124 protein-coding genes and 1 pseudogene (2 of these 125 cut by a window edge) are annotated in these 115343 nt (G+C 47.8%); 14 read left to right on the top strand and 111 right to left on the bottom strand.

All coding sequences use genetic code 11. The features are described from left to right. Nucleotides 1-818: the 3' portion of a Gfo/Idh/MocA family protein gene (locus tag AC50YG_RS25165; RefSeq protein ID WP_494830758.1), read on the top strand. 235 nt of this gene lie to the left of the window's left edge; only the last 818 of its 1053 coding nucleotides appear in the window; its start codon lies off the left edge, out of view; the stop codon is at nt 816-818. A gap of 94 nt (nt 819-912) precedes the next feature. On the opposite strand, the gene AC50YG_RS25160 is transcribed toward AC50YG_RS25165, so the two are convergent. From AC50YG_RS25160 to AC50YG_RS25105, 12 genes are all read right to left on the bottom strand, one after another. After that, on the bottom strand, nt 913-1716 hold the full coding sequence (locus AC50YG_RS25160) for a histidinol-phosphatase HisJ family protein (protein WP_494830757.1): 804 nt from the start codon (nt 1714-1716) through the stop codon (nt 913-915). A gap of 18 nt (nt 1717-1734) precedes the next feature. Next, nucleotides 1735-2850 carry an ABC transporter ATP-binding protein gene (locus AC50YG_RS25155; protein WP_494830755.1) on the bottom strand — a complete coding sequence of 372 codons (1116 nt, stop codon included), beginning with the start codon at nt 2848-2850 and terminating at the stop codon, nt 1735-1737. Next, the gene (locus tag AC50YG_RS25150) at nt 2847-3677 is read right to left on the bottom strand and encodes a carbohydrate ABC transporter permease (protein WP_494830753.1); all 831 of its coding nucleotides are present in this window, start codon (nt 3675-3677) and stop codon (nt 2847-2849) included. The genes AC50YG_RS25155 and AC50YG_RS25150 overlap by 4 nt, the downstream gene beginning before the upstream one ends. A gap of 9 nt (nt 3678-3686) precedes the next feature. Continuing rightward, nucleotides 3687-4625, bottom strand: coding sequence for a carbohydrate ABC transporter permease (locus AC50YG_RS25145; RefSeq protein WP_494830751.1), 939 nt, complete (start codon nt 4623-4625; stop codon nt 3687-3689). A gap of 82 nt (nt 4626-4707) precedes the next feature. After that, nucleotides 4708-6087, bottom strand: a complete 1380-nt coding sequence (locus AC50YG_RS25140; protein ID WP_494830749.1) for an extracellular solute-binding protein — start codon at nt 6085-6087, stop codon at nt 4708-4710. Nucleotides 6088-6235: 148 nt separating this feature from the next. Continuing rightward, nucleotides 6236-7594, bottom strand: coding sequence for an aspartate aminotransferase family protein (locus AC50YG_RS25135; protein ID WP_494830747.1), 1359 nt, complete (start codon nt 7592-7594; stop codon nt 6236-6238). Next, a complete protein-coding gene (phnX, locus tag AC50YG_RS25130; RefSeq protein WP_494830745.1) occupies nt 7575-8396 on the bottom strand; it encodes a phosphonoacetaldehyde hydrolase in 822 nt (273 codons plus the stop codon). The genes AC50YG_RS25135 and phnX overlap by 20 nt, the downstream gene beginning before the upstream one ends. Continuing rightward, nucleotides 8386-9495 (bottom strand): 2-aminoethylphosphonate--pyruvate transaminase, encoded by a 1110-nt coding sequence (gene phnW, locus AC50YG_RS25125; protein ID WP_494830743.1) that lies wholly within the window; start codon nt 9493-9495, stop codon nt 8386-8388. Before phnW ends, phnX begins: the two co-directional genes overlap by 11 nt. Nucleotides 9496-9503: 8 nt before the next feature. Further along, nucleotides 9504-10466, bottom strand: coding sequence for a CehA/McbA family metallohydrolase (locus tag AC50YG_RS25120; RefSeq protein ID WP_494830741.1), 963 nt, complete (start codon nt 10464-10466; stop codon nt 9504-9506). A gap of 2 nt (nt 10467-10468) precedes the next feature. Beyond that, a complete protein-coding gene (locus AC50YG_RS25115) occupies nt 10469-11443 on the bottom strand; it encodes a CehA/McbA family metallohydrolase (RefSeq protein WP_494830739.1) in 975 nt (324 codons plus the stop codon). 238 nt (nt 11444-11681) lie between these two features. Continuing rightward, complete coding sequence (locus AC50YG_RS25110; RefSeq protein WP_494830737.1) at nt 11682-12467, bottom strand: DeoR/GlpR family DNA-binding transcription regulator; 786 nt, start codon at nt 12465-12467, stop codon at nt 11682-11684. Nucleotides 12468-12515: 48 nt separating this feature from the next. Further along, complete coding sequence (locus AC50YG_RS25105; protein WP_494830735.1) at nt 12516-13907, bottom strand: MATE family efflux transporter; 1392 nt, start codon at nt 13905-13907, stop codon at nt 12516-12518. A 456-nt stretch (nt 13908-14363) separates the two neighbouring features. Between AC50YG_RS25105 and AC50YG_RS25100 the strand changes: the two genes are divergently transcribed. Then, a complete protein-coding gene (locus AC50YG_RS25100; protein ID WP_414811807.1) occupies nt 14364-14444 on the top strand; it encodes a putative holin-like toxin in 81 nt (26 codons plus the stop codon). A 514-nt stretch (nt 14445-14958) separates the two neighbouring features. Then, nucleotides 14959-15936: a tRNA dihydrouridine synthase gene (locus AC50YG_RS25095; protein ID WP_494830733.1), complete on the top strand. Its 978-nt coding sequence runs from the start codon at nt 14959-14961 to the stop codon at nt 15934-15936. A gap of 436 nt (nt 15937-16372) precedes the next feature. On the opposite strand, the gene AC50YG_RS25090 is transcribed toward AC50YG_RS25095, so the two are convergent. The 44 genes from AC50YG_RS25090 to AC50YG_RS24875 form a co-directional block, all read right to left on the bottom strand. After that, nucleotides 16373-17041, bottom strand: a complete 669-nt coding sequence (locus AC50YG_RS25090) for an N-acetylmuramoyl-L-alanine amidase (RefSeq protein WP_494830731.1) — start codon at nt 17039-17041, stop codon at nt 16373-16375. Further along, nucleotides 17034-17522, bottom strand: coding sequence for a phage holin family protein (locus AC50YG_RS25085; RefSeq protein ID WP_494830729.1), 489 nt, complete (start codon nt 17520-17522; stop codon nt 17034-17036). The genes AC50YG_RS25090 and AC50YG_RS25085 overlap by 8 nt, the downstream gene beginning before the upstream one ends. A 55-nt stretch (nt 17523-17577) precedes the next feature. Next, nucleotides 17578-17766, bottom strand: a complete 189-nt coding sequence (locus tag AC50YG_RS25080) for a hypothetical protein (protein WP_494830727.1) — start codon at nt 17764-17766, stop codon at nt 17578-17580. 68 nt (nt 17767-17834) lie between these two features. Further along, nucleotides 17835-18389, bottom strand: coding sequence for a stalk domain-containing protein (locus AC50YG_RS25075; protein WP_494830725.1), 555 nt, complete (start codon nt 18387-18389; stop codon nt 17835-17837). A gap of 41 nt (nt 18390-18430) precedes the next feature. Continuing rightward, nucleotides 18431-20545: a phage tail protein gene (locus tag AC50YG_RS25070; RefSeq protein WP_494830723.1), complete on the bottom strand. Its 2115-nt coding sequence runs from the start codon at nt 20543-20545 to the stop codon at nt 18431-18433. Then, complete coding sequence (locus AC50YG_RS25065; protein WP_494830721.1) at nt 20526-20654, bottom strand: hypothetical protein; 129 nt, start codon at nt 20652-20654, stop codon at nt 20526-20528. The genes AC50YG_RS25070 and AC50YG_RS25065 overlap by 20 nt, the downstream gene beginning before the upstream one ends. 3 nt (nt 20655-20657) lie before the next feature. Further along, nucleotides 20658-20987, bottom strand: coding sequence for a hypothetical protein (locus tag AC50YG_RS25060; protein ID WP_494830719.1), 330 nt, complete (start codon nt 20985-20987; stop codon nt 20658-20660). Between the two features lie 10 nt (nt 20988-20997). Continuing rightward, nucleotides 20998-22758 (bottom strand): hypothetical protein, encoded by a 1761-nt coding sequence (locus AC50YG_RS25055; RefSeq protein ID WP_494830717.1) that lies wholly within the window; start codon nt 22756-22758, stop codon nt 20998-21000. Nucleotides 22759-22777: 19 nt separating this feature from the next. Next, on the bottom strand, nt 22778-23587 hold the full coding sequence (locus AC50YG_RS25050) for a phage tail domain-containing protein (protein WP_494830715.1): 810 nt from the start codon (nt 23585-23587) through the stop codon (nt 22778-22780). Continuing rightward, nucleotides 23584-28383 carry a phage tail tape measure protein gene (locus AC50YG_RS25045; RefSeq protein ID WP_494830713.1) on the bottom strand — a complete coding sequence of 1600 codons (4800 nt, stop codon included), beginning with the start codon at nt 28381-28383 and terminating at the stop codon, nt 23584-23586. The genes AC50YG_RS25050 and AC50YG_RS25045 overlap by 4 nt, the downstream gene beginning before the upstream one ends. Nucleotides 28384-28746: 363 nt before the next feature. After that, the gene (locus AC50YG_RS25040; RefSeq protein WP_494830711.1) at nt 28747-29088 is read right to left on the bottom strand and encodes a hypothetical protein; all 342 of its coding nucleotides are present in this window, start codon (nt 29086-29088) and stop codon (nt 28747-28749) included. Nucleotides 29089-29141: 53 nt separating this feature from the next. Then, nucleotides 29142-29924 carry a YomU family phage tail tube protein gene (locus tag AC50YG_RS25035; RefSeq protein ID WP_494830709.1) on the bottom strand — a complete coding sequence of 261 codons (783 nt, stop codon included), beginning with the start codon at nt 29922-29924 and terminating at the stop codon, nt 29142-29144. 41 nt (nt 29925-29965) lie between these two features. Next, a complete protein-coding gene (locus tag AC50YG_RS25030; RefSeq protein ID WP_494830707.1) occupies nt 29966-30151 on the bottom strand; it encodes a hypothetical protein in 186 nt (61 codons plus the stop codon). A gap of 5 nt (nt 30152-30156) precedes the next feature. Further along, a complete protein-coding gene (locus tag AC50YG_RS25025) occupies nt 30157-30591 on the bottom strand; it encodes a hypothetical protein (protein WP_494830705.1) in 435 nt (144 codons plus the stop codon). Between the two features lie 4 nt (nt 30592-30595). Then, the gene (locus tag AC50YG_RS25020) at nt 30596-31180 is read right to left on the bottom strand and encodes a hypothetical protein (protein WP_494830703.1); all 585 of its coding nucleotides are present in this window, start codon (nt 31178-31180) and stop codon (nt 30596-30598) included. Continuing rightward, nucleotides 31177-31650 (bottom strand): hypothetical protein, encoded by a 474-nt coding sequence (locus AC50YG_RS25015; protein ID WP_494830701.1) that lies wholly within the window; start codon nt 31648-31650, stop codon nt 31177-31179. The genes AC50YG_RS25020 and AC50YG_RS25015 overlap by 4 nt, the downstream gene beginning before the upstream one ends. Nucleotides 31651-31766: 116 nt before the next feature. After that, a complete protein-coding gene (locus tag AC50YG_RS25010) occupies nt 31767-32330 on the bottom strand; it encodes a head-tail connector protein (protein WP_494830699.1) in 564 nt (187 codons plus the stop codon). Further along, nucleotides 32327-32542 carry a hypothetical protein gene (locus AC50YG_RS25005; RefSeq protein WP_494830697.1) on the bottom strand — a complete coding sequence of 72 codons (216 nt, stop codon included), beginning with the start codon at nt 32540-32542 and terminating at the stop codon, nt 32327-32329. The genes AC50YG_RS25010 and AC50YG_RS25005 overlap by 4 nt, the downstream gene beginning before the upstream one ends. Nucleotides 32543-32609: 67 nt before the next feature. Further along, nucleotides 32610-33614 (bottom strand): hypothetical protein, encoded by a 1005-nt coding sequence (locus tag AC50YG_RS25000; RefSeq protein WP_494830695.1) that lies wholly within the window; start codon nt 33612-33614, stop codon nt 32610-32612. A 3-nt stretch (nt 33615-33617) separates the two neighbouring features. Beyond that, on the bottom strand, nt 33618-34652 hold the full coding sequence (locus AC50YG_RS24995) for a 3-oxoacyl-ACP reductase (RefSeq protein WP_494830693.1): 1035 nt from the start codon (nt 34650-34652) through the stop codon (nt 33618-33620). A gap of 52 nt (nt 34653-34704) precedes the next feature. Next, nucleotides 34705-36060, bottom strand: a complete 1356-nt coding sequence (locus AC50YG_RS24990; protein ID WP_494830691.1) for a phage portal protein — start codon at nt 36058-36060, stop codon at nt 34705-34707. A gap of 16 nt (nt 36061-36076) precedes the next feature. Continuing rightward, nucleotides 36077-37495: an AAA family ATPase gene (locus tag AC50YG_RS24985; RefSeq protein ID WP_494830689.1), complete on the bottom strand. Its 1419-nt coding sequence runs from the start codon at nt 37493-37495 to the stop codon at nt 36077-36079. Beyond that, nucleotides 37492-38235: a phage terminase small subunit gene (gene terS / locus AC50YG_RS24980; RefSeq protein ID WP_494830687.1), complete on the bottom strand. Its 744-nt coding sequence runs from the start codon at nt 38233-38235 to the stop codon at nt 37492-37494. Before terS ends, AC50YG_RS24985 begins: the two co-directional genes overlap by 4 nt. Nucleotides 38236-38474: 239 nt before the next feature. Continuing rightward, on the bottom strand, nt 38475-39068 hold the full coding sequence (locus tag AC50YG_RS24975; RefSeq protein ID WP_494830682.1) for a tyrosine-type recombinase/integrase: 594 nt from the start codon (nt 39066-39068) through the stop codon (nt 38475-38477). Between the two features lie 36 nt (nt 39069-39104). Further along, on the bottom strand, nt 39105-39611 hold the full coding sequence (locus tag AC50YG_RS24970) for a hypothetical protein (RefSeq protein ID WP_494830679.1): 507 nt from the start codon (nt 39609-39611) through the stop codon (nt 39105-39107). Continuing rightward, on the bottom strand, nt 39611-39907 hold the full coding sequence (locus AC50YG_RS24965; protein WP_494830677.1) for a hypothetical protein: 297 nt from the start codon (nt 39905-39907) through the stop codon (nt 39611-39613). Before AC50YG_RS24965 ends, AC50YG_RS24970 begins: the two co-directional genes overlap by 1 nt. Nucleotides 39908-40578: 671 nt before the next feature. After that, nucleotides 40579-40959, bottom strand: coding sequence for a hypothetical protein (locus AC50YG_RS24960; RefSeq protein WP_494830675.1), 381 nt, complete (start codon nt 40957-40959; stop codon nt 40579-40581). 47 nt (nt 40960-41006) lie between these two features. Beyond that, nucleotides 41007-41153, bottom strand: a complete 147-nt coding sequence (locus AC50YG_RS24955) for a hypothetical protein (protein ID WP_494830673.1) — start codon at nt 41151-41153, stop codon at nt 41007-41009. Between the two features lie 222 nt (nt 41154-41375). Continuing rightward, nucleotides 41376-41531, bottom strand: coding sequence for a hypothetical protein (locus AC50YG_RS24950; RefSeq protein ID WP_494830671.1), 156 nt, complete (start codon nt 41529-41531; stop codon nt 41376-41378). An 18-nt stretch (nt 41532-41549) separates the two neighbouring features. Continuing rightward, on the bottom strand, nt 41550-42011 hold the full coding sequence (locus tag AC50YG_RS24945) for an ASCH domain-containing protein (RefSeq protein ID WP_494830669.1): 462 nt from the start codon (nt 42009-42011) through the stop codon (nt 41550-41552). After that, nucleotides 42008-42358: a hypothetical protein gene (locus AC50YG_RS24940; RefSeq protein ID WP_494830667.1), complete on the bottom strand. Its 351-nt coding sequence runs from the start codon at nt 42356-42358 to the stop codon at nt 42008-42010. Before AC50YG_RS24940 ends, AC50YG_RS24945 begins: the two co-directional genes overlap by 4 nt. Continuing rightward, nucleotides 42355-42996: a phiTE_072 family protein gene (locus AC50YG_RS24935; RefSeq protein ID WP_494830665.1), complete on the bottom strand. Its 642-nt coding sequence runs from the start codon at nt 42994-42996 to the stop codon at nt 42355-42357. The genes AC50YG_RS24940 and AC50YG_RS24935 overlap by 4 nt, the downstream gene beginning before the upstream one ends. Continuing rightward, on the bottom strand, nt 42996-43229 hold the full coding sequence (locus AC50YG_RS24930) for a hypothetical protein (RefSeq protein ID WP_494830663.1): 234 nt from the start codon (nt 43227-43229) through the stop codon (nt 42996-42998). Before AC50YG_RS24930 ends, AC50YG_RS24935 begins: the two co-directional genes overlap by 1 nt. After that, nucleotides 43222-44064, bottom strand: a complete 843-nt coding sequence (locus AC50YG_RS24925) for a ParM/StbA family protein (protein ID WP_494830661.1) — start codon at nt 44062-44064, stop codon at nt 43222-43224. Before AC50YG_RS24925 ends, AC50YG_RS24930 begins: the two co-directional genes overlap by 8 nt. Nucleotides 44065-44173: 109 nt before the next feature. Then, on the bottom strand, nt 44174-45565 hold the full coding sequence (gene dnaB / locus AC50YG_RS24920; protein ID WP_494830658.1) for a replicative DNA helicase: 1392 nt from the start codon (nt 45563-45565) through the stop codon (nt 44174-44176). Further along, complete coding sequence (locus AC50YG_RS24915; protein ID WP_494830970.1) at nt 45558-45899, bottom strand: hypothetical protein; 342 nt, start codon at nt 45897-45899, stop codon at nt 45558-45560. The genes dnaB and AC50YG_RS24915 overlap by 8 nt, the downstream gene beginning before the upstream one ends. Further along, entirely contained in the window at nt 45892-46776 is an 885-nt protein-coding gene (locus tag AC50YG_RS24910; RefSeq protein ID WP_494830652.1) for a hypothetical protein, read from the bottom strand. The genes AC50YG_RS24915 and AC50YG_RS24910 overlap by 8 nt, the downstream gene beginning before the upstream one ends. Before the next feature lie 32 nt (nt 46777-46808). Next, nucleotides 46809-47831, bottom strand: coding sequence for a DUF3102 domain-containing protein (locus AC50YG_RS24905; protein WP_494830650.1), 1023 nt, complete (start codon nt 47829-47831; stop codon nt 46809-46811). After that, nucleotides 47828-49360 carry a PcfJ domain-containing protein gene (locus AC50YG_RS24900; RefSeq protein ID WP_494830648.1) on the bottom strand — a complete coding sequence of 511 codons (1533 nt, stop codon included), beginning with the start codon at nt 49358-49360 and terminating at the stop codon, nt 47828-47830. The genes AC50YG_RS24905 and AC50YG_RS24900 overlap by 4 nt, the downstream gene beginning before the upstream one ends. A 14-nt stretch (nt 49361-49374) precedes the next feature. Next, the gene (locus tag AC50YG_RS24895; RefSeq protein WP_494830646.1) at nt 49375-49734 is read right to left on the bottom strand and encodes a hypothetical protein; all 360 of its coding nucleotides are present in this window, start codon (nt 49732-49734) and stop codon (nt 49375-49377) included. A gap of 60 nt (nt 49735-49794) precedes the next feature. Next, nucleotides 49795-50532 carry a hypothetical protein gene (locus AC50YG_RS24890; RefSeq protein ID WP_494830644.1) on the bottom strand — a complete coding sequence of 246 codons (738 nt, stop codon included), beginning with the start codon at nt 50530-50532 and terminating at the stop codon, nt 49795-49797. A 26-nt stretch (nt 50533-50558) separates the two neighbouring features. Further along, nucleotides 50559-50945, bottom strand: coding sequence for a hypothetical protein (locus tag AC50YG_RS24885; RefSeq protein ID WP_494830642.1), 387 nt, complete (start codon nt 50943-50945; stop codon nt 50559-50561). A 39-nt stretch (nt 50946-50984) separates the two neighbouring features. Next, nucleotides 50985-51137, bottom strand: a complete 153-nt coding sequence (locus AC50YG_RS24880) for a DUF6906 family protein (protein ID WP_172455686.1) — start codon at nt 51135-51137, stop codon at nt 50985-50987. A gap of 4 nt (nt 51138-51141) precedes the next feature. After that, entirely contained in the window at nt 51142-51330 is a 189-nt protein-coding gene (locus AC50YG_RS24875; protein ID WP_494830640.1) for a hypothetical protein, read from the bottom strand. 239 nt (nt 51331-51569) lie between these two features. Between AC50YG_RS24875 and AC50YG_RS24870 the strand changes: the two are divergent. Next, nucleotides 51570-51740 (top strand): annotated as a pseudogene (locus AC50YG_RS24870) (helix-turn-helix domain-containing protein); the annotation flags it as partial. A gap of 167 nt (nt 51741-51907) precedes the next feature. Here AC50YG_RS24870 and AC50YG_RS24865 read toward each other — a convergent pair. The 6 genes from AC50YG_RS24865 to AC50YG_RS24840 all read right to left on the bottom strand — a co-directional run bounded on the left by AC50YG_RS24865 (nt 51908) and on the right by AC50YG_RS24840 (nt 53807). Continuing rightward, nucleotides 51908-52300: a hypothetical protein gene (locus tag AC50YG_RS24865; protein WP_494830638.1), complete on the bottom strand. Its 393-nt coding sequence runs from the start codon at nt 52298-52300 to the stop codon at nt 51908-51910. Then, the gene (locus tag AC50YG_RS24860; protein ID WP_494830636.1) at nt 52300-52515 is read right to left on the bottom strand and encodes a hypothetical protein; all 216 of its coding nucleotides are present in this window, start codon (nt 52513-52515) and stop codon (nt 52300-52302) included. Before AC50YG_RS24860 ends, AC50YG_RS24865 begins: the two co-directional genes overlap by 1 nt. A gap of 18 nt (nt 52516-52533) precedes the next feature. Beyond that, nucleotides 52534-52791 carry a helix-turn-helix domain-containing protein gene (locus tag AC50YG_RS24855; protein WP_494830634.1) on the bottom strand — a complete coding sequence of 86 codons (258 nt, stop codon included), beginning with the start codon at nt 52789-52791 and terminating at the stop codon, nt 52534-52536. A 131-nt stretch (nt 52792-52922) separates the two neighbouring features. Further along, complete coding sequence (locus tag AC50YG_RS24850; RefSeq protein WP_494830632.1) at nt 52923-53243, bottom strand: hypothetical protein; 321 nt, start codon at nt 53241-53243, stop codon at nt 52923-52925. Beyond that, complete coding sequence (locus AC50YG_RS24845; protein ID WP_494830630.1) at nt 53240-53563, bottom strand: DNA-binding protein; 324 nt, start codon at nt 53561-53563, stop codon at nt 53240-53242. Before AC50YG_RS24845 ends, AC50YG_RS24850 begins: the two co-directional genes overlap by 4 nt. Nucleotides 53564-53609: 46 nt before the next feature. Continuing rightward, nucleotides 53610-53807, bottom strand: coding sequence for a helix-turn-helix transcriptional regulator (locus tag AC50YG_RS24840; protein ID WP_494830629.1), 198 nt, complete (start codon nt 53805-53807; stop codon nt 53610-53612). Nucleotides 53808-53964: 157 nt separating this feature from the next. Between AC50YG_RS24840 and AC50YG_RS24835 the strand changes: the two genes are divergently transcribed. Both AC50YG_RS24835 and AC50YG_RS24830 read left to right on the top strand, forming a co-directional pair. Then, entirely contained in the window at nt 53965-54354 is a 390-nt protein-coding gene (locus AC50YG_RS24835; protein ID WP_494830627.1) for a helix-turn-helix domain-containing protein, read from the top strand. A 188-nt stretch (nt 54355-54542) separates the two neighbouring features. Continuing rightward, a complete protein-coding gene (locus tag AC50YG_RS24830; RefSeq protein ID WP_494830625.1) occupies nt 54543-54773 on the top strand; it encodes a helix-turn-helix domain-containing protein in 231 nt (76 codons plus the stop codon). Between the two features lie 185 nt (nt 54774-54958). Here the strand turns inward: AC50YG_RS24830 and AC50YG_RS24825 are convergent, their stop codons facing one another. Then, on the bottom strand, nt 54959-55213 hold the full coding sequence (locus AC50YG_RS24825; RefSeq protein ID WP_494830968.1) for a LytTR family transcriptional regulator DNA-binding domain-containing protein: 255 nt from the start codon (nt 55211-55213) through the stop codon (nt 54959-54961). A 577-nt stretch (nt 55214-55790) separates the two neighbouring features. Between AC50YG_RS24825 and AC50YG_RS24820 the strand changes: the two genes are divergently transcribed. Then, the gene (locus AC50YG_RS24820) at nt 55791-57011 is read left to right on the top strand and encodes a tyrosine-type recombinase/integrase (protein ID WP_494830623.1); all 1221 of its coding nucleotides are present in this window, start codon (nt 55791-55793) and stop codon (nt 57009-57011) included. 80 nt (nt 57012-57091) lie between these two features. Here the strand turns inward: AC50YG_RS24820 and groL are convergent, their stop codons facing one another. From groL to AC50YG_RS24765, 11 genes are all read right to left on the bottom strand, one after another. After that, nucleotides 57092-58726: a chaperonin GroEL gene (groL, locus tag AC50YG_RS24815; RefSeq protein ID WP_473756247.1), complete on the bottom strand. Its 1635-nt coding sequence runs from the start codon at nt 58724-58726 to the stop codon at nt 57092-57094. Between the two features lie 91 nt (nt 58727-58817). After that, nucleotides 58818-59099: a co-chaperone GroES gene (gene groES, locus AC50YG_RS24810; protein ID WP_046229112.1), complete on the bottom strand. Its 282-nt coding sequence runs from the start codon at nt 59097-59099 to the stop codon at nt 58818-58820. A gap of 417 nt (nt 59100-59516) precedes the next feature. Then, nucleotides 59517-60707 (bottom strand): DUF2264 domain-containing protein, encoded by a 1191-nt coding sequence (locus tag AC50YG_RS24805; protein ID WP_494830620.1) that lies wholly within the window; start codon nt 60705-60707, stop codon nt 59517-59519. A gap of 71 nt (nt 60708-60778) precedes the next feature. Next, a complete protein-coding gene (locus AC50YG_RS24800; RefSeq protein WP_494830618.1) occupies nt 60779-61933 on the bottom strand; it encodes a glycoside hydrolase family 88 protein in 1155 nt (384 codons plus the stop codon). Between the two features lie 55 nt (nt 61934-61988). Then, the gene (locus AC50YG_RS24795; protein WP_494830616.1) at nt 61989-64115 is read right to left on the bottom strand and encodes a hypothetical protein; all 2127 of its coding nucleotides are present in this window, start codon (nt 64113-64115) and stop codon (nt 61989-61991) included. A gap of 202 nt (nt 64116-64317) precedes the next feature. After that, a complete protein-coding gene (locus tag AC50YG_RS24790; protein ID WP_494830614.1) occupies nt 64318-65964 on the bottom strand; it encodes a response regulator transcription factor in 1647 nt (548 codons plus the stop codon). Continuing rightward, nucleotides 65957-67810, bottom strand: a complete 1854-nt coding sequence (locus AC50YG_RS24785; protein WP_494830612.1) for a cache domain-containing sensor histidine kinase — start codon at nt 67808-67810, stop codon at nt 65957-65959. Before AC50YG_RS24785 ends, AC50YG_RS24790 begins: the two co-directional genes overlap by 8 nt. Before the next feature lie 894 nt (nt 67811-68704). Beyond that, complete coding sequence (locus AC50YG_RS24780; RefSeq protein ID WP_494830610.1) at nt 68705-70111, bottom strand: ABC transporter substrate-binding protein; 1407 nt, start codon at nt 70109-70111, stop codon at nt 68705-68707. 200 nt (nt 70112-70311) lie between these two features. Continuing rightward, a complete protein-coding gene (locus AC50YG_RS24775) occupies nt 70312-71151 on the bottom strand; it encodes a carbohydrate ABC transporter permease (RefSeq protein ID WP_494830608.1) in 840 nt (279 codons plus the stop codon). Nucleotides 71152-71181: 30 nt separating this feature from the next. Then, nucleotides 71182-72138, bottom strand: coding sequence for a carbohydrate ABC transporter permease (locus tag AC50YG_RS24770; RefSeq protein ID WP_494830606.1), 957 nt, complete (start codon nt 72136-72138; stop codon nt 71182-71184). A gap of 185 nt (nt 72139-72323) precedes the next feature. After that, the gene (locus AC50YG_RS24765) at nt 72324-73556 is read right to left on the bottom strand and encodes an MFS transporter (RefSeq protein ID WP_473756256.1); all 1233 of its coding nucleotides are present in this window, start codon (nt 73554-73556) and stop codon (nt 72324-72326) included. 227 nt (nt 73557-73783) lie between these two features. Between AC50YG_RS24765 and AC50YG_RS24760 the strand changes: the two genes are divergently transcribed. After that, on the top strand, nt 73784-74428 hold the full coding sequence (locus AC50YG_RS24760; RefSeq protein ID WP_494830604.1) for a GntR family transcriptional regulator: 645 nt from the start codon (nt 73784-73786) through the stop codon (nt 74426-74428). Between the two features lie 73 nt (nt 74429-74501). Here AC50YG_RS24760 and AC50YG_RS24755 read toward each other — a convergent pair whose 3' ends face one another. From AC50YG_RS24755 to AC50YG_RS24720, 8 genes are all read right to left on the bottom strand, one after another. Next, a complete protein-coding gene (locus AC50YG_RS24755) occupies nt 74502-75098 on the bottom strand; it encodes a TetR/AcrR family transcriptional regulator (protein ID WP_494830602.1) in 597 nt (198 codons plus the stop codon). Nucleotides 75099-75169: 71 nt separating this feature from the next. Further along, nucleotides 75170-76327 (bottom strand): YhgE/Pip domain-containing protein, encoded by a 1158-nt coding sequence (locus AC50YG_RS24750; RefSeq protein ID WP_494830595.1) that lies wholly within the window; start codon nt 76325-76327, stop codon nt 75170-75172. Nucleotides 76328-76537: 210 nt separating this feature from the next. Then, nucleotides 76538-77353, bottom strand: a complete 816-nt coding sequence (gene tatC / locus AC50YG_RS24745) for a twin-arginine translocase subunit TatC (RefSeq protein WP_473756260.1) — start codon at nt 77351-77353, stop codon at nt 76538-76540. A gap of 37 nt (nt 77354-77390) precedes the next feature. Beyond that, a complete protein-coding gene (tatA, locus tag AC50YG_RS24740) occupies nt 77391-77621 on the bottom strand; it encodes a twin-arginine translocase TatA/TatE family subunit (protein ID WP_046229102.1) in 231 nt (76 codons plus the stop codon). A gap of 40 nt (nt 77622-77661) precedes the next feature. Next, the gene (locus AC50YG_RS24735; RefSeq protein WP_494830966.1) at nt 77662-78678 is read right to left on the bottom strand and encodes a molybdopterin-binding protein; all 1017 of its coding nucleotides are present in this window, start codon (nt 78676-78678) and stop codon (nt 77662-77664) included. Between the two features lie 56 nt (nt 78679-78734). Next, nucleotides 78735-79229 carry a MogA/MoaB family molybdenum cofactor biosynthesis protein gene (locus AC50YG_RS24730; RefSeq protein ID WP_341279388.1) on the bottom strand — a complete coding sequence of 165 codons (495 nt, stop codon included), beginning with the start codon at nt 79227-79229 and terminating at the stop codon, nt 78735-78737. 65 nt (nt 79230-79294) lie between these two features. After that, the gene (gene moaC, locus AC50YG_RS24725; protein ID WP_494830589.1) at nt 79295-79789 is read right to left on the bottom strand and encodes a cyclic pyranopterin monophosphate synthase MoaC; all 495 of its coding nucleotides are present in this window, start codon (nt 79787-79789) and stop codon (nt 79295-79297) included. A 24-nt stretch (nt 79790-79813) separates the two neighbouring features. Further along, complete coding sequence (locus AC50YG_RS24720; RefSeq protein WP_494830587.1) at nt 79814-80425, bottom strand: 5-formyltetrahydrofolate cyclo-ligase; 612 nt, start codon at nt 80423-80425, stop codon at nt 79814-79816. Nucleotides 80426-80580: 155 nt separating this feature from the next. Here AC50YG_RS24720 and AC50YG_RS24715 point away from each other — a divergent pair, with 155 nt between their 5' ends. Next, nucleotides 80581-82512, top strand: coding sequence for an ABC-F family ATP-binding cassette domain-containing protein (locus AC50YG_RS24715; RefSeq protein ID WP_494830585.1), 1932 nt, complete (start codon nt 80581-80583; stop codon nt 82510-82512). Between the two features lie 296 nt (nt 82513-82808). Here AC50YG_RS24715 and AC50YG_RS24710 read toward each other — a convergent pair whose 3' ends face one another. The 21 genes from AC50YG_RS24710 to yyaC form a co-directional block, all read right to left on the bottom strand. Beyond that, complete coding sequence (locus tag AC50YG_RS24710) at nt 82809-83465, bottom strand: response regulator transcription factor (RefSeq protein WP_046229099.1); 657 nt, start codon at nt 83463-83465, stop codon at nt 82809-82811. Continuing rightward, the gene (locus tag AC50YG_RS24705; protein WP_494830583.1) at nt 83443-85839 is read right to left on the bottom strand and encodes a sensor histidine kinase; all 2397 of its coding nucleotides are present in this window, start codon (nt 85837-85839) and stop codon (nt 83443-83445) included. The genes AC50YG_RS24710 and AC50YG_RS24705 overlap by 23 nt, the downstream gene beginning before the upstream one ends. A 33-nt stretch (nt 85840-85872) precedes the next feature. Beyond that, nucleotides 85873-86046: a competence pheromone ComX gene (gene comX / locus AC50YG_RS24700; protein ID WP_494830581.1), complete on the bottom strand. Its 174-nt coding sequence runs from the start codon at nt 86044-86046 to the stop codon at nt 85873-85875. A 124-nt stretch (nt 86047-86170) separates the two neighbouring features. Then, a complete protein-coding gene (locus AC50YG_RS24695) occupies nt 86171-87094 on the bottom strand; it encodes a polyprenyl synthetase family protein (protein WP_494830579.1) in 924 nt (307 codons plus the stop codon). Between the two features lie 29 nt (nt 87095-87123). Further along, nucleotides 87124-87327, bottom strand: a complete 204-nt coding sequence (locus AC50YG_RS24690) for a hypothetical protein (RefSeq protein WP_341279394.1) — start codon at nt 87325-87327, stop codon at nt 87124-87126. A gap of 30 nt (nt 87328-87357) precedes the next feature. Then, the gene (locus AC50YG_RS24685) at nt 87358-88074 is read right to left on the bottom strand and encodes an ABC transporter ATP-binding protein (protein WP_473756266.1); all 717 of its coding nucleotides are present in this window, start codon (nt 88072-88074) and stop codon (nt 87358-87360) included. A 538-nt stretch (nt 88075-88612) separates the two neighbouring features. Beyond that, entirely contained in the window at nt 88613-88768 is a 156-nt protein-coding gene (locus tag AC50YG_RS24680; RefSeq protein WP_473756267.1) for a hypothetical protein, read from the bottom strand. Nucleotides 88769-89281: 513 nt separating this feature from the next. Further along, entirely contained in the window at nt 89282-90823 is a 1542-nt protein-coding gene (locus AC50YG_RS24675) for a 2-isopropylmalate synthase (protein ID WP_494830964.1), read from the bottom strand. A 319-nt stretch (nt 90824-91142) separates the two neighbouring features. Then, entirely contained in the window at nt 91143-91292 is a 150-nt protein-coding gene (locus AC50YG_RS24670; protein WP_494830576.1) for a hypothetical protein, read from the bottom strand. 575 nt (nt 91293-91867) lie between these two features. Beyond that, nucleotides 91868-92941 carry a tRNA (adenosine(37)-N6)-threonylcarbamoyltransferase complex transferase subunit TsaD gene (gene tsaD / locus AC50YG_RS24665; protein ID WP_494830962.1) on the bottom strand — a complete coding sequence of 358 codons (1074 nt, stop codon included), beginning with the start codon at nt 92939-92941 and terminating at the stop codon, nt 91868-91870. An 11-nt stretch (nt 92942-92952) separates the two neighbouring features. Continuing rightward, a complete protein-coding gene (gene rimI, locus AC50YG_RS24660; RefSeq protein ID WP_494830574.1) occupies nt 92953-93450 on the bottom strand; it encodes a ribosomal protein S18-alanine N-acetyltransferase in 498 nt (165 codons plus the stop codon). Further along, nucleotides 93447-94403: a tRNA (adenosine(37)-N6)-threonylcarbamoyltransferase complex dimerization subunit type 1 TsaB gene (gene tsaB, locus AC50YG_RS24655; RefSeq protein ID WP_494830572.1), complete on the bottom strand. Its 957-nt coding sequence runs from the start codon at nt 94401-94403 to the stop codon at nt 93447-93449. Before tsaB ends, rimI begins: the two co-directional genes overlap by 4 nt. Further along, nucleotides 94372-94869: a tRNA (adenosine(37)-N6)-threonylcarbamoyltransferase complex ATPase subunit type 1 TsaE gene (gene tsaE, locus AC50YG_RS24650; RefSeq protein ID WP_494830570.1), complete on the bottom strand. Its 498-nt coding sequence runs from the start codon at nt 94867-94869 to the stop codon at nt 94372-94374. Before tsaE ends, tsaB begins: the two co-directional genes overlap by 32 nt. Before the next feature lie 15 nt (nt 94870-94884). Then, entirely contained in the window at nt 94885-96075 is a 1191-nt protein-coding gene (locus tag AC50YG_RS24645) for a thiamine-phosphate kinase (protein WP_494830568.1), read from the bottom strand. 16 nt (nt 96076-96091) lie between these two features. Continuing rightward, complete coding sequence (locus AC50YG_RS24640) at nt 96092-96958, bottom strand: YitT family protein (RefSeq protein WP_341279402.1); 867 nt, start codon at nt 96956-96958, stop codon at nt 96092-96094. A gap of 128 nt (nt 96959-97086) precedes the next feature. After that, a complete protein-coding gene (locus AC50YG_RS24635) occupies nt 97087-97443 on the bottom strand; it encodes a hypothetical protein (RefSeq protein ID WP_473756273.1) in 357 nt (118 codons plus the stop codon). Between the two features lie 165 nt (nt 97444-97608). Further along, on the bottom strand, nt 97609-98688 hold the full coding sequence (locus AC50YG_RS24630; protein WP_494830565.1) for an HD-GYP domain-containing protein: 1080 nt from the start codon (nt 98686-98688) through the stop codon (nt 97609-97611). A 135-nt stretch (nt 98689-98823) separates the two neighbouring features. Beyond that, the gene (locus AC50YG_RS24625) at nt 98824-99999 is read right to left on the bottom strand and encodes a class I SAM-dependent methyltransferase (RefSeq protein ID WP_473756275.1); all 1176 of its coding nucleotides are present in this window, start codon (nt 99997-99999) and stop codon (nt 98824-98826) included. Nucleotides 100000-100001: 2 nt separating this feature from the next. Then, nucleotides 100002-100649, bottom strand: coding sequence for a DUF6483 family protein (locus AC50YG_RS24620; RefSeq protein WP_341279406.1), 648 nt, complete (start codon nt 100647-100649; stop codon nt 100002-100004). 54 nt (nt 100650-100703) lie between these two features. Further along, nucleotides 100704-101570: an alpha/beta fold hydrolase gene (locus AC50YG_RS24615; RefSeq protein ID WP_494830562.1), complete on the bottom strand. Its 867-nt coding sequence runs from the start codon at nt 101568-101570 to the stop codon at nt 100704-100706. Continuing rightward, nucleotides 101563-102111 carry a spore protease YyaC gene (gene yyaC, locus AC50YG_RS24610; protein WP_494830560.1) on the bottom strand — a complete coding sequence of 183 codons (549 nt, stop codon included), beginning with the start codon at nt 102109-102111 and terminating at the stop codon, nt 101563-101565. The genes AC50YG_RS24615 and yyaC overlap by 8 nt, the downstream gene beginning before the upstream one ends. Nucleotides 102112-102327: 216 nt before the next feature. Here yyaC and AC50YG_RS24605 point away from each other — a divergent pair, with 216 nt between their 5' ends. Beyond that, a complete protein-coding gene (locus AC50YG_RS24605; RefSeq protein ID WP_494830558.1) occupies nt 102328-102555 on the top strand; it encodes a DUF1128 domain-containing protein in 228 nt (75 codons plus the stop codon). Nucleotides 102556-102656: 101 nt separating this feature from the next. On the opposite strand, the gene AC50YG_RS24600 is transcribed toward AC50YG_RS24605, so the two are convergent. From AC50YG_RS24600 to AC50YG_RS24585, 4 genes are all read right to left on the bottom strand, one after another. Next, a complete protein-coding gene (locus tag AC50YG_RS24600) occupies nt 102657-103130 on the bottom strand; it encodes a hypothetical protein (protein WP_341279410.1) in 474 nt (157 codons plus the stop codon). Nucleotides 103131-103315: 185 nt separating this feature from the next. Continuing rightward, nucleotides 103316-104905, bottom strand: coding sequence for a UDP-glucose--hexose-1-phosphate uridylyltransferase (locus AC50YG_RS24595; protein ID WP_494830556.1), 1590 nt, complete (start codon nt 104903-104905; stop codon nt 103316-103318). Nucleotides 104906-104931: 26 nt separating this feature from the next. Beyond that, on the bottom strand, nt 104932-105930 hold the full coding sequence (gene galE, locus AC50YG_RS24590) for a UDP-glucose 4-epimerase GalE (protein WP_494830553.1): 999 nt from the start codon (nt 105928-105930) through the stop codon (nt 104932-104934). A gap of 143 nt (nt 105931-106073) precedes the next feature. Then, on the bottom strand, nt 106074-107246 hold the full coding sequence (locus tag AC50YG_RS24585) for a galactokinase (RefSeq protein ID WP_494830551.1): 1173 nt from the start codon (nt 107244-107246) through the stop codon (nt 106074-106076). A gap of 213 nt (nt 107247-107459) precedes the next feature. Between AC50YG_RS24585 and AC50YG_RS24580 the strand changes: the two genes are divergently transcribed. Both AC50YG_RS24580 and AC50YG_RS24575 read left to right on the top strand, forming a co-directional pair. Continuing rightward, the gene (locus tag AC50YG_RS24580) at nt 107460-108326 is read left to right on the top strand and encodes an AraC family ligand binding domain-containing protein (protein WP_494830548.1); all 867 of its coding nucleotides are present in this window, start codon (nt 107460-107462) and stop codon (nt 108324-108326) included. Between the two features lie 130 nt (nt 108327-108456). Next, nucleotides 108457-109695 carry an NAD(P)/FAD-dependent oxidoreductase gene (locus tag AC50YG_RS24575; RefSeq protein WP_494830544.1) on the top strand — a complete coding sequence of 413 codons (1239 nt, stop codon included), beginning with the start codon at nt 108457-108459 and terminating at the stop codon, nt 109693-109695. Nucleotides 109696-109896: 201 nt separating this feature from the next. On the opposite strand, the gene AC50YG_RS24570 is transcribed toward AC50YG_RS24575, so the two are convergent. After that, complete coding sequence (locus AC50YG_RS24570; RefSeq protein WP_494830542.1) at nt 109897-110436, bottom strand: hypothetical protein; 540 nt, start codon at nt 110434-110436, stop codon at nt 109897-109899. Nucleotides 110437-110642: 206 nt separating this feature from the next. On the opposite strand from AC50YG_RS24570, the gene AC50YG_RS24565 reads away from it, so the two are divergent. Next, nucleotides 110643-111887 (top strand): magnesium transporter CorA family protein, encoded by a 1245-nt coding sequence (locus tag AC50YG_RS24565; protein WP_473756284.1) that lies wholly within the window; start codon nt 110643-110645, stop codon nt 111885-111887. Nucleotides 111888-111997: 110 nt separating this feature from the next. Here AC50YG_RS24565 and AC50YG_RS24560 read toward each other — a convergent pair whose 3' ends face one another. After that, on the bottom strand, nt 111998-112978 hold the full coding sequence (locus AC50YG_RS24560) for a Gfo/Idh/MocA family protein (RefSeq protein ID WP_494830540.1): 981 nt from the start codon (nt 112976-112978) through the stop codon (nt 111998-112000). 219 nt (nt 112979-113197) lie between these two features. Between AC50YG_RS24560 and AC50YG_RS24555 the strand changes: the two genes are divergently transcribed. Next, nucleotides 113198-114013, top strand: coding sequence for a lipase family protein (locus AC50YG_RS24555; RefSeq protein WP_494830538.1), 816 nt, complete (start codon nt 113198-113200; stop codon nt 114011-114013). Nucleotides 114014-114093: 80 nt separating this feature from the next. On the opposite strand, the gene trhA is transcribed toward AC50YG_RS24555, so the two are convergent. Continuing rightward, nucleotides 114094-114738 (bottom strand): PAQR family membrane homeostasis protein TrhA, encoded by a 645-nt coding sequence (gene trhA, locus AC50YG_RS24550; RefSeq protein ID WP_341279420.1) that lies wholly within the window; start codon nt 114736-114738, stop codon nt 114094-114096. 64 nt (nt 114739-114802) lie between these two features. Next, nucleotides 114803-115343, bottom strand: partial view of a hypothetical protein gene (locus AC50YG_RS24545; protein ID WP_494830536.1) — the 3' portion only. The gene runs 161 nt beyond the window's last position; the window shows 541 of its 702 coding nt (coding positions 162-702); the start codon falls outside the window, past its right edge — the gene reads right to left on this strand; its stop codon occupies nt 114803-114805.

Genomic DNA, 115343 nt, shown 5'->3' with positions numbered 1-115343 from the left:
ACGTCCTGAAGGAAGCGGCGTTATTGAATATTCCGCTGCTGGCCGAAACGCCACCGGCTTTCAACGATGAAGGCTATCAGCTCGTTTCCTCGCTCATCCAAGCAGGCGCTCGTATCCAAATCGCCGAGCAATACCTTTTGCAGCCGCATCATCAAGCCAGAACCGCCCTGATTCAATCGGGAAGCCTGGGAGAAGTACGTCACGTTCAGGTATCGGCGGCACATGGCTATCACGGAATCAGTTTAATTAGACAGTGGCTTTCGGTTACGAATTCCAGCTGCCAAATCGTTTCGCGGCGTTTTGAACTCCCGATTCAAGAAGTGCCCCATCGAGGAAAGGCCGCGCAAGACCGGCTGGAAACCGAAAGACAAGATATTTCTATTTTAACTTTCGGAGATGGGAAAAGTGCCGTCCTTGATTTCGCACGTTCTCAATATTTTTCGCCAATACGACATAATCGCATTCTAATACGCGGCTCTAAGGGAGAAATTCGGGATAATGAGGTGACACGCTATTTAGATGCCAATAACTATGAGGATTTATCAATTAAAAGAATGCAAGACGGCTTGGAGGGAAGCCTTGCGCCCCTTTCTCTCCGGGAATTGCGGACAGGATCAGAATGCCTTTATCGCAACCCGTACTATCCTGCCCAGTTATCCGATGAGGAAATTGCGATGGCCGAGGTTTTGGCTCGCATGACGGCTTATGCAGCAGGTGGGGAAAGCTTTTATTCGCTAGCGGAGGCTTTAATCGATGTTCGTCTATCCCTTGCTATTGATGAATCGATTGCTACCGGTAACTCGGTGAATGTGCTGTAGTCAGCTTGAGGAAAAGCATGGCAATACTCCATTTTCTTCAGTACATCCAACAACCACTGCCATCAACATGGACAGTGGTTATTGTTATTAATGGCTAGATTGACACCGAATATCGCACTCTTCCCTTAAATTGTACAACCTCTCGAATACCCTTGCGATGCAGCAGCTCTATTGCTTCTGAGAAGCCTTGCTCTAAATGCTCCACCTGATGGGCATCCGAGCCCATGGATACCGCTTTGCCGCCTAAATCCACATACATGTCGAGAATATAAGGATGCGGATGAATCCAGCCTTGTCGATAGAGCCCAGTTGTGTTCAGCTCCAGCACCTTTTGCTTTTCAATGATCAGCTTTAATATATCGTACAAAATAGGCTTGCAAGCCGCTATATCTTGTTCCTCAACCGGATAGGTTGTGTATCGCGTTACATAATCCAAATGGGCAACGATATCAAAATTGTCCATCTGGTCGACAGCCTCTCTTACATGCCTAAAATAATGCTTAAGCCTTTGCTGAATCGGCAGATCATGATAGGCTTTTTCAGAAAAATCAAGATTGCCGTCATTGTGCGCCGACAGCAAAATAACGTCAAACTGTTGCTGAGCCAAATATTCGTTTATGACAGCTTTATAATCGCTCCGATAGCCGACCTCAATGCCTTTACGAATCTCTATGTTATAACGCCGCGACAGCTCCTCCACTTCTTGCTTGTAGCTCTTCCAATCAATGAGAACATTCTGTTTGAAATATTTGCAATCATACTCTAAATGGTCTGTCGTAACGACAGCCGGCTTCCCTAGCGCTAGCGCATATCGCACTAGCTCCTCCAGCGTTGAGCTGGAGTCAGGCGAATAGGAGGAATGCACATGCTGATCGATTAAAAGATTAGGTATCGTCATTCTTTACTCCTTCTCATTCTATTGAAACTGCAATAGATTGCGCCCTTCATCTGTCATATCGAACAAATGGATTTTATCCGGCCTTATATCAATCGAGACCGTCTCGCGCTCCTTTAACCGCTTCTCGTTATCGGTCAGCAGACGAATCATCATATCGGACTGTCCAGCCCGATCCGTCATTTTAACGAGCTGCCCACTGCCTAGATGCTCAATCAGATCGATCTCCAGCCTAATCGATGATTCACTTGGCTGCTCTGAAATGAACAGATCATGCGGACGTATGCCCAGCTTGACCGCCTTGCCTATATGCTGCGCCTCCAGCCTGCGCGACTGAGGTATTTCCAGCTCGAACAGCTTCGTCTTTACCCACTGCCGCTCTTCTCTTTGCTCGACTATCCCATCAATCAAATTCATCGGCGGATTGCCTAGAAAGCTTGCGACGAACAGGTTGTACGGATGATTGAACAGCTCACTGGGAGGTGCGTATTGCTGAATTTTCCCGCCGTTAAGAATCGCTACTCGATCAGAGATGGCCAATGCTTCCTCTTGGTCATGCGTGACGATGATAGTCGTTACACCTAATTTTCGTTGGATTTTCCGAATTTCATCCCGTACATCCAATTTCAATCGCGCATCCAAGTTGGACATCGGCTCATCCAGCAGCAAAATTTCCGGGTCCTTGGACAACGCGCGCGCCATGGCCACACGCTGCTGCTGGCCGCCTGACAGCTGTGACGGCTTGCGATCAAGCAGATGATCGATTTGCAATATTTTACTCGTATGCAAAGCACGCTCGTAGGCGTCCTTCTTAGCCATTTTTCTCTCCCGAAGCGGAAATGCAATATTGTCTCGAACCGTCAAGTGAGGATAAAGCGCATAGGACTGGAACACCATACCGATATTCCGATCCTTCGGCTCCACATGATTAACCAGCTTATCCTTAAAATAGATTTCGCCGGAGGTTGGCTTCAGCAGCCCCGCCAGCATCATTAGTGTAGTCGTTTTCCCGCAGCCTGAAGGGCCTAGCAGCGCGACAAATTCACCCTTTGCGATTTCGAGATTCAATCCGTCAACCGCTCGTCCTCCATTTTGCTTGCCATCATAATCTTTCACAATATTCACAAGAGAAATCATACTTGCTTTGCTCCTCCCAAATTAACCTTCAGGAATATTTTTTGGGTAAAAATATAGAACACGATGAGCGGAATCGTATAAAACAAACCAATCGCTGTAATTAATCCATAGTTCATAATGACATTTTCCTTCGTTACAAGCCGCGACAGATAGCCGGCGAGCGTCAGCATATTGTCATCGAATATAAACAGCTTGAACAGAAACCATTCGCCGTAGGCGCCTAAGAAGGAGAACACGGCAATTGCCCCGATGCCCGGCAATACATAGGGAACAAGCACCTTCATGAGCGCGCGAAATCTCGAGCATCCATCTACCATCGCTGCCCATTCCAAATCCCACGGTACCTCATCGAAGAAACCTTTCATAATATATACTCTGCCCGGTAAGGAGCCCGTTATAGCAACGAGGATAACGCCTAAGTAGGTATTCACTAGATTCATTTGAACTAGGATGAAGAACGTAGCAATAATGAGCGTAATGCCTGGAAAAGAGCGCATAAGGAACAGAAACTTCATTGCGGCCAGCTTTCCTTTGAAATCGAGCCTAGAGAACGCATACGCAGCAGGCACAGCAATGCCGATTTCAATTAATACAATAAGTAACGAATAGACTAATGTATTTAGAACAATGGGCCAAATCGCTGGCATATGAACTCCCGCATACTCGATAGGCTCCTTAACAAAATTGAAGTTCTCGAGCGAAAATTGACCCGTCGCACCATTAAAGGTGGCTGTAAGAAAATACCATACAATCATGCCGATAATAGGCATGGTGAAGAGCAGCATATACGTGTGTACGAGCAGCTTTTTTACTATCGTTGTCGACATATTTGCCTCCTAATCTTCGATCCGTGATGGCTTTATCATTTCATCGAAATCAAACAGCCTCAGCAGCCATAAGGTCAAAATAAGCGAGATCAGCACAACCATAAGCGAAAGAGCGGCGCCATAACCATAATATTTTAAATGAAAGGCCTGTTGGTACGCATATAGAGATAACGTCGTCGTGTCTCGCATAGGTCCGCCATTAGTCAGCAGCAGGATGAAGAAATAGGAGGACACAAAGCCGATAAGATCGGATATCGTAATATACATTAACGGCCATTTTAAGGATGGAAGGATGATTTTAGTGATGACCGATTTTTCACTTGCTCCATCTACTTTTGCAGCCTTATACAAATCCTCAGGTATCGAGCTGATTGCAGCAGATAACAAAATCATGCCTCCTGAAGTGGTAGATACAATCGTAGCAAGGATCACAATAGCCATAGCGATTTTCGTAAACCATGAGATAGGATCGCTGGCTGGCTGGAATAAGAGCAGAAATTTATTGATTAACCCACCCTCCGTGGGATCAAACAAATATTTCCAAAACGTTACATATACAACTGCCGGAATGATGCTCGGAATTAACCATAGGACACGATAAATGACTGCCGTCAATTTGCCCTTTAAGAAATATTGGGTTGCGATCGATATAAACAAACCAAAAAACAATGAGAATACAAGCGTAATTACGGCAAATATAACGGTGTTCCATAAAATTTGCGGCATGCTGTAATCGGAAAATATGCGCTTGAAATTATCAAAACCAACAAAGTTGATTTTCATCGATGCATTCAGATCGGTAAAGGACATAATAATGGTCGCAATAGCCGGAAGAATAAAAAAGACCAGCACGAGAAGAGCAAAGGGCATAATGAATAAATAGGGGTACATTTTCTTGGCAAAAGGTTTCTTGTAAGCTGTCTTGGCTGAAGTTACTGGGATCTCCATAATGAGATCTGCACCTGCTTCCTATAAGCAAAATATATGGAAAGGTGCTCTTGTCATCAGAGCACCTTTTTTGGTATCATCGTTATTCTACAATGAGACTGTCCGCTGGCACGTTTTGCTTTATATCCTTTTGGAATAGCTCAAAGGCCTCTGCTGCTGTTTGGCCTTTCGTCAAAATCGCATCAATTCCAAGCGTAAAGGATTTCATATAGACCGCATAATCCATTTGGGCTGGGCGCGTTTTTGTAAATTCGATTAAATAAGCATGATCTTTGTAGAAGCTCATTTGCTGGAAGCGGGCATCCTCCTGCGCTGCCGCTGTTACAGGCAGCTTGCCGCTCTTAAGGGTATGATTAACCTGCAGGTCCGGATCCAGCACATGCTCGATCAATTTTTGAACATAAGGCATCTTCTCATCATCCACAGTAGGTCCCACATAGATCATCGCAGGGTTGCTGTAGGATACTGGTTTTCCTCCCTGCTCAACCGATGGAACTGGAATCCAGATCGCATTTTCCTTAAACCATGCTTCATAGCCAGCCAAGTCCTCTTCCATGCCAAGTTGTGTACGCATGACTTGATAAAATTCAGTACGGGCAAATTCAGCAAATAATTCGCCTTTAATGAACAGCTCGGCAGCCTTGTCCGTATCAATCTCAGCAATGCCCTCTGTCACTACGCCGCGCTGCTTCGCGTCTTGCCAGAACTCATAAACCTTCTGCGTATTTTTCGACAGTACCATCTTGTTCTGTTCCGCACTATAATTGAAGTTGCCGAATGTATAATTCCAGCCTTCAAACCTTGTATCCTCAACTCCAAAGCCAACCTTAACCAGCTTTTGCTTAACAGCCGCATCTGCAAGATCTACAAGCTCACTGAATGTGAAGCTGCCAGCATCAACACGAGCCTTCAGCTCATCCATTTGCGTATCCGTCCAGCCCAAGCCTTCCAGCGCTTTGCGGCTAATGAATACGGGAGAAGCATCCATATCTTGAATGACACCATAGTAGTGGTTTTCATATTTCATAATGTTGTTGTAGGACTCCGGCATATTTTTGAACACGTCTGAGGTTCCAACCCAGTCCACATCACGGATGAGTCCGGCGTTCAGCTGCCAGCCAATATCTACACTGGAGTTAATAAATACATCCGCTACCTTATTCGCCTGTGCTTGCAAAATCAGCTCATCATCGCCAATTCCAGGCCACCAATCTATTTTCACCTGTACATTTTCCGACTTCAATTGTTCGTTCAAACGCTTTTCTGCTTCTACAAAATTGTCCTTCCGCGCTCCCCATGTGTTCTCGCGAACAGAGATCACGACCTCTTTCATTTTCTCGCCATTGCTAGAAGACTGTGCGCCTCCATTTGTAGAAGCGCCAGAATTTGAGCCTGTACCACATCCAGCTACTAATGCGGTACTAGCCATTACACTAACCAATCCAAGTGCAAGCCTCTTCATGCTTTTAAACCCTCCTCGTTATCCAGTTATCACTGGCTTAACTAAACTATAAAGGAGAATTGTAAAAACTGTGTCAATTACACATTAATAAATTGTTTTTTTATTCTTTTAATTGCAATGATGTTGTTTTCAAAATGATTGAGCTGTTTTATTTTGTGAACACTTGCTCAAGCGTTTGATCCAATATCGTGATCGCTTCTTCCATTTGCTTAACGGTTGTAATTAATGGAGGAACAAGCGTGATGACATTACCTGAAGACACCTTGAAGCTAAGTCCGCGGGACAAGCATTCATAGAGAACCTTTTCAGCGCCTGCTACTTCCTTCTCTTTCGTCTCTCGATCAGATACGAGCTCAATTGCCGCCAGCATGCCTTTAACCCGCACATCGCCGATTACGGCATACTTCCTCTGCAGCTCCTGAAGCTGAGCCTTCAGCCATTGCTCCATGCTTTGCGCATGCGCAAGCAGATTTTCCTTTTCGATGTATTCAATGGTAGCCAAAGCTGCCGCACAGCCTACAGCGCTTTTCTCATGCGTATAATGTCCGAGTGAAATATCGGCCGCAATATCCAAATGCTCTCTCGCAATAATGCCAGCCATCGGAAAAATCCCACCGCCTAAGCCTTTGCCAATGACGACGATATCCGGAACAATATCAAAATGCTCGTGAACGAACATTTTGCCCGTACGGCCTAGTGCCGTCGGTATTTCATCCAAGATGAGCAGCACGCCATAATCATCGCAGATTTGACGAAGCCGCTGCATGTAGGCAGCGGTAGGAATCTGTACATCCGTGCTGCGAATCGGCTCTAGAATGACCGCGCATACGTCATCTTCCCGCTCCAGCATATAGCTTAAGTAATCGAGATTTTTGGCAGCTGCGGCTTCTCCATCGCCAAAGATTGAACGATAGCTGTTATAGGGCATCATATGCTCCGTTCCAGACATTAACGGCCCAATCCCGCTTCTGAATACAGCTTCGCCGCCAATCGCTATCGCATCCAGGCTTGCCCCATGAAAGGAATCCCAGGTGGAAATCGTTTTGTGCTTGCCGGTTGCCCTGCGCGCTAGCTTCAGCGCAATTCCAATTGCGCTGGTGCCGCCTGGCGTAAACAGCACCTTGTTCAAATCTCCCGGCGCAAGCTCTACCAGCTTCTGTGCTAGTTGAATAGCAACCTGACTCGTATAGCGGCGAGGCAGAAACGGCAGCTGCTGCATCTGTTTTATGATGGCATTCATCACAAACTCATTTTTGTACCCTACCTGATGAACGCTGTTTCCATGAAAATCGATCACCTTGCGTCCATCCTGATCCTCAATGTAAATGCCCTCTGCGTTTACGATGGCATTCAAGCATGGCGTAGACATAGACTGATGAAGAAAAAGCCTGCTGTCTTGTTCGAGTACAGCAAGCGTTTCTTCACTTAGATGCTCATCCTGCCAAGCTTGACGGGCATCCGTTCCATTGATATCACCTTCAATCCGACTATTGATGCGGTTTGGCATAAGGCAGCTCCTCATTCATCAAACGTTCATTAATTTGCTCAATCATCGCAGGCAATTGGGACATGTCCTCAATAACGGCATGGGCTCCTGCTTCCATATACCTCTGGCTCACAGTAGCTATAATATGGCGTTCTTCCTCTGGCGAGAGCTGCTGCGCCTCAACCTCCGTAAGACCAAGCATAGAGCTGCCTTTCACAATGCCAATCGCCCACACTCCAGCACTATTCGCTTCCTGTATGTCAGAAATCGTATCGCCAACCTTAACAACTTGCGCATGATGGCGGAGGCCAAGCTGCTTCATATTTTCATAGATCATATAAGGATTAGGTCTGCCCCTATTCATAACCAGATCAGGGGTTACCCAATGATCAGGCTCGTAGCCATATTCCTTAGCAGCTTTCGCCACGATGGACAGCATGGTGGACGTATAGCCTGTTGTCGCTCCAATTTTCAGTCCTTGCTGTCTTAGCTGCTGTATAGTCTCTATTACATATGGATTTAACTTACCGTATTGCGGGAGTATGGCCAGCAGTCTGGGCTCAAACCGCTCATGCAGCTCATCGATATCCGTCTCCGTATAGCTGCGGCCAAATTTCGCTTGAAAAGCGGCTTCTATTCTCGGCATTTGCAGCAGCGCTTGAATATGATCCCACTTCAGCTGCCCCATAGGAGCGCGAACCTCTTCCATCGTTACCGGAATGCCTATCTCCTCGAAAACATCCATAAATACCTGTACCGGCGCAAAGCAGCCATAATCAATGGTCGTCCCTGCCCAATCTAAAATAACGCCTTCAATTTTCATAGTTGATCTCTCCAACATAACGTAATATTTGCTCACTTAACCGCTCCATATCCTTTGCATGCACGTCCCCAATATTTCCGATTCGAAATACTTGGGCATCTGTTAATTTACCAGGATAAATGACAAAGCCAGACAACTTCAAAAAGCTATAGAAATGTTCAAAATCAAATGGAATATGCACCGGATACAAGAAGGTTGTAATAATCGGGGACTGCAGCTCTCTCGGCAAGTAAGCCGTAAAGCCAGCTTGCGTCAGCCCTTCCACGACGATTTGCTGGTTGGCGCGATATCGCGCATGACGTGCTTCCACTCCGCCTTCTTCAGCCAGCTCCTTCAGCGCCTGCGCAAATGCATGTACGACATGCGTTGGCGAAGTAAATCGCCATTTGCCGGAGTCGTTCTCCATCGTCTCCCACTGGTCATACAGATCGAGCGATAACGAGCGCGCTCTCCCTTTGCATTGCATAAGCTCCTCCCTTTTGCAAAGCATAAAGCTGAAGCCGGGAACACCTTGGATGCATTTATTCGCGCTGCTAATGATAAAATCGATTTGCAGCTCCTCCACAGCAATCGGAATGCCGCCAAAGCTGCTCATCGCATCAATGATTGCGATTCGATTATTTCGCTTAATGACCTCCATGACCGCCTCCAGCGGATTCAAAATGCCGGTTGTCGTCTCGCAATGGACTATAGCGACATGCGTAATCGATGTATCCTCAATTAGCTTCCTCTCGACGACTTGAGGAGCTATCTGCTCATTAGCTTCAAACTCAAGGGATACATGTGGAATATGAAGCACCTTTGCTATGTCCTCGATGCGCTTCCCATATCCGCCATTTTGCAAAATGAGCAGCTTGCCATTATTCGGGATGACTGAGCCAAGCGTTGCTTCAACCCCAAAGGTGCCGCTGCCCTGCATGAACAGAGCCGTATAGTGCTCCTTAGATGCGCGGCCAATCTCTAGCAACTGCTGACGAATCTGCTGGACAATGGCTTTATAGTCATGATCCCAAGTGCACCAATCCTTTAACATCGCTTCTTTGACCGTTGCAGATGTGGACAAGGGGCCCGGCGTCAATAATACATATGGATTGCTCATAGCTCCTCCTATACCTGCCACTCGGATTTGGGATAGATCGGATTGCTCCACGCGACTTTGCCCGCTGCATCTACGCATTCCACTCGCACATATTGCTCATCATTTTGAATGAAATATTCCGCTTCGGTGATATATTCGCCAGTAGGGTCCATTTCAGCCAAGCCATTATGGGGAAAGGTAATAAAGCGAATACTTTGCACAGGAGAGCATTTGACCTTAAGCCTATCGTTCTCCATACGAAGATCATAAATGGTCGGACCATTGGAGCTGTAATAACGACCTGTTTTTATCGCCTCAATAATCGCCTGCTGCTCTAGCTGCTCAGACTCTACGACAATCCAGCCGCCATAAAATTCGGATACGGCCATATCCGTCGGGCCACCATGGGCATCGTCAGCAGCAATGGCATTTACTTGCTTGCCTCGCTTTAGGACATAATCCCAGTAGGAAATGCCGTATCCGACCGCCTCTTGAATTTCAGACTGGTGATTATAGATTTCAATCGCCGCATAGCCCTCAAGCTTAAGCAAATCCTCTTCCCGATTTTTAGACCACTCTGGATGATTCATAATGACGAGATTGCCTTTACTCCTCATTTCGTCAATCAATTGCTGTATGGTATCCAAGTTCTCGTAATCTGGCTTCGCATGCTCCTCATCATGCTGAAAGGGCTTCTCCGCCTGTAGCGATCGGTCCAATAGTCCATGCAGATGATACTGCTGACCAGTCGTCTCACGTTCCATCTCGCAAGCCATTTCATAGCCGTCCAGCATAATAAAATTCTCGGTGTCATACGCATCGCTCTGAAAATAAATTTCATGGTCGCTCAAGCACATAAAATGATAGCCTTTTGAACGATAAGCCTCTCTCATCTGCTCTATCGTATATTCACCGTCACTGCGAATGGAGTGCGTATGAATGTTTCCTTTATACTTTTGACGCCCAGCATCTAAAATAACAGCATCTCTCATGGCTATTCCCCCTCCGCCAAATCTGCTACAAAGATCGGATTAGACCACGCTATTCTGCCCTTCTCATCCACACACTCCACCCGAATATATTCCATGCCCTGCTTAATTTTCATGCTTCCAGAGGTTTTCAGCTCGCCCGTCTCGCGTTCCACGAGAAATGGTCCGCGCAGCGGAAATGCTTTAAACATCATATACTGGCAGGGTGAGCACTCCACATGGACAAACCCATCCTCCACACGATAATCAAAAATTTCAGGACCCGAGCTGGAATAAAATTGTCCGTTCTTCAGTGCCGTAATGATCCCTTGCTGCGTAAGCTCCTCCGCCTCGACACATACCCAGCCGCCACCATACTCAGAAATTTTGCTGCCTTGGTCATGCTCGTGCGAGTCATCAGCTGCAATACCAAACACGCGCTTGCCATTTTGCAGCGCATGATCCCAGTAGGCGGCCCCATAAGAAGAGCTAGGCGTCCATTCCGTTGCATGATTATAAATTTCGACTGCTAAAAATCCATCGTACTGTACCATATCCTCAAAGCGTGTCAAATGCCATTCAGGGTGATTGAAGATGACGAGATTTCCATGCGCCTTCATTTCATCAATCAGCTTCTGTGGGGATTGCAGCCCCTCCCAAGGAATGGGAACCTCAAATGATTGCAAATGATGAAATCTCTCTTTCTCCGAACGTATCGTCGGATCGTCCAGCACGCCAAAGTGGTAGCCTGGGTCTTCATCCGGCACTAAATTCAAGCCGCCTCTTTCCATGCCCGGCAGCACGATGAAGGATTCAGTGTCATAATCAGCCGTTCGAGCGTAAACATCATGATCGGTTATGCTGATGAAGTCATAGCCTTTAGACTTGAAAGCAGCCACAACATCCGGTGCCTCCTGCGATCCATCTGACCATGTCGTATGCGTATGCAAATTCCCTTTGTACTTCCTCTTGCTTTTGTCTAAATACACAGTGTCCTTCATCATCATCACTCCTGTTTTCCTAGTTATCCATTCGCTTAACAAATATTTGCTTTTTATTGCTTTTATTTTTATTTATGTTGTTTTAAACATTCTACTGCGAAAAAACAGCCAATACAATGCGATTCAGAAGATTTAACATAGCGATTACAATTTTGACACAACAACAAACAACATCAAAAAAAGCCAGCAGAGAAGACGCGCTTCTCTGCTGGCTTTTACGACGGATTGGACCACCATGCTACTCAGTTGGCATCATCCATCTCGTATTCGTCTCTTCCAGCTGTGTTTTCCATTCGGCCGGAGGCTCCAGTTCCGAAATAACGATATCGACATTTTGGAAATCACATATTTTAACCATAGACCGCTTGTTCCATTTCGATGAGTCCGCCAAAATAATAGACGTTTCCGACTGCTGAATCCATTTGCGAGTCAACGTCGCCTTCTCATAGTCGTAGCTCATAAATCCGTGCTCAATCGATATAGTATCTACGGTCACAAATGCTTTATTCACGAAAATATCAGACATATTCGCTTCCGCAATAGCCCCGGTTACACGGAGGTGCTTCACATTCACTTCGCCGCCAAGCATAATAACCCGGCCATCGAATTGCTCTCGTTTCTTGAGTTCAATCAAGGCCATCATGGCAGATATTGAGCTCGTTAATACGGTAACCTCCTTCTTTTGCGATAAAAAAGGGATAATCTGCAGCGGTGTTGTGCCTTCATCTATAAAAATAATGTCATGGTCGTCGATTAGTGTAAAAGCCAGATAGCCAATTTTCTCCTTCGCCTCTTGATTTATGCAGGCCCTTTCAAACAATGTAGGCTCTATCTCTACCTTCAGCTTGATTGCGCCGCCATACACCTTCTTAAGCTTATTTTCCTTCTCCAGCTCATCGAGATCTCTGCGAATCGTTTCTGTTGTAACCTCGAACATGCGCGCCAGGTCGCCCGCAATGACCTTTCCATGCTCATTCAGCAAGTTCATAATGCTTAGCTTTCTTTCTTCGCCTGCGAGAGACATCACAAACCCTCCTATTCTACTTCGCTACTATTCTCACGCGCCCAGACCCTACAAAGATGCCGCCGCTGATGGCGCTTCCGGACTTTGCCCAGCTAAATTCCGCATCCATTTCTGGGAACGATAACGTTTGTACCCGATTAAAGCCTTGCTAATCTCTTCACATAAAAATAAAGCATAAACCCACTCTAGCGGCAGATGGAGCACGTACACGCCAACAAATACCGCCGGCAATGCAATGGCCCATGTTGTAATTAAAATCATGTTCATCGTAAACAAATTATCTCCGCCTGCTCTAAACATACCGACAATCCACACATTATTCAAGAAAAAGGCGGTCATAGCCAAAGCCTGCAGCAGCAGGACATTTCCTAAAGATGCGTGAACCTCCTCGCTTAAGTGCGGAAAAACAAAGGCCGCAAATGGCGAAACTATAATAATGACGACACTAATGATTATACCAGCAATGACCGAAATGCGAGTAAATCTGCGCGCATAATCCATCGCCTGCTCCGGCTTGTCCTGTCCCAGCTTTTGTCCAATCATAACCTTTGCTGCATAAGCAAACCCGTGAATCCCCATCATAAAATATCCCTGCAGCGTATTCCCCAGCTGAAATGTAGTCAATGCCGCGATGCCCAATGCTCCAAAAGCTACGGCATACAGCATATTGCCAATCGACCACATTCCTTCGTGAAACACTAGCGGCGTTATCGTTTTCAACACCTGCTTACGCAGCATCTGAGGCAAACTAAACAGCTCTCGTACTCGAATATTTACATAATACGATTTTCTATAAATAAAAATTAACAAAACCAGCAGACTCGCACCCGAAGCGATTAATGTTCCCCATGCAGCTCCTGCAACACCTAGCTTGGGCAAGCCCAGCTTGCCGTAGATCAGCCCATAATCCAGTGTAATATTGACTGCCATTGCACATAGTCCGACATACAAAGTGATTTTAACCTTCCCTATGGACCCAAGCGCTTGTGCATAAGCATCTCTGATTGCACTGATTAGAAAAACAAACGCCATAATCGTCACGTATTGAATTGCGAGCGGCAGTAGTTCAGCGTCCTTAATAAATAATGAGAGAATCGGCTCCTTCCAAATCGACACAGCAGCAAATGCCAGAAGACTGATGCCGATGCCCATCAGCAGCATAAAGCCGAATGTCGCACGCAAAAGCGTATACTGCTGTTTTCCATAGTACTGGGTCATATATGCAGTCATTCCATAAACGGCGGTAAGAATCATCGATAAAATGAAGCTGATTCTACCCGCTGCGGCTGTAATAGCGACAGCTCCATCTCCCAAGCTGGTCACCATCAGCATATTAACTAGCGAGAATGAATTAGCAACAAGCATGGACAGCACAGATGGAACGACTAATCCTTTCATCTCGCGAGTAAATTCAGACTTTCCTATCGTACGCTTCCCCAAGCCTATCCCTCATCCACATTCAAATTGTACGATACCTCGCATGTTTTTCGCTTAGACTTAATCACTTCACCGTAGCTTTTATGTTGTTTTATTTGTTTTCATGTTGCCTTAATTATCATACCTATTATTTGTCGATTAATCAATGCAAGATCGCAAGAGAAAACCGCTTTTACAAATACTTTAACTTTTATCGTTATATTCAGACCAATTAACTAAAAAAGCCCACCTCCTTGGATTAGGAAGTAGGCTGAATGACTGGCTCACAAATCGGCGCAGACTTGACCGATAATAATAGCGGCTATTTATTACATACTAAAAGTATAAAATTACTATCATAACAAAAGCATATAAGAAGATGATTTTACTTCAAATGGATATTTCTGTGCTATAATCAGTAGGCAATAGAAATGGCTTTATGGGCGGTCGGCTAGTCTCCCAGAAGGGAGGTGATGCCTTGTGACAGTATTTGAAGCACTCATGATCATGCTTACTTTTGGTTTGCTTATCGTAGCGCTGCTGTCCGAAAAACGAAAATAGACCGCCCCCTGGTCAAGGAATGCGGTCTATTTCGGTCGTAAAACCTGATTAAAGCCTACTGCCCTTAAAAGCAGCTGTTGCAGGGGAGTCGTGTTCGCGCACGGCTCCTTTCTGCATTATAAGCTCCTGTTGCTAATAATATAACACTGTCGAGTGGATAAGTAAATTATCCACGTTACTTATCTATTCCTCACAAATTTAGCCTGCCCATCATAAGGATACAATTTCTGTACTTCCTGGCACAAGTACAATTCTTGCTATACTCACAGCGGTATCTATTTGTGAATAATAATAAAAAGACACTTTAGAGATAAAACTCTAAGGTGTCTTCAATTACATGATGTGGTCATGGAATTATTCAAGCATATGTTTCGTATGCGTGAACAGGTCGACAGGTTGCACGCTCACACAAACGATTCTGTGCATCAAATGAAAAAAAATGATATTATGTATGATGGGTAAAGGACTTGCTATAGCTTATATGGTTTTATATATTGCAACAAGAGGAGATAATATGAGTAACGAACAAAATTTTTGGCTAGACTTACCAAAGCCATTTTTTATATTAGCACCAATGGAAGATGTCACAGATGTTGTATTTCGTCACGTCGTTAGTGAGGCTGCAAAGCCCGACGTATTTTTCACGGAATTCACGAATACAGAAAGTTATTGTCACCCTTTAGGAAAAGACAGTGTACGCGGCCGGTTAACGTTCACAGAAGATGAGCAGCCGATTGTCGCTCATATTTGGGGCAATAAGCCCGAATTTTTTGAACAGATGAGTATGGATATGAAAAAGCTTGGGTTTCGTGGTATCGATTTGAACATGGGATGCCCCGTACAAAATGTCGCATCCAATGGAAAAGGTGCTGGATTAATACAGCATCCTGAAGTTGCAGCAGAAATTATTCAAGCAGCAAAAGCAGGCGGATTGCCGGTTAGTGTTAAAACAAGATTGGGTTACTATAATATTGACGAGTGGCGCGATTGGTTAGGACATATATTAAAGCAAGATATTGCGAACCTTTCCATTCACCTGCGCACAAAAAAAGAGATGAGTAAAGTAGCTGCTCACTGGGAGCTAATCCCTGAAATAAAAAAATTACGCGATGAAATGGCTCCAAATACGTTGTTAACGATCAATGGAGATATTCCTGACCGCGCAGCAGGATTAAAATTAGTAGAACAATACGGCGTCGATGGCGTCATGATAGGCCGCGGCATTTTCACCAACCCATTTGCTTTTGAAAAAGAACCTAAAGAGCATAGCGCGAAGGATTTTCTCCATTTACTTCTTTTACAGTTGGATCTTCACGATAAATATTCAAAAGAAATCCTGCCACGTTCATTTAAACCGCTTCTTCGCTTTTTCAAAATCTATGTTCGCGGATTTAGAGGCGCAGGCGAACTAAGAAACCAGTTAATGGATACAACGTCAACAGATGAAGTACGTCGTTTAGTAAAAGCGGTTTTAGAGCAAGAATTAGATTGATTTTGCGAAATCAAAGAGACCTTTCAAGAGTTCAATGAACTCATGAAAGGTCTCTCATTTTTGCATGATGTGGTCAAACGGTGTTTCCGTTTAAGGAAACTTTTGATGCTACAGACTTCTCAGCCTGATTACCGCATGGAGCGTTTTTCTGCTCCATCAGCGATGAAATCTACCGCTTAAACGCGGTCGCTCATCATCGAATTACTTCGATAATGATTTCATCACATCATGCCGCCCTTATTGTATTTCATTTCACTACGCTTCACTTTGCTTCGTTTACCATTTTAATAAACAATTTTCAAATTACGCAATCTTATTTCATTCGCCGCACATCGCCTTCAACCGCCGTATACGTGACTTTTTCTGTGACTTTTTCTGTGCTAGTGACTTTTTTTGAATGTTCATTAGGTTACGATAATCCCAATCGTTTGGGATTTTATTTCGTGATATCAACCCGCTTCGCGCTGCCTGTCCATTTGATTTTTGCTCCTAGCGCCTCAGATACTGCACGTACTGGCACATACACAATCCCCGCTTTGCTATCGTATAGCCCATCTACCAATTGCGTACCGTTTACGTATACCGTTGCTTTATCCAATTCATCTTCCCCCTTCAATTTTTCTGAAACCCGATTTTTAAATACTTCCCAGCCCGACCACTTGCCGCCGTCATACATTAGCCGTGGGCAAATCTTTCCGCTCCAGTCGTAATGGCGGCGCAACCGATCTACGCCCCAGCCGCGCTGCTTAAGCATGTCGGCAACCAACTCGACGGCATTATCCAACACTTTGGCGTAATCCCCACTCTCGCAAATCTCGATCCCGATTGATGTACGATTGCCGCTCGTTGCTTTACTGCCGTCTCCACTGTGCCAAGCGCTTTCCGTCAACGGCAGGCATTCGATTGCGCCAAGCTGGTCCACAACGATATGATAGGATGCCTCCCGGACATTGCTGGCGTTCGTGAGCCATGCTCGTTCATTTGCTGCTGTGCTGCTCTCATTACCCGTATTGTGGATGGTAATAGTTGTCGCCGTCATAGGCAGAGCAGGACGGCGATTACATGCCGTCCCTTTCGGTATGTGATTAATCGTGTATTTAATCATTTAGAACCCCTCCTTCATTATTTGCACCGCGCTGCGCAGCCCTATCGACTTTCGCCTTTAGTTCGGAACCTATCATTTTGACGACTGCTTCCGGAATCCACTTACTCCAGCCTGCACGGTAGGCGTTGGCCGTCAGTGACTGCCATGTGTGATAGATTAGCCCAATTGTGATTGCATAGAAAAATAGCCCCGGCATACTGAGCAGCATGTCGAAAAGATTAGCTAGTACAGGAAGGGCAAACAGAAAAATTGTTCTTGGAGCTCCTTCGCGCAATCCATATTCGGACGAGAACGTGCCATCCTTATGCGATGCCGCAATGCCTGTAATCCAATCAAGCACAATCACTACAACAAGGAGCAAGATCGGGACCAAACGATCCGGTCCATAAAACACCCCAATCCATGGAGCCAAGAACGCCCCCACCGCTGCCGCCATTGTCTTTCCTGGCGTAATGTCTACCGCAAATAATTGTCTATACATAATTTTCTCTCCTTAAATGATGGAATAAAAAATGACCCCGCTATATACGGAGTCATTACTGTGCTTCTTTTGAACGCGCTTCTGCTTCCTCAATCGTTTTGCCTAGCCACAATTCAATTTCCTTCAAAATTTCAAGTTGCCCAGCTCCGTGAAAAATTGATATCCCAATTACACAATCTTTAATCTCTTCAATTGGATTATCAACATCCACCGTCAATTCCAATAATTTTTTCATCTTAGCCATAAAATCTGTCACCTCCTTTCAATAGAAAAACGCCCCTATATAATAGAGACGTTTAATTTTCTTTGCTATTATTCAGCTGTCCGTTTTGCTTCTTTTTCAGCTATTTGCTTGTCGATATCAGCAAGCTTTGTTTGCAATTCCGCAAGTTCAGCTTTGTATTTCGCTAGATCAGCTTTAGTTGCCTCTAACTGACTCTGAGCACCCAATAGCTCAACGGAGCCTTTAACTGCATCGGCAACAGCTTTTTCTTGAACAGGAATTAATTCAGTAAGGTTGTTAATCACTTTTTCTTTAGAAGATATTTCTTCAATTAGTTCTCGTTTTTTCCCTTGCAAAATCTCGATTTCTCCTTCAAGAATAGCATCTTTATTATCAACAGTTGTAGTTATCGTAACCACTCCCTTTGAATATCCTGCTTTTGCTCCCAAAGCTTCAGCAACCTCACGTGCTGGCGTATAACTCTTTCCATCCACAATTATAGCGCTGGATACATCATTACCATTGACTTGAACAACAGCTTCGCCTTGAACCTTTTTACCGATCCTAGATATACCTTCGGCCGCTACCTGTCCAGCTGTCATTATCATCATGCCTGCTATAGCACCAACAATATACTTTTTCATAGGCTAACCCTCCAAAAGAAATATTTGTTAGTAGTATAGCATTAAGCTAGTTCGACCTGAAAGATAAGATTCCCATTTTGTTTATAGAATTTTAGTAGCTTTGATGCATTGTTATATACGGCATTGGCAATAGCGTCAGAAACATTTGCTTTTGAGTTTAACTCTTCTTGTAACGTTATGGAAGTATCCCTATTAGAAAAGTAATCCCAGTTTTTCACGTATGTTTTCCGGCCAGGTGGAGTCAACAAAAACAAGTCACTCCCTGTACTCTCTAACTTCAGTCCGCCCGTCGATGCAACTGATATATCTCCAAATGACCCCATATAAAAAGTATTTCCTACCATTCGTAATCGAGCTAAATACGAATCGGAGTTAAAGAGCATATACGGATTATTATCTTCAGCGCTATAGGAATCTACTTTAATGTATCTGGAAGCTGATGAATAGGCGCCGAAAAAATTGCCTGAAGCAGACATTTCCGCATGCGGAAACAGTCCAGCAGGTGTTGTTTGAATCAAGGCTCCAGTAATGACTCCTCCAGTAAGAGCAGCTCCTATAATAGTACCTCCAGTAATTGTTCCGCTTGCCGTGATATTGCCTGAGAACGTCCCACCTTGGGCATGTATCTGTCCGGTAATGGTTGCCTGCGTAGCCGTGAGTTGTCCGGCCATGTTGACGCGAAACGGCGAGTTGGCGAAAGTTTGGTGTCCCAAGTGGATACCGTTTTGATTGGCCTTAAATACATTGTTCCCGATGCCTATTTCAATCTCGATGAAATTTCCAAGCTTACCATAGACCTTTTCCGCGACCAGCCCGGCCGATGTTAGGGCAGCGTCCGCCGTTACCCCGCCATCTCTCGTAATATAAATCCCTACCGACGACGCTACGACTTGATGCAAGGGATTAACCAGGCTTTGCAGAACAATGCCGCGCTGGTCGTAGATTACCTGTGATTTGGAATTGTTTATATCTGTAATGGCTTGAGCAGCAAACGATTCAAACGCCGCAGTTCTTACTTTCCCCCCGCTTACTATACTTTCTACCAATTGCTTATTTTTGTTGAAGTCCGCGAGAATGTCATAGTCATCACGTAAATAATAATTGGCAAGCTTGACGTCCGGCTGCTTGCCGCGCTCAAACGGGTATTCTTGAATTTCCATTACCCGCGCCTGAATACCGTTTATTTGCATACCCTCATCTACAAGTAGTACCGTATCGCCAATGTACGCTTGAAGCTCTTCCGCATCGATCTTGTTCAGATCAGCGACGCTTATTGTAACGTCTAACGCTGGAACCTCTTGAACTCTTAGTGATTTTCGCGTTTCCAAAAGCAGTTCAAGTGGATCTTCGATGTCTTGGTCAATGAGTTCATTGTCAAAATACGTATTTGTTGTGTTTGACCAATATCCGGCGTAAGGCGATATTAGGTAATTGACCTTGATGACGCCGCCGACGATTGCGCCGGGAACGGCGTTCAGGAGTCCGTATTCCTCTGTTGTGAGATTTGAAGCCGCTAGACCGATAAACGTTCGCCCGTCCTTCATCTGGCTGTACAATCGTGTTGTCAGCGCCCGGCTGCTGTCTTTAAAATTGATATTGATAATATTTTTGCGAAGCCGGTACTGGAGTCCACGATCCATCCCAACAGTTTTTTTGACATGGATGACGAAGTTATCCGGCTCAATCTCCGCGCCGTATTTGTCCACGACGTAATTAAGAGCCTCCAGCGTGTTTCCCCGCCCGAAGTCCTTCACGTCTTTCAAATCAAAGCCGTTATCGACAACGAAAGTGAATTTGCCGTTTGTCGCCGCTGAAATGCTATTTAACAAAGTGACGATGTTAACCCCATACGCTTCATCTATATATGAAGCATATGGGAATTTGAAATCACTCATCTTGAACATGACATGCATGCAATCAAACTGCACCATGCGCTTTCTGCCGTCACGTTTACGCGACCTGTCGTTGATGATGTAAAGCTGGCCGCGCTCATCTTTAACGTGACCTTTCGGAACGGCCTTGTCATAATCGTCACTGATCATGGGCAGCGAGAAGCTTAATTCGTAATCCGAATTAAGCCTCCGCTTGCGCACGACCTCGATTGCATCCGGCAGCACGCCGATGGGGACAAGGTTTTTATCCAGCACCTGAAGCATCATCATCACCTACCATTACGGCCGCACGGTACGGCTCCGGAATATCCTCTAACGCTACTCGCTCCATAGCGAGCAAAAACCGATATAACCGCAGCTTGCGCTCATCCATTGTCTACACCCCCAATTGTAGGCTCGCCAGATCAGCGACGACCTGCTTAAGCTCGGCAATTTCCTGCTCGATTGTTTTGGGCGCTATCGGCTGCTCTACTATATCTGCTGCCAGCTCCTGCGCCGTCCGCTCGACAACCTCACTGTCAAGCCACTTAAAACGGTATTGACCGCGCCCGTTGATCAATGGCTCGGAAAATCCCTCTTGAAAGTGACGTGGCCCATCCTCTAGCAGCAGAATGTCATTTTCCGTTGGCTGCTCAAACGCCGAAGAAAAGCCGTAGACGATTGTCCCGGCCTCATTTACTCGTATATAGTGATCGTACCCGTCCATCGTTTCCCTCCTATAGTTCGGCATCCGCCGTCCAATTCGTATTTAAAAACTGACTTTCCGCCACTAGCGTATTATTGACCTGAACAATAAATCCTGTCTCGTTTGAATTGAGTACCACACCGGGGATATTTGTACCCGCTGAATCATTCCGGATCTTGTTCGGACTGACTGCACTAGGATTAAACAATAGTACAGATGGTGCAACACGTTTCATCACAAGGTAACGTGTTTTCGGAAATGTATGATACGGATATGATGATCCGGTAAATAGTAACTCGTAACCCGCCTGCCCCATGTTGTCTGCTGGCGCTATGGCATAGCTAAAACTTTTTTCATAATACCGTTGGCACAAAGCTAATTCATCTGCAAAACTCCTCGGCTGGAATGGCAATGTCGTATCACCTGTATTGACTTGTATTTGGGCGATGTCTATATACCCAGCCCCGCCAAAACTCTCCGCTACTGCTGCGCCCACGCGAGCGCCAAGAGTGGCACCCCACTGGTGCGTAATTGCCAACTCAATGTGGTCGTCGTTGTTTGACCCAAACGCCTTGCCTGCCAAGGTATTAGTGTCAAAAGTTGCTGTGTATCTTGCCCACGTATTGGTAAGCACCCAATTGGCCCCGTTAATAACCTCTCCTGCTGTTGGACTGCCTCCTGTACCGTAAGTTTGGCGCATCCATACGCCAATTTTTTTGTTTGCGATATTTGTGCGAGCCATGAATGACACTGTAACCTTGCGTCCAGCACCGCATAACAACCGCGTGCCGTGCTCTATTTTTTGGGCCAGCCATTGCAATGACCCTGCGCCGTAACCAGAGCCAGCACCGCCTAGCGTTATCCGGTAGGCATACATGCTGCCTGGCAACTCTCCGTTTACAAGCTGCTGTTGTGTGTGGGTCATGTTTGGATTGGCGCCTCCGTCCAGCACCATAGACCATACATACCTATCCAACGTATACGACCCGTTGCTCGGCGTTAAAAAACTTGTCCCGCGCTGCGCTACATCAAATCCCCCATTAATAATGGATTGGCGATAGACGTTGTAAGGCATATTGTCTAAAGATGCCTTATTAGCAGCATCGTCCGCAGCCGCAGGCGCCGCTACCTTAAGCCGCCCGTTCGCGTCCCGTTTTGCCAGCGTGGACGGTGTAGCCGCATTTGTAGCCCCGGCAAGCGCTGCCCTGTCCGCTCCCGGCATTAATCCGCTGTTACCGCCAGATACCGCATCGGGGATAACGTCTGCCCCACCAGTAATATGGCTTGAAGCATGCGCCCCTGGAGTGGCCGTGCCTGTAGCTGTAAAAGTAAGCGTGTCTGTAGCCGGATTAGTCGTTATTGTAATACCGGTACCGCCAGCGATGTTAAGCGTGTCCGTCTTCGTGTCCGCATCCACGTCCGATTGGCCAGCAACGGAAACCTTTGAAAACGCAAACTGATTGACCTCGGCTAACGCTTGGATGCCAGCAAGCTTGTCATGCTCGGCTTGTGTGGTATGAATGGCGTTATTGTTAGCATGAGTATTTAGGTTAGTCTGTACGGCTGTCGCCTTTGCTTGCGCCCCTGCTGGCGTCTCTGCTCCTACTTGAGCAGCCGTTACAGCATGGGGATTGCTTGTATTTGATTTATGGCTGTTAATGTCGGCCTGAGCAGTTGAAGCTTTTCCTTCGTTAGCATCCAGCTCTGTTTTGATGTCGCTATAATTTGCGTTGTGTTTACCCAAGTTTGCCATGTCTAATTCTTTGCTGATAATTCTAGGGGTAAAGGTCACTGTTTCTCCTCCTTCAAAATTAGTAAAGGTACTTATGCCTGAATAAAAAATCGATTGTCACATCAGGCGAAACGGCATTTAGTGTGAACGTGTTAATGCCTGGTTTAAGCAACAAAAAAACGCCATTCGTTTGAGAGTAGGCGTTTAGGTTATTTAATTTGATTGTGTACTTCTCAGCGTTCACTTCGAGCACGTCGGCAGCATGCATGACGCCGCCGAACGTAAATGTCTGCTCACCGTTGGATAAGGCCAGCTGCTGCAACGATCCGGATATGCGTATGATTGGCTGGACGTCTACGCTGCCGCGATTTTCAACGGTGAACGTCTGCCCGCTGGACGAGATATACAGCGAGTAAGGGCTATACTCGTAGCCTTGTCCATATTCGAGCCCTTGACCGTACTCGTTTACCGCCGTATCCCGCAATGCTTCAGGAAACGGATCATGCATTTTCATAGGAATGCTTATATTACCATCGAAAATGATTTTTTCGATACTCATTGTCCCCGCATAACGCATCTTATAGCGCCGATCCGGCAAATCTGAATAAGTAATGTACAGGTCGCCCCGCCTTGTGTTGAACACCTGAGCAAGCCTGATAACCTTGGCTTGATAGTCGGTCGTAGGATCGTCGGCCATTAGGATGCATTCATGGTTAATGATTCGTGGACCGTATTCTGAACCAAAATCGATTTCGCCGTCTACATCGGACAGCGTTACATTATAGTCTCGCGTGTCCGGCAGCACAGGTATGTTACGGCGTATAAGCCCCAAACCTAGGGACTTAAACGTTTCAGATACACCGTTTCCCTCGATAAAGACTTCTGTCATCGTTGTTTGTCCCCCGCCCTCGTTTGGAATTTGCTTACTAGACCGTCCCTCTCGTCCCAGAACGTCCGCGCCGCTGAAGAATCCTCTATGCTTACATCGCCCGTCGATACAGTGTAATAATGATTGACTACGCTGCCCCCGCCATTCTGACCGGAAGCAATTGCATAGTTTGGCATCTGGAAGCTGAGCGTCGGTATCTTAAAATCCAACAAACGGAACAGGTTGCTTTGTTGGCTAGGATTTAAGATCATTTCGCCAGCATGCGCAACAACCGGCACTGCCGCGCCGCTCTGCCCTTGAACTAATCCGCCCTCCGAAAAGTGCTGAAGCTTGCCTGTATCCTTAGCCACACCATACTGGTTCCGCAACTCCTGATTACGAGCCGTCAGCCTAGCCATTTCCGCTGTGTCTCCGGCCTTTTTTGCAGTATCATAAGCATCCTTATTACTGTTGTACTCCTGAAGGTCTTTTTCTTCTTGCGTCATGCCTACACTCTCAATCTTGCTCATTTTAGCCTGGTACTCAGCGATAAACAGGTCCAGTTGAGCAAGTATTTCAGCATTTTTTTCTTTTTCGCGAAGAATTTGCAGTTGCTTCAGCTTCTCAGCTAAATTCCCTGCATCGGATGAAAAATCATCGAAAGCAGCAAGCAATTCCTCGTAATGGTCTTCTGCTTCTTTAATTTGCTCATCGTAATCTTTCAGCTTCAGTTCTTTTTCTGCTTCTAACTGAGCCTTCTGCGCTTCAATATCCCGCTTGAATAAGACGCGCTGCCGCTCAATAAGCATTTCCTCAATGTCCTTTTGAACCTGTTTCCTCTCCGCGATCCCTTCTGGACCGACGGCCGATTGCAGCAATCCCAACCGCGCTTGCTTCTCAGCTAACGCCTTCTCAAAATCTTCATCCTCATTACTAAGGTTTTCTTTAGCAAGCAATTCGTCCAACGCTTTGATTTGGGCATCCTTCGCCTCAACATAAGCGTCTCGTTCGGCTTTGATCCGGTCTATCGCTTCATCCTTCAATTTATCAAGAATCGATTTTTGATTTGAAGCAAACTTTTCTAGATTGGTTTGTTCCTGTTCCATGAGCTGTTTTCGCAAAGCATAAACCTGTTCATCTGCTTTACGGCGCTGCTCCGTCCCCTTTGCAAAACGAGCTTGTATTCTTTCCCAAGCAATGAGCTCTTGCTCAAGCGTCATTCGTCCCATAGCTTTTTCATGCGAAATGTACGATTCCGAATTGCTCATGGACTCCTGCAGCAATGCTTTCTTTAGCGCGTAAACCTGTTCATCGGCCTTCATTCGCTCCTCAGTACCCTTAAGATACCGGGCCTGCATTTTTTCCCATGCTTTCAATTCGGCAGCAAGCGCTAATTGCCCCATAGCTTTTTTATGGGATAGATAAGCCTCCGAATCACTCAACGACTCCCTTCGAGCCGCCTTTTCTAAAGCATAGACCTGTTCGTCGATTTGTTTACGATACTCGGTACCCTTGGCATAACGGGATTGCAGCTTGAGCATGATTGCGAGCTCATCATTAGCCGACATCTCACTTGTCGCCTTTTTATGAGCCAGCCAAGCCATTGACTTGTCATAGGTTTCCTTCTCCAACTGTTGCTGGAGCTCATAAACCTTTTCATTTGCTTTAATCCGCCACTCGGTACCAGCCTTATATTGAGTCTGTATTCTTTTCCAAGCCGTGAGTTCCTGCTGGGTGGTGAGCTCTCCCATTTTCTTTCGGTGTTCAATCCACGCCTCAGAAGCTTCGAAAGCCGTTTTTAATGGGTCTTCTTCTTTTTTTGTTTTACCCGATCCTGATTTATCCTTATCGCTACTGCCTCCAGACGCTCCATAGTAAGGATCAGCATTAAGCTTGGCAAACTTTTCACGGAGCATTGCGATTCTTGTTAATAGAATCACACTCTCTGGAACGTATAGTGAGTTTTCCCCCATACCCTTGGTCATTTGTTCTGTTGCCGCTCTTGCTTCCGCTACAGTGCTTATGGACTCCAGTTCCAGACCGTAATAAGTTAATCGCGCCTGGAGTGCATCGTACATGGATTGTGTAATTCCGGATTCAGCGAGCCGCGAAGTATCCAAAAGGTCTAACTTTGCCTTTCTTAAATCTTTAACAACATCTTCTTCAAACATCCATCCATCAGCTGTTTTATAGATAGCATCAGCAAGTTGTGGATATTTGTAAATCAAGTCTTCCGCTGTTTTTGCGTTCATAGCCTGTCCATCGTTAAGGTCCATAAGTACCTGGTTCAGCTCGGCTAAGTCATCACTGTTATTTACCACGACTTTCTGCAAATTTTCTAAGGCGTCCCCGACATCGGCAACCGCATCCGCAGCTAAATCAGTCTCATTGGCCGCTTCGGTCATAGACAAACGAAATTCATCTGTGTCTTCCTTGGAGCCTTGTAAATTCCCGCTCAACATATCGAGCGTGTTTTCGCTAGTTTTTATCCTCTCATCCAGCACGCCTATTTCTTCGCTTAAGCTAACTATGCTCTTTGAAACTGCTGGAGTCACTTCATTGACTTTTACAAAGCCACCTACTATATCGGCAACGCTTTGCCCCATGGACTGCGCTAACTGCTTATTCCCACTCTCATGAGCTCGCACAAACTCAAGGAGCGTATCCAAGTCCTTCTGAAGACGCTGACGAGATTCACCAGATTTCTTTAGCTGCTCCCGCTCAATCATTTCCAAGGCCGCTTTATACTCAGTCCCGAATGACTTCACCTTTTCAAGATTTAATTCCATTGCCTTGCCGTTTTCGTCCCATTGGGTAATTAATTCAGGCATGACTTTGCTTATGCGTTCAATGACGTTAGCCAATTCGTTTTTGGCCAATGTCATATCCTCATCAGAGCCTTTGTTTTCGTCCACAACAGTCTTCAGCTCTTTATAACGCTCAGTCAAAGCATAAGCATCTCTGCTTGCTTGATTGGCGCTATCTGTAGCGTCGTTTTGCACTCCATTGTAAGCACTCCAAGCCACGGTAGCCATGCCAAGCACGGCAGCTATGCCGGAAATTACCGCTCCCACTGGCGTCGCAATAAATGCTCGTTGTGCGCCCGTCGCTGCCTGTGTCGCCGTCGTCATCGTAAACATGCTTTTGGCAGCAGTCGCTAAACCTCCGACCATTGCTACAAGCGATTGGCCTGTGAGCAGACGCGCCCCTGTATTGAGCGTCATTATTGCTCCGCCAAGCAGTAGAGTAGCCGTAACCGTGTTACGAATTGGCGTCGGAAGCGAATTAAAACCATCAAGCATCAATGTTGTTACATGCACAAGCGATTTCAGCACGGCCAACGCTCCACTTTCACCCATGGAAACTACAAGTTGATCCCATGCCGCTTTGAGCTGCAGCGTTTGTTTCTCAAGCGTCTCCATAGCCAAGGCGTTTTCGCGCTGCGCTGATCCGAACGAATTTTCAGCTGTTTCAGCGACTTGCATTACTTTGTCGTAGTTATTCATTAAAGCGATGAATTTCGATGCTTGGTCACCCCGAGCTACTGCTTGGGTAATCTCATGCCTCTGTGCATCGGCCAACGTGTCCCATTTGGAAGCGATTTTTGCCAACAGCTCGTTAAACGGCATCATTTCTCCGTTCGCTTCTTTAATCGTTCCTACATACTTTTCAAGCTTGTCGATCGCGATATCTCGGCTAGAAAAGGAGATAAACGATTTAACCGCATTACCAGCGTTAGCGCCGCTGAAGCCCGCCTGATTAAGCACTGTTAAATAGCCTATTAACTCATTTATATCGACTCCTGCATTTTTAGCAGATGCACCCACCCTATTAAAGCCTTCAAGTAACTTTTTACTTGTGGTCGGGTAGTTGTTAGATACTTCGTTGATTCGGTCCAGCAAGCGAGCCGAGTCCTCGGCAGCTAATCCATAGTTGAGTACCGCGCCTGTCATGAGCTCCTGTGCCTGAGCAGCCGATTGGAAGCTTTGCTCTACGTTTTTAGCCATTAGAGCCGTTTGGGCCAAGGCTTCTGTTTCTCTCTCATTAAATCCGTTCTGAGCAATCAGAGTGTACACGTTGGATACTTCATTCAATGCATACCCAAACTCCTTGGCAGACTGGACCATTGACCCCTTAACAAACTCAACGTCTGCCGTATCACCCATTACACGCTGAACGCCGACCAATGCATACTCAAATTCCTTCATTATTGATATTGCTTCCTTGGCGCTCGAAATAATGGTCGAGTACATCCGTTCCGAAAGTGCATACTGCGACGACCGGCTGAGCACGCTTTGCTCATTAAGTCGCTGCAACTGCCTTGCTTGTTGCTCTTCTTGCCTTGCGATTTCACGACGCACACGTTGTTCGTATTGCAAAGCTCGTTCTTTTTCTCGCGCAGCACGGGCAGCAGCGTTCGCCTCGTTCGTCTCAATTTGCCTACGAGTGCGCTGCTCGGTTTGGAGCGCTCTTTCTCTCGCTTGAGCGCTCTTCTGAACGTTCCTCTCTTCTTCGACTCCTATCTGTCTTCGCACACGTTGTTCGTATTGCAAGGCGCGTTCTCTTCCAGCATCAACAACGCTGCTTATGCTTGCCTTTTGAGATGAAATTATGTTGGCATTCGCCGCGCTGGCTTTGCTTGCAGCGCTCGCCAACTCTTCGTAATGCTTTTTAGTTTGTTTCATCACATCATTGAGCGCTCGAAAAGAATCAGCGTTTTTCTTTACCCCGCCATCAATTACCTTAAAGGCTGGCGCCATTTTAGTAATATCCAAATTCAATCGAGCGCCCAACACATCCTTGCTTGCTGCCTCCATTGTCTTCACCTTCCCTCTGTTCTTAAGTCAAATACAGCGTACAACCGACGTTGTGCGCTGTATTTGAACAAAGAAAAGAGCCCCGCAAAGGAGCTCTATTTAAATATCCCAAGATCAGATAAATACTTTGCCTTTTTCGGCTTCTTGTCGATCTTTCCGCCGTGAAGGACGACTTCAAACTCACGATTTAAGTTTTTTTCTTTCGACAACTTCCGTATTTTCGGAATGGTCATTTGGGACCATTCCGAATCCGATATCCCCATACTTACGCACAAAGCCCATAAGCCCATCCAGTCCGTACCATTTTGGTCGGACTCTGGTTCGTCGTCTCCGTCGTCGTCCGGATCAGACGGGAACGAAGCCTCATAGAAATCGTTCTAGGAGCTTATCCAGCTCCTTAATGCCTTCCTCATCCACTTGTTCATACTCTTCATCAGTAATAGGCTCGGTAAGCACAAGGTTAAAGGTTTCGCGATGCTTCCGCTCCACTTCCGGCCAGTCAATCTCCTTTTTCCCATCTTCTGCTTCATCTTCCCATTTTTCTCGGCCAATGGAGAATGAAAAACTGTACAGATTACCTTTCATGGCTTGACGTACCTGACGGATAAGGGCAATCGTTCCGATACGCACATGCTTCGTTATTCCTTCAGCCAAACGGATTTCCGGTCCGATGTTCAGCGTTTCATTCATTTTTGCGTCGTTCATTTCATTTGCCTCCTAAAAAGCCCTCTACGCTGGTAGAGAGCTTTCATTATTTGTTAGTTTGAAAAGATGATTTCAGCAGCGTACCCGTTAGGATTGTCCGCTGTGATGTCCGGCTCCAGCACTTCCAGCGCAATAGTGTTTGTTGAAGGCGTTTTGCGCGTCGCTCCGATATTGAGAGTGCCGCCGCCGATTGCCTTGTAAACAGTGAGTTGCACTTGTACCGGCTGGCCTGTGCGATCATTGATAAGCTCGAAGCGATGAATGAATTTAAACGACTTCGGTTTTCGTGTACCGGTGAAGCCGCTCTTCGTTCCGGAAGCTTTGGACCATTTGTAAACGACGATGATATTTTTGTTGTTATTGCTCGTGTCAGACGTAATCAAGCCGCCCGCTGTAATAGCATACTGCAATGCAGTCGGAGCAGACGCTACCCGTTCAAGCTGCGTCAACTTGCCGTCTGCGTCTTTCAGGTATACGTCGTCGCTGTCCGCGACAAATGTCCCGGTAAACTTGGCTATCGCCTTAATCGTGTACCCGCTGCCAGTGAGTACACCTTCCTCGTTTTCGTCAAAAGTTACCGCCCCTTCTTCGGTAGCAGCACCTTGAGACATTTCCGCCAAAAGTGGCGAAAATCGTGGTACCTCGATGCTCAACGTGTCTTGCAGGTCTTGGGCTGTCAAGTGAAACGGATAACCCGACTCTCCGCCGAACACTTTTGTCCACGTAAAATTCGGCGCGAAGATAACGCTGTTCACCTTCTCGTCAATGTACTTCAACGTTCCGTCGAGCTCTCGCGTCCAAATCTTACCGACTCCATCAAAAACTAATGGTTCCATAGTATAAATTCCTCCTTCAAATTAAAAAGGAACTCGTAAGATTATTTTACGAGTTCCCACAAGCGCAAATCAATTTCAACCATACGCTTATATTCTTTTGTTTCTTTAAAGCCAGGCTTCGGATTGTTCATCCCTACAATGCCCAGCTTCCGGCCAAGCTTCAGCTTTTCATCAATCAGCTTCTCCAGCTCGGTTGGTTCCTGATCGTTTTTATTAAGGTCCGCCATCTCATTCACCTCGCTCTCAGGTAATCTACATCATAAATTGCCTTGTATCCTTTAATACCCGCGATACCTGTTGCCATGTCGGCATCATATACCAACTCACAACGGAAAGTATTTAGTGCTGAAGAACGAAGATTTTCATCATGCAAGATTGCAAAGGCTTGATCAGCCATTATGCGCGCATCCCTTGACGTCTTCGCATAGAAATCTATTGCAAATTTCCCCTCGAACACTAAATAGTTCCGCTCGAATTGTCCTGGCATTACATAAATTTGGATTTGTGGAACATTGGCCGAAATAATAGCAGCGTCCAGTTCAATGCCCCGCACAATCCGCAACGCAATCTTTTCAGGTGTTGTACCAGGAGTGAGTCCCATGAAAGCCATGAAATCAGCATCCTGCTTCAGCAACGTGTAAACAGTATCGAGCAACTTCTGGCTCATGGGCTCACCTCACTTTAAAATATTTGTGATAAGGAAAATGATTGATTATGTTTTGGAGCCTTGTAATAATTCGGTTCCGATTAGCTTGGAGCGCCTGGCGCATAAAAAATGTAGGTGGAGTAGGCCCGTAACTTTGATCAATATCCCCGCGAGCAGCCAGCTCCTCCAGATCGACGCCTGCGTAACTACCGCCCGACATTCTGATCTGTCCGTCAATTGATCTGTAACGACCTTTTCCCCGTCCAGCTACCGCCTTGCTCGACCGTGAGCGATAAGAGTTCCATAAATCGGATGTCATATACCGCATGAGTCCGGGGTTCTGGTCCGCCCCGGCCATTAGCGATCCTTTACCAAACTGCTCGAGCCAGGCTTGCCAGTAATCCGCCGTTATTGACATCGAAAACATGTCCGATGCTAGCGTTTCAAGCCGAGCTCGCACATGATCCCTAACAGCCGGATAATACCGGATATTGCTTATCGCCGTATCTGCTACAAGCTTAGCGAGCTTGATAATCTCAGCCAGTAGCTCATTCCGTAAATCGCGTTCAGCAGCAGCGTGATCGAATCCCTGCACTCCGTAATGACTCATCGCATATCCTCCGATACTTGGATGTTCAGGAGATTAGGATATTTAAGCGAATCAACAACGTCCACTTGATAAGCCTTGCCATTTATGATCAAACGATCAGGCGACAACAAGCCCTGTGGCCGCCGTGCCTGTGTCGTGGTCTGGATTATTACAAGATATTTAGTTGTCGGCAGCAGGCCGGGGTCCTGCACGCGCAAGTCAGCCGTTACATATTGCACGAAGCAAACAGCATTTTCTTGTGCTGACTGAAAAACCGGGGCTCCAATTGGATTATCGTAGGAATCATACGACTGCTGGTAGTGCTGCACCTCGACAACAGCGTTGCTCTTAATAAGCGAGCAATACTTGTCCCGGTCAACCGTTGTCCTCATGGTCAAAACCAAAAAGCTCGCATCGGTCTGCACGATGTCGCCCAGCTGCACAACCGATGATGGAGCAAATAATCCGTTGTATACGTACTCTTTGCCCATGACGGTTGTAGCCTTTGTTTCACGGGACAGGATAACCTTTTCGTCCGAAATCCCAGACGTTTGGGAAATTGTGCATGGCGTATGCCGGTGACTAAATTCATAGAACACGTCCTCACCTACCTAAATGATTGCATTCTATACTCTGACAATAAATCGGCAATCTCCGGCGTTATCATGTTATTCCCGAAATACTCTATTGAATAATCGAAGTCTTTCTTGGATTTAACATTCGAGTTAGGATTCTTGCCGATTTGTGCCGCCAGCAGCCCGCATGCAACCTTGACCTTATCGGGGATGACTTCCCAGCCGCTGGAGTATGTAACCTCCAGCTCGACATACGGCGAACCAAACGGCGAACCGATGCACCAGACCGTACCAATCTGTTTGTCGATGTCCAGCAAGGTCAAATCGATGGACTCAAAGCCTGGCGCACCGAAAAAGCCGCCCATGATGCCCTGTGCAGCTCGGCCCTGCGCTTCCGGCACCTCAATAACCGGATGATAGCTCAAATGCCCCCGCTGCGAGTCGGACAAGGGTATGCGCTCGGTATAACCCTTGACTCCAATCTCGCGTTTACAGTAACCATCAATGATAGCCGACGCCCTTATGATCAACGGCAGCGTCAGCTCCACTCCAGATGGTACATAATCGGTATCCGTGATTTCAAGGTATTGGCTCATTCGGCCGTCCCTTCCTCATCCGCCGGCAGTTCAGCCACTCCATTTTCAATCAATTCATCCGCTATATTCGCCGGTAGCTCAACATTGCCGTTCACAAACGTTATGACACGTTTGTTGTGAAAGATTGTATGGGTACCTTCAATCTCATTAGAAGTTCCTATGAGACTAACAAACTTTTTTTCAACCACTTCTGTTTTTTTTGATGCCGCCATATTATTCGTTCCTCCCAACTTAGATTAACGAGCTGCGTAATCCCGCAGCCCGTTTTCACTCATTCTCCTAACCAACTTTCGCAATAGTCGGTCTCGTGATTTTTCCGTATGCATGTGCATAACTCGGCCCCTTAGCAACTGGCGCACCGTACTTCAGTCCAATGTATTTCTCTTGTAAGTCACTTGTTGTTCCAAGCTCAAAAAGATACATTCCCTTTTCACCGACGTAATGATACTCGACCATTGATTCAGTAAGAATGGCAATTCCATAATCCGTCAAACTGGAGTCAGCCCCATTAACTGCCGACAGTATGAATGGTTCTGGAATAATTGGCAAAATACCCGCTGACGTCATAATTGCCATTACTTCAATTCCGGCAACAACCGTTTTTGATAACCCTGCAATTTGAGTCTGTGTATTTTCTGCTTCAGCGATTTCTTGCTCAAGATAGAAGTGTCCGATCGGATCGATATAAATTGCTGAAGGTCGCAGTGAATAATTCTCCGAACCCATCATAGCTGCGATCTTTCCTCTTATGCCCGCTACAATTGAATTACCCATGCCAATAGCAAAAGTATTTGTAATTTGTCGTGCAATTCCACGGTATTGCAGAGTGGTTGATGTTATCAAATCAGCCTCGTTGCCTCTCCAAAGAGCTTTACCATGTACTAGACTAATAGCATTAAGCATGTCGTTCAAATCTTTTGCTTTTAAATCTGTAAAGTTTCTTTGCTGTTGTCCTAAAGTGATGTCGTAGTGACCAAAGTTAACTTGATTTGTAATAGCTTTGATCTTAACCCCGTGTGATGTTCTAGGATTACTGCTAGGAGTCGCACTTGGATTGCGTGGATCAATGAAATCCCCGCCATTAATGGCGTTCTGCTCGTAATACGTAGAAATATCCCCTGTCGCCGGAACGTAATTCAGGCGCTCTTCCAACACCGAACCACGACGCAAAGCATCCGTGATTTCTCGTTGGTACATATCGACAACCAACGCGCCTGGCCCCTGAAATTGCTCGGACGCCTGAATTTCAGTAACAAACTGCGCTTCACCTACACGATTACTCATATGTTATTCATTCCCCTTCGCTCTAAATTGTTCTTTCGCTCTCATTTTGAGCTTCATGGATTCCGATGCAGACAAATCCAATTTATCGACGCTTGCACAAAATGCCTGGAAACTCTCGGGTTCTTCACCACTAGCAGCAGCCTGAACACCGTATTTCGTGAGCAATTGTGAAGCAGATACTGTTTTTCGCTCTGGCTCATCAGGCTTTTTAGCAGCAGCCTTTAGATCAGCTAGTTCCCGCTCTGCTTCTGCAAGTTTGTCTTTTGCAGCTTGTAGATCAGCAGCAGCCGTTTCTTCAGGTGACTTCGCCGCTGGAGCTACACCCGCAGCCTTTACGTCAGCCACCTCAGTTTTGATTGTCGCAACCTCCGTTGCAATGGTTTGCACACTGGCAGTTAACGTTGCCATGCCGGTTGTAACAGCAGTAAGCGCGTCCTGCATTGCCTTAATTTGTTCTGGTGTCATTTCGACATCCCCTTTCTGATTTCTAGCCGCGAAGCTAGTCGTTTTATATGCAGCAGTCTCGGCAAACAAAATCGCTGCTCCGGTACCGCAAAATTCAAGCACATCAAGTACATTCTCATCATCCTGAGCATTCGTTACTTTGGCTTCCATCTCAATCGATGTTCCAAATTTGTATTCTGGCCATTCGTATTCAAGCGATAACCCGTTGTAATACCGAATCGTTGCAACTACATCCGGAAAGTCCTTGCCGAAAATGTAACCTTCAGCCATGGCGAATCCATCCATAGAGCGAAACGTCTTCGAAATAACTCCTACCTTGAATCGAACGTCATGATCAGACATGCCTTCCGTATAATCAATGTTGATTCCCATACCTTCAAACGTGCTAAGGAATTGATCACAGACGGCAGACGATATTCGGATCAATTTACCATCGGCACCATGTGGCGATCCGTCCGAAGGCTGTCCGATTGAAAACAGCGAACAGGTAAACGGAATCTTGTTTGGATGACTGATAGACGCTTCATCAGCAAGCTTCAGGTTAGCTGCTTTCATAGCTTTGATAAACTTCAATGGTTCCTCACCTCCCTTCAGGCAATTTGGGCAAAATAAAAACGCCTACTCTTTACGTGGCGTCTTCGTTATTGCTATTGCTGCCGTTATCGTCATCAGGCTCAGGAGTAACTTCCGGATTTGTTGCCGCCTTCTTCGCCTTCGCTTCATTTATCTCATCCCTTGTCTTGTTTATATCAATGACTGTTCGGTTCGTAGGTTGCAGTACAACCTCGCCATGCTGGTTCGGCAGCGCCTTGCGTGCCAAGCCATCCCGCACCTCATCCACCGTTACAGCTCCACGATCTAAATAGACCGCATCAATATCCGCTTTCGTCTTTTGGTCCTTTAACGACGTAGCATAATGGAATTTGAACTCGATCTTCCCGCCCAACTTGAATATGCCATCTATGATGTGATTATTGATGTGCTCGACAATATTCTCCGCGATGGACTGGACGGTTGAATTAGTATCCTCATCCTCGCTATCAGCCGTACTCCGGTTAACATCCTTCGTTTGGCCGAGCTTTTTAGGGGATATGTCAAAGGCCAGCGCGACTATTTCAATCAAGAAACGCTGCCACTCGATGTAAAGCGCCTTGTCGTCTGTTGCACCAAGGTCCATAACGGACGTACCTTCAAAGCCTCCTACAATTGGCACCGCACCTTGTCCAGAAACCTCATTTGCCCAATAGGAGCGAAACTTTTTCACACCATCCGGCTCCGTGCTCTTCCCTAAATTCAGAATCTTGCGCAAGAACGGGCTCTTTGTCTGCCGCCCAGCTGCACGGTGAGTGTCGATAAAGTTATTTACCGATTCCCATACCGTTTCAAGTGGCGATAGCCCGAACGGCGTATTTGTTCGGGGATTCATGCGCATATACATCATTTCCGACGCCTTCAGGTGAACGTATTTACCGTTTACCCGCTGTGCATAGCGATATGAGTCAGGTTTACCGTCCCAGCTCGGATAGAGTTCAATGGAAAACGTGTCTGTCGGATACATGCGAAATGGTCGCAGCTTGTCGCCAGCTCGCAATATCTCCGATGAGCCCGCGCTGCATACAAGCATATCTTCGACATTCTGCTCTAACCAAGATCGGAAGCTGTCAGCAGGATTCGGCTTCAACAGCGTACCTTCAATGATTTTGCATATTTCCTTGTATGTTTCGGTATCCCCTTCATCTATGGCCGCTACCGACCAATTGAGCTTTGTGATTCCGTTTTTGATTACATTGATGGCGCGCCTTGGGATAGGCGATTCGCTCAGCAATCGCAAGTTAGCTGGCGTCTTCTTCTTCTCCGGCTGATTGTTCCCGCTTCGCCCTCCGTAGCCGTATGAATAAGGGTAGCTGTCCGTTTGCCGTTCTGGCTCATTCTTCATCCGGCCACCTTCCAGCCAATTCAGTACCCATTGCCTAATGCCCAAGTTCCTTCACCTCCCCTCATATTGAAAGTGTGCCAAACGAATAACCATCGTCCGCTTTAACCTCAGCGAATGCCAAAACAAAAGCGTCGGCTCTGTCCGGAGACTGTAGCCCACGCTTCTTCATGTCCTCTTTACGCTCAAGGTATATCTTGCCGTTGCTGTTCATGCGCCATTTACGTGTGGAGAGCTGAGCAATTAGCTTTTCATCGTCCGGCAGTTCCAGCACGCCGGGAATGCCAAGAATGAAATTACTCATGTTCTCCTCAAGCAGCGATTTGATGCAGCCCCACATTTCAGAGCCTAGATTGCCGTAATGCTCATCACTTGCCGACGATCCGTTATTTATCGGGACAATGATATAGCCCAATCGACGCTCCTCATTAATTTCTCGCAGCCGATCCGTCACAGCTCCGCCAATACCGCTATCGTCAATCCGTATCTCGACCTCAGATATCTCAGGCTGTTCGGCTCGTGCCTCATCGATCAGGCGCAATATCCAGCCTGTCGTTTGCATTGTGTCCTGCTTATGATGGTGACGCTGTTTTACCGTCTTCCCGCCGATTCTCCCATAAATCGAAGTCTCGTCGTCTCCGAAGCGAGCAATATCCGCGCCTACTATCAGCCTTGTGCCTACCGCCTGCAAGCGAACATCATTTTTAGCAAACTCAGCAGCTTCCAGCGATATGAAAGAATTAGACTCACCTCGCGGAAACTCACCGTCCACCCTAACCCTAATGACGTCGCTATCCTTGCCGTACTTGCTTTCCAGCATCTCAATGTTGCGCTTGCTGGTTCTCTTACTCTCTCGGCTAGACACTCGCCGCGAACGGTAATTATGTCGGTCCTTATTGTGCGAATCGTAAAACACACCGGATGTACGTGTCGGGTTCCCACACATGACAAGCTTATTCTCATCTCCTGACAACGTACCAAGGATGGCTTCCATGATCCTGTCCTCTACACCTGACGCTTCGTCAACGATGAACAACATGTAATCCTCATGAAAGCCCTGCATGTTCTCCGGCTTCGTCGCTGTCCGGGCTGTTGCAAACCATCGCTCTTCCTGCCCGATCATGTATATCTTAGTCTTAGTCCACTTAAGCAGTTGTTTCACCTTGGAGCGTTCAAGCCACTTGGCTATCTCTGCCCAAAGCACATCGTGCAGTTGCTGGCGCGTCGGAGCTGTACAAATAACTTTCGGGTTAGGTCGGCAACACAAAAACCATATTACAAGCGCAGACTCAAACGCCGTCTTGCCCACGCCTTGCCCCGAACGAATAGTGGTCAAAGGCACCTCGGCAACATCCATCATGGCCGTTCGCTGCCAATCATCCGGGTCAAACTCAAGCATGTCTTCCGCGAAGGCCACCGGATCATCCCAGTATAGGTCGATGAGCTCGACCAGCGTTGAAACAACGTTATACGGTTTACTCATACGCCTTTAACCTTTTCTTTCCGCTTCTCAGCAGCTTGCTTCAAAGCTGTTACCCAATCTTCAGCTTCCGATTTTTTGCCGCCGCCTTTCATCTTCTCGGCTTCTGCTTTAGTCCGATCAAGCTGAGCATGCATAAGCTCCAGCTTCGCCCGACGCTCATCATTCTCAGGAGCAGCAGACAAAAATTGCTTTATGGCGCTCCGCAGCTCACGCATAACCAACACGTCTGCCTTCGATGCATTCGCATGCTTATCATGCGCGAATTGCAGCTCCCATTCTTTTTCCGTTCCAAACTGGCCCGGCTTCTTTCTTTTCAGCACTTTCGTCATGTCGTCCTTATCGGTGACATGCGTTATCTGCTGACCGTGCAGCAGCTTCGCTTGCAGCAATATGATGTTGCTCCAAATCATTTCTAACGGATCGGCGTCCTGTATCTCCTGCGCAATCTGCAAAACCGCCTCCGGTAGATACTTCGCATAATATCCATGCTTAAGCGCGTAATCATTTCCCTCTGGACCTCCGGGGCCGCCGCTGTTTCCTACTGCGTTCTTATTCCCTGGCTGCCCGCCGCGCTTCCGCTTGACAGGTATCTCATCCCATTTATCACTAAACTTCCATTTCCGCACCAACGAAGCGCTGATGCCCAATTCCTCCGCAATGTCAGTCAATTTTCGTTCTCTGCTACTTTTCAGCCAGAGCTTCAATGCTGCCTCACGGTTTGTACTGCGTTCCCTCGCCATTACATTTCACCCACCTCATTTTCCTATTCGTGTTGGATGGAACGCTCCACGCTCAATGGTAACGCTTTTGGCGCGCTTTTCTTGCCTATGCTCGCTAAAGGCGAATCACTGAATGAAGCTCCTCTTCTCCTAATATTTGTCTCTAGGGTGTATCATAACTGTAATTCTGTTACACTCGCGAAATCATACTTTTCCAGTAAAATCAAGCTTTTTCACCTCTCAGAATGTTGAGTGTAACATTAGCCTATTTGTGTTAAACTCAACGACTGAATTGACTCGTCCATTTCGTCTTGAGTCAGCCCAATGTAGAGTAAAGTTGTTGTCATATCTTCATGCCCAAACATTTTCATTAGTAACGCTAAATTGCGTGGATTGTCCACATACATGTGATAGCCCCATGTTTTTCGAAGGCTATGCGTGCCGATCTCTTTAAGCCCAAATCTAGCTGCTACATCTTTAATCATGCGATAGGCTGTAACCCGATCAATTGGTTCTCCAGCTACCCCTGTCAGCTTTTTACGCTGGCGACTTGCAAACAAATATTCGTCATCGTCTTTGCCAGCAATGTAACTCATCAAGTCATCGCGAATTGCATGATGAATAATAAACTTCTGCCGCTTCCGTTTCTTCCTCCTGTTCTTTGTCTTCTCAGCTATGAAATTAACGTGTTCGTCTCTCACATCGCCAACCTTAAGCTTAAGCAGATCAGACACGCGAAGGCCGGAATGAATGCCCATCATGAAAAATATATAATTTCTCTGGCTGGACACTTTAAAATAGTTGATCATGCCATTCAGGATCGCTTTGTCCCTTATGGGCTGAACCTCTTCCATTACCACCACCTCACAATATGAAATAAAAAAAGACTCTCATTTTCGAGAGTCTCTGAATTTCTCAATTTGATGCTTGTACCACAACGGACCGCTAGCTAACATGCGAATAGGCTCAGGAGCCATATCTGCCGGCCAGCCTTTTTCTTCAGCTCGTTTCAAATAGGTGTTCAACATTGACCTGTTTGTTTTGTAATCCCAACCTAGTATTTCATAAGCCTCTTTATATCCGACTATGGACAATGTTTCTTTCTGGCCGTAGTAGTAAGCAAAATAACTATTGCCAAGAGGCTCTTTACCGAAATCCTCTATATCAAGCTGGGCCATTAATTCACCAAACATATCGAGCAGAGCAAGTTCCTCCGCTTCAAATTTATGAGCGTAATTAAATAACTTCTCATGAATAACCTTAATGTACTTTTCAGGATTTTGTTTCAGTCTATCCAAAAATTCACTAGCGATTGATGGATTACTTCTTTCAAATACCCGATCACCCAAAACAGTAGCTATTGCAATAAGGCGACCAAAAATCATCTCACGATTCATTACGCTGCAACCTCCTCGCAGATCACGAAGTGAAACCGTGAGGAGGAATCTTCAAGAACTGGCTTACCTTTATAAATGTCAAGCTCGAACAGCTTACCGTTTGCATCATACCATTTAAGCTCGCCCGCAAGGTTTTCCGATAATTCAAAGCCTTCAGGAATGAAGTATTCCGCGCCTTCGTCACAATCTATGAATCCGTAACTGCCGCAAAACTCCGTGGAATACCCAACCTCGTTCGTCAAGCCGGGCGTGTGATTTACGTTTATCCATTTATAAAGAGTTACTTTATTCAACATGAAAACCATCCTCTCAGTTATGTTTTACTTGTTGAATAAAGTATAACAAACTGTTGTACAAAAGTCAACAAAAGAGAAGGTTTATTTTACCAAACGTTTGGGATTTTAACCCCTACCCTTGCGACGCTCCAGCCTGTTGCGTGGAGCTGCTGCTTGTGGTGCTAATTTAGCCGCCAGCCACTCTAACCATTTTGTCATTGGACTCAACCTCCCTTTTACATTTTGGAACAGAGCAGAATTGTCGTACTCCGTCATATCTGCCCCAAGGGCAGCCCCGGCATTGAGCCGGTTGCAGCTTGTCGTTAATTACCGTCGGCAACTTGCGCGTATACCTCAACCGACTCGCCTCCCTTCTATTAAAAAAAGAGCCGCCGAAGCGACTCCATAATTGTCCTTTCGTCAGCTGGTCGGGACACAATGATCCGGCCAACTGAACAAGGGACAAGTCAACCTTGTTATGGGGCATCTAACCCCACCTCACACCACACGCTTGACGCTCAACGTCTAAGGTCATATCCTGACCCACCGCATAGCCGAGTCCTGCATAAAAAAAGATAAGGGATACAGCAGGAGTCTCCCGAGCTTTCGCTCTATTGACTCTACTGTACCCCTATTATGAAAAATTTTGACTGGCATACATCCGTCTAATAACCGTCTTACAACCGTCATTTTCAAGACAACTTTAATGTTTCAGCGACAGATTCGATACCCTTATTCAGTTTCCTATCAACTGTTCGGTCGTCCATCATTTTTGTAAAATGGACTATCGTTGAAGTGTAATCATGGCATTGAATATAACGATAGTCTATTATTTCTCTGATGCCTCGGTCAACTATAGAATTTACTGCTCTCTCTATTCGCTTTATTTTCCCCGAACATTTCCTATAGGTTGCTGTTTCTGTTTCGCTTAAATCCTCTATGCCGTCTTTCTCGAAAGCAGCCTTTCGGATAATGTTTTTTTCGTTCTCTTCCAGTAGCTCTTTTGCCTTCTCTATTTCTTCAGGCGTAGCTTTTGGGAAGAGCTCCATTTGTTCAAACTTCACCGTTTCCATGCCCCTCACCCCTATGATATAATGATCTTAGGTAGTGAGATTACCGCTTATGCCTCTTGGATACCGTTCCCCAACGATTCGCCGAGAGGCTTTTGCATGTCTATTTCCAAATTCCCAATTCTTGAGTTAAGTTGGCCCAACAGATTGTTCAATTGCTCCAGCTGCTGGTGGATCGTCGCTGTGCGTTCTCTCAATTTTCGCCCTACCCTTCTACCCGCCGTAAAAACTCTGTTGAAAATCCACCACTGTATCCTTCCAGCTTAATAACTTCCGATCCGCATAAGTCCCAAGGTTCTGAACACGTAGTCCATACCTTATCAGCATACTGCGGCTTACGCGCTTCATAGCAAGAGTGCATAACTACCTTTTCGCCTGGTTTAAGCCCACTCTTTTTCAACTTCGGTTGTTTTCTCAATTCATACATCTCCTTTGTATTTTTCTTTGATTTCAGGAACGTCTCGCACACAATAGCAGCGGAACCACTGACCGCTAACGTGCAAAAATTTAAGTTGGCCGTCACAGAACACACATAGATTACCTTGTAGAGCGATACTCTTTTCTACTTCTGCCATGCAATCCCTCCTATCTTTTCAGTTCCCTGCCGCAGGGTCATCCCAATTCCAAAGTCTTTGCTGTCCTTTTGCTGGAATCGGAGTATACAAACGCTGGAGCTCTGTAAGTTCCCAGGCGTAACGTCCGTCCTCATACCAGCCGAATGCAAATTCATTTGATAATGTTCCGATCCAGTCTGTTGGAACATTATTGTCCATCAGTACCGCATCCCCTGTATGGTCCATGTGAATTTCTTTTGCAGAGGCAAGTTTAGCTATTGCCACGACAACCCCAGTCGGCAGGTTGTACGCCGTATACCCATACCTTTCTAGCGTTGATTCAATAGCTACATTGTCCTCGCATGCTGCACGATCTACTTTCTTGCCTGCATGAATCGCTATTGACCCACGGTGCTTCGTCGGCCAGCCGCGCGTTTCAAACCGTTTCTCTCCAAGCGCTATAAGCGTTGCAAATGGCTGTATTATCGTTATGGCCTTCATCCTAAACCCTCCAATTCCGGCTCCAGAGCACGAAGCAGCCGTTCAGCATCCGCTGATGTTCCTTTTCCTTGCAAAACACGATTTCGTAGTTCGTCATCAATACGGCCCCACAAGACAAATTTTCCGTCTTGGTAATCATCAGCATATCTTTCACCTGCTGCCATAGACGCAACGCAGAATGTATCTTCGTCGCCATACTTATTAATAATATCTGTAGAGATACCAACGTTATTAAGTCTAATGCGATTTTCAGGATTATTTGCAACAAGAATATAAGCAAAATCCCCACCCTGTTTTTCAATCACCTCAAGGCTGTTCAGCACATCCAATACGGCTTGTCTATTCATTTTTCATCATTCTCCTTCAACTCGATTTCTGCTTTCAATACCTCCGCAAATATAGGGGCAACAATTTCACAGAAGGTTATTGCTTGACGATCACCAATTGTTTCAACGTCCATACAAGCGAAATAGTCATCGCCAAAGAATTTACTTAGATAACTGCTGTTCCATAGTAGGCTCATAAAAGCATCCATTGAAATAGTTCCTTCACCTTCTATGCTTTCTAATTCGTCCCAGGCATCCCTAACTCGTGTATGGATCTCTGGATATCCTTTTTTCTCATCTTCCAACATGTAGGTATAAGAGCGTCTTTTTTCACGATAGAGCTGAAGCAGTTCTTGCTTCAATGTCCGAATGCTTTTTTCAACATCCACTCTTGATGCTCTGTCACGATCATGGATTTTTTCATAGAGATAACCTTGTGACTCACCTTTGCTGCAAATCTGCATTAAAGATATTTTAAAGTTTTCGTTTGCCGAAACCGGCCAATTATAATTGAAATTTCCGCAGTCACTAATTACGCTGAACTCACCATTTGCATTAATAGTTATGGTTGCCCAGTGACAACGGTAGCTATCAATCCGAAGACGGTATACTTCTGAAACATCCTTGGACAACTTGTACACTACTGGCGTCGATTGCATTAAATGAACCCCCCCACGCTATTACTGATAACCTGCTTGTCCGTTTTATCCTCTTCCAGCACGACGGCCGGAGCTGCCTGCATTACCGGCTGATGGATACCTAAACGGTCCCGATCTATAAGACGGCGTACATACTCGCTAAAACTGGCCCGCTTTCCCGCATGATCCAGCATCAATACATGATCTGGGTCATTCAAATTAAACTGCACACTCTTATTGATTGTCTTACTCACCGTATACCTCCTTTGCAAATGTGTAGAACGCTACTGCGTTTGCAAAAGTCGGCGATACTCTCTTGCCATTTACAAGTGGATGATATGGCGTTACGTTGGTATAGGAGCCTTGGAGAGCCTCAGCCACCTTATCCGCTACTCCTCCAATGACACGCACTGGATTATGCTTTCCCCATCTGTTTGCAGTCTTTGTTATCAGAGCCCGAGTCATTTCTGCAATATCCGGCTCTACATCCTGGTCCTTGCCAGTACCCATGCCGAAACCTTCAGTATCGGAAGCCCTGTCAATAAACAAAACTCGTTTGCCATCATTAAAGCATGTAGCCCAGTTAAACGTGCCGCCGCCTAAATCAGCTGTGTGGTAATATCCTGTCGGCGCTTCAAGCACCCCGGTTGATGCACACTCCGCAGCAACTTCAACGCGAGTGATATTAATTTTCTTACATATCCCATTTACAGTCAGTTCATGCTTTCCAAGCAGCATTTTCTTGATTGCCTTTTTTTCTTCGTCGTTGTGCTTGCTGATCGGCTGCCCGACCACAATTGCATTATCTACATCATTCGAGTGGCGATGAATTGCAAGCAGCACCCGCAGCTTTGCGTCTTCATTTGCCTTCGTTTCCCCTTTAAGACTGCCGCCGTAATCACTTTCAAACTGAGCAATTGTGCCAGCAAAGCCCAAACGGCCGTTGTACTTCCACTCCATGTCATCGTCGCCGAATACGTTTTTTAGCCTTCTTTCATGCCATTCGCCAATCGCCGAGTTGAATATAAAGGCTCCATTACGGTTTACAACCTTTACATATGCTGTTCCGGGGTCAATTCCTATAATCATTTGAAAAATCCCTTCTATTATAATAGTGGGTTAGTAACGGGATAGTAATTTACCATGAACGTCTATCGCAAGAGCTTAATTATTACTCAGTAAGTAACCAGATAGTAAATTACGCTCCATGCCTGTAAATGTCAGGTACTCCCTTGCCTGTCGGTGTTGGTGTATTAGATGGATCGTCATGGATACGTTCCAAATTGGTGAATTTGTTATAATTCTTTAAGAACAGGAGCTCCGCTGTACCTACTGGACCATTGCGCTGCTTAGCTATGATAATTTCAATGATGTTTTTCTTCTCGGATTCTTTATCGTAGTAATCATCGCGATAAAGGAAGGCAACAATATCTGCATCTTGCTCTATTGCTCCGGATTCCCGTAGGTCGGACATCATCGGGCGCTTATCCTGCCGCTGCTCGACGCCCCTGCTGAGCTGTGAAAGAGCAATTACCGGAACTCCCAGTTCACGCGCCATTTGCTTCAGCGTCCGTGAAATTGCAGCAACCTCTTCTTGTCGGTTTGCCCCTCTGCCGCTTCCAGAAATCAATTGAAGGTAGTCTATAATTACTAATCCAAGTCCGCGCTCTTTTTTAAGCTTTCTGCATTTTGCCCTAATCAATTCCACATTGATGCTTGATGTATCATCAATTGCAATATCAGCTTGAGCCATACGACTAGCTACTTTCGTCATTTTATCCCAGTCGTCTTCCTCGAAAAATCCGGTTCGCATCCGGTTCGCATCTATAAGTGCTTCAGCACAAATCATTCGATTAACCAGTTGGACTCTGGACATTTCTAGGCTAAACAGAGCCACTGTCTCCCCCGTTTTTATGGAAACATTCTGCGCGATATTAAGCGCAAGTGCCGTCTTCCCTACTGATGGACGAGCTGCAACAATAATTAAATCCCCATCTTGGAATCCAGTTGTCAGAGCGTCTAAATCATCAAAGCAAGAAGGTGTGCCTGTAATACCTCTATTATTATGCCTTGCATTGTGACGGGCCTCAGCTGCTTCAATCGCTTCTATCAGCACATCTTTCATATTGGCAAAATCATTGTTCGATGTAGTCCTATCAGCAATACTAGCAACCATAGCCTCTGCCTGTGCAAGCAAGATATTAAGGTCTTCTTCCTCTTCGGCCAGCTTGTAAATTAGCCTAGCGCCCTCCATCAGCTGTCGCCTGACTGCTTTGTCTCGGACAATATCGGCGTAAAAGTTAATGTTGTCTGCTGTTGGAACAGCGCTTGCCAATCTAGCAAGATATGATATGCCCCCAACCTGTTCCAGTAACCCACGCTGATCTAAGTGTGCTGTCAACGTTACTAAATCGATAGGCTGCTGATCCGTCGAGAGCTGAAGCATTGCTTCATAAACTTGCTTATGGGCAGGCACATAAAAGTCTTGGCCGTGCAGTTTTCCCATGGCTGTGTAGAGCGCTTCAGACCTTATCAGTATCGCTCCGATTACAGCCTGTTCGGCTTCTTCGCTGTGTGGCAGTTTATTCAAGCGATTTCCCCCTTATGATGCTCCGAATATTATGCCAATGACCGTCTGGAGGAGCAGGGCTACTTTCAGCCCAATTGCCTAGCTGCGCCATGTATGCCGCCGTTTGCTCTTTGCTACGTTGCCGATCTAGCTGATCGCCCAATCGCCCGCGAATATGGGCAATGCCTGGCGTAACTGTTTCGGTCAAGATGTGTTGGTCAATGTTGGACCATGCTACATCAGCAGGAAAGTCCTTCAGGTATTTCATATGATCGTCCTTGACCTTATCTGTCGAAATATCGAAAAACGGGAAATGTGTCTTAATGTGCTTGTACAGCTTTGCTACGTCAACCATTTCCACGCTTTATTTCCTCCTCCGCAATTAATTTGTCCAAATCAACAATTTCCTGCTGTTGCCTGCTCAGGCGTCGTGGTATGCCACCAAGGGCGACCGTAGGGACTGGCACCCTATCGGTTATGGCGTCATTGCCAAGGGCGACCGCAGGGATTGGCACCCCGTCGGTTATGGCTTTGCTTGCTTCCCACGCATCCATAATGGCTTGCTTGTAGTAAACGAAAGTGCTTATTACTGTTCCTGCTGCTGTGCGTTCCTTGTGAAGAGTTCTCATAACCTTCACCATAAGTTCAACTGGCACGCCCTGATCCAGCATCCATTGCATAAGCACAACATCATTTTTTTTGACGTGAATATCCAACTTGGCATGAATGGTACAAAATTCTCCTAGCAGGATTTCGAACGGGTCTGTATCTGTAGTAGTAATAGTATCTTTTAATACAGTGTCCGTAGAGTTGTCCATATTCTGGACAGGTTCAGCGTTTTGTCGGGCAAAGTTGTCCATTTCTTGGACTACTTTCCCTTTGTTGTCCGTAGAGTTGTCCATATTCTGGACAGGTTCATTTGGACTAAAACCGAAATTTAGCGTATATTCACCTCTCGATTGACCACGAGGAGGAGCTTTGTAAACAAAAATATTTGATGATGAGAGCTTGTCACGATGAGTATTTATCGTCTCTCTGCTCTTAATGCCCGTTTGAAAATGGAGCTCTGTATTGGTCATACAGAAGCTTTCAGCCCATCCAAGCTTTCGGGACTTGCGCCATAAGGCTACAATTATAGCCGTGCCATTTGGCCCGAACCGTTCGGCACCGCCGATATGTTCATATTGATCTAATAAGAGGTCTAGGGATGGTTTTATATTTGTGGGATGCATGCACGCCCCTCCCATTCGCTGTTATCAGCCATTTAAAATAATGCTCGAAGCTGATCCGCAACTTTTGCCGCAGCAGCCTTAAGTTTTACTTTCTCCTCTGGTTCCTTGACCTCTTCAATTGCTTTAACTAGTATCTTCCCTTGATCAATGATCTGCTGGAGATAAAGCTTGGCTGTCAAAAACGCTTCATTATTACTCCGCTCAAGCTGCTGAAAGAGCTTGTCTAGCTGCCCTTGCAGCGTTGCTTCCTTCTCAGCTGCCTGCGCCTTCAGCTCCTGTTCTTGCTGCTGGAGACGTTCCGCAGTTTCTTTCTCAGCAGCAGCCTTCAGCTCTTCCAATTGCCCTTGCAGCTCCGCCGCCTTTTTCTCCTGCTCTTGCTTAGCTTTCTCAGCCTTCCTCAATTCAGCCTTAGCCTTCGACAGCGCCTTATCATCGCCGCCAGCCTTAGCCTTCTCCAGCTCCGCAGTCAGCTCCTCAACTTGCTTCTCTGCTTGCGCCTTTAGGTCCGAGCTAAGCTTGTGACGCTCCTCAAGCTCTTCCCGTTCCTTTGCTTGCTCAGCTGCCCAAGAATCAAATTCAGCCTTCTGCTCGGCCGCCATGGCTTCGGCTTCCTGTTGCTTCGTCTCGGCTTCCTGCTGCGCCTTAATCGCCGCTTGCAGCTCGCGTACAGACATGTCAGATGCATTGTTCGTTTCAACAAAAGCTTCCCGTTCTTCGGCCGGAACACTTAGCAGCGCAACAGCCTGGCTATAGCTCAAATTACCAAGCGTTTGGCTATTTGTGTATTCAACAGCAATTTTCATAAAGTTATTTGCAGTCGATTGACCATAGTTAACGTTGGCTTGTAACCACGCCCCCCATTCGCCATGAGCGACAAGCCCCTTAGCCTCGGTCAATCGATGACCAATTTCAATGGCCGACTGCAATACATACTTGCGTGCCTGGTCATCAATGCTCCTGATCTCAGCCGCGATTACTTCTGGCGTCCGTACAATTACACTGGTCTCCAGTGCTGGCACAATCGCTGCCGCTTGCTTTGCTGCTGCTTTACTCATACCAATACAGCCTCCCGTTCAATAGTAGAGCGTTTGCTCACTTTCTTCCTGTTTGCATTAACAATGAATAAATTAACGGCATTGCTCACTTCATCCGTCATTCCACAATTCTTTAAACCGCGACATTGCATCAGTTTTTTATTTTTCATTTCCAAGGTGTAGAAAGGTTGTTCCGGTGCTGTTTTATGTCGCACAACAAATATATCCGTTTCCCCTTTAGCGTACCGATCAGCATACCTACCGACACAATGATTTAGTTTCTTTCCTTCATGAAACAGTTCGTCCAATGATTCTACTGGGCGAATAATAAAACTAAATACTTCCGATTGAAGTTTGTTAAGTTCAATAAATCTATTGCGTATTAAACCATTTAAACTTTCATCTCTTTTAAGCTTGATTCGTTTAGTTAGCTCTAGATGGATCTGATGCAAGTCATTCGGGAATAAATACCGTTCCTCTTGCAAACTCATGCCAAGCTCTTGGCATTGTTCCAAATAGTCTTTATAGTCACGCAGCACTGAAGAAATCATCGTCCAATGCTTCTTTCGATATTGTTTCAAAAAATAACTATACAAGGTTTCAACAGGAGCCCATTTGCTAAGCTCTCTCATGTCCTTTGCATAAAAACCATCGTCGATTTCAGCGATAATAAAGTGATCCTCGATGTTTCTGTGAATGCCTAGTTTAATTTGTGATTGTAAATACTTCAGCTTTCTAGGTGAGCATTTTAAACCTGACTGCTGAAGCTCTCTTATCTGTTGTTTATTTAAACGCAATACTTTCTGGATGTTCTTACCTCGCCAGTTTATCGCGTTGTGACCTGACTCACCCATCAATCGAGACCATATTATTTTCTCAAACCCCAGTTTTGATAAAAATTCAACACAAGGATAGCGAGCTGCTATATCAAAAAACTCAACCATGTCAGAAACATAGCGATGGTTTGGATAGCGCATAAATTTTTCCCATGTCGAATATTGAAAAACCGTTCCTTTTACAGCTTTCATAATATTGGCTTTTGAGTGGAAACGTTGATACCCTGGGAATTTATTATCAAAGGCAGAAGAAACCTTTTTTCGTTTATGCCCCCAGTCCCAATACTCACTCTTGCCTGGCTCAAATAAATACATATGTCCGGCATTGTAAGACGTTTCAACATTTTCGTATTTGTCGCTATAATTCCTGTAAACCGCAATCATCCGAGCAGTGATCGCTTGCGGATTAACAAGCGATTTTTCGTACCACACAAGAACCGCCTTGTCTTCCATGTATTTTCTACTCATTCCAGCAGCCCGTACATGGCAACTTGACTGGCAATGTGGGCAAACAACCTTCTCTTTTTGTTTATGTTTTAATTTAATTTCAGAGCGATGCTTGTTGTTGCAATGTGTGCAGTATGCAAAATAAACACCCAACACAGATTTGAAAAACAAATACCTGCTTTCCTTTAATACAGTTTCATTAACAAATCGAGCTAATGACTTACTTATCTCGATAGGAAAATGATCTTTGAATGCATTTAATTCCATGTTGCTCCTCCTATCTAAAGAAGATCATCCAGCGAAACGTTGAAATTGACTGGAGCTGCCGGAACCGGCTCCGGCGCAGGAATATTGAAACCGTAATATTTAAGAACAACACCGAAAACCTCCTCACTATCCATTCCGACTTGAACCATTTGTTCATTAGCCTTCCGTCTCTTCAAAGCTTCTTCATGCGCAACCTTTCCCATTTCCTTTAAGCTTCCTTCGATGCTCTTCCCTTCAGTCAAAATAAGAGCTGCTTGCTCTGGGTTTTCCCGAACGTGTTGCATAAGAAATCCGCCAATGACCGGAACGTATTTGTTTTTCTTGTCAGCGCTCCCTACTTCTGCTTGGAGCGTCCGCAAAGCCTGTTGCAGCATATCCCTGCCTCCCTATAGGATGCGCTGACAGGTCATGCCTGCCAGCGCCAAATGTGTGTTTTAACCTACGATTACAACTTCGCCAGCTTCAATCCGTGTGCGCAACAGGCCATTAAAATATTCCTTAATGGAAGCGATCGCAACAACTTTCCAAGAACCACCGTCAGCCTCAAATAGTGCAGCGGTCGGGCCTTTCTGCATCCGAAAAACGAATGATGATAGCGGCTGCTCAATTTCAACGAATGTCCGGAACGGCTTCAAATGCACTGGATTTGGTACAACAACCGGCTCAACTTGTACAATACCTGTCTTAACTGCTACAGACTGGCTAACACCATCATCGCCAAATGATGCAACCTGCTCGTCCTTCACATTGCCTACAAGCCTTAGCAAAGTCTCTCGGTCATTTGGCAATACGATATCGCCAGATGGAACAAAGCAGCTTTGCAGTAGGATGTTGAACGATTCCAAATCGTAGTAATCATTAAATTTAATTTTCGGCAGCAGCGCCGTAGCTATAATGAGCGTGCTTCTGTTCAAATCCCCATTAAGCCCAGTCAACACGCGAACCTCCGTCGGAGAAATGACGTGAATGATAACGGGAAGCTGCGCATCAAAATCAGATTGCAGGTACTCGACAATGCCGCTGAGGTTATGGACCTCAAGATTGTTAATGAGTGGCTTGCCGATCTTTGCCAGCTCGGAGCTGGTGTATGTCATGCCATTAATTACAGTTGTCTGGATAGGAGCCATATGTTTGGACAAGCTCAAAATCTTCTCGATTGCTTCTTTAATCACGGGTAATTCCTCCATTCAATTTTTCATTACCTGTAAGGCATAAAACTAACAACCTTTTTATCAGCTTCAAAACCTGCACCGTCTGTAACTTCGCCCGAATTGTTCATCATCATTTGATTACGATCATTGTTCATAAGCTCTGCTGCTACGCCTTTTCCGTCATTGTCGTAATCAAAGATGAATCTTGTCGGAACCCCCTCACGCGAAGCGAGAGACGACGTAACCTGTGTATCAACGGCAGCCGAACGCCTGTCCTTATCCGGGCTGATTGTTACTTTAACAGTCAAAGTCCGCTTCGCTACAGCGCTGGTGTTAGGATCAAGTACGTTGTCGGCAATGCGCTGAAGCTCATTTGTAATTTGCTCAGCGACTGCGCCGCCTGCCAATGTGTTGATATTGATGTTAATATTCATGGATTTCACCTCCTCTCAAAAATATGAAGTAGGGGAAGGTTAGGCCGGAATGACGCGAGGCTTGCCAGACACGCGATGCACAATATGCAGCTGATGTGGCTCACTCTTAAACACGAGCCAGTTTTCCGGCGTCAGCTTTACATTGGCAATCGCTTGCTTCTGGCGGCGCGTAGGGTTTTTCCCGTTCTTCACAGCTTCACCTCCCCCACTTTTTAATTGCGGGCTTCCGCTTAGCTTCTACTACAGCGGACTCAAAAAATATAAGAGGTTTGCCAGTATCCGGCTGAAGCTTGAACAACGTCCGCGCATGTCCCCAAATCTCAATTACCTCGCCTACCGATCCGCAGGCCGTGCGCACTACATCGCCCTTTAATATGTAAATCATCCGGATACCCTCCCCTCTTGATGCTTGCCCCGCATCGTCCGATGCCCCGAGCTTTTGCCCTGGATGCCGGACGATAAAGGCAAACTGACCTTTATCGATATAGCGTGTTTATAAGTGTTGAGGTAAAATTTGTATTATGATGTCGTATCAAGGCAGAACCCTCCGGGCAGAAGGAGTGATGTGTCTTCTTTTTCTTCTTTTTCTTTTTTGAATCAGACTTTCCAAAGCGGTTAGCGGCCGCTATGGAAGAACGCAATTTAGACCACGTCGCACTAGCTATGATCGCCAACGTATCACCCACCACGGTGAAACGCTGGTTGAACGGACAGTTTGAACCGAGACAACCTAATTTAGTGAAAATTTCTACAGCACTTAACGTTTCTAGCGATAAGCTTATAGGTTTAGCCTAATTTAAAACATGGCCCGGAGGGTTCTGCCTTGATACGACGCTAAAAGTTAATCCCTGCTTATATCAATTTTTGTATCCATTAAATAGATGGCATAGGTCTGTCCACAATAAGGGCAAGCTGGCTCCTCCGTAATCTTCGGATCAGTAGCATATACCCCTTCGCAAATCTCACAACGATGAACAGATAGTATCTTGAAAACTGGCATGGTCACGCCTCCCTTCCAGATAGGTTCCCGTTCCTCCAGCTTCCCGAACCGACCGTTTGAACCGGATTCCCTCCTCCTGCTCGTCCAACCATAGATGGCACCATTTGCAAACATGAAACAAATCGTCAACCGCTGTTTTATGATCAATGAGGCGACGCCCTATCGTGTGCGCTCTCTCTGTTGCTAATCGGCCCTGACAATGTTTGCGTACCTCGCATTTCTCGCCTGACCGTTGCCGCAGCTGCATATCAACTTCCGCGCTTATTGCGCCAAGCTTCTTTTGTTTGGAGCTTGTCCGCTTGCTTTTGGCTGGCTTCGGTGCCGGATTGAATGACAATGATAAATTTATGCCCATTACGAAATCCTCCGTTGCCGATCCTTGCGAGTCGTGCTATACTGCTGGTAGCTAATAAATCCAATATGTTTTTCCGAAAATGTCCAATTGCCGTTGGGCATTTTCTGTTTTTCTGGCCGTGAAATTTTTATTTCGAAGAATCCCAAAAATGTAGTTGTCATAATTCCCGCGAATGCCAATGCGCCTATCGCCTGCCACCACCATGTATTGATCAACCAAATTCCTCCTTTAAATTAAGCCGCGCCCGATACTTGCAATATCGTTTGCAAGATTGTCATTGGGTCTGTGCCACTAATCAAAGCATGACCAACATCCCTTGCGCCCGTCTTATCTAACCAGGTTAAAAACGTCAACGTATCCGGCATCTTATGCCCTTGTTCGTATTTGCTAATGCAACTGCGTGAGCGCTGGAGCAACTCTCCTAACTTTTCTTGCGTCATTCCAGCTCGTTCACGACAAGCGTGCAATACACCGCCTAAATCTAGCCGCATCCTCTACCCTCCTTCCGTTCCATATTGGAACAGACACGGCCATTGATGCTGTTGTAATATGTAGCTATACCGTATTGCCTGTTTGCCTCTCATCCCCTGCCCGACATCAGACTATGGTGTCGGGCAATTTTTTAGCAGCGGTAGCGCATCTGTATGGCCTCAAATGCAATACGCCGATTGTTGTCGTCTAGGTAGTCCATGTCCGACAAATTGACCTTGTGAGCCCCGTTGTAAAGATGTAAAGCGAGACTCAACATGAATTTTTCCGATTGTGACCAAGGTTTTGCATTTGTTTTCAGGGCTGATACTTTAATGCGTTCAGCCTTTAAGTCGAAATACTTCGATGTGAAGCAAGTGCGCAATTTAGGGCTTTGCGAAAATAGGTGAAGCGTACCGCGCCAGTAACGATCCTGCATCAAGTGCGCTGGTATCGTTGTCGCTTGGTTTGTCATGATATCAATTCCTTTCGCTTGAAAATGGACTCTGCTGCATGCTTGTCGATCCAATCCGTATGTTGCTCGACCCAGCGTAGAAACAAGTCCCTTGGTACAAGTGGATTTCCAAACTCTCTACAAACGGGGAAATCCGCTCGATTCATAATTTCAGACATCTTTGTTTCGCCAATGCCCAAGAGTGCTTTGAGCTCAGATCGTTTGATCATTACAGGAAGTGTATTGACTAATGAGTGCTTTGCTATTGCCTGATCAACAGCAGCTTTAATGATGTGCTCGATTGACGAAACATCTAGATTCACTTGGAATAATGGATTCATGATTTCACCACCTTAGTTGTCTTCACGAAAATACACTAAACTTGTACTACATGGCCTGAAAAATAGTGTTGATATCTTTCCCCAACACTTTTGCAATTTTGAACCCGTCAGCGAGACTCGGGCTAGAGTGACCATTTTCCCAATTACTAACAGAAGATTTAGTACAGCCTAGTTTTTCGGCTAACTGTTCTTGAGTTAGACACCTTTCCTTCCGGGCTTTAATTAAATTTTTGTTTTTTTTCAAGAGCTCACCACCAGTACACCATTCTTGTACTTCATATCTGAATTATACATACAGGATTGGTGTACGTCAATATAAAAATACATTTTTCTTGTACTTAATTTTATTGGAATCGTTTTTGAAGTACAATAACTCTGTACCATAGACAGGAGGAGTCTGTTTGTTTAGAGCTGATAGATTGGTTGAATTAAGAAGACGTTCACGATTAACGCAGGAGAAGTTAGGAGAAAGACTGAATATCACAAAATCAGCTGTAAGCAATTATGAGAATGGTCACAGTGTCCCGAGTCATGAAACGCTTACAGCTATGGCAGATATTTTAAACACATCGACTGATTATTTGCTGGGTCGTGTAGATACCTCATACTCTTTGAAAGAAATTAAAGAAATGACTAATTCCGTAAAACAAGAACATGAAGCTGACGAAACTATCCGCCTTTTAGAAGAACAAGCTGAAAAGTTAGGTATGAGTCCTTCTGATCCCAAGTTCATTAAAATGATTCAAGACTCTATCCAACTGATCTCCCTTGCAAGAAATCAAAATAATTAAATTAATCTTTTCTTGATCTGTTTTTTTATCTGTCACTAATCTGCTCCTTTATTGTTTTTTTATGAAAATTCCGTACCAGTCAGACTTCTAATGCTCCAAGTATAATACAAACATTTGTTCTTATACAAGGGGTATTTTTGATACCGATAAAAAGTATTTATATTACCACATTTCAAAGGAGAAGCACGATGCGGTATGAGCCGGGTCGTTGCTTGCTACGTAAAATCCTAAGTGACAAAAAAATATCCCAGCGATGGTTGGCCGACAAAGTCGATATGCCTGAAACGCAAATATCAGACTACGTTAATGATCGGACTACAATGGGATATGCGACCGCAGTTTCAATCGCGAAAGCGTTGAAAGTAAACTCGGAAGATTTGTACGAATGGCATGGAATTACGAGCAGGCGTGGAGGATAAATCCTCCCGATCCGGTCGAAACTACAATAGTTCTTGTAGTGTCGTGGTTCTAGCTTCCTTACACTTTGAAATCGTAATACAATATTACCATCTTTTCACTCTATAGTTTGTCGTTATTTAGCATATAGAACTAACCACTTGTGTTACATATTTGGTCATCGTATAAAAAAAAGACATTTAAATGTCTACTCTTGTCGAATACTGTCCAAAAATCTTTTAATATTTCGCCTAGGAATATAGCATTTTTGGTCGGAATTTTTCATATAAACAACATTTTTTTCGATAGATTCTATATATATCTTATTTACCAGCTTACTTTGATCAAGCTTCACAAACCCTAATGGGTACAATAATATTTCCAATTGCTCCATTAGGGAAGCATGAATTTTCGAATCTACCGTTTCTATGATGATTCTTCTGTTTTCAACTTTAACGAACATTATCTTCTCATGCATTCTGCAACCCGCCCGTCTGTCTACGATGTCAACTTTAATTGTATCAATGCATTGAGAACTTGTGCATCGAACAATAATTTACAAACGTCTTATTCTCAATTGGAGGTGAGTATTCCAAAAGGTTACTTGCAATCATAACAAAATATAAATCAGGAGTGATCACGATGCTAGGCGCTGTTAATGACTTCAAATGCAAGGTTGAATCGTGCACAAAAAGAAGGAGAAACAATGGTTACTGTGATGAACACCAATTCATGATAACCGCACCTGAAGAACCAACTCATCCGCGGAAGATAGAAACGGGATCGTCTATTAGTTCTTCGCTCCCATCAAACGCACCAGCTGCATATACACGGAGTCTTATCGAATCTTTGTTAGGAATAGTCGGCGCCATACTTATATTAGTTGGAATAGCCGGTGGAGTTTATCTAGGGGCTGAGCTAGGTGCGATTTACTTTCTAGTGGGCAGCATGTCCGGAGTAACTTCGGGGTTGATCCTTCTCGGGCTGGCAGAGATTATTAATTTGCTTTCTCGATTGAAAAATTAATCAAGGAGGTACTCATGGCTTCTTACACAAAGATACCTGCAAAAAATAAGCAAGGGTATAAATGGATGTGCATATCAAATGGCCCGCCCGATCCAATAACGGGAGAGCGCAAACAAATCCGACGTCGGGGAGATACAAAAACAGAAGCTCTTGAAAGAGTCAATGAGGCCATTAAAACCTTAAAGGAACAAGGGCTGGATGAAAGGGACCTCAAAAGCCTCACCTTCGAGAAAGTGGCTCAGGATTGGCTAGAGGTATATGCAAAAGGCGATGTTAAAGCGAATACGGTTAGGATTAGACGTAACGGAGTTGAAAACCTAAGTAAATACTTTGCTAAGGTGAACATTGCAGATATTACTCATGGAGCGTATCAAAAAGTGATTAATAAGTTTTTCGACGAAGGTTATGCCAGGCCGACACTCGAAGGCATCCATGGAGCCGCTACGATGATTTATAAACACGCCATCAGTAACAAATGGGTAACGAGTAGCCCTTGCACTGGCACAGTCATTCCGAGTAAAAGGAAAACCGTAGAGGAGATCGAGAATAACCCAATTGAAGGGAAGTACCTGGAGAAAAAAGAATTGGACGAGTTTCTTGATACTGTTATGAAGCACGGGCTTGATCTAGATAAAGAACTCTTCCATCTACTTGCCTTCAGCGGAATTAGATCAGGGGAATTATGTGCTCTGAAGTGGAGTGATCTTGATTTCGATAAAAATAGATTGCGTATAACAAAGACTCTATACAATGAGAGCAATAACACACGCAAGTATGAGTTAATACCGCCCAAAACGACAGGATCAATTCGGGAATTTGATTTGGACGAAAGCATTGTCAGACTGTTGGAGAGCCACAAAACTGCACAGGAGAAAGTGAAAGAAGCGATCTTAAAATCTGAAGGGGAATATCACGCTGAGAATTTCATTTTCAGTCGATTCAATGGCTATCCATTAGACCTGAAGTTTGTCTCTAATCGAACAGCTCGCATCTTGAATAAAACATCAATTCAAAAGAATATAACCCCCCACGCATTCCGGCACACGCATGTCAGTATGCTCACAGAAGCTGGAGTCGATTTACCGACCATTATGCGCCGTGTTGGTCATGAGGACCCTAAGACGACCATGCAAATCTATACGCATGTGACTGAGGGAATGCAACAAGAATCAGTGGATAAGGTGAATATTCATTTCTCAGACATCCTTCATCGACTGAGTTTGCAGAATCAGTGACTTTTTAGTGACTTTAATACAAAAACGGAGCCCCGAAAGGCTCCGTTTCCCTTGATATTACTGGGTTTTTGATGATGTTATTACATCATGCCGCCCATTCCACCCATGCCGCCCATATCTGGCATGCCGCCGCCAGCGCCTTTTGGTTCAGGCTTGTCGGCAACAACGGCTTCAGTTGTCAGGAACATAGCTGCAACGGAAGCTGCGTTTTGCAATGCGGAGCGTGTAACTTTGGCAGGATCAACGATACCTGCTTCGAACATGTTAACCCATGTTCCAGTAGCAGCGTTGTAGCCAATGCCGATTTCTTCATTTTTCAAGCGCTCAACGATAACCGAACCTTCTTGGCCAGCGTTCGCAGCGATTGTGCGAAGCGGCTCTTCAAGGGAACGAAGAACGATGTTAACGCCTGTTTGCTCGTCGCCTTCTGCATTAACAGCAGCAACTGCTTTATATACGTTAATTAGAGCTGTACCACCACCGGATACGATACCTTCTTCAACCGCTGCGCGAGTCGAGTTCAGGGCATCTTCGATGCGAAGCTTACGCTCTTTCAATTCTGTTTCAGTAGCAGCACCGACTTTGATAACCGCTACACCGCCGGACAATTTAGCCAGACGCTCTTGCAGCTTCTCGCGGTCGAAGTCGGAAGTTGTTTCTTCCAACTGCGTACGGATTTGGCTTACACGAGCCGCGATGTCAGAAGCGTCACCGCTGCCGTCAATCACGATTGTGTTTTCTTTTGTTACGCGTACTTGACGAGCGGAACCCAGTTGCTCAACCGTAGTCGATTTCAGCTCAAGGCCCAGTTCCTCAGTGATCACTTGACCACCAGTAAGTGCCGCGATATCTTGCAGCATCGCTTTACGACGGTCGCCGAAGCCTGGTGCTTTAACAGCTACACAAGTGAATGTGCCGCGCAGTTTGTTCACAACCAGAGTTGCGTTCGCTTCGCCTTCAACATCTTCTGCAATGATCAGAAGCTGTTTGCCGGATTGAACGACTTTCTCAAGCACAGGAAGAATTTCCTGAATGTTTGTAATTTTTTTGTCAGTGATCAGGATATACGGGTTATCCAGAACAGCTTCCATTTTGTCCGTGTCAGTAACCATGTAGTGGGAGATGTATCCACGGTCGAATTGCATACCTTCAACCACTTCAAGCTCCGTAACAAAGCCTTTCGACTCTTCAACGGTAATAACGCCGTCGTTGCCCACTTTTTCCATAGCTTCTGCAATCAGTTGGCCAACTTCATCGTCAGCGGAAGAAATAGCCGCAACTTGAGCGATGGATTGTTTGCCTTCGATTGGTTTAGCGATGTTTTGCAGCTCTTCAACTGCAGCTTTAACCGCTTTTTCAATACCTTTGCGGATAACCATTGGGTTAGCGCCAGCTGTTACGTTTTTCAGACCTTCGCGAATCATCGCTTGAGCCAAAACAGTAGCTGTAGTTGTACCGTCACCGGCAACATCATTTGTTTTTGTTGCTACTTCTTTAACAAGCTGTGCACCCATGTTCTCGAATGCATCTTCCAGCTCGATTTCTTTCGCGATGGATACACCATCGTTCGTGATCAACGGGCTGCCGAATTTCTTCTCCAGCACGACGTTGCGGCCTTTAGGTCCGAGTGTAACTTTTACAGCATTTGCAAGTGCATCTACACCACGCAGCATTGCGCGGCGAGCGTCTTCGCTAAATTTAATATCCTTTGCCATTAACATTTACCTCCCGAAAATATATTCATATAAGTATGCTTAACGGCCTGCGCCGTTTCGTTTAAGTCCAGTCAAGCTGTATGTGAGCAGCCTATTCAAAGATCGCGTGAATGTCGCTTTCTTTCATAATCAAATACTCTTTGCCGTCGTATTTGACTTCTGTTCCCGCATATTTGGAGAAAAGGACGCGATCGCCTTCTTTAACTTCAAGCGCTACGCGAACTCCGTCTTTCAGCGCGCCGCTGCCAACAGCCACCACTTTACCTTCTTGCGGTTTTTCCTTAGCCGAATCTGGCAAAACGATACCGCTTGCAGTCGTTTCTTCTTTCGCGATCGCTTCTACTAATACACGTTCACCCAAAGGTCTGATCATTGAAAATAGCCTCCTTTAAAAATTTGTCGCTTATTTTTGTTAGCACTCATGAGCATGAAGTGCTAACAATCATGTTTATCATACTTTTTTTCGTTATTAATTTCAAGTGCTTGGGAATGATTTTTGCAGGAAATTTACATACCATTGGCAAAAAGACTGTTTTATGAAGTCTTCTGCTTCAACTCATGCAGTGCGAGCGCAGCCCCTCATCCATTGTTGCCGAGCTTGCTCCAAGGTAAACGGTCTTCTGTGAAAGTTTGAGGCACGGCTGAAGCTCATCATTTCTTGGATATGCGGGTTCGAAAAAGCAGCAAAATAAGAGAAGGCCAACCTGTACAGTACAGCCGCGCCTCACTGCTTACTCTTGCTGCTAATAGCTTATACTCTTGTTCTTACTCTCGCAGCCTATTACGACTGCTACCCTTTCAATGCCTGATCCATTGAAAAAGCAGCCCCTGACCACGCTTTGCGCGCTGTCCAATCCTCAGGCTCGCCGCTCCAAAAGGGATGCTCAGCGGCAAGTCCCAGCGGGAGAAACACAGCCGCGCATAAATACAAGCTGCCTGTGGAAATATAATGCTCGCCAATGTCTGGCTGGCTGCCGCAAAAGCCGATGGTCAGCCAGCCATCCTCGGTAAATGTGCCGGGCACAGACAAGCTGCGCCGAATAACCGCGGTCAATGCGCAGCGTGCCTGTGCCGGAGAAACGCTGCCGGGAAGCTCGCCGAGCAGCGCGCTTTGCGCCAAGCTTTGCATGGCGCCACAGCGGTAAGCAAGCGAGCGGCCCAGCGGGGGAAAGGTGCCTTCCGGCGAAATAAGCCGCTCCTGCACCTCTGCCCAGCGCCTTGCTCTCTCCTTGATGCTCGCCTGCATGGCATCCCAATCTTCATAGCAGCCATGAACGGCTGCCACGATGTCAACGAGCATGGGCTGGATTACAAAGCTGTTGTAATAGTCGAAATGGAACGATGGCCCATCGCCATAGGCTCCGTCACCGACATACCACTGCTCATGCTGCTTGAGCGCATAATCAATGCGCATCGGGTCCCAATCGCTTTCTCCCATGCGATATAAGGCCGCTTCAATGATTGCGGAGAAAAGCAGCCAGTTCATGGCAAATGGCTTGCGCGTGCGCGTTAGTTTGAAAGCTTGGATAACATGCTTCTGCACCTTGGCATCCAGCTTGTCCCATAGCTCCGTCGGCGCACGCAAAATCGCCTGCGCCAGAAACGCCGTATCGACAATCGGCTGATAGCCTTCGGCGAAATTCATATAATCAGGCGATTCCGGGTCGCAGCCAGCAGCAATCGCAGCACGTGACAGCTCCGCATATTGCTGGCGCAGCCGCTCCTCCGCTTCGTCTGCCCAGCCGCTGCCTTCAAGCCAAGGGGCTATTCCACATAAGAGGCGACCCAGCGCCTCCAGATGGGTCACATCGGAACGATCCTGTCCCGCAGCAGACTGGACGGGCATCGTTTTTTTTAACTCACGAGCCGCGAGCAGGCGCAGCACAGGCTCGGCTACACGGCATAACTCGCTCACCCAATACTTTCGTTCCTCCGCTAACTGCACTCTCTCGCCTGAATCTGTACCTTTTTCCCCAATCAACGGCCGTTCGCCCCTTTCTGTTCCCTATCTATGCTAATCGAATAACGATCTACTTCCGCCAAATGCTCGACTTACGACCAGAAGCTATTGTAGCCGCGCAGCTTGGACAGGCCCTCTGTAAAGAAATAATCGCCGTAGATGAGCGGGACGTCGAGATTTTTGCGTTCCGGGTAGTGGCTCGTGCCATGCAAAACCAGCCCTTCCTCCTCTGCATCGTCCTCCCATGTGCCATAGTTCTCGTACAGCGATTTCAAAATCCGCTCCCCCGCACTGCGATACAAGTCACGCTCGACCTCTGGCACCACGTCCGCAATCGCCAGCAAGCCGCAAGCCGCGCAAGCGCCCGCCGATGAATCACGGTACGGCTCCACGCCTTCCGGTATCCGGAAATCCCAATGCGGCACGGAATCCTCAGGTAAATTCGCCAGAAAAAAATGGGCCGTGCGCTTCGCCGCATCCAAATACCGCTGCTCGCCGCTATGGGCGTAGCTGAGCGCCATGCCATAAATCGCCCAGGATGCGCCCCGCGACCATGCCGATTCGGCTGCAAATCCTTGCCCGCCATGCTTCGCAGCTACTTCGCCACTTTGCGGATCAAACTCTACAATATGATAGACCGAGCCATCCGGCCGAATAAAATGCTCCAGCACCGTATCGGCATGCGCCATCGCCAAATGCTTGTAGCGCGGGTCCTCCGTCGTGCGCGAAGCCCAGTAGAGCAGCGGCAAATTCATCATACAGTCGATAATAGCCAGCCCGTCATTGCGCTCGCCTTCCCGCCAAGGGTTCCATGCCCGAATATAGCGGCCCTGAATATTGAAGCGGCCGCTTAGCAGGTTCGCTGCAAGCAGTGCCCGCCGCCGCGAATCCTCCTCCCCCAGCAGCTTATAGCGTGCCACACTAGTAAGCGTCCACATGAAGCCGATATCATGGTCAAGCCGGTCATAGCCCATGATGACCTCGTCGAGCTTAAGCTCACAGGCTTCGGCAAGCTCCTTGTAGCGCTCCGTGCGCGAATGTTCATCTTGATAGAGCAGCCATAGCAGTCCTGGCCAAAATCCCGCCGTCCACCAATGCGCCGGCTCCAGCACATAAGTCCCGTTCACGCTTGCATGTGGAAATTGCGCACCGATTCGGCCGCTAGTCCGTCCAATCTTCTGATTCACCTTGTCCCAAGCTTCATTCACCCAGTCTTGCTGCTTCTGCCCCTTCTCCTGCACTGTCATTGCTTCGCTCTCCTTTTGTTTGGCGCATTAATCTCGTGCTCTTAGCTATTCCAGCCTATGGCTCAAAGCGGAAAACAAACTCCGCTTCCACGGCCGCAGCTCCCGCCTGCAAATGATGAAAATCCAGCGTGTACCATTGCCGTTCACGCCCAAAATGATCCATATCGCTCCGCTGCGTCACCACTGGCTTCCACTGCTGCGCATCGAACGCAATCGTCAGCCTCTTGCGTCCCTGCAAGACCACGACACCTTCGGCCTCCCGGGCCTCCGGCATCTGCCGTGCAACGAAGCGCTCGATAATCTCGCGCCCGCCTTCTACTTCCTCCCGAAACCGATACCGGCTTCGGATCGTCAGCACAGGCAGCGCGCCCTTCTTGTTCCACTCGAAGCGCCGCCCCAGCCCTGCAAGGCCCGCTTCCTCGCCGTACGCGGCCTGCAGCTCAAGCTCCAGCACGTCAAGCTCCGCGCTGGTCGCCGCCTGCACAACCACGGCGCGCGCGTCCGCGCCCTCGCGCTGGCGCGCGCCGCCAATGATCGGCACGGAATGTCCGTGCGAGCCGTTGCACCAAAGCGCATACCGCTGCGGGCCAAAATAGTCCGCCGTATACTCCCCGCTGCCCAAATCCGCCATATAGGCTTCTCCGTCCGCATGAAGTACAAACTGCCCAACATCATTATGATTGTGCGGCTCTGCGTTATGTCCGCCTTTGGCGGCAAAACTATATGCAGCTCCATCCTCCGCGACATAACGGGACAGCAGCCACTGTACATTTTCCAAATAATGCGACTCTGTCGGCCATAAGGCAGCATCAGCATACTTCACAATCTGGCCCTCAGTGCTTGCGCCATCACCTTGCAGTCCTTCCTGCAATCCATCTTCCTGAGCCTCTTCCCGAGTCTCTTGCCGGGCTCCTTGCTCCGGCCCATCCCCTGAGCCTCGTCCCGCTTCCTCCCACCAAAGCAAATTCCGCAACGCAGGCGCCCACCTTGCGCAATGATCCCCTGTATAAGCGTCGCGCAAGCTCGCATGCGGCATTGCCACAGAAGGAAACTCCTGATGCAAATAGCAGCTCAGCCCCATGAAGATACCGCTTTCAGCAGGAGCATCGGAAAAATTCACAATGCTGCGTCCACCTGTAAAGCACTTCTGCTGGAACATTGCGATTTCCTGCACTTTTGGGCTGCGAAATAAATCAACGGCGCCATCCGTTGTCGCCTGAAGCAGCTGTGCAAAATAAACATAAAAACCAAAGCCATATTGCCAATACGAATACCCTTCCGCACACGCTCCATCCTCGCCATAGCCGTCCAAATAACAATCCATCGCAGCTAGCGTGCGGGAAATCACGACCTCCAGCCGTTCGCGATCGTCCATCAAATGCAATGCTGCCGCGCCAATCGACCCGGCACATACCGCCGCCCAATTATGCTCTGCGCTCTCCCAAAGATAAGGCCCCTCGGTCAAAAATGGCTGAAACAGCCGCTGTTCCACTTCCTCACGAATACGCAGGTGCACTTCCTCTGGCAGCCGCAAGCCAAGTAGCGCGCTTATTTCGCTGAGTGCGAAGCCAGTCTCCGCAGCGAATAAATCAATGGGCGTCTGCTGTTCTGCCCCACCGACATGCGCGGGCAGACACCACGTCCGCTCCTCGCAGATCGACCAAAGCGCAGCCTGCAGCGCCTCCAAATATGACGGCTCCTCAGGCTCAATCAGCGCCATAAGTGCAAATGAATTCAACCGCCGCCTTTTTTGAAAATAAACCCGCTCATACGGCAGCCGCTCTCCCGTCTCCTTGTACATGCGAAACAGGGCTTCGCTCAGCTCCGGCTCAACGCTCGCCAATTGGCGCTGTGCCTCGGCGCGAATCTCCTCGATTAACGGACGCTGCACCGCAGCTTTGCGCAGCTTGCCATACCATTCATCGCCTAGCTGACCCGCAGACAGCGGCTCTCCATTCAATAACAGCGCCAGCCCGCTTCGACGCTCTGCTGGCAAATACAGCTGTCCCAAGAAACGCTCCGCAAAGCGCTTTTCCAGTAGGAATTGCTCTTGCTCTTGCTCTTGCTCTTGCTCTTGCTCTTGCTCTTGCTCTTGCTCTTGCTCTTGCTCTTGCTCTTGCTCTTGCTCTTGCTCTTGCTCTTGCTCTTGCTCCTGCTCTTGCTCTTGCTCTTGCTGCTTCATAAATTCCGCTCCTCTCCCCATGCTTCCACAGCCTTACATTTGTTCTAAGTTCCCAATTCGGTTCTATCTGTGCTCTATATGCTCTCTATCTGTGCTCTATCCATGCTCTACCCATTGCCAAGCTATTCCCTTTCCGTTCCCTACACCTCAAGCATCTTTCCATCTCGGCTTTAGACAACGAACCCACCTGCCTTGGCATCGCTTATAATCGCTTTTGCCCTCTCCGATATTCCACAGGCGTCACACCTGTACATGACTTAAACAGCTTTATAAAATAGCTCTGGTTATCGTAGCCCAGCGTCTCGCATATTTTGCCTATGGGCGAGCCCGTTTGATCGAGCAGCTCTTTAGCCCGATGCATTTTCATCCGTATTACATATTCGATAAAGGTCTCGCCCATTTCCTTCTTGAACAGGCGGCTAAAATAGCTGGAGTTCATAAACAGCTGGTCGGCGACCTCGTCGAGACTGATTTTTTTGTCCAAATGCTGCGAAACGTATTCGCAAGCGTCGATCACCTCGGCCCGCTTGCTGCCGCTGACGCCATTTTCGGAAGCGGTTATCGCTGACAAGCAGTGGGCAATTAGCCACTCTTGCAGCTCGGCAAGGCTGCCCAGCTCCCACACCTCATGGTGGCTGACGTCAATCGAGCTTGCTGAGCGGGTATGCTGCATCAATTGAAGCTTGAGCTTTACATCCAGCAGCAGCTTAAACACCCAATCCTTCACCTGCTCGGGCGGCAGCCTCCGCTGCTCCGCGAGCGACAGCCAATGGCGCACCAGCTCCTCTGCCGCCTCGCGCTTATGACCCAGCAGCGCCTCCCGCAGCAGCTCGGCCGCCTCGCCAAACCTTTCCAGCAGCGGATTGTCGCTGCCTGCCTTTGCGGGCTGCTCCGCCTTACCGGCGCACGCCTTCCCAATAGAGCCTGGCGCGCGATAAAAGCGCGCCTCCGCCCCGGAAAGCAGCTCTGCCAGCGCTTCCCGCAAGCGCAATGGATCGCCCGCGCTATCGCCGATCAGAAAAGACATCGTCAGCTTCAGCGAGCTTCTGAGCGTCCGCTGCACTTCCGCCAGCAGCAGCTTCACCTCGTCGAAGCCGTTTATTTTCAGCCCCTGCGGACATACCTGCATGATGAAGGATTCCTGTGGACTGTACACAAAATGCGCAGCGGGGCGGATGTGCTCCCTGCTTGCCATCACCTCGCGGGTGACATTGTCCACCACAAAACGCAGCACCTCCTCGGAGCGAAAACGCTGCAGCGCCCGCGGATAATCGTCGATGATGCCGAGCACGGGAATGACAAGCTCGCCAGCTCCGAATGGCAGGCCGAATGCCCCCAGCTCCTGCTGCCATTTGACGGAATCCAGCATCGGCTGATGAAGCGTCGCCCTAATAAACTGCTCCTTCAGCAGCGCCTTGTTGCGATCGACCATATGCTCCTTGCGGAGCTGCTCCATATGCAAATCCTTCGTCTCATTCAGCTCCGCCTGAAATTGCAGCAGCAGCTTGCGAATATCCGAAGGATCAAGCGTATCCTTGAGCAAATAATCCTGTACTTGCAGCTTGAGCGCCTGCTGCGCATAACGGAACTCATCGTGGCAGGACAGCACGGCTACGCGCAGCTCCGGTTTGCGCTCCTTCAGCCGGCGTATCAGCTCCAGCCCGTCCATGCGGGGCATCCCGATATCTGTAATCAGAATATCTGGCATTTCCTCCAGCGCCGCTGCCAGCGCAACCTCGCCATTCTCATGCATGCCTAGCAGCTGAAAGCCCAGCTCCTCCCACTCAATGGCAAAAGCCAGCAGATCCAGCACCGGATAATCATCATCAACCAGCATCACCTTAACCATCAGAATCCACCACCTGCTTCGGAATGTACAGCGTAATGACTGTGCCCTGCCCGATATCGCTGTCTATCGTCATCTGGAAGCGTTCGCCGTAGGTTATGCCCATCCGTTCGTATACATTTACAAGCCCGATGCCCGAGAACTTGCCTGGCAAGACGGCTGCATCACCATCCTCTTCAGCTGCCGCTTCCTGCTCAAGCTTTTCTAAAGAGCTCGCGCCAAGCTTATGTCGCAGCCGTTCGAGCTTTCCCTTCCCAATGCCTTCGCCGCTGTCGCTCACCGTTATTTGATAGCCACCCTCTGCTTCGCTTGCGCTAATCGTCATTAAGCCGGCCTGCTGACTGAGACCATGAATAAGCGCATTTTCAATAATCGGCTGCAGACAGAAGCGCGGGACGAGTGCTGTTAAGCTCAGAGGCGATAGGTCAAGCGTGAGCTCCGCCTTCTCTTTTTGCCGCATATTCATCAGCCTCACATAATCGATCGCGAGATCGACCTCCTCATGAAGCGGAATGACGCCTTTATCCTGGCTAATGGTCATCCGCAGCAGCTTGGACAGCGAGCTGATCATTTCAGCGCTTTCCGAATCCCCTTTGCGCAGCACCTTCATCCGGATCGAATTCAGCACATTAAACAGAAAATGCGGATTGATCTGCGCCTGGAGCATCGCAAGCTCCGCCTTGCGCTTTCGCACCTGCGTCTTCGTAATTTCGCCAATCGTCTCCTTCACCTTATCGAGCATTAGATCGAAGGATTGGCCCAAATAGCCGATCTCATCCTCCCCGCGAATGCCCGAGCGCACCTCCAAATTACCGCGCTGCACCGTCTCCGCTACCCGCCCCAGACGAACGAGCGGCCGTGTAAATTTCCCCAGCAAATAAAGCAGCAGCACCATAAACAAGCAAAAAGATGCGAGCTGGAACATAAAAACGCGTTTAAAAATGACATTCAGCTTAAAAACAGCGCGGTCATAAGGAGTAAGCGACACCAGCTTCCAGCCCGTAAGCGAATTTGTATGCCAGGCCATTAAATAATCCTCTTTTTCGATTTGCAAAATATGCGGGTCGGCCTGCTCGCTCGCAAGCGTTGCGTAAGGAAAAATTTCGCCCACGCGATTAGCGTCGGGATGGGATAAAATCTGGTCCTCGCTGCCGAGCAGCATCGTTTCCTGCTCCAGCTCGATTTTCCGAAAAATATCGCTCACCTTGTTTTCCAGTATCGTCACAATGACGTAGCCGTAGGGATTCACACTATCCCCACGCAAAGCCCGGGCAATAGAGAGCTGATAGGGGCTGCGAATTTTATCACTGTCAAACACCGTCGGCGTAGCCCCTGGCCAAAACGATTGCAGCCCCGACAGCCCATTTAATTGCGCAAACCAAGGCTCCTCGCGAAACAAGCCGGGGTCGTATTCATCAAACGAATAATTGGCAAAATTCGTCCCGTCCTTCAGCAGGATCGTCACAAATGCCTTATCGCCGACGACGGTCATATTTTCAATTTTATTCATAATCTTCATGCGATCGAGATAGCGGTCATATTCCGCGCTTGCACCTTCATAGGTTTTGCCTGAAGCAATCGCTTTCATAATCCGGTTCATTTCCGAGTCCAGCTGTACGTTGTTGGCGATATAAAACATATAATTAAACAGATTCGACACATATCCATCCACCAGCTCCAGCTTTTGCTGCGATTGCGTGACCGCCTCCTGCTTCATCGCATCCTTCGTCAGCATATTGTAGACGGCGAGCGTGATTAAAGCGGGGAGGAGCAGACAGACGACGGCCGCTACCATCAACCGATAGCGAAACGACCTCAGCCGCAGCAGCGACAGCCATTGACTAGACACAACCCCACCCCTTTTTCGTATTTCTTTCAAGTGTAACGGAAACGCACCATTTCCGCGTCGTTTTCCCTTAAGATTTATATATATCAATTGTACTAGAGCATATAAGTTCGGGAAGCTTCCGTCGATCAGCTTTGACCCTAAGATGAAGCTGTTTAAATGGAAATGGCCTTGTGTCGGACAGTGAGGCCGTTATTTGTGAGCAAAACAAGCTTTGGCCGTGCTCGCGGACTCAGAAGCCGTTATATGTGCTGCATAACATGAAATGAGCCTAGCTTGAGGGATATAACGGCCTCACGGTCCGCAGCGATGTGAAAAAGGACAAAAATGGGAAAATAAGGAATTTACAGTCCGCGAGCAACGCAAAGATCGTCATTGTATAAAGAACGCCACTATTGATTTTCTGCGGTTTCAGGCAAAAAGAAGTGCAGCAACAGCTCTGCACTTCTCCCTTTGCTTTTATCTGTGTGGCAAGCAAAAACGATTTCGTCGTCCTTCTGGGACGAGCGAAGAGCTTTGCCGGAGAATTCTAAGCGGATATAAGAATGAAACTTATACATGCTTAGAATTCAAGCGTAAACGGCTGCCGCCGTCCTCTGGCGGTAAAGCTAACGTTTCGCGGTGAAATAGAAGCGGAGTATAAGGGTGAAACTTATACATGCTTATATTTTTAAAAAGTCTGCGTAGCAATAAGATTGGGCTGGAGAAGCGATAGGCATTACGACGAAATAACTTCCGGTAAAAGCGGGAACTAATTTCCTCGTAAGCCTTTAGCGCTCGCTTTTATCGTCAAAACCTACCCATCCCCTTGCTATAAGCAAAGGAAATTTGACGATAACGGCGGCCGGAATCCCATCTTTTGCGCAGCAGACTTTCTTTCACCACACATAGCTACTGCTACTTTTTGTTCGAATCAATTACCTGCTGCACACGCTCCTGCAAAGCGGCAATCGTCTGATCAATATCCTGCTGATCAAAGATCAGCTTCTCATACTCCTCATTGATCACTTTATAAATTTCAGATTGATACGTAACAGGCGGAATGATTTTGGACGATTTGGCGTTTTTCAGCACCGACAGCAGCGACTGCTTGTCGACCTTCTCCGGATTTGCCGTACCGCTCAAAATCGTATCAATAATCGTTTCCAGCTGGGAATCGTCAATGCCATTCCAGGACGGAACATTTTTACCTTGAGCGATCTGTCCTTCGGTCGTATACCAGCGAACAAATTGGTACGCTGCATCCTTATGCTTAGAGGAAGCCGCAACCGACACATAATCCGTCGTCACCATCGTGTAGCCGCCTTCGTCTGCCGCTGCATTTTTCGGAATCGGAGCGACCGCCACTTCGAAGTTAAGCGGGAACTGCTCGGTTCCGCCAAGCTCCGTGTTCATCCAGCTGCCAATCATGACCATGCTGACTGCCTGATTGAAAAACTGGTTGCGGTAATGCAGCTTCTGCGAAATCATATCGGTGTAAGGGGATGCCGACTTGTCCTGCTTCTCCATCTGCACACGCAGCTCCAGCGTTTTGCGCATGAGCGGATTATCCAGATTGGACGTGCCATCCGCCTTCAAAAACTCGGTATTATCCGGCTGATTCGCCAGCGCCAGCTTCAGAAACTCCATCCAGCCGCCATTTTGCGGACCATGGAAATACGTGCCGTAATGCTTCGATGCCCCGTCGCCTGTCGTAAGCGTCTTCGCATAGTTCATAAAGTCATCCCATGTCCATTCGGTTGGCACCTCTAGCCCCGCAGCGGCCAGCTGCGTCTTGTTCAGCAGCACATACCATGGGTTAAACTTGCCTGGCAGCGCATAATATTTGCCGTCCAGCATCGTATCGACCTTGTACTCCTCATTAACCTTAAAGCCTTCTTTAGCAATAAAATCATCAATTGGAGCAACCATGCCCAGACCAACGCGCTGTGCATAGCCAGCAGGATCACTGAACATGATGACATCCATCTGCTCATTGGAGGATGCGGCAAGATCCAGCTTTTGAATCGCCTCCTGCGTATCGCCCTTCTCGCTCAATACGACGACATCAACCTTGATGTTTGGATTTTTCTCCTCAAATGCCGCAATCGTCTGCTTCCAATTATAGCTCGCTTCGTTGCCGAACGTATGCAGCTTAATCGTAACCTCTTCATCAGCCGCCTGCGCCGGACTTTCCGTGCCGCTGCTCGCTGCTGGCGAAGCCGCTGCCCCTCCGCTATTTGCGTTTCCGCCTGATGAGCAGCCAGCCGCCACCATCATAATCGACATCAGCATAAGCGATAACCATTTCATTTTTCTAAACATGCAAACCCTCCTCCTCAAAAATAAAAAATAACGATAGCTGTCTGAAATATGTTTGTATGCGCTTTCTATCTATCGTTATTGTAGCAATGCGGCTGCCCGCTCCTATACTACAATATTGACTACATTTACGACTATTTTGACTTCCCCTATAAGCCTGCTTGGGGTAGGCATCACTGCTGCCTGTCCTGCAACTGACCCTACTACCCCTTTACGCCGCCCATTGCAATGCCCTCGATGACGCTTTTTTGTCCAATGACGAAAATGATCAGCAGCGGCACGATGGACGATACGGCAGCCGCCATAATGAGCGAATAAAACTCGCCATTAATAGTCGTAAACTTTTGCATCGCCAATTGAATCGTATACAGGCTGTCTGTGCGCAGGAAAATCAGCGGATTCTGATAGTCATTCCATGTCCAAATGAAGCGCAAAATCGCATACGTTGCAACGGCGGGACGCACGAGCGGAAACGCAATTTGCATAAAAATTCGGCCATGCCCCGCCCCGTCGATTTTCGCCGATTCAATATATTCATTATGAACGCCCATAAAAAACTGGCGCAGCATGAAGGTGCCCAGCACGCTGAAGCTGCCAAGCAAAATGAGTCCCACATGGCTGTCGAAAAAACCAATCGAGCGATACAAAATAAACTGCGGCACCAAAATCGCCTGCTGCGGAATCATATAAGTGGCAAGTACAATAAGAAACAAATATTTTCCTGCTGCAAACTGGATTTTGGAGAAGCCATATGCAGCAAGCGCAGATACAATACACGATAATATCGTCGTGACTACTGTAATTTTAATAGAATTCAAATAGTATTTATAGAACGGAAATTGCCCATTCCACACTTCCTTGTAATTTTCGATGACATGCCACGTTTTCGGTATCCATTGAATGGGATAGGTGAATACATCCGCCTCAATTTTGAAGGAAGTCGAAAGCATCCAGACGAAGGGCAGCAGGAACAATAGGCTCATCCCCATCATTAGCACCGTGAAAATCGACTTGCGAACCGTATTTATCGTTTTTTGGTTCATTCTCTTCTTGCCTCCCTTATAAAAATGCTATTAATAATTCACCCACTTCTTCTGCAAGGCCCATTGCAGCAGGGTAATGAGCAGCACACAAGCAAACAGGATAACCGCCATTGATGAGGCGTAGCCGATTTTTAAATTGACGAACGCCGTATCGTATAAATACCAGACGATCATGCTAGTCGAGGAAAGTGGCCCGCCCTTGGTCAAAATCGCAATTAAATCAAACACCTTGAACGTCGAGATAATGCCCGTTACAAGCAGGAAGAAGGAGGTCGACGACAGCTGCGGGAACGTAATGCTTTTGAATTTCACCCAAGCGTTTGCCCCATCAATATCGGCCGCCTCATACAAATCCCGCGGAATGGATTGAAGTCCAGCAATATACACGATCATATTAAAGCCGATAGCCGTCCAAACGGTAATCATCATGAGCGACGGAAGAGCGTATTTCGGATCAGCAATCCATTTGGGTGGATTTTCAATACCGAGCGCCATAAGCAACTGATTAACCGGCCCCGCTGACGGGTGAAAAAGCACCTGCCAGACGATAGCTACCGCTACAATGCTGGAAATGTACGGCATGAAATAAGCAACCTTGAAATAGCTTTTCAAATACACATGCTTGTCGATCATAATCGCGAGAAACATCGAAACTGCCAAATAGGCGGGAACAGTCAGCAGAAAGTACGCATTATTTTTAAGCGATTTAAGAAATGCCGCATCCTTCGCCAGCCGCTCAAAATTATCGAAGCCGACCCATTTCAGGCCATCAAAGCCAGCAATAAAATTCCAGTCTGCCAGCGACAGCCCAAAGGTTGCGAATATCGGCAGCAGCGTCAGCACCGTCACTCCTATCAGCATCGGGCCTACGAACAGAAAACCCGCGAGCGTTTCTTTTCGCTGGATCGCGCCGCTTGACCGCCTCGCCGCCAGCTGCCGTTTGCCTGAATGCTTCTGCTCGGCCGTTGTTTCTTGTAGCGGATTCATGAGCCTTCACCTCGATCTATAATGGATACCTTTATCATAGAAAAAAAGCCGTTCGCGCTGTGACGGTATTTTGCCAACCTATATCATTATTTTGACTTTATCGCAGGCAAGCTTATGCAGCTGGCAAGCAAAAAAGCGATGACCAGCACCTTCCGGCGCCAATCATCGCTCTTTCCTATTTCCGCTTACGCTTGCAGCGGCTTATTCTTTTTGTCGGAGGGGAGAAATACGGTGAATAGCCCCAGCAGCGGCAAATACGAGCAGCACTGGATAACGAACACAATGCTTGTCGCATCAGCAAGATTGCCAAGAATGGCCGAGCCCGCTCCGCCAAGCCCGAAAGCAAGACCGAAGAAAATACCTGATACGAGCCCGACCTTCCCTGGCAGCAGCTCGTTCGTATACACCATAATGATCGAGAACGCCGAAGCCAAAATCAACCCAGCAAAAAAGATCAAGATGACCGAAAACGTTAAATTCGCATACGGCAGGGCGAGTGAAAAGGGAGCCGTCCCCAAAATCGAAAACCAGATCAGCGCACGGCGGCTGAATTTATCCGCTAGCATGCCGCCGAACAGCAGCCCAATAACGTTGGCAACCAGGAAGACGAACAGGATCATCTGCGCCTGGCTGGTCGATACCCCGAATTTTTCTATGGCATAAAAAGAATAATAGCTCGTTAACGCTGAAATATAAACATATTTAGAAAAGACCAAAATCATAATAATCGTAACCGCAAACGCTACTCTTGTTTTAGAGAGGCCGCTTCTTGCAAACGGATGATTTTGCACCGTCCCCTTGCGCTCCTTCTCGGCCTTCAAGTGCTTCGTATACCATCTGGCGACGTAGCTTTGCAGCATGAAACCAACAACGAGCAGCAGGGAAAACCAAACGACACCCTTTTGCCCCGTATGTACGAACAGCATCGCCGTCATGATCGGAGCAAGCGCTTGTCCAATATTTCCGCCAAACTGAAAAATCGATTGCGCCAGTCCTTTGCGCGCCCCGCCTGCCAAATAAGCTACCCGCGCCGATTCCGGATGGAATATCGCTGACCCGACCCCAATCAGCATAACCGCAGCGAGAATCATCCAATAATACGCCGAGAAGGACAGCACCAGCACACCGGCAAGGGTGAAAAGAACACCGATCGGCAGCAGCCTTGGAATCGGCCGTTTATCGGTGAAAATGCCAATAAGCGGCTGTAAAATCGCTGCCGTCAAATTAATGATTAAAGTAATAAGGCCAATTTGCGAAAAGGTTAATGAAAAAGAATCTTTAAGCACCGGATACAGTGCAGGCACAATCGCTTGAATCGTATCATTGAGCAAATGTACCGAGCTTGCAGCAAACAAAATCGGAAAAAAAGTAGTGGCCGCCACATTGGTCGGCCGAATAGCAGCTTGATTGGTTGACATCAGGTTCTCCTTTTTCGAAGTAAAAATCGATGTTTGATATGCGATATATTGCATATTATATTCTGATTATGTATGATATAGCAAGGTTTATTTTCCCGATTGTTTTTTGCCTAAACGGAGCTTACTTTAATCCATTTGCACCCTCTTGCTGCTTCGATATATGATAGGAAGTAGCCAAAAACGCCGTTTGAGAGCTGTAGTTTAATTTTCTTAAAGAAGGTGATGTAATGCCGATACCGACTAATTATTCCTCGCCGCTCAGAATATCTGCGAAGGACAGAGCTTTAGCTCAGCTCCAGAAATGGATTATAGAAGGCACGCTTCAGCCTGGAGAAAAGCTGATTGATGCTGAGCTTGCAGATGCACTTGGCGTCAGCCGGACGCCGATTCGCGAAGCGCTGCAATTGCTTGAAGTACAAGGGCTTGTTCAAATGATGCCCAGCAAGGAAACAAGAGTGACGATGATTGAAGAGGAGGATATGCCTAAGCTTTATGCGCCGCTTGTTGCGCTGAATGCTCTCGCGGCAGAGCTTGCAGTGCCGCATATTCAGCCGGAGCATATAGCCCGCCTTAACGAGCTGAACGCCCAGTTTGCGAAATGCATTCAGGAGAATAAGCCATATGAAGCGATCGAATATGATGAGGAATTCCATAATGTCATTTTGGAGCTGGCGGATAATGCCTATATTCAATCATTCACCTCCTCGCTGCAAATGCACCTTCGCCGCTATAAGTATTTATTTATTAAACAGCCTACTTTCATTGCCCAGGTAGGTGTCAAGGAGCATCAGGCGATCATTGACGCGCTGGAGGCCCGCGATGCGGAAGCCGCTTACCTGATGATGAAGAAAAATGTGAGCATCCATATTTAGGCAAAAAAACCAACTTCACCTCCCGCTTGCAATAACGGAGTTGAAGTTGGTTTTCTCTTGTTTATGGATAAGCTTATTCGGCTTGCTCCGAAGGCTTTAACGCTTTGAGAATAAAAGCCGTCGTATCCGCAATCCGCTCCTCCAGCGTAGACGTATCCTCGCCCATAAGCACCAGCATGTGGATATTTCCTTTCGGAAAAAGCAGGGTTGAGCTGACCGCCGTAAAAGCCATATGAATGGAATGGAATTCAAACACTCCCTGCTCACGCCCCTTCAGCAGCCATTGATGTATCAGCTGCCAGAGCGGCAGGACACGCTCCTGAATCATTTCAATCCGCGGTGTATGCAGCGCAAACTCGCATTGAATGATGTAGGATAGCTCAGCATCCTGATAACGAAAGGTGAGCAGCTCCCGAATTACGAGCTTCATGCCTTCAAGCGGTTCCATATCCTGAGCGATAGAAGCGATGCCCCTGCTAGGAAAAAAAGCTTCAAACAGTGCGAAGAACAAATTATCTTTCCCGCCAAAATAATAAGAGATCAGCGCCACATTCGCGCCCGCTTCCTCACAAATTTGCCGGACGGATGTCCTGTCAAAGCCTTGAGCGGCAAACAGCTTTTTCGCTGCCAGCAAAATTCTCATTTTCACATCGATATCCGCAGCTTTCATCTCAGCCTCCTAACGGCAACCACTTTATTTGACGCAAGCACTTGGGGCTGATTAGAAAGCGCGGAAACGAATTAGTTCGACTTCATTGCCATTTGCCCCGGCTTCGGCGCAAGCTGCTTCTTCAAGCCAACCGCTGCCATGCTGATCACAAAACCGATGATCGCAATAATAGCCAGTGCCACAACCTCGCTTCCAATCCCCTTACCACCGAACAGCACATTCATTAGCCCCTCAACTGCATAAGTTGCAGGAAGCGCCTCTCCAAGCTTTACATAGAAATCCGGTAGCAGCTCACGCGGCACAATCGCACCAGATGAAACGAGCTGCGCGGACAGTGCAATAATATTAAACAGCATGCCAGCCATGCCAAATACATATAAGAACATTTGAGAGACAAACATAAACGCAAGCACGAACATGAGCTGGAACAGCCACAGCTTCAAGAAGCCCTGCTCCATTTGTCCATTAAATGCAGCGAGCAAAGAAGAGCCTACAAGCGATACGCCAATTGCCGCACCTGCCGTAATAATGCTTCGAGCTGCAAAACGCTTCCAGCGGCCTGCTACAGCACTAACCATCATCGACGATTGCTCCAGGTTCATCCCCATAATCATCGCGCCAACATAAGAAGCGAGCACCATCATCATCGGAACCATTTGGTTGCTCATGCCTTTGACCGGGTTCATGGATTCGATGTTCGCCGTAATACGTTCCGCTAAGCTTTGGCCAGCAATCGCCGCCTGCTCCACCGGAACACCTGCCTTGCCAAGCGTACCTGCGATGCCTTGCTCTATCGCCTGTGCATTGGCTTCCTTCGTTACCTCTGCAGCAACATTGCTCATAATGCTCTTAATTAAAGCAGGGTTGGATTCATTGATAAAATAGCCAATATCCGCTTTGCCATCTGCCGCCATCGCCTTTTGCGAAAAATCAGCAGGGAAATAAATAATCATTTGCAGCTCACGTGCATTAAGCTGCTGCTTCGCATCCTCAAGACTTGCAGGCTGCGACATTTGGAAGGGCAAATTGCCGACCAAAGAACCTGCGATTTGCGCGCCGAACTGTTGATCTTCATTGACTACTGCAATATGCAATTTATCAATACGATCGGTCACTCCATTATAACCTGTCATCCATATAACTGAAAATACAATTTGAAACATAAGCGCCGTAATAATACCAACAATTGTTGTTGGACGCTTCATAAAAGCTTGAATCGTGTTTTTCATCGCCAATCCCATCCTGTCTGTGTCTATTTATCTGGTTTAAACAAATGTTTTAAACAATCGATTTAAACAACTGTTTCAATATTATATTTTGCTTCGAAAATTGTCAACATGAAAATAATGATGCCTGGCATAAAATCAGAAAAATCCCCGTGTCCACTGCTATGAAAGCAATGGATATGGGGATTTATGTAACGATGGTCGCATACGAAGCTATGAGACTTCTTCGTTCATTTCCTCTTCGCGCAGCTTGTCTGCAGCAAGCTGCTTGCGGTATATGGCAGCGGACAGGAAAACGCTGATTTCATATAAACCGATTAATGGGATGGCCACGAGCGCATCCGATACAAAATCGGGCGGCGTTACTACGACCCCAATAAAAATCATAATGAAATAGGAAATGCGGCGCATTTTGCGCAAACGAATCGGATTCAAAATCCGGATTGCGGTCAAAAACATAATGACCAGCGGCAGCTCAAATAACAGCGAAATCGGAATCAAAATATTAAACATAAAGGTGAAATATTGAATAATTCCGAACGTCTCGACCAAATCCAAACTGTCCGAAACATTTCTGGTGAAATGAAACGCGAGTGGAAAAACGACAAAATAAGAAAATGACAGTCCCACCAAAAACATCAATAAAGCGAATGGGATATATTTAAGCGTCGCCCGCTGTTCCTTTACATGCAAAGCTGGCTTAACGAATGCCCATAGCTGATACGCCGTAAATGGAATCGTAATAATAAGCGCTATGACGAGCGCGAATTTCATATAGACGCCGACCCCGTCCCACAAGGAGAACGTATGCATCGGGAGAGAGCGCGCTGGCTCAAGGCTCATAATGAAATCATAAGCAGGCTTTGCCACAAACAAACCAGCAATGAGGCCCACCAAGATAACGAGCAGCATATAAAAAATCCGTTTGCGAAGCTCTCCGACATGCTCCAGCAGCGGCATCAGGCCTTCCTCACGCAGCCGTTCGCGATTAAAGGGTTGTTCGGTAGCTTCGTCTTGCCTGATTCCCATCTGTCACAATCTCCTTCCAGAAAAAAAGCGGGCCCGATTAATCCGGCAGCCGCTTGTTATTCGACTCAGTATTGTCTGATTTGGAAACGTCGATCCGTTTCTCCTCTTTGTCCTTTGGCTCATCATCCATTACATCTCTTGCACCCGCTTTAAACTCCTTAAGCGTCCGACCGAAAGCTCTACCCAATTCAGGCAGCTTGTTAGGACCAAACAACAGCAGGGCCACTAGCACCAGCAAAATAATTCCTGTTGCACCAATAGATGGCATAATCGTCTACCTCCTTCTACTCTTGGATGTCTGTCCAAACTCAGCATCCGTACAAACCGCCATAACCGAGCTGTGTAATATCTTCCTTCACAATTTGATGCCCCGCAAGTATGCGTGCCAGCAGGACATCGAATGAAGTAAACGGGTCATGCATGACGCATCCCGGTAAGCCAAGTATTGGCACTTCGTTCAAATAACCCATTAACAGCATGGATCCAGGCAGCATCGGCGTTCCATAGCTAACGATGTGTGCACCCGACGCCTTAATTGCCCCTGGTGTGCGGTCGTCAGGATCGACAGACATTCCGCCTGTTACCAATATCATATCATAATCTTGCCTAAGCAAATAGTTAATTTCATTAACAATCACCTGCTTGTCGTCGGGAGCAAAACGCTGCTCGATGACCTCTGAGCCGAAGGCTTCCAGCTTGCTGCGGACAGCGGGACCGAATTTATCCTCGATCCTCCCGCCGAATACTTCCCCGCCCGTCGTCAGCAGACCCACTCGCAGCTTGCGAAATGGCTTTACACGAACGGGCGCTGCGCCATCATGTGCCGAGCGATACTCTGCTGCCAAGCGCTCAACTTCCTCTACCTTGGATTCCGGCACGACAAGCGGAATAGCGCGAGTAGCCGCAAGCTGTCCATCCTTCTTCACTACGCTATTCGTCTTTACCGTCGCAAGCGCAATTTCGCCGAGCGAATTAATGGCATGCACCAGCGCTTCGTCAACCTCAACAAGCCCAAGCAGCTCGGATTTCATGCTTACTTTACCTTCATGCGGTTCGCTTAGCCAGATGCCGTCTCCGCAAAGCGCCTTTGCCATCCTGCTTGCAGCATCATCCTCGTGCAGCTCGCCAGGGGCAAGCTCCATAATGTAAATATGCTCCTTGCCAATATCGAGCAGATTCGGAATGTCAGCTTCGGTTATAATATGGCCTTTTTTGAAAATACGGCCTTTAAACTCACCCGGTATAATGCGGGTGAGGTCATGAGCCAGCCGCAAACCAATGGCATCGTAGACGGACACTTCCTTTAGCACCGTCTTGGTTTCCAAACTCAGCTCGGCCGTTGTTGCTGCTTGCCCTTGCTGCTTATGCTGCCCAGCGCTGCTCATAATACGTCCTCTCCCTGTGTACCGGAAATAATCTCAAGGGCTTGAGGCAGTTGATCCATAATGGCCATTAAGCTTTCATGGACACCTTTCGGGCTGCCCGGCAAATTCACAATCAGCGACTTGCCACGGATGCCGCATACGCCTCGGGACAGCATGGCGCTTCTCGTCTTTTGAATAGCGCCAAACCTCATCGCTTCTGAAAGACCTGGAATAACCCGATCGACCACCCGCAATGTAGCATCGGGCGTCACATCACGAATCGCAAGTCCTGTCCCTCCTGTCGTCAGCAATAAATCCGCTTGATAATATTCGGTCATCTCAATGATGGCTGCCATAATTTCATCCTGCTCATCCGGAACGATGCGATAATCGACAATTACGCCGCCAAGCTCTTCCTCTACCAGCTCCCTGATAACTTGTGCGCTTGTATCTTCACGTTCACCGCGCGAGCCTTTATCACTAGCCGTCAAAATAGCCACTTTCCACTGCATTTACCGTTCCTCCCATCCCTTGTCCGATCATGGGTGATTCCATCACTGGAAACAGCCGCCTTGCTTTATTTTTCTATCGAGTCTGCTTCCGCTTGAAACTGGTAATCGCCGTTTTTGCCACCGGTCTTTGCAACAAGATGTGTCGGGCCAATCACCATATCCTTCTGAATTGCTTTGCACATATCGTAAACGGTAAGAGCGGCGATCGAAACTGCTGTCAGCGCCTCCATTTCGACCCCTGTTTTACCTGTTGTTTTCACGGTTGCCTGTATGTATAGCTCATCTGCGCCATTGTCATCAAAGCGCACATCCACGCCAGTCAAAGGAAGCGGATGGCACATCGGAATGACGTCCGATGTTTTTTTCGCGGCCATAATGGCTGCAACCTGTGATACGGCCAGCACATCGCCTTTGCCTATCGTTCCCGCTTTAATCCGTTCTAGCGTCTCGCTGTGCATCGTAATGGTCGTCTGTGCTGTAGCACTGCGAGACGTAACGTCCTTATCGCTTACATCCACCATTTTGGCCCTGCCCTGCTCGTTAAAATGCGTCAATCCCACAGCACTCTCTCCCCCTTACAGCTTCTATAGCAAATGAATCCCGGATTCCGTTACGATTCCGTTCATCTTCAAATCATGCTCCTGCATCGGAACCTGCTCTGCAACCTGCGACTCGAAAGCTGCGCCAATCCACATCGCGCGCTTCCCTGCCTCGCCTGCCCGCTCCGCAAATCGGTCATAATAACCTCCGCCATAGCCCATTCGTCCGCCAATGCGGTCAAACTGAATGCCTGGGACGATGATGATGCCTGGCATATGCCCCTGCGGAAGCTCCTCGCATTTCGCCGGGTCAGGCTCACGGATTCCATATGCACCCTCCATTAAATCCGCTGGCGATTGCAGCCGGTACAGTGTCATCGAGCGATCAAGCGGGTGACAACGGGGTACGATTACCTCACGCCCGGTTGACCACGCCCATTCCATTAGCGGCCACATGTCCAGCTCAGAGCGAAATGGAACATAACACATGATTTCGTGCTGCTCCGGATGTTCTTCCAGCCATACGCTTAATGCGCTGCAAGCAAGCTCAGACCGTAATGTCCGATCCTGCTTGGACAAGCGATCGCGAGCTTTAGCAGCATCCGCTCGAATACGCTGTTTTTCCGCCTTTATTTGCGATTTTTCATTGTCCGTCATAATCGCTATTCTGCCTTTCCAATTCCTCAATTTCAATTATGTTCAGTTTACCATTGTTATGCAACTTTCGCCAATGGCGGCTTGCATTTGTGTTAATATATAATGAAATAGCAAGCAAGCGAAAGCTAAGCAATTATTCGTTGGAGGTATTTTTTATGCTGCTTCAAGTTTCTAATATAAGTAAAAGCTACGGTGTAGATCCCATATTATCAAACATTACGATGCAGGTGCTTGAACGCGAGCGCATCGGACTTGTTGGCGTCAATGGCGCGGGCAAGTCCACGCTGTTAAAAATCATTGCGGGAGAGATTTCTTTCGACTCCGGCGCCATCCACAAGGCCAAGGAAACGCGACTCGGCTATTTGGCTCAAAACAGCGGTCTGCAATCCGACCGCACCATTGAAGCCGAAATGCGCGCCGTATTTGCTCATTTGCTGGAGGCCGAGCAGGAGCTGCGCGATCTGGAGCAGCAAATTGCTGATCCCGTGCTGCATGAACAGCCAAAGCGTTATGAAGAGGTACTCGACCGCTATTCCCGCCGCTCTGACTGGTTTCGCGAGCAAGGCGGCTTTGAAATCAATACGCGCATCAACAGCGTTCTTCACGGCATGGGCTTTGGCACTTTTCCGCCAGATACACCTATCCATACGCTCAGCGGCGGTCAAAAGACGAGGCTGGCACTCGCCCGTATTTTGCTTCAAGCTCCTGATTTGCTCATGCTCGATGAGCCCACCAACTATTTGGATATTCCGACGCTCACTTGGCTTGAAGGCTATTTGCGCAGCTATTCCGGCGCGATTCTTGTCGTCTCTCATGACCGATATTTCCTCGATGCGCTTGTGCAGACGATTGTTGAAATCGAACGGCATTCCGCTAAACGTTATACAGGAAACTACAGCCGATATATTGACCTGAAGGCTGCAGAATACGAAAGCGATCTAAAGCAGTTTGAGAAGCAGCAGGACGAAATTGCCAAGATGGAGCAATTCATTCAGCGTAATATTGTCCGTGCCTCTACTACGAAACGCGCTCAAAGCCGCCGTAAAGCGCTCGACAAAATGGACGTACTCGACAAACCGCTGGGCGATTTAAAGAAAGCCAACTTCACGTTCCAAATTGAGCGCCAAACCGGTAAAGATGTTTTGCAGGTATCGGATTTATCTGTGCTGTTTGACGAGAAAAACAAGCCCTTGTTCCAGCATGTCTCCTTCCGCTTGCAGCGTGGCGAGACTGTGGCTCTAATTGGACCTAACGGTATCGGCAAATCGACACTGCTCAAAACGATTGTCGGACAGCGCCAGCCTTCGGGCGGCACCATCGCCTGGGGGTCCAACGTCAAGCTCGGATATTACGACCAAGAACACACTGGACTTAATCAGACGAATACCGTATTGGAAGAAGTTTGGGGGCTCTACCCTCATATGGAGGAATCTCGTATTCGAACTGTTCTTGGCAGCTTTCTATTTAGCGGCGAAGATGTGCTTAAACGCATTTCGGCGCTCAGCGGTGGCGAGAAAGCTCGTGTATCGCTTGCCAAGCTCATGCTGGCTCAAGCCAATGTGCTCATTTTGGATGAGCCTACCAACCATTTGGACTTGTACAGCAAGGAAGTACTGGAATCCGCTTTGCTCGATTATGAAGGCACGCTGCTCTTTATTTCTCATGACCGTTATTTCCTTAATAAAATGGCGGAGCGCATTGTCGAACTGACACCTGCAGGCACCGAACATTTCCTAGGAAATTATGACGAAATGATAGAGAAAAAGCATGAACTCGAAGAAGCACGGCTGGAGGAAGAAGCTAAGCGGACTGCTAGCAATAAAGCTACTGCGCCTTCCGACAACGTTAGCGATTACGCGTTGGACAAGCAGGCAAAGCGTGAGGAACGCAGCCGTCAGCGCAAGCTGGAGCAGGTCGAAGCCGATATTGCCGAGCTAGAGCAAGCCATTGCGGATCTGGAGCTGCAACTGACAGACCCAGCTATTTTCAACGATTACATGCGTATTCAGGACATCCAGTCACAAATCGACCAGAAGCGCACCGCTTTAAGCGAGGCCTATGAGCAATGGGAAACCCTTAGTGAATAGTATTCGCTGCATCACTTCCTTTATTAATAATATTAAATAACATTTCAGGACATTAACGAATCACAAGCTACACGGATTCGTTAATGTTCTTCTTTTATATTAGGAAGTACTGGCGAACCTGGTCATAAAAAAATATAAAAAGATGCTTGCGCTATAAAAGCGCAAGCATTGAGAGGGAAACCAATGTTAGGGTATTACTGGGGGGATCAAGTGACTGCAGCTCGCAATGATTGCCACAGCTATCCCAATATGAAAATGTCATTGCCTATCGAATATATAGGCAGCAACGGTAAAACTCAAGGGACAAATTGCTCAAGTCGGATAATGCCAAGCCGTTTTGCCTCCGCGATCGCTTCCGATCGGGACCTAACGTTAAGCTTTTCAAAAATCCGGGTTAGATGGTACTCTACAGTACGCTGACTCATATGCAGCTTAATGGCAATATCTTTGTTGCTATTGCCGTACGCGACCTGCTGCAAAATATCCTGATCGCGTTCTTTAATCGATACTTCTTCAATTACTTTCTCAGCACGCGTAATTTTGACTTCGTTGCGCCGCAGCTGCTTGAGCAGTGAAATCGGAATAACCGCTTCCCCTCGCATAGCGCATCGAATGGCGTTATGCAGCTGTTCTCGCGAGACCGTCTTAGAGATAAAGCCGGAAACGCCGCATTCTATCAATAAATTATAGTGCGTACTAATTTCATAACCAGTATATATGAGCACTTTACGATCCGGATCTTGCTGAATCAAACGTTTTGCAAGCTCAAGACCGCTTATGCCTGGCATGTTCAAGTCACATAAAATAATGTCAAATCCTTCGTTGCTAATCGCATCTAGCGCTTCCATGGCCGATAATACAACCGTCACCTTCATTTCAGGATCTTGTTCAATCATCGTTTTGGTGCCTTCTCCGACAGATGGATGATCATCAACTAATAAGATACGAATCACGCAGCAAACCCCTTTCCGATCGGCCAGTCGTCATATTTTGCGGCAATATAATAATGACCTCAAGACCTTTTCCACGTTTCGACCGGAATGTTATTTCACCTTCAAGGCTAGCGACTCTTTCTTTAATACCGGATAAACCCATATGCTCGAAAGAAGCCTCCATGTAATCGACATCCATGCCGACCCCATCGTCCTTATAGTGAAAATAAACTATGTTTGTTCTCTGCTCCAACTCTAACGTGACCAGATTGGCACGCGCATGCTTATCAGCATTGCGAAGCAACTCTTGGACAATGCGGTAAATCGCTGTAATCTGCTCTTCGTTAAGCAGGTTGTCGAAAGGCTTGGCCCGAAAATCAACCGCAAAATTGTTTCTCATTTGCGTATGCTCAATGATCGATTCCAATGCTTCAACAATGCCCATTTCCTTAAGCAGCGGCGGTCTTAACTCATTGCAGGTTTCCCGAATTTGATGGATGACATCAAGCAGTCCTTCCTTGATTTCGTCAAGCTCGACTTCAAGCTTTTCCGTTATCGGATGGTCCAGCATGAGTGCTTCCAGCCTTCGGTACCACAATAATTGGTCTTGAAGCGCAGAATCATGAAGATCGGCTGCAAGCTTCCGCCGTTCATTTTCCGAGAGGCAAAACAACAATCTTAAAATCCAAGGTGTTGTAGCTTGCTCCTTCTTAATTTCAGATTCTAAATCCTCGATTAAGCTTTCAATCAGATATAAGTTTTCAAACACGATACTTGCATAATTCGCAAGCGTCTTGAGCCAACGAAGCTCATCTGAATTGAAACGGGTATGGTTGGTTTTGGAGCCAATCCATACGATGTACTGCTTTGACTTCTGACAGCCAATAATTAGTCCCAGACCATGAGGCAGCTCAATGACTTCCCCGACTTGAAGCGATTCAGTCACTTGCAGCAGAAAAATAGCGGTACTCTGCTCATCATCCTGCACTCCTGCCGGAATAACCAATGCTTCAACCTGGTCTACAATGAGAAAATCAATTCGGCTAGCCGGAAGCAACGCCCCAATTTCTTCTTTCAGCACCATCTCCAGATCATCCCGCTTCATGACTCGTGCAATTTTGCGCGAGAAACGATCAAGGCTGTCTTGGTAGCTGTACATTGCTTTAAAAAGCTTGGGACGAAATTTATGATCAATCTGCTCCTTGGAATAAAGAAACAGGGTCATAACAGCGTAAATAATGATAAAGATTTGAAGCCATCTGACCCAGGAGAATACAGTGTCACTACTTACAATCGCAGCAATCGTCATCGTAACGACAAGCGCCGGCAATAAGGACAGCAATGTATAATACTTAAAGCGGGTCAATATAAAATCAACATCAAACAATTGGTTGGATGTTAATAAATAAAAGTAAACGATCGGCAGCACGAACAAAAAAGGTGCAGTGAACGCCGCTGGCAAAATTTGAATGTTTCCTCCCAACAACGGCAATAAATTCATTGTAATGAAAGGGGTAAAAGCAGCCAAATGCGAAGCAAGCGTTATTTTAAACAAGGAATTGAATCTACTCTTCCGATAGTAGAAGAATTTTCTAAACAACTGGTAGATACAGATGAAATTCCCTACAATCAAGGTCCCATGATAAACCATTCTGGCGTTTAAAAACACGGCTTCCGACATATAATTCGTCCACACATAAACAAGACAGAATAGCGAGGTTGCCCCAAAAGCAATGATCATGGCTAGAATCAGCTTTGGACTGATAAAAATGATGCCATATCTCCGCAAGTAAATATTCATAAACAATAAAAACAAAATCGCAATAAAAGGAAGCACCGCATACATAATCGTAATGCCAACTAAATCACTACGGTATGCAGCAACTGAAGCAAAATAACTTAAGCCTATTGCTGTAAAAAACAATATTAGCATAATTGCGGCCAAATCATTATTACGCTTCTTATACAAGAAAGAAGATAACCCGAGAAATAATAATAGAGAGCCCCAAGGTATATACAATTGAAATATCAATTCTATTCCCGTATGGTCGCCATTCCAACCCCGATTAAAAGTTACTATTCTTATCTCGCCACTTGCATTTATGACTTGGATACTGTCTACTCTCTCAATCGTAGAAAATTTAATGATATTAAGATTTTGATCTGTTGACAGTCCATTGACCTGTTGAACGACGTCTCCGACATTCAAACCTTTAATTACACCTTGTCCTGCTGGCTCAAGTGATTCAATTAAGTATTGACCTTGATCATTCTTAATTGTTACCGCGCCGATGAAAGGGTCATTAATAATCACAATTGTTAGATAAACTAGCAAAGCGGACAACCCACTCAGGAAGAGAAAGACTAATAGTTTCCTTGAGCGTAACAACTTCATCTTTCTCCCCCTAAATTCATGCAGAGCATTACCTTATGTCCAGTAGGCCAATTGGTAATTATCCTTCTTATCTGCTTGAATGCTCAGGGTTTCAAAAATCGCTTTCTTCTCCGCTGGAGTCACTCCAGCCATTTGCAAGTTCCCGCTCATTGCTAAATCCATCATTTGCGAGTCTTTGGCTAAAGAACGAATAAATTCTTTCAACACTGGAACTCCTCCTTAGGAATGTGTAAGAGTCTTTCTGTAGTTAACTATAACAGGAAATGATAGCCAAGCAAACGCAAATCTAGTTCGTATTTACCGCAACTACCATTGCGGTGTTATTCGGAGGCTATTCTTTAGCCAATATGCTTAACAGCATTTCCTTATGCACGGCCACCTCAGGAACCGATTCCAAGAGCTCCATAAAACGGTTATAATGTGTGCGCATCACAACTGAACCGTACAGCATGGCACCGGATTTTTCATAAGCTTCCTCAAGCAGGCCGCGCTTATCCGCTACATCAGCCTCATTCAAGCGACCTTCAAAATAATCCCTAATCCAATTATGCTGGTCTACAGCATCCTCAAGCATGTACAGAGTAAGAAGCGTTTTCTTCCGCTGCAAAAAGTCATTTTTCTCATCCCAGCGAAGCAGGTCGCGAATGTCATTTTTAATTTGAGCCGCCATTCCCACCTCAACTGCATATTCCGCTACAATCGGATGCCAGCCTCGGCCGGTCAGCATAACGCCCGTCATACAGGCATGAACGATTAAAGCTGCCGACTTTTGCTTAATCGACTGAAAATAAGACTGCTCGTCGGACACAACGTTCATTAAATCCATCATTTGCCCGTTCGCCGCTTGCAGCAATTGAAGATTCATCATTTTCATTGTTGTTTGCACATGGGAGCTATCGAATTCAGAATCCATCATCGCTTGCTGCGAAAGGGTCAAAAAAGCAGCTGCAAGATGCAGTGCTATAGGCAGAGGAGCTTCAGACCAGGCCTGCTTTGGCGCATCCTGATCCTGCAAGTCATCGAAAATATCGGTCGCCAGAATAAGAAATTCAACCGCTGCCGCCGCACGATACACTGCCGCCCCTTCACCGCCGAACATCCGGTAGTGGAGCACCGTCAAGCGTCCAAAAGGAAGCTGCTCATTCAGCCTGTCCATTAAAAATAAGTAGGCGTATTGAATCAATGAGTCCACTGTAAAATGTCGTTTGACCATCTCTCGCATTTCAAATTCGATTTTAGGTACACAGTCCTCCAACTTTAGACCCCCATCGTTTCAAGATTTTTCTATTTTACACGATGGAGTAAAAACGCACCAACATTTTTCAATATTTTAGTAATAAAACCCGCCTTCCTCTTTGAATTCAGCCGCTCCTGTTCCATCTCCTCCTCGTTTATTCGGTTCACCAGCACAGCGATCATTTCCATTCGTTTCCTGAGCATATCGGCACGATTGACAAATGGGCCTGTGGGGTCACGATCCCGGTTCATGAATGTAAGCCCTCCTTCCAACTGCTGCTGTTACACGGCTCCCGCGTAAGCAAAATGGACATATACGGCTTCCATCGTTAAACCACCGGCTGGAATTTGCGAAATTAATCGCTTAGGGGTATCGCATTTCACTAGATTTCCTTGGCGCAGCACAGCTATACGATCACAATGATGCTGCATTTCCCCCATATCATGGCAGGACAAAACAATCGTTTTCCCTTGGCGCTTAAGCTCCAATATAATGGACCAATATTCTTCTCTCGCTTGCATATCCAGCCCGGTAGTCGGTTCATCCAGAAAAATAATCTTTGGGTTGTTGACGACAGAAATTGCCAGCGCCACGCGCTGCCGCCAGCCGCCAGACAAACGCCTAACGGGACGATCCAAGTAGCTCTCCAAGCCAAAGCGGTCAATAATCTCTTTCATTTCGGTTGAACATTTATAGAAGGAGCGGAACATTTCCAGCGCCTCCCTCACATTCAGCTTATCCACCAGCGATATACTTTGCAGATGAAGGCCAATATGCTCCTGAAGCTCAGTTGCTTCAGCAGCCGGATTAATGCCAAGCACCTCGATTTGTCCCTTGTCGGGCTGACGCAGTCCCATCAGCATTTCGAGCAGCGTCGTCTTTCCAGCGCCATTCGTGCCGATAATGCCAAATAACTCCCCTTCTTTTATATTCAAGGAAATATTATCGACTGCCTGATTCGAGCCATAAGCTTTACATACCGAGTCTACCTTAATCATTGTCCTTCTCACCTAATTGTCGCCTCCCTGATTGATAAGACGTTTTGGCATAACCCCGTTTCTCTGATCTTCTGCCGGAAACTACCGCTTGTCTTATAACCTTACCCCATATGAACGGTAATTTCACCGTAAAAAAACGCAATTACCACCGCAAGTTTATTGCGGTTCCGCAACTTTTTCAGGGATATTGATAGATTTATTCGAATAAAATTCAGAAATATGACTTGTAGTGTGAGTTTTTAATGATTCATTTTTAAAATAAACGATCGCTGACGCCTTTCTTCTATATAATTAGCCAGATGAAATATAACTAAGCATGACAGAGAAGATTCCTTTTTCAGCCAACGGGAAACTACTCTTGTTCCATTACCTTCATAAACTCTTATTGATTCATTTCGGCAAAAAAGGCTTTTTCCCTTTTTAATCTTAAAGGAAATAAACCTTCATACTTACTTGCTTGGCATCGTAGTTATAAGCGGTAGTCCGCCCTTTTTCATCCTTCTGGCTTACCTCGAGGCTCCGTCCCGGGATCGGGCATTTACACGTAGCTGTCCTTCAGCTCCTCCGACACAATGCCGGTAAACACAAGCTTCGCATGCTCATTGATTTTTTTCTCGACGGATAAAGACAGCATGTGAACAAGCTCGAATGGGGCAATCTGCACATTATGCGGGGCAATCATATTCGTACTCATAATCGTTCGCCTTCTTTGCGGTCCTTTTCCTTTTCCTTTTCCTGCTCCTCCTCTTTCCCCCCGAACATCATGGCAATGACCTTCTCATCCGCATACTTCATCACATGTTTCACATTTTCTTATCCTATTTTTCTAATATCGGATCAAAAAAATGCATAATTTCAGGTTATTAAGCAAATAAAAAGGAAACCTATAGTAAATTTTCATTTTTTACATCGAAAATGGTTATCCACAAAGTTGTCCACAATCAGACGCAAATTGTTAGTAAATTCTGTCGACATTTTCCGACGTAAATAAAGGATTTGTAAACGTTAACGTCATAAATTTTTAATGCCGTCGATTTTTCCGAAAAATTATTCACATTATCCACAATTCCAGTGTCGATAAAGTGAAAAAACTATCCACTTTCCACGAACAGCCCATCCCCAGTCAAACCCTTGATTTTACGCATAAAAAAGAACTTATCCACAAAGCTTAACGCCCTGTGAATAAGTCCCTTTCTTGCGCTTGCTATTAAATTACACTTTGTTCATTCGCCCGCTTATTAATGGTCAGCATCGCTTGATTGCAGGCTGCCACATATGCCTGTGCGGCTGCATATACGATGTCACTATGAATCGAAGTTCCACGATAGCGCTCGCCATTGTTGACAATTGTCACGACCGCCTCACCGTGTGCATCCTCACCTGTGGACAACGAATGGATTTCCAGATCCTCGAATTCTGCCGCAACGGGGATCGCTTGCTGAATACAGTGAATGACGGCTTCTAGAGGTCCATCGCCAGTTCCTGTATAGGAATGCTCGGTACCCAGATCATTTTCACGAATCGTCACGGTCGCAATACGGGATTTATGGCTGCCCGACAGCACCTGCAGATCGGTAAGCATATACGGATCAGGCTGAGTCGCCGTCATTTCGCCAGCGATGCGAATCAGCTCATTATCCGTCACCAGCTTCTTCTCATCGGCTATTTGCTTGAAGCGATTGTACACATTGACCAGCTCCTCGCCTTCTACGGCGATCCCGTATTCCGACAGGCGATGCTTGATTGCGTGACGGCCGGAGTGTCTGCCCAGCACGATCATGCTGCGCGGAATACCCATCGCTTCCGGGTCCATAATTTCATACGTATTGCGGTTTTTCAACAGGCCGTCCTGATGAATGCCAGACTCATGCTGGAACGCATTGCGGCCCACAATCGGCTTATTAAATGCAATCGGATAATGCATCGCCCGGCTGACCATCCGCGACGTTTCATAAATTTCGCTTTGCTCAATCCGCGTCTCCATTTGCAGCACCGACCTCCGTGTCTCGATAATCATTGCAATTTCCTCCAGCGAGCAGTTGCCAGCGCGCTCTCCAACGCCATTGACGGTAACCTCTACCTGCGTCGCACCTGCACGAATAGCGGCCAGGCTGTTCGCAGCTGCCATCCCCAGATCGTTATGGCAATGAGTGCTGTAGCGAACCGTTTCTCCGCCTCTAGCCAGGCGACGAACAGATCGGAACATATCATCGATTTCGTCCGGCATCGCATAGCCAAGCGTATCCGGCAGATTGATGATCGTCGCACCTTCGGCTATGGCCGCTTCGACCAATTCTATGACAAAATTGCGGTCCGAGCGGGTTGCATCCATCGCTGAAAATTCAATTTCATCTACGAACTGCTTGCCATAAGCAATCATCTCACGGGCGATTTGCACTACTTCCTGGCGCGTTTTGTTCAGCTGGTGCTGCAGATGAATGTCGGACGAGGAAATAAATAGATGCAGCCTTCTTCTTGCCGCATCCTGCGTCGCCTTGACCGCCGCATCAATATCGACCTTCATCATCCGGGCAAAGCCGGCAATTTCAACATGCTGCAGCTCGCGGGAAATTTGCTGAATCGCTGCAAATTCGCCGGGGCTAGAAATAGCAAAGCCCGGCTCGATGACGTCAATGCCCAGCTTACCCAACTGGCGGGCGATAATAATTTTACGTTCAGGATCGATGGAAGCGCCCGGAGACTGCTCACCGTCTCGCAGCGTCGTATCAAAAATTTGAATTTTTCTCATACCGTTATTCGTCTCATTTGCCGTTGTCATCGTTATGACCTCCTGAAATTTTAGTTAACTATAGCTACAGCTGCACAAAAAAAGCCTGCCGTCTCTAATTGAAAGAGACGACAGGCTTTTCACCCTCCGTGGTACCACTCTAATTGGCTGGACCCTGTGTGCGCCTTGAGCAGAAAAACCAGATCGGCTTCTCCTTTCACGCTGCTGCTGGATGGATAATTCCATACCTGCTGCATTCGCGCGGGTCCAAACCCGCTTGATGCCCGGTCACGGGGGCTGATTCCGTAACGATGTACGCATATCAGGCTCGCAGCTAACCTTAGCCGCCTGCACCGATTGTTCCATCGTTCCGCTCCCAGGCGAGTTCGAACGTAAGCTTCGACTGCGTCGCACCATCCCACAGCTCTCTGCAGCGCTTCCTTATCGACCATACAGCAGCTTGGTTATCCGCCTGCCGCGTCCCGTTCAAGGTTCCCGCTGTTATCCCGCTTTACCGCTCTACTACTCCTGTTCCTTGCGTTTACTTTATGTGATTTCAGCTTCTTATGCTGGTTCATGTCTAACTTGCCTGCTTGCTCATTTCATTGCTTGCTTCTAAGCTTTGAACTTCCAAACAACAAGAAAAGCCTGTCGCCTCTTGAATAAATCAAGAGACGACAGGCTTATTACAATCCTGCGCGGTACCACCCTTGTTGACCCTCCGCTTTGCTATTGCAGCAAATTAGAATGCCCACCTTAGGCACATCATCAACTCCGGATGTTGATCGATGCGCACCCGATTACGGGGGTTAGCCGTGACAGTGTAGTAAATCCGGCTATCCATGGTTAGCCAGCTGTTCCACTGTTCCGCTCCCAGGCGAGCTTCAGGCTTCCGTCGACTGCGTTGCACTAGCCCGCAGCTCTCTGTTCATTCCGGGAATGGCCCTACTATTCCTGTTCCTTGCGTTTGCAGAATATGAAGTTCAAAGTATTGTTGCCTATTATATGCCTTGAAAAATGAGATGTCAATCACAGCACTCAAAAAAATTTCGAGCAGCCGTTAGTCTAGCTCTGCGCCTGCGGTGCCATCCAGCCTTCTAGGCTGAAGCTCGGCTCAGCTTTAAGATCAAGTGACGAATATTCGCCGCGCTGCCATTTCAGGAAAGCGGCGGCACCAATCATCGCCGCATTATCCGTGCACAGCGTCAGCGGCGGAATGAGCAGCGGCACGCTTTCGGCTTCGCAGCGGGAAGTCAGAGCTGCCCGCAGGCCGCGATTCGCTGCGACGCCTCCGCACAGCAGCAGCTGCTTGGCGCCATAGGCGCGAACGGCGCGAAGCGCTTTTTCAACAAGCACCTCGATGACCGATTCCTGAAAGCCCCGTGCCAGCGCCGCTTCATTGAGCGTATCCCCACGCATCTGCGTCTGATTAATAACAGCGAGCACCGCCGACTTCAAGCCGCTGAAGCTGAAATCATAGGAATCCGCCTCCAGCCATGCCCTTGGCAGCGCCAGCGCTTCCGATGCAACGGATGCCAACCTGTCGATATGCGGCCCGCCCGGATAAGGCAGCTTGAGCGAACGGGCTACTTTGTCGTAAGCTTCCCCAACCGCATCGTCGCGCGTGCGACCAATCATGCGAAAGGAGCCCTCATTTTCGAGCAGCACAAGCTCCGTGTGCCCGCCAGAAACGACGAGCGCCATACACGGATATACCAGTTCATGGACGAGCTGGTTAGCGTAAATATGTCCCGCTATATGATGGGTGCCGATTAAGGGCAGGTCGAGCGCCATCGCCAGCGTTTTGGCCGCTACGATTCCAACAAGCAGTGCTCCAACTAGTCCCGGCCCCTGCGTCACCGCAATTGCGGATAAATCCTTCAGCTTCATGCCCGATTCAGCAATCGCCTGCTCAATCATCAGCGTAATGACCTCTACATGCTTGCGTGAGGCAATTTCCGGCACAACGCCGCCAAAGCGCTGATGCACCTCAATTTGGCTCGAAATGACGTTCGATAATATATGCTTTCCATCCTGAATAACAGCAACGGATGTTTCATCACAGCTCGTCTCAATGGCAAGAATAAGGCCTGACTTGCTTTCATTTGCCGCTGTCGCCATTCCTTCTTGTTGTTGTATGCTCAATGCTCCTACCCCTCTTCCCGGACGCCCAAGCTGCTCGTATCAAGCTCCGCCCACATAATGAGCGCATCCTCCTGATTATCTGAATAATAACCGGGACGAACGCCTGACGATTCAAAACCCAGACTGCGGTAAAGCCGCTGCGCCACCTCGTTTGATACCCGGACCTCCAGCGTCATTTTTTTCGCACCGAAAAATACCGCCGTCCGCTGAAGCTCGCCCAGCAGCAGCTTTCCGAGTCCCTGTCCGCGATAATCGGAACGAACCGCTACATTCGTCACATGCGCCTCGTCCACGATCACCCACATGCCCGCATATCCGATAACTTGCTTCTCGTATTCCATCACCATATATTTGGCAAACATATTATTCGTCAATTCATTGGTAAAAGCTTCAGCTGTCCATGGGCCCGTGAAAGCCTCGTGCTCAATTGCCACAATAAACGGTATATCTTGCAACGTCATGGACCGATAAATAATCTCATCCCGATTGATTTCTCTTATCATGGCTCCGCATCCTTTACTCGAGCCGCATCCACATCGGCCTTTATGACAGACTCTAGAGAAGCCGATTGAGCGGCTGCCCATTCAGCTTCCTTTGCAGCCTTTAGGGCAGCTTCTTTCTCCTGCAGCTTAACTTCCGCCTCATGAAGCTGCGTATAGTTGGGCGCAAGCGTATGGAGGTCATCTGTATCACCTGCAAGCAGCCGTTTCCGCCCCAGCTCAGCTATCGCCCGGCCTTCCAGCTCATAAGGAAACAGACTGACCTCTACACCCGCTTCTGCACAGCCTTCCACAAGCCGCTGCGCCTCCGCCTCATGAAGCTTAAGATCGCCAGTGATGTAAATTTTAGTAACATAGTTAGCCTGCTTCTGAACTTGCTTCAGTAACTGATCGACCCAATCCCGCATCAGCCTGATTCCATCCGCCGACTGACGTTCCCATTGATCGCCATATGCATAAGAGAAGCTTGCTGTATATACTTGGCCCCTCCTTGCATCCATGATAGGAATGAGCCATACTGCTCCCTTGTTCATATTAGGATCAGCCGACTGAATTTGCTGCGGCACTGATGAAATCAGAGCATCCGTTTGTTTTAATCGCTCACATGCCCCGTAAGCAATCGCTTCAAGGCTGGACAGCGCTACTAACGGCTTATCCCAGGTCCAAGCAAGCGTCTTAGCCGCCGTTACTGCAATTCGCATGCCCGTGTAAGAGCCTGGGCCACCGCCTACAGCAATGCCGCCAAGCGCATCCTTGCTTACACCGCAATCCTCAAGCAGCTGCTTTAAATGCGTAATAATATAAACGGAGTGATTGCGCTCCGCAAAAGATTGAATTTCACCTAAAATCCGATCGCCTTGAATAACAGCCGCCGCAAGGGCAACCGTCGAGGTATCAAATGCTAATATGGGCTGCTGCGCCTGTTCAACCATTTTGCTTCCCCACTTCCCTGTCATTCAAAAACTGGCACCAGCCTGCGTAGGCTTCTCCGATGCCTTTCAGCCGAATTAACCGCTGTTCGCCGCCCGTATGCTCCAAATACAGCTCTAAGCGCTCCTCAGGCAATAGCTCTTCGATCAAGCTTGCCCATTCCACTATCGTCACGCCGCTGCCATAAAAATAGTCGTCAAGCCCCAGCTCGTCCGCTTCTTCAAGAGAAACACGATAAACATCCATATGATAAAAGGGCATTTCTGCGCCTTCATATTCTTTGATAATCGTAAAAGTTGGACTATTCACTATGCCCTGCACGCCAATCGCTTTGGCAAAAAACTGTGAAAACGCCGTTTTCCCAGCACCAAGATCGCCGTCAAGCGCCAGCAGCGTGCCCGGTTTTGCCCATGAGGCAATAAGCATCGCGAGCGCTTCCGTATCCTTCGTACTGCTCGCCTTCCACTGTGCTTCTCCAATCGCTGTTTGCATCTTATTCACCCAATTTCATTTCTTAAAATGATTATAGCCTCGCTTGGCAAGCGGCATACGTTTGGCAGCGGCGCTGTCCACATTCGTTGCTTTGGCTGACAACGACAGCTCCAGCTCCACGGAAGGCGCCCCCTGCCTCACCTCGCCAACCATATAAAATGGCAAGCCTTCAGCACGGAATGCTTCTCGGGCTGCCTGCACGTCAGCGGCTTCCATTGTGCCTAGCAGCACATAATCCTCGCCGCCATAAAGCATCCACTCCAGTGGATCAATTCCGACATCACCCGCATAAGCAGCCATACTGCCGCTGCGTGGTAGCAAATCTTCCTTAAGTACAAGGCAGCACTTCGAGGCTTCGGCAATTTCCCATGCTTCACTGGCGAGTCCATCGCTCACATCATTAAGGGAATGGCAGCTGCCACGCTCTAGCAGCAAACGTCCCGCGCGCACGGAAGGCGCAGGGCGGCAATGCGCAGCTATAAGCACTGCCGCTCCGCGCACCTCTTCATGCTCTGCATTAGCGGAAGCTCCATCAGAGCTTACTGTTTGCGAATCCCCAGCAGAGTTCATCTGACAGGCATCACCAGCTTCGGCCGCTTCCCTTGCTTCGCTCACTGCCTGCTCTTGCCCCTGCCGCTCCTGCTTCCGCGCGAGCAGCAAATGCAGCCCCGCCGCCGACAGACCGACGGCTCCGGTCAGCACAACCGCGTCTCCGGGCTTCGCCCCGGAGCGGCGCAAAGCCCGCCCAGCTTCGACGGCTCCTGTCACCGTCACCGCAACAACCAAGTGCTGCGGCGAAGACGTCGTATCGCCGCCAACAATCGCAACGCCGTAATTCGCGGCGCACGCATAAAGCCCATCATAGAGCCGGGCTATCCGCCCCGGCCCATACGCCGCTGGCACGCTCACAGACACGAGCGCATGCCGCGGCAAACCGCCCATTGCCGCGATATCGCTTACGTTCGCGGCAAGCGCCTTATACCCGATATCCTCATCCGTCATCGTATAGGCATTAAAGTGCACCGTCTCCACCATCGTGTCGACGGCCATCAGCAGCTCCAATGAACCTTCCAGCTCATCGGCCATCGCCGCAGGAGCAATAATGGCCGTATCGTCGCCAATACCGAGCGTCACGCCTCTTTGCTGCTGCCAATCTACAGGCTGCCTGCCCGCCGTCCAATGGCTGATGCTTGCAAACTCATCCAAAGCTTAAACCCCTTTGCTAATGAATATCACGCTTCTTAAAGCGTCCGCCCTTCACATCATGAATGTTGCCGACGGCCAGAAATGCAGACGGATCAAGCTCCTGCACGATCGATTTCATCTTTGCTTCCTCCAGCCGAGTGATCACGCAAAAAATAATCCGTTTTTGCCCGCCCGTAAAGCCGCCCTCGCCGTGCAAATAAGTGACGCCGCGCCCGAGACGGCTCATAATAGCTGCGCCAATTTCCTGCCAGCTTTCGCTAATAATCCAGACGGCTTTCGATTCCTGGAAGCCTTCAATTGTAATGTCGATCATTTTGAAGGCTATGAAATAAGAAAATAGAGAGTACATCGCCCGATCCCAACCGAATACAAAACCGGCGCTGCACAATATAAAAAGATTAAAAAACATGACGACCTCGCCTACGGAAAACGGCAGCCGCTTATTGCTCAATATCGCAACAATTTCCGTCCCATCCAGCGAGCCGCCAAAGCGGATAACGAGTCCGACGCCAGCTCCCAATATGACACCGCCGAAAATAGCGGCGAGCACATATTCGCTCGTAATCGCCTGCACCGGATGCAGTAAAAACGTACCCAGTGACATGACGCTAACGCCATATAACGTCGATAAAGCAAAGGTCTTCCCGATTTGCTTGTACCCTAGCAGCAGAAAAGGAAGATTCAATACAAACAAAAACAAGCCGAGCGGCAGCCCCGTAAAATGGGATACGATAATAGAAATGCCTACAATCCCGCCGTCGATAATATGGTTCGGCACCAGAAAAATCTCTAAAGCTACAGATACTAGGGCAGCCCCAATTGTAATAAATAGAATTCTGCGAATAATATCCAGCTTGGATAAAGTATGATGCTGCACACCCATATGTATCAAAGCTCCCCCTTTATACATCTCTCCCCATATTACATGAAGATAGAGTAGATTCAAAGAGAAAGCAAAATCCTCCCGCCCTTTCCGCCTGCCATAAGCGGAAAATGCAAGAGGATCTGATGTTAGCCGATAACCGCGAATGTTTGTACTCCTGCCGGAATGAAAGCTGTACGGAACAACACGCCATTCGAATTGTACAAACGAATCGTGTAAGACACGGAAGTCAGCGTCTGAATTTGGTTAAACCTGACGACACCAAAGCGGTCAAACGCCGCAATCGCAACGACATTATTACCTCTAAACAGACGGGCAAAAAAACCGGTCGTATTAAACGGCACGCCATTGTTCGTAACCCATACGACCGTCAGACGGCTAAACGTTGGGCCTCCGCTTTGAAGCCTCTTTGTCCCGGTTACCTTGCTGATCACTTTTCCTGTACCCTTAGGGCCTAAAAACGGGGGTTGCATTTTTTTAGACATCATACCACTCCTTTATGCGCTTATTGCCTTAACAGCTTATGCAGCATAAGGAATGCTCGTATAGTCAAGCCCCCAACCTAGCAAACCCATTTATATCCGTGCTATTTAATAGCATTTGTGAAACTTATTCATTCATATATTTCAAGAAAGACTCGCGCTCTGAACCTATAGCTCTTTGACAATTGTTAAATACAAGTCGTCCTTGAGCTCAATTTCAGTAGGAGCAGCCGTATGCGAGCCGTCGGCTTCACGAATAATGCGTACGCGCGGACGATGCAGGGCTAGCTCATTGTTCGCTGTCACGACGGCGGTCTGTCCCGAGCTGAGCAGCAGCGTCGTCGCCACCGGATAAATGGAAATATGGCGGCAAAAGAGCTTAATCAGCTCAAAATCAAAGTATGTATTGCCAGCCGCGAATAGAAATTCGATGGCTTCCGTTGGTGTATACCTTTTGCGATAAGGCCGCGGTGAGGTCAGTGCGTCATATACATCGGCAAGTCCGACTATTTGAGCGAACATATGAATATCATCATTCTTAAGTCCGCGTGGATAACCCGAACCGTCATAACGCTCATGATGCTGCAAGGCACAGTGGGCCGATACGAGGGAAATGTCATGATACTTCCGTAAAATATCAAAGCCCTCCATCGAGTGGCTCTGTACAATTTTGCGCTCGTTATCGGATAGGGGCCCTTTAGTCGCCAGCAGCGGCTGAGGCAGCTTCGTCATGCCGATATCAAACAGCAGCGCGCCAATGCCCAAATCCTCCAATTGATTGCGATTAAAGCCCTTGGCAATGCCAATAACGCCAGAGAGCACCGCCACATTCACCGAATGCTGAAACAAATAGGCATCCGCCGAATGAATGCTGGTCAAATTGACCGCCATATTCGGCCTGCTCGCGAGATCCTGCATAATGGACCCGAATACCGAGCGGAATGTCCGGCCAATATCCGGTGCAATCGTCCGCCCCTTTAGGGCGGGCTCTTTGAATGCATTCATCGTTGCAGAAACAGCCTCTGCCGCTTTTTTGCGCGTCTCGTCGCGTATGCTGTCCTCGGGCATGATATCCTCCGTGTCCTTATCTTCAATAAACACAGAATCATAGCCCAAATTTTCAAGCCTATTAATAAAACGGTCATTCATTTCCACGCCTGCGCCGAGCAGCACGCTGCCGTTATCCTGAAAAATAGTTTTGGCAAGCCTGTCCCCCGGCTGCACCATGCCAATCTGAACTTTTCTCATTTCCTTGTTTCCCGCCTTTAACCATGATAACGCTAGTAATCGGCATCTATAATTTGGTCGCTATCATCCATGCATTAATAAACCAATTCCACAAGTGTAACGGCTGACGCCGTCCTCTGGCGGCAAATATACTTGCTAGTTTGCGGGCAAACGTCCGGCAAGCAGTTTCTCAAGACTAGGTGCTAATTGCAGAAAATTACGAAACTGCTCATACTGCTCCCATTTTTTCGCCTGTGTGCCCGACTCGCCGCGAACCGCTCGAATAAGCAGATTTTTGGGCGTATGCTCCGGATCAACAAACTCCAGCATTTGAACTTTATAACCCAGCACCTCAAGCAGCGTTCCGCGGGCCGCATCGGTTGCAATTGCAGCAAACCGTTCTTTCAGCAGTCCTTGCGATAAAATTGGGGCGAGTGCGTCGCTGCTCACTTGCTTAAACAACTCATGCTGGCAGCAAGGCACGGACATAATAACCGCTGCTCCCCAGCCGACAGCCTTCGCAAGCGCTGCATCGGTAGCCGTGTCACAAGCGTGAAGCGTCACAACCATATCCGCTTCGCTCACACCTTCATAATCGGCAATATCTCCTACCATAAATGTCAGTTTATCATAACCGAGCGTATGTGCAAGCTCCGAACAAAAAGTGATGACATCTGCCTTCAAATCGAGGCCGATAATGCGGATATCCCGCTTCTGCTCTACCGCCAGCAGGTGGTAAAGAGCAAACGTCAAATACGATTTGCCGCAGCCAAAATCAATAATGGTCAGCGGCTTGTCCTGCGGAAGCTGAGGCAGCACATCGGCAACCATTTCCAGGAAGCGGTTGATCTGCCGGAACTTATCCTGCTTTTTCGCATGGACCTTGCCTTCCGGCGTCATAATGCCCAGCTCCACCATAAACGGAGCCGCGTGCCCTTCTGCAATAACGCGCTGCTTCTGGCGGTTGTGCTGCTGCTCCATGCTGGCCGAAGTAGCGGTTGGCGGCTTTCTAAGCAAAGTCGGCTTGCCTTTTTTACTAAGGAGCAGTTGTATGTCTGCTTCCTGCGTTTTGAGAAGCGCCTGGCGATATTGCTCGCCGAGCAGTTCGACCAGCTTCGGTCCCGCATCCTCAGGAAGCCAATTGTTATGTATAACCTTATTTGCATAATGAGCTTCAAATTGATAATGAAGGCCATTTTTCAATTGGACGGGACGTATGATGATTTTGGGCGCTGCATCTCCATCCTTGCGGCGAAGCTGGCTCAGCGTTCCCTGCAAAAGCCCGCCCGTTTCTGTCAGGCGGCAAATATCCTGCTGCCACTGTTCTGTCATTGCTATTGCTCCATCTCCAGGCTGTTAAGCCCTGTTCTGATTTCCTCAATCGGCAAGCCGCCAGCGGCGAGCTTGTCCTCCTGAAAAGGCAGCAGCCGCATATAAAACGCGGCGACCTCGCCTTTGTCAGCTGCGCCGTCCTCAAGCAGCTCGTACCAAATATTTTCAGCGAGCGCAAAAGCTCCCTCTGATTCATGCCACTCGGCAACCAGCCGCTTCGTTCGAGAGGACAGCTCATATGGCGACAGCTTGCCGAGCAAAATCGCCGCCTCATCGCTCGAATTTGCAAGCGTCGGCGGCGCGTCGATGAGGGAAAGCCGCATAAACAAATGCAGAGCCTTTAAACTGTGCGCGAAGCTTTCTGCTTCTTTGCCCAAATCCTCATACAGCTCCGCCTCCTGCTTGAACAAAATCGCGATTGCCTGAATATTGTCCGTTTCTACGACGCCGTTTTTCGTCATAACCGCGAGCAAATCCTCGTCTGACAACGTACGGATCAGCTTTCCGCTTAGACCAAACCTGCGATCCAGCAGCTCGTCAATGACGATAAGCGCGTCCGCCTGCTTCAGCTCTCGCCTCAGCTGCATCACTTGTCCGACCGCTTCCGTCATCTGCTCAATCATGCGCATAAAATAATCCCGTTGAAACATCGCTTCTTGCCTCCTTCTCTAAGCAAATTCCCGCTCCTACGCTTGAATTAGTCCTTATTTAGTTAGCGGAGCAATAAAGCTGCTGATTGCCTTTGCGCATGCTTCGGGCTGCTCCAGCATGCTCATGTGGCCGGCATCTTTAAGCAGCACTTGCGTGATGGAGGGGCCATCCCATAACAGCGTCCGCTCCGGTGGAACGATTTGATCCCCTTCTCCGGCAAGCAGCAGCACAGGAAGCTTGGCTTCACGCAAAATACTCGTCCGATCGGGCCTTGATTTCATTCCAGCTGCTGCAGCGATCGCTCCCGTTCCACCCGTCTGATAGCCAATCGCCTTCACACGCGCTACCTTGTCTGGCAGCTTGTCCAAATTATCCGGAGCAAACAGCTTTTGCGACATGCCGTCAATGACCTGCTCCAACTTGCCCTGCTTGATTAAATTTATCGTATTGTCCCGATTGTCTTTAGCCGCCTCGCTGTCCGCAAGCGCTGTAGAATGTACGAGTCCAAATGCCGTCAATCGATCCGCATACCGCTCTGCAAAAGCCAATGCGATATAGCCTCCAAGCGAATGGCCAAGCAGGCACACTTTATCTATGCGTTGATGTACAAGAATAGCGTAAAGATCATCTGCATACACTTCCATAGCAGCTTCAAGATCGGCGGAAGCCGAAGATAGGCCATGACCGCGCAGGTCAGGAATAATCAAGCGCGACTGCTGCGCCAGCATCGGTGCAACCTCTTCCCAATAAGCCGAGCTGCCGCAGTAGCCATGCAGCAATACAAGCACGGGATGGCCTGCCTCCGGATCTGAACCCGCTAATCCAGCTTGCCATTTTAACGCTTCTGAGTCGTAAAAGCTAAGCTCGGTGCCTTCCTCAAGCATCAGCCTTTGATTCGCCAGAGAAACTCCATTAGCCAAAATAAACACGCTCCTCTTCGGTCCATTTTAATAAGCGTTTGCTGCCGGGCCATGCTAGTGCTATCGCTGCTGCCAATTGCTCCGCCATTCGCATGACGTGATACAGCGATGTCGTCTGAATCGTTATGTAAGGCTTGTGGCTTAATGCATTCACAACACCTGCAATGCTGTAATGTCCAACAGGAGGCAGTCTTCGGCCCGTTGCTGCTCCCGGCTGGAGCGGACCCGCCATTGCCAGAAAGGTTCCAACCGACTGCGGCTTGCCTAGGCAAGCATCAATCGCAATGACGACTGCACGATTTTCAGCCATGAGAACTGCCTGTTCTACTGCATAAGCATCACATGGCTGCTCCATTGTGCCAATTACATGCTCCCAGCCCTGCTCACGCAGCAGCGTGCCAACGAGGGGCCCGAAGCAATCTCCTGTTGAACGGTCTGTACCAATACATACGAAGGAAACCTCGCTTCTATTCGGGTACTGGCTGGCAATCGGAGCCAGAAATTCAGCTATTTCGAGATTGCAACGATCTGCCTGCTTCATCTTTCTGCTCCTTTAAGCTATACTGACTAATTCAATTTATCTACGTTCCTTCATGTTCTAAATGATGATTACCCATCCTGCTATTAATTGTATCGGATTTATCGGCTCTATTCAATTTATCTGATGTCCATTCTTAAATTATGTTACAATGACGGCATTAGTATGAAACAGCAGGCGCATGCATTCATGCCCTGAATGATGAAGGAGGATTTACCCATGCTTGATCTTGAACAGCAAACGCCGCAAAATATTGAATTTATGATTGATACCATCAAAACAAAATTAAAGATGGCTTCGGCTGCCGCTATGCAGGCTTCCCATTTCAATATTACGCAATACGAAGACATTAAGGATTTGTATGAGGTTGTTGCAGGCAAAGAGAAATTCAGTATCAGTGAAGTAGAAGCCCTTGTAACAGAGCTAGGCAAGCTAAGGAACAAGTAATACAGCGCTTCAAGTAATACCATTAAAATACATTATATTACTCCCTTCGACAACACAAGAAAACCGGTGCACTCGCTAGAGCTGCCCCGGTTTCTTTGTTTTTATTCTTCTGTCGTTTCGGATTCCTTGACTGCTACAGCTGCTGCAGCTTCAAGGGACAGTGAAATGGCAACTTGTTTCTGCTCGCCCTTCAGGAAGAAAGCAAGGCGCTCCAGTTTCTCAGCAAGTTCAGCACCGCTGAGCGTTATGTTCAAGTTGTAGTTAAACTGGTCTGCTGGAAGCTTAAGCTCCTGCTGAGCGTAAGAAGGCTGGCCTCTCCATCCACGTTCAAATCCACCACCCGATTGTGAGGACAAATGATCAGGAACCGGGTAGAACTTGTCCGACTTATTTACAACCCGCTCATAGATGCGGAGTTTCTTAAGGAGCATGTAATACTGAGCGGAATGTTTGAAATCCCAAGCTTCACGAATATCCTTAAGCGTATAATCCATTTTCCATCTTTTCAGCTTTTCCACTTGCTCATCCGAATTCAACTGCAAAAAGTCATCTAACGGCATAATAGTTTCTGGCATATAAACTCCTCCATCTAACTTGTAATATTGACGATCACAATAAAGCATTAGTAACGTAAATAGTATTTTTTATCATATAAAAAATACCATAATTTTTTACACTTTTCAAATTAATTATTTCACAGATTAAAAGCTGGCTCTCAACCCCCTCAGGATTAAAAGCCAGCCTCACCGTTTAGCCTGCATTATTCAGTTTGCAAACCTATGGAAAACAGGAACTTTTGGAAGCTTGCTTTTCCGGCATCGTTGCGTTTGTACACGCCCGCATCCTTCAGCACATCGAGGAACTTCGCGCCCGTCTGTGCCTCCACATACGCCTGAGCTTCGCTCTCCGAGCAGGACGTTCCATAACGCGCTACCAGCTCTCTAATCCACTCTGCATGCTTGTGAAGCGGATGAGCGCTTTCCTGCAGGGCAGCATCCATAGTCGCCGCTCCCGTCAAGTAGGCGGCAATTTGACCGAGCTCCGTTGCCAGTCTGCCTGGCAGCACAGCAAGACCCATCACTTCAATCAGGCCGATATTTTCTTTTTTGATATGATGCAGGTGCTGATGGGGATGAAAAATCCCGTCGGGATGCTCGTCGCTCGTCCGATTGTTGCGAAGCACAAGATCGACCTCGTACTCGCCGTTGTCGCGCAGCCTCGCGATCGGTGTAATCGTATTATGCGGCGTCGGTGCCGCATCCAAAGCACCTGCGGTAAATGCGAGAACGTCCGCATCCGCGTCGCTATACCCGCGCCAAGCATCAAGCAGGCTGCAGGCTGCCTTCAGCACATCAGCCTTCGAAGCGCCATTGACCCGAACAACGGACATTGGCCAGCTTACGATGCCGTATTTGACGCCTGGCAGCTCCGGATTAACGAAGCTTGCTTCCACCCCTGCCGCTTCCATCGGGAACGTATGACGTCCGGCTTGGAAGTGGTCATGGCTTAGAATTGAGCCGCCCACTATCGGCAAATCGGCATTGGAGCCGATAAAATAATGCGAATACTGTTCGACGAAATCGAGCAATCTCGCAAACGAGGAATGCGAAATCGCCATCGGCTCATGCGCGCCCTTGAATACGATGCTGTGCTCGTTGTAATACACATAAGGCGAATATTGAAAATACCATTGCTCGGCCTGCAAGGTCAGCGGCAGCACGCGCAGATTTTGCCGCGCAGGATGATCGGCGCGTCCGGCGTAGCCTACATTTTCAGCACAGAGCAGGCACTGAGGATATTTGGCTTGCGGCAGCGTCTTGAGCAGCGCAATTTCCTTAGGATCCTTTTCCGGCTTGGACAGGTTGATTGTAATCTCCAGCTTGCCATAATCCGTATCGTACAGCCAATATTTATTTTTGCGAATGCGATCCATACGGATGTAGTTGGAGTCAATATTCAGCTTGTAGAAAGCATCCGTCGCCTCGGAAATGCCCTCTGCTTCTGCTGTCCGATTGAAAGCTGCTACTGCTTCCGAGGGACGCGGCATGAGCAAGCCCATAATGCGAGCATCCAGCAAATCGCGATAGGTCGTAATATTTTCCTCAATCAGGCCAATGCTGTGGCCATAATCGAGCAGATCCTCCAATATCGTTACTGCGCTATCCAACTGCTCCTCAGCTATTTCGCCTTCATACGGCTCTGTAAAGCCGAATAAATCAAGCAGCGCATTGCGGGCAGCATGAATGTCCAGCTTGTGAATCAAGCCCTGGTGCTCAGCAAAACCAATCAGTCTTTCAATATTTACAAGCGCCTTCGCCGCATTAGCGGCGGCTGTCTGGCTGGCTGTCATGCGAAAACCGCTCCTTCCTCTTGCTCCTACTCCTGTGCTTTGCCTTTGTAGCCTTGCGGGTTTGCCACATGCCAGTTCCATGCGCTGCGGATAATATCCTCAAGCTTGTTGCGCTTCGGATTCCAGCCCAGTTCACTGCGTGCACGATCGGATGCAGCTACCAGCACAGCAGGGTCGCCAGAACGGCGTGGCTCAATTACAGCCTTGATCTCGCGTTCGGTTACGGAGCGCGCAATGTCAATCACTTGCTTAACGGAGAAGCCTTGTCCGTTGCCAAGGTTGTAAATCGAGCTGTCCGCACCTGTACGCAAACGTTCTACGGCGAGCACATGCGCATCGGCTAGATCGCTGACATGGATATAATCGCGGATGCAAGTGCCATCCTCCGTCTCATAGTCTTCGCCGAACACAGAAATATGCGGACGCTGTCCAAGCGCTGCCTGCAGCACGATAGGAATAAGATGCGATTCAGGGTTGTGGTCTTCGCCGATTACTCCGCTCTCATGCGCGCCAGCTGCGTTGAAATAGCGCAAAGATACGAATTTCAAGCCATGTGCGACATCGAACCATTTCATCATTTTTTCCATTGCCAGCTTCGTTTCGCCATAGGCATTAGTCGGCAGCGTACGGTCGTACTCGTCGATTGGCACGTTCTCCGGCTCGCCATAGGTAGCTGCTGTGGATGAGAACACAATCTTAAGCACGTTGTGCTCAATCATTTTTTCAAGCAGGCATAATGTGCCATATACATTGTTGTGATAATACTTGCCTGGATTTTGCATGCTTTCCCCTACGAGCGAATTAGCAGCAAAATGAATGACAGCATCAATGTTGTTTTCCTTAAATACCGTTTCCAGAAAATCCTTATCGCGCAAATCGCCAACGTACAGCTTTCCGCCTGTTACCGCCTCGCGATGTCCCTGCTCCAAATTGTCGACCACAACGATTTCTTCGCCGCGCTCTTTAAGTGATGCTACGGCATGCGAACCAATATATCCTGCTCCACCTGTTACTAATACTGCCATTGTGTTATCCCTCCCAAATTTGCTTGCATATAAGCGTAAACGGCTGTCACCGACCTCTGGCGGAAAAACTGCCGTTTCGAGGGTGAAATTAAGCCGTTTCACTCGATTCAGTCGATAAGACTGCTTAAGTCAGTTGCTGTTGCTTAAACCAACTGCTCCACGCCATTGCCGATGCTGCATACGTAGAAATCCGCTACAAGTCCGGTTGCCGCCGTATATTCCTCGCCCACTTGCTGCTTGAAGCTCTCGATGCTGTCTTCATGAACGAGCGATACGGTGCAGCCGCCGAAGCCTGCGCCTGTCATGCGCGAGCCAAGCACGCCGTCTACTTTGCGAGCCGCAGCTACCATCGCGTCCAGCTCCGCACCTGTTACTTCATACAAATCGCGCAGCGAGTCATGCGAGCCATTCATCAGTTGGCCGAACAATGCGAGATCGTCTTTTTTCAGAGCTTCCATCGATTGCAATACCCGGTCGATCTCTTCGACAACGTGCTGGGCGCGATTGCGGACGATATCTTCTTTGATCAGGTGCTTGTTTACATTGAACTGCTCCAAGTTAATTTGGCCAAGCAGCGTCAGCTCAGGGAACGCCTGCTTTAAGTCCTGAACCGCCTGCTCGCATTGGCTGCGGCGCTCATTATAAGCGGAATCCACCAATCCACGGCGCTTGTTCGTGTTGCCGATAACGAGCTTGTAGCTGCCCGATTGGAACGGAACGAGATCATATTCAAGCGTGTCGCACATGAGCAAAATCGCATGATCCTTCTTGCCATTCGCCACAGCAAATTGGTCCATAATGCCGCATTGCACGCCATTGAATTCATTTTCTGATTTTTGTGAAAGCAGCGCAATTTGCACCTTGTCGATCGGCTGTTTTTCAAGCGTCAGCAGGGCATAAGCCGTGACCACTTCAATGGAAGCCGAGGAGGATAGGCCAGCTCCGTTCGGAATTTCGCCATGGTACAGCAGATCATAGCCGGAAGTATAGCTCACGCCGCGCTGCTGCAATTCGCGGAAAATCCCTTTCGGATAGTTCATCCAGTCATCCGCTTCGTCATAAACGATATTTTCAAGGTCGAACTCCCGGCTTATTGGAAAATTCGTCGTTGCCAGCCCAAGCTTGCGGTCTCCGCGTGCACGAATGAGCAGCGTAGTGCCAAACGTTAAAGCAGCCGGAAAAACGTAACCGCCGTTATAATCGGTATGCTCGCCGATCAGATTCACCCGGCCCGGAGCATGAAATACTTGAATGGCGGAGGCGTCTCCACCATATTGTTGGATAAATTTCTGTGTAAGCTCTTGAATATTTGCCACTTGCAATCACGTCCCTTTTTATCGTCTTTTGTAATTTGATGTAAGGCGATGTCTTCCCCTTCAGTATAGCGCAAGGCTAGCGGCAATTAAAATGGCGCAAAGTGCTATTTACATGGATATATGTGACTTTCATATCGATCTTAAGACATGCTATGATTATTAAAATCCGCAAATACAGCAGTCTTTATTCCCAATTGCAGGCAGGTGTAATGAATGACCAAACCAGAGAACTATAAAGTCGCCTCAAGCCCTATGATCATCGAAAATGATCTGCTGCACGTGTTGTTCGCAGGGGAGAGCCAGACGAAGCCCTCGCATCGCCTCGGTCCGAAAGTATATGATTTTTATTTGATGCATGTCGTGCTTGAAGGCAGCGGTATCTTCATTTGTGGTGACAACCGCTACGAGCTGCGGGCAGGGCACACGTTTCTGATCGAACCGGAGCAGCTAGTCAGCTATGAATCAGACGTTCAGAACCCTTGGCGCTACCGCTGGGTTGCCTTTAGGGGCACACTGGCTAGCGGGCTGCTCGAGACAGCAGGGTTATCCGTGGCACAGCCTATCGTTGATACGGGCAGCAGCAAGCGGCCAGCCGTGCTTTTTCATCATATCTTCCATATTTTCCGCTCGAATGAGGCGGCCGCACATTTGAAAGCAAATGGCTATCTGCAGCTGCTGCTCGCTGAATACAGCGCCGTTATGAGCGATACCGCTCGCGGCAAAGCGCTAATGGCCGATGAAGAAGGGGAGCAATTGCTCCAAAAAATGATCCATTATTTATCGACGCAATATGCCCATCCCGTTTCTATTGAGCAAATGGCGGAGGCCCTTGGCTACAATCGCGCCTATTTATCGCGTTTCTTCAAACGCAAAACGGGAACAACACCCGTCACCTTCCTGCTCAAGCTGAGAATAGACAAGGCTAGACAGATGCTTCGCGAGCGTGGAGAGCTGACGATTGAGCAAATTTCCGCTTCTGTCGGGCTGCAGGATGCGCTTTATTTTTCCAAGCAATTTCGGCGTTTTTATAATCAGTCCCCCACCGCGTACCGCGAAGCGATGCGCAGTCTGAAAGAATAAGGCGCAAGCCGCATTCCTTGTAATACAGAGAGGCTGTTATGGGACATATTAGTGGTACGGCAATTGAATAGATGTGTAATGGTTTCTAATAGTGCCATTTAAAATCAAATGAACAGGAGCTGTGCCACAGATGAAGGAGCTGCATACAGGCAGTTTGTATTGGCCTACAACCTTAAATTCGCCGGCAGACTATCCCCGTATTACCGAGAACAAAAAAGTGAAGGTTGCCATCGTCGGCGGCGGCATGTCTGGCAGTATTTGCGGTTATATTTTGGCGAAAAGCGGCATTGAGGCGGCAATGCTCGAACGGGAAAGCGTCGCAGGCGGCAGTACATCGGCCAACACAGGCTTGCTCCAGTTTTCCAATGACATTATGCTGTGGGAGCTCGCTGACCAAATCGGCGAATACGATGCTGCGCGTTTCTATCGCGGCTGTCTGGATGCTGTGAGGCAGCTTGGGGAGGTTGCGGCACAGCTCCCCGTAGATGTCGGCTTCATTCCAAGAAGCAGCCTCTATTATGCGACCTCCGAGCAGGATTTGCCGATGCTGCGGAAGGAATATGAGATGCTGCTCAAGCATGGATTTGACGTCACCTTTCTGGAGGCTGACGATATTTCACGGCAGTTTCCTTTCCGCAAACCGGGTGCCATTATGGCGCAGGGGGATGCCGAGGTTAATCCATTCCAGTTCGTGCAGGGCGTATCTAGCGCTGCGGCGAAAGCCGGGCTGCAAATTTATGAGCATACCGACATCGTAAAGCATGAGCAAACTGCTGAAGGCAGGCAGCTGTTGCGGACTGCAGGCGGCTGGGAAATCGAGGCGGAGCATGTGATTTTCGCTATTGGCTATGAGCCTGAGGAATTGCGCGGCCAGCTGGTTAAAGCCGACATTAACCGCTCCTTTGCCGCCGTTACTGGCGTTCAGGATGACGCGAAGCTGCGGGCCAATTGGCCGGGACAATGCCTCATTTGGGAAACGGCGCGCCCCTATTTATACTTGCGTACGACGGTGGATGGCCGGATCGTCGTCGGCGGTCTGGACGAAATGACTGAAGCGCCGATTGAAAGCGAGAAGCTACGACGCAAGCGAACTGATAAGCTGCTGGAGAAAATAACAGCATTGTTTCCGATGCTGGATCAGCCGCTGGAATTTGAATGGAGCGCCACGTTCGGTGAATCCCGCGATAATCTGCCCTTTATCGGCGCTGATCCAAAAATGCCCGGCGTCTACTATTGCCTAGGCTACGGCGGCAATGGCACCGTCTACAGCATGATGGCTGCTTATATGCTGCGGGATATGATCCATGGTGAGGAGCACCCGCTCGCGAGCATCGTGCGCCTTGACCGTCCTTCCTTATTAAAGGTATAGGCAAGCATCACAGCCTTATTCAGCGTTATATAGAAAGAAAGGGCCCGCCGATCGGCGGAGCCCTTTCTTTCTATATAACGTAAACCCTTTGCTGGTCTTCGTTCATTTATTTGTGTTTATCTTTTGTTTGCCGTTTGTTTCTCGCTTGTTATTTCTTGTCACCTTTAGCATTCATGTTGAACGCTATTTTTCATCTCATCTCTAAAGATCGGCAATATGCATAGCGCCTTGGCTGCGAAGCACAGATTCCGCTACTGACAGCCGCGCCAGCTTCGGTCCGCCCTCTTTGTCCATCATCGTATGGCTCTCATCCGTCTCGATGACGATGATAATGTGTCCTTCACGAATCGCATCTCGGCTTTCATCCTCCGCATTATCCAATCCAAGCGCCCTAAGCGCGTGATTGATGCCGTCATCATCCGATCTTAGATTAGTCGCCAGCAAGCCATCCGTTGTCATAGGCACCGCGGCCCAGCCGCCAGCTCCAGTCATTCCAGTCGTAGGGATCGCCGCAGCCGCAGCAATCGCCGTCCCCTCATTGCCCGCATGGCTTCCCTTCGTCCGCGCCAGCTCCATTACCTCATCGGCATGCACATCGGTTTCCGCCTCGATCCGGCGGGAATGCTCGCCGTCCTTGGCAATGATTTGAAGCTCCCCAGGCACGAATCCGGCTTGCTCCAATGCGGTAATCGTATCAATCACTTCTTGTTCCGTCTTGAAAATCCCCAGCTTCTTAGCCATTCGAATCTCCTCCTAAAACCTGATTGTGAATACAAAAGCCCGCTGATTTTGGCATATGATGCATACGCCTTATTATAGCCGGCTTCGACCGAGCGCTCTTAGAATAGTTATACCCTCAGCGGCAAGGAATCAATCGTATTGCTTACAGATTCGCCGCTCGGTTGTTGTACAACAATCACTTTCAAGGTATGATGGAAGGAAGTGAAATGGAAATCGGACAAGCAGGGGGCAAGGCGATGATTCATCGAGTGCTTCGCTATCCCGCGCAGTGGGATTGGCAAATGCTGCAGATCGAAAGGCAGCATGCGGAGTTAGGGCAGAAACTGCCCAAACGCAAGGACAATAGAAAAAATAATGAAAGCTTCCTTGCTGCGCGGCCATACCCTGTTCAGGCGGGCAACGGTGCCGATTCGCAAAAGCTCGAGGCGAAGCTGCTGCTTCCTGAATGCGCCTCCTGGCTTGAGGAATGCAACGGACGAACGACAAATCAAATTACAGTTGCCCCGGCAACTGAGCTTGGGCCGCTTGTTCATGGCACACTGATGATCCAGATCTCGGATGTGCATACGGATATACAGCCGTTTCACTTTTGGGTATCCGGCAGGCGACTTGTGACGATGCATGAGGATATGCGGCTAGCTATACGCTTTCAAGCAGATGATGTAACGAGCAGGCTGGAAGCATGTGATACCGCTCCGGAAGCCTTGCTTGTTATGCTCGGCGTTATATTAGGCCCTTTTCACGAAGGGCTGGACGGCTTTGAAACACGGCTCGGAGACCTTGAAAATAATATGCGCAGCGCCAATCGTACCGGCCTGATGGACGTCATCATTGAAAGACGGTATGACCTGCTGCATTGGAGTCATCTGTTTACGCCCGTTCGTGAGCTTCACGGCTCGGTGAAGGAAGCCTTTCTCGACGGGATTATGGAAAGCGAAGCTTACAAGCGCATTACACACAAGCTGGAACGAATCGATACGCTGCTCAAGCATTATTCACTGGAGATTGACACACTCATTTCAATGGACGATGCCATCTCCAACTTCCGCGGCAATGATATTATGAAGACGCTGACGATTTTCACGGTGATTTTCACTCCGGCAACGGTCATTTCCGCCCTTTGGGGTGTGAATTTGGAGCCGCTGCCTTGGGACCATACATGGTGGGGCTTTACGATCCTTTGCGCCTTCATTATCGGCATTACCGTATTCATTTACGTGTGGCTATGGAAAAAAGGCTGGACTGGCGATATGCTGATTGGCCGCGGCGGTTCAAGCAAGCTGGCTGCCTCTCGTTCTGATCGCCACAGCCGCAAGAAGCATAAGGAAGCGTCAGAGGATGAAGACAGCGGGCGACGTTACTCATCGGAGCGCACATCGTCTGCCAAGACGGCCACGCAGGAGCAGGCTGCACAAGCAGCCAAGCCATTGACTCGATCACGCCGACTGTAGCCAAACAGGATTTAAGATAAAATAAGCCCCTCCATTGCTCGCTATACCAGCGAATATGGAGGGGCTTTGATTTATTTTACAGCATCGCTTCATTCCTTCAGCAAAGCAGCTTATAAATACGAGGGCAAACGAACAGGAAGGCCCGACTTCGCCGATTGGTTAGCCGCAACTGTAATTTCCTGCGTCCGCAAAGCATCCGCATAGGTGGAGCGAATGAGTGAAGTATCGCCGGTGCGGACGGCATGCAGAAAAGCTTCATTTTCAAGCTGATAGGGATCGCGCTTATTTACGTACTCCGTTTTGCGGCTGGATTCGATATCGATGAGCCCGTGATGCCCAAGCTCCAATACACCTTTATCCGTATATATGTGCAGTCCGGCACGATCACCGGCGCTGATGGCGCAAGTATTGCTGATGGAAGCAACTACGCCGCTAGCCAGCTTAAAGGTGGCCGTTCCAATATCGGGAACCTCAACCCCTTCTTCCTTGCCCGCCATAATCCGGTCGCCATAGGCTGCATAAACCTCCGTTACTTCACCGAGCAAATAGCGCAGCAAATCGACAATATGAGTCGTCTGCTCGACAAACTGCCCGCCAGAGCCCTCCATTTTTCTCCACCAGCCAACACCTGGCATACCGCCCATCCAGTTCCCGATAGCCATGGCAGCCAGTCTGCCCTCCAGCAGTTCTTTCGCTTTATCTGTGCTGTCCATATAGCGGAAATGGTAGCCGACTGATGTAATGAGACCGCTAGCCTGTACCGCTTGTCCGATAGCTGCCGGCGTTTCGACATCGACGCCAAGCGGTTTTTCGACAAGAAACGGAATTCCGCGCTTCACCAGCTCATTTTCGATCTCTCCATGGGCAAATGGCGGAACACAAATATAGACTGCATCCAGCTTCCGGTCATCGAGCATATCGGAAACGTTTTCATAACCGCGTGCATCTGTAAACGGCTTTGCCGCATCGTCTGCCTTCTGCTTGCTTGTAGCCACTAGCGCTGCTACGTTAACGCCTTCCATACGCGCCAGCTTTTCAGCGTGCATTTGTCCAAACCAACCTGTACCAATAACACCAATCTGCAAAGTCATGTGCAAGCTCCCATCGTAAAGCTTTTTTCCTATTATTATAACGGCGCAGCCCCGCTCGCGTCCAATGCTACTTTGCCAAATTTATTTGTAAGGGCATGGCCCAAGCGGTTGCGGGGACGCCCAGCCTTTCATATGCTACAACATCAGCTTCCCACTTGCAGACAGCAATTAGGCAGAAACTTCTCGCGCAAAGGCGCAATAAGGAGCGGAGGTCGGGCAATGGCAACTTTGAAAAAAAACAACCGGGAATCGCAGCAGCTGGACACTCGGACAGCTTTGTTTTTGGCTGCGGTATGCAGTCAAACGTATTTGCAATTCACGAACCCAAGCGGGCTGTTTCTCGTGCCGCGCAATTATACGCTGGTCGGGACGTTCAAGGCCAAGGCCTATGATCAGACGGAGGAAGCTTTTGGCTTCCTGCTGACGTCGGAGCAGTCCTCCGTACTCGCTTTCCGCGGCTCGGGCTCCGCCGTCGATTGGGTATCGGATTTTATCGCCCAGCAAACACCCTATCGTCCCGTGAAAAATGGCGGTTATACGCATAAGGGCTTCACCGATATTTATATGTCAGCGCGCGATCAAATTTTGGCGCTTATGGAGCAGTTGCCCGCTGATAAGCCTTTGTTTATAACCGGGCATAGCTTAGGCGGCGCTTTGGCTACGCTTGCAGCTGCCGATATTGCCGCGAATACTCCAATAAAATCGCCGATTGTCTATACGTTCGGGGCACCGCGGGTCGGCGATCCTAAATTTGTCCGCAATTACAACAATCTAGTCGGTACCCATTGGCGTTTTCAAAACGAATACGATATCGTTCCCCATCTCCCAACACTTGTGTATCAATCGCCTCAAACGAAAAAAACGTATTATTACTTGCATGTAAAGGGCGAGGTCAAGCGCTCGTTCAGGCTCGGCTCGGTTGCCGCCAACCATGTACTGCCTAGCTATTTTAACGATCTATATGTCGAGGAACCCATCTTTGCCCTAGCCATCTGTTCGGAGCCCCCGGGCTGGTGCCCGCTGCTTTCGCAGTAAACATTCTTATGTATGCACAAAGAAGCTTGGCAGCGGGCAGATGCAAACGCATCCGCCCGCTGCCAAGCTTCTTTGAACGTTTATGACGGGAGCATATAGAGCAAAATCGCAAAGAAATGCAGCACGGACCCGCCTAGCACGAACATATGCCATACCGCATGATGATAAGGAAACGCCCGCCACATATAAAAGACGGTTCCCACGGTGTAAAGCAGCCCGCCTGTAATGAGCAGTTGCAAGCCGCCAGGCGCCAAATGGCTCGTAAGTGGCTTCCAGGCAAAAACGATTAGCCAGCCCATAGCCAAATACACGATAGTCGAGGTAAACAAAAACTTTGAAGCAAAAAATGCTTTAAATACGACGCCAACGAGTGCAAAGCCCCAGACGATGCCGAAGAGCACCCACCCTAATGTCCCCTGCACAATATGAAGCAAAATGGGTGTATACGTCCCCGCAATAAATACATAAATAAAGGAATGGTCAAGCGATTCAAAAACACGCTTTGCCTTTCCTTCTGGAAAGCTGTGCACCAATGTCGATGCGGCATAAAGCAGCAGCATCGCTGTGCCATAAATCGTAAAGCTGACCACATGAGAAGCTGTACCCTTCTCTACTGCAAATATGATTAAAATAACGAGCGCAGCAACGCTAAGTGCAGCTCCAATGCCATGTGTGATGGCATTGGCTATTTCCTCGCGTTTGGAATACGTGTGCGTGTTGGCCATTGCTAGTGTACCTCCGTCCTAACCACTGTATATCTTGAACACTTACTACTTATAGTGTAGAACATCAGTGCCAGTCTTTCAACCACAGCTGCAGGCGATCGATCGTTTTATCCAAATTGCAGATGGCATCTTGGTCGCGGAACGCCTCCTGATGGCGGAAATAATGGGCATGCCCGCCGATGACATGAATCGGCTCAACCTTGCCTGGCGCATGCTTCATCTGCTGCCATTGGGGCAAGCCGGAAGTGCTACGCGTCCAACCGCCCCAACTGCCGATCCGGCTTACGGGATCATTAAGCTTGCCCTCCTCGTTCACCGAATACAAATAACAGACTTTGTCTTTCAGCTGCGGCGCAATATGATTGCGCGGCGAACCGACCTGCAGGACACGGAAATTGGTCATTAGATTGCGTTCCATCAGCATTTTCGCCGCTTGATAAGCTGCAGCTCCGCCGCCGCTATGTCCGATGAACAGGGAAGGCTCATCAGCGCTCATCAGCTTCTCCTTCACTTGGCGGTAAGCCATTTGCCCACCAATGCGTCCAGCTGCAATAAAGCTGGTTAAATCGCTGCCCACCTCAAGCACCTGACGAAGCAGACTGCGG

The organism is Paenibacillus sp. J31R34, assembly GCF_059383715.1.
Note: the sequence above shows the minus strand (reverse complement) of the source record. Positions and strands in the feature narration are given on the sequence as shown.

Bases quoted from the DNA above. Each gene is read 5' to 3' on its own strand.
- AC50YG_RS25160 (WP_494830757.1), bottom strand. From the start codon at position 1,716: ATGACGATACCTAATCTTTTAATCGATCAGCATGTGCATTCCTCCTAT.
- AC50YG_RS25155 (WP_494830755.1), bottom strand. From the start codon at position 2,850: ATGATTTCTCTTGTGAATATTGTGAAAGATTATGATGGCAAGCAAAAT.
- AC50YG_RS25150 (WP_494830753.1), bottom strand. From the start codon at position 3,677: ATGTCGACAACGATAGTAAAAAAGCTGCTCGTACACACGTATATGCTG.
- AC50YG_RS25145 (WP_494830751.1), bottom strand. From the start codon at position 4,625: ATGGAGATCCCAGTAACTTCAGCCAAGACAGCTTACAAGAAACCTTTT.
- AC50YG_RS25140 (WP_494830749.1), bottom strand. From the start codon at position 6,087: ATGAAGAGGCTTGCACTTGGATTGGTTAGTGTAATGGCTAGTACCGCA.
- AC50YG_RS25135 (WP_494830747.1), bottom strand. From the start codon at position 7,594: ATGCCAAACCGCATCAATAGTCGGATTGAAGGTGATATCAATGGAACG.
- phnX (WP_494830745.1), bottom strand. From the start codon at position 8,396: ATGAAAATTGAAGGCGTTATTTTAGATTGGGCAGGGACGACCATTGAT.
- phnW (WP_494830743.1), bottom strand. From the start codon at position 9,495: ATGAGCAATCCATATGTATTATTGACGCCGGGCCCCTTGTCCACATCT.
- AC50YG_RS25120 (WP_494830741.1), bottom strand. From the start codon at position 10,466: ATGAGAGATGCTGTTATTTTAGATGCTGGGCGTCAAAAGTATAAAGGA.
- AC50YG_RS25115 (WP_494830739.1), bottom strand. From the start codon at position 11,443: ATGAAGGACACTGTGTATTTAGACAAAAGCAAGAGGAAGTACAAAGGG.
- AC50YG_RS25110 (WP_494830737.1), bottom strand. From the start codon at position 12,467: ATGTCTCTCGCAGGCGAAGAAAGAAAGCTAAGCATTATGAACTTGCTG.
- AC50YG_RS25095 (WP_494830733.1), top strand. From the start codon at position 14,959: ATGAGTAACGAACAAAATTTTTGGCTAGACTTACCAAAGCCATTTTTT.
- AC50YG_RS25090 (WP_494830731.1), bottom strand. From the start codon at position 17,041: ATGATTAAATACACGATTAATCACATACCGAAAGGGACGGCATGTAAT.
- AC50YG_RS25085 (WP_494830729.1), bottom strand. From the start codon at position 17,522: ATGTATAGACAATTATTTGCGGTAGACATTACGCCAGGAAAGACAATG.
- AC50YG_RS25080 (WP_494830727.1), bottom strand. From the start codon at position 17,766: ATGGCTAAGATGAAAAAATTATTGGAATTGACGGTGGATGTTGATAAT.
- AC50YG_RS25075 (WP_494830725.1), bottom strand. From the start codon at position 18,389: ATGAAAAAGTATATTGTTGGTGCTATAGCAGGCATGATGATAATGACA.
- AC50YG_RS25070 (WP_494830723.1), bottom strand. From the start codon at position 20,545: ATGCTTCAGGTGCTGGATAAAAACCTTGTCCCCATCGGCGTGCTGCCG.
- AC50YG_RS25065 (WP_494830721.1), bottom strand. From the start codon at position 20,654: ATGGATGAGCGCAAGCTGCGGTTATATCGGTTTTTGCTCGCTATGGAG.
- AC50YG_RS25060 (WP_494830719.1), bottom strand. From the start codon at position 20,987: ATGGACGGGTACGATCACTATATACGAGTAAATGAGGCCGGGACAATC.
- AC50YG_RS25050 (WP_494830715.1), bottom strand. From the start codon at position 23,587: ATGACAGAAGTCTTTATCGAGGGAAACGGTGTATCTGAAACGTTTAAG.
- AC50YG_RS25045 (WP_494830713.1), bottom strand. From the start codon at position 28,383: ATGGAGGCAGCAAGCAAGGATGTGTTGGGCGCTCGATTGAATTTGGAT.
- AC50YG_RS25040 (WP_494830711.1), bottom strand. From the start codon at position 29,088: ATGAACGACGCAAAAATGAATGAAACGCTGAACATCGGACCGGAAATC.
- AC50YG_RS25035 (WP_494830709.1), bottom strand. From the start codon at position 29,924: ATGGAACCATTAGTTTTTGATGGAGTCGGTAAGATTTGGACGCGAGAG.
- AC50YG_RS25030 (WP_494830707.1), bottom strand. From the start codon at position 30,151: ATGGCGGACCTTAATAAAAACGATCAGGAACCAACCGAGCTGGAGAAG.
- AC50YG_RS25025 (WP_494830705.1), bottom strand. From the start codon at position 30,591: ATGAGCCAGAAGTTGCTCGATACTGTTTACACGTTGCTGAAGCAGGAT.
- AC50YG_RS25020 (WP_494830703.1), bottom strand. From the start codon at position 31,180: ATGAGTCATTACGGAGTGCAGGGATTCGATCACGCTGCTGCTGAACGC.
- AC50YG_RS25015 (WP_494830701.1), bottom strand. From the start codon at position 31,650: ATGGGCAAAGAGTACGTATACAACGGATTATTTGCTCCATCATCGGTT.
- AC50YG_RS25010 (WP_494830699.1), bottom strand. From the start codon at position 32,330: ATGAGCCAATACCTTGAAATCACGGATACCGATTATGTACCATCTGGA.
- AC50YG_RS25005 (WP_494830697.1), bottom strand. From the start codon at position 32,542: ATGGCGGCATCAAAAAAAACAGAAGTGGTTGAAAAAAAGTTTGTTAGT.
- AC50YG_RS25000 (WP_494830695.1), bottom strand. From the start codon at position 33,614: ATGAGTAATCGTGTAGGTGAAGCGCAGTTTGTTACTGAAATTCAGGCG.
- AC50YG_RS24985 (WP_494830689.1), bottom strand. From the start codon at position 37,495: ATGAGTAAACCGTATAACGTTGTTTCAACGCTGGTCGAGCTCATCGAC.
- terS (WP_494830687.1), bottom strand. From the start codon at position 38,235: ATGGCGAGGGAACGCAGTACAAACCGTGAGGCAGCATTGAAGCTCTGG.
- AC50YG_RS24975 (WP_494830682.1), bottom strand. From the start codon at position 39,068: ATGGAAGAGGTTCAGCCCATAAGGGACAAAGCGATCCTGAATGGCATG.
- AC50YG_RS24970 (WP_494830679.1), bottom strand. From the start codon at position 39,611: ATGAATCGTGAGATGATTTTTGGTCGCCTTATTGCAATAGCTACTGTT.
- AC50YG_RS24965 (WP_494830677.1), bottom strand. From the start codon at position 39,907: ATGTTGAATAAAGTAACTCTTTATAAATGGATAAACGTAAATCACACG.
- AC50YG_RS24960 (WP_494830675.1), bottom strand. From the start codon at position 40,959: ATGGAAACGGTGAAGTTTGAACAAATGGAGCTCTTCCCAAAAGCTACG.
- AC50YG_RS24950 (WP_494830671.1), bottom strand. From the start codon at position 41,531: ATGGCAGAAGTAGAAAAGAGTATCGCTCTACAAGGTAATCTATGTGTG.
- AC50YG_RS24945 (WP_494830669.1), bottom strand. From the start codon at position 42,011: ATGAAGGCCATAACGATAATACAGCCATTTGCAACGCTTATAGCGCTT.
- AC50YG_RS24940 (WP_494830667.1), bottom strand. From the start codon at position 42,358: ATGAATAGACAAGCCGTATTGGATGTGCTGAACAGCCTTGAGGTGATT.
- AC50YG_RS24935 (WP_494830665.1), bottom strand. From the start codon at position 42,996: ATGCAATCGACGCCAGTAGTGTACAAGTTGTCCAAGGATGTTTCAGAA.
- AC50YG_RS24925 (WP_494830661.1), bottom strand. From the start codon at position 44,064: ATGATTATAGGAATTGACCCCGGAACAGCATATGTAAAGGTTGTAAAC.
- AC50YG_RS24915 (WP_494830970.1), bottom strand. From the start codon at position 45,899: ATGGTTGACGTAGCAAAGCTGTACAAGCACATTAAGACACATTTCCCG.
- AC50YG_RS24910 (WP_494830652.1), bottom strand. From the start codon at position 46,776: ATGCATCCCACAAATATAAAACCATCCCTAGACCTCTTATTAGATCAA.
- AC50YG_RS24905 (WP_494830650.1), bottom strand. From the start codon at position 47,831: ATGAGTAAAGCAGCAGCAAAGCAAGCGGCAGCGATTGTGCCAGCACTG.
- AC50YG_RS24900 (WP_494830648.1), bottom strand. From the start codon at position 49,360: ATGGAATTAAATGCATTCAAAGATCATTTTCCTATCGAGATAAGTAAG.
- AC50YG_RS24895 (WP_494830646.1), bottom strand. From the start codon at position 49,734: ATGCTGCAACAGGCTTTGCGGACGCTCCAAGCAGAAGTAGGGAGCGCT.
- AC50YG_RS24885 (WP_494830642.1), bottom strand. From the start codon at position 50,945: ATGAATATTAACATCAATATCAACACATTGGCAGGCGGCGCAGTCGCT.
- AC50YG_RS24875 (WP_494830640.1), bottom strand. From the start codon at position 51,330: ATGATTTACATATTAAAGGGCGATGTAGTGCGCACGGCCTGCGGATCG.
- AC50YG_RS24865 (WP_494830638.1), bottom strand. From the start codon at position 52,300: ATGGGCATAAATTTATCATTGTCATTCAATCCGGCACCGAAGCCAGCC.
- AC50YG_RS24855 (WP_494830634.1), bottom strand. From the start codon at position 52,791: ATGCGGCTAGATTTAGGCGGTGTATTGCACGCTTGTCGTGAACGAGCT.
- AC50YG_RS24850 (WP_494830632.1), bottom strand. From the start codon at position 53,243: ATGACAAACCAAGCGACAACGATACCAGCGCACTTGATGCAGGATCGT.
- AC50YG_RS24845 (WP_494830630.1), bottom strand. From the start codon at position 53,563: ATGAATCCATTATTCCAAGTGAATCTAGATGTTTCGTCAATCGAGCAC.
- AC50YG_RS24830 (WP_494830625.1), top strand. From the start codon at position 54,543: ATGCGGTATGAGCCGGGTCGTTGCTTGCTACGTAAAATCCTAAGTGAC.
- AC50YG_RS24825 (WP_494830968.1), bottom strand. From the start codon at position 55,213: ATGTTCGTTAAAGTTGAAAACAGAAGAATCATCATAGAAACGGTAGAT.
- AC50YG_RS24820 (WP_494830623.1), top strand. From the start codon at position 55,791: ATGGCTTCTTACACAAAGATACCTGCAAAAAATAAGCAAGGGTATAAA.
- groL (WP_473756247.1), bottom strand. From the start codon at position 58,726: ATGGCAAAGGATATTAAATTTAGCGAAGACGCTCGCCGCGCAATGCTG.
- groES (WP_046229112.1), bottom strand. From the start codon at position 59,099: ATGATCAGACCTTTGGGTGAACGTGTATTAGTAGAAGCGATCGCGAAA.
- AC50YG_RS24800 (WP_494830618.1), bottom strand. From the start codon at position 61,933: ATGACAGTGCAGGAGAAGGGGCAGAAGCAGCAAGACTGGGTGAATGAA.
- AC50YG_RS24795 (WP_494830616.1), bottom strand. From the start codon at position 64,115: ATGAAGCAGCAAGAGCAAGAGCAAGAGCAGGAGCAAGAGCAAGAGCAA.
- AC50YG_RS24790 (WP_494830614.1), bottom strand. From the start codon at position 65,964: ATGGTTAAGGTGATGCTGGTTGATGATGATTATCCGGTGCTGGATCTG.
- AC50YG_RS24780 (WP_494830610.1), bottom strand. From the start codon at position 70,111: ATGTTTAGAAAAATGAAATGGTTATCGCTTATGCTGATGTCGATTATG.
- AC50YG_RS24775 (WP_494830608.1), bottom strand. From the start codon at position 71,151: ATGAACCAAAAAACGATAAATACGGTTCGCAAGTCGATTTTCACGGTG.
- AC50YG_RS24770 (WP_494830606.1), bottom strand. From the start codon at position 72,138: ATGAATCCGCTACAAGAAACAACGGCCGAGCAGAAGCATTCAGGCAAA.
- AC50YG_RS24765 (WP_473756256.1), bottom strand. From the start codon at position 73,556: ATGTCAACCAATCAAGCTGCTATTCGGCCGACCAATGTGGCGGCCACT.
- AC50YG_RS24760 (WP_494830604.1), top strand. From the start codon at position 73,784: ATGCCGATACCGACTAATTATTCCTCGCCGCTCAGAATATCTGCGAAG.
- AC50YG_RS24755 (WP_494830602.1), bottom strand. From the start codon at position 75,098: ATGAAAGCTGCGGATATCGATGTGAAAATGAGAATTTTGCTGGCAGCG.
- AC50YG_RS24750 (WP_494830595.1), bottom strand. From the start codon at position 76,327: ATGAAAAACACGATTCAAGCTTTTATGAAGCGTCCAACAACAATTGTT.
- tatC (WP_473756260.1), bottom strand. From the start codon at position 77,353: ATGGGAATCAGGCAAGACGAAGCTACCGAACAACCCTTTAATCGCGAA.
- tatA (WP_046229102.1), bottom strand. From the start codon at position 77,621: ATGCCATCTATTGGTGCAACAGGAATTATTTTGCTGGTGCTAGTGGCC.
- AC50YG_RS24730 (WP_341279388.1), bottom strand. From the start codon at position 79,229: ATGCAGTGGAAAGTGGCTATTTTGACGGCTAGTGATAAAGGCTCGCGC.
- AC50YG_RS24720 (WP_494830587.1), bottom strand. From the start codon at position 80,425: ATGACGGACAATGAAAAATCGCAAATAAAGGCGGAAAAACAGCGTATT.
- AC50YG_RS24715 (WP_494830585.1), top strand. From the start codon at position 80,581: ATGCTGCTTCAAGTTTCTAATATAAGTAAAAGCTACGGTGTAGATCCC.
- AC50YG_RS24705 (WP_494830583.1), bottom strand. From the start codon at position 85,839: ATGAAGTTGTTACGCTCAAGGAAACTATTAGTCTTTCTCTTCCTGAGT.
- AC50YG_RS24690 (WP_341279394.1), bottom strand. From the start codon at position 87,327: ATGAACCGGGATCGTGACCCCACAGGCCCATTTGTCAATCGTGCCGAT.
- AC50YG_RS24685 (WP_473756266.1), bottom strand. From the start codon at position 88,074: ATGATTAAGGTAGACTCGGTATGTAAAGCTTATGGCTCGAATCAGGCA.
- AC50YG_RS24680 (WP_473756267.1), bottom strand. From the start codon at position 88,768: ATGAGTACGAATATGATTGCCCCGCATAATGTGCAGATTGCCCCATTC.
- AC50YG_RS24675 (WP_494830964.1), bottom strand. From the start codon at position 90,823: ATGAGAAAAATTCAAATTTTTGATACGACGCTGCGAGACGGTGAGCAG.
- rimI (WP_494830574.1), bottom strand. From the start codon at position 93,450: ATGATAAGAGAAATCAATCGGGATGAGATTATTTATCGGTCCATGACG.
- tsaB (WP_494830572.1), bottom strand. From the start codon at position 94,403: ATGACAGGGAAGTGGGGAAGCAAAATGGTTGAACAGGCGCAGCAGCCC.
- tsaE (WP_494830570.1), bottom strand. From the start codon at position 94,869: ATGCAAACAGCGATTGGAGAAGCACAGTGGAAGGCGAGCAGTACGAAG.
- AC50YG_RS24640 (WP_341279402.1), bottom strand. From the start codon at position 96,958: ATGGGTGTGCAGCATCATACTTTATCCAAGCTGGATATTATTCGCAGA.
- AC50YG_RS24635 (WP_473756273.1), bottom strand. From the start codon at position 97,443: ATGTCTAAAAAAATGCAACCCCCGTTTTTAGGCCCTAAGGGTACAGGA.
- AC50YG_RS24630 (WP_494830565.1), bottom strand. From the start codon at position 98,688: ATGAGAAAAGTTCAGATTGGCATGGTGCAGCCGGGGGACAGGCTTGCC.
- AC50YG_RS24625 (WP_473756275.1), bottom strand. From the start codon at position 99,999: ATGACAGAACAGTGGCAGCAGGATATTTGCCGCCTGACAGAAACGGGC.
- AC50YG_RS24620 (WP_341279406.1), bottom strand. From the start codon at position 100,649: ATGTTTCAACGGGATTATTTTATGCGCATGATTGAGCAGATGACGGAA.
- yyaC (WP_494830560.1), bottom strand. From the start codon at position 102,111: ATGAAGCAGGCAGATCGTTGCAATCTCGAAATAGCTGAATTTCTGGCT.
- AC50YG_RS24605 (WP_494830558.1), top strand. From the start codon at position 102,328: ATGCTTGATCTTGAACAGCAAACGCCGCAAAATATTGAATTTATGATT.
- AC50YG_RS24600 (WP_341279410.1), bottom strand. From the start codon at position 103,130: ATGCCAGAAACTATTATGCCGTTAGATGACTTTTTGCAGTTGAATTCG.
- AC50YG_RS24595 (WP_494830556.1), bottom strand. From the start codon at position 104,905: ATGACAGCCAGCCAGACAGCCGCCGCTAATGCGGCGAAGGCGCTTGTA.
- galE (WP_494830553.1), bottom strand. From the start codon at position 105,930: ATGGCAGTATTAGTAACAGGTGGAGCAGGATATATTGGTTCGCATGCC.
- AC50YG_RS24580 (WP_494830548.1), top strand. From the start codon at position 107,460: ATGACCAAACCAGAGAACTATAAAGTCGCCTCAAGCCCTATGATCATC.
- AC50YG_RS24575 (WP_494830544.1), top strand. From the start codon at position 108,457: ATGAAGGAGCTGCATACAGGCAGTTTGTATTGGCCTACAACCTTAAAT.
- AC50YG_RS24570 (WP_494830542.1), bottom strand. From the start codon at position 110,436: ATGGCTAAGAAGCTGGGGATTTTCAAGACGGAACAAGAAGTGATTGAT.
- AC50YG_RS24565 (WP_473756284.1), top strand. From the start codon at position 110,643: ATGGAAATCGGACAAGCAGGGGGCAAGGCGATGATTCATCGAGTGCTT.
- AC50YG_RS24560 (WP_494830540.1), bottom strand. From the start codon at position 112,978: ATGACTTTGCAGATTGGTGTTATTGGTACAGGTTGGTTTGGACAAATG.
- AC50YG_RS24555 (WP_494830538.1), top strand. From the start codon at position 113,198: ATGGCAACTTTGAAAAAAAACAACCGGGAATCGCAGCAGCTGGACACT.
- trhA (WP_341279420.1), bottom strand. From the start codon at position 114,738: ATGGCCAACACGCACACGTATTCCAAACGCGAGGAAATAGCCAATGCC.